This window comes from Parcubacteria group bacterium, assembly GCA_016181765.1.
In the GTDB taxonomy this organism is placed as follows: domain Bacteria; phylum Patescibacteriota; class Patescibacteriia; order UBA2169; family UBA2169; genus CG10-46-32.
This window is the reverse complement of sequence record JACOYR010000004.1, coordinates 1-114,587: the sequence shown is the minus strand read 5'-3', so window position 1 is coordinate 114,587 and position 114,587 is coordinate 1. Positions and strand designations below refer to the sequence as shown.

General features: G+C 54.7%; 114 protein-coding genes and 1 pseudogene (2 of these 115 only partly in view). 83 read left to right on the top strand and 32 right to left on the bottom strand.

Features of this window, described 5'->3' with window-relative positions; genetic code table 11:
- A protein-coding gene (locus HYT31_03045) for a DUF433 domain-containing protein (GenBank protein ID MBI2050759.1) crosses the window boundary here: on the top strand, position 1 shows a 1-nt sliver of it. Its footprint begins 230 nt before the window's first position; just 1 of its 231 coding nucleotides falls inside the window; the start codon falls outside the window, past its left edge; only part of the stop codon is in view: it crosses the left edge, with 1 base visible at position 1.
- Positions 1–335, top strand: the 3' portion of a protein-coding gene (locus HYT31_03040) for a DUF5615 family PIN-like protein (protein ID MBI2050758.1). 22 nt of this gene lie to the left of the window's left edge; the window shows 335 of its 357 coding nt (coding positions 23–357); the start codon falls outside the window, past its left edge; it ends in the stop codon at positions 333–335. Before HYT31_03045 ends, HYT31_03040 begins: the two co-directional genes overlap by 23 nt.
- Before the next feature lie 250 nt (positions 336–585).
- The gene (locus HYT31_03035; protein MBI2050757.1) at positions 586–1,125 is read left to right on the top strand and encodes a hypothetical protein; all 540 of its coding nucleotides are present in this window, start codon (positions 586–588) and stop codon (positions 1,123–1,125) included.
- Between the two features lie 215 nt (positions 1,126–1,340).
- Positions 1,341–2,489, top strand: coding sequence for a hypothetical protein (locus tag HYT31_03030; GenBank protein ID MBI2050756.1), 1,149 nt, complete (start codon positions 1,341–1,343; stop codon positions 2,487–2,489).
- Positions 2,490–2,625: 136 nt separating this feature from the next.
- Complete coding sequence (locus tag HYT31_03025; GenBank protein ID MBI2050755.1) at positions 2,626–4,395, top strand: type IV secretion system DNA-binding domain-containing protein; 1,770 nt, start codon at positions 2,626–2,628, stop codon at positions 4,393–4,395.
- 6 nt (positions 4,396–4,401) lie between these two features.
- Positions 4,402–5,133, top strand: a complete 732-nt coding sequence (locus HYT31_03020) for a TIGR00730 family Rossman fold protein (GenBank protein MBI2050754.1) — start codon at positions 4,402–4,404, stop codon at positions 5,131–5,133.
- 47 nt (positions 5,134–5,180) lie between these two features.
- Positions 5,181–6,179: an HD domain-containing protein gene (locus HYT31_03015; GenBank protein MBI2050753.1), complete on the top strand. Its 999-nt coding sequence runs from the start codon at positions 5,181–5,183 to the stop codon at positions 6,177–6,179.
- Between the two features lie 241 nt (positions 6,180–6,420).
- Positions 6,421–7,212 carry an ATP-binding protein gene (locus tag HYT31_03010; protein ID MBI2050752.1) on the top strand — a complete coding sequence of 264 codons (792 nt, stop codon included), beginning with the start codon at positions 6,421–6,423 and terminating at the stop codon, positions 7,210–7,212.
- The gene (gene mnmA, locus HYT31_03005; GenBank protein MBI2050751.1) at positions 7,193–8,326 is read left to right on the top strand and encodes a tRNA 2-thiouridine(34) synthase MnmA; all 1,134 of its coding nucleotides are present in this window, start codon (positions 7,193–7,195) and stop codon (positions 8,324–8,326) included. The genes HYT31_03010 and mnmA overlap by 20 nt, the downstream gene beginning before the upstream one ends.
- A gap of 450 nt (positions 8,327–8,776) precedes the next feature.
- The gene (locus HYT31_03000; protein ID MBI2050750.1) at positions 8,777–10,597 is read left to right on the top strand and encodes an alanine--tRNA ligase; all 1,821 of its coding nucleotides are present in this window, start codon (positions 8,777–8,779) and stop codon (positions 10,595–10,597) included.
- Positions 10,598–10,727: 130 nt separating this feature from the next.
- On the opposite strand, the gene HYT31_02995 is transcribed toward HYT31_03000, so the two are convergent.
- The 4 genes from HYT31_02995 to HYT31_02980 form a co-directional block, all read right to left on the bottom strand.
- Positions 10,728–11,249: a hypothetical protein gene (locus HYT31_02995; protein MBI2050749.1), complete on the bottom strand. Its 522-nt coding sequence runs from the start codon at positions 11,247–11,249 to the stop codon at positions 10,728–10,730.
- A gap of 161 nt (positions 11,250–11,410) precedes the next feature.
- Positions 11,411–11,761, bottom strand: coding sequence for a hypothetical protein (locus tag HYT31_02990; protein MBI2050748.1), 351 nt, complete (start codon positions 11,759–11,761; stop codon positions 11,411–11,413).
- 90 nt (positions 11,762–11,851) lie between these two features.
- Complete coding sequence (locus tag HYT31_02985; protein ID MBI2050747.1) at positions 11,852–12,013, bottom strand: hypothetical protein; 162 nt, start codon at positions 12,011–12,013, stop codon at positions 11,852–11,854.
- 106 nt (positions 12,014–12,119) lie between these two features.
- Complete coding sequence (locus HYT31_02980; GenBank protein MBI2050746.1) at positions 12,120–12,383, bottom strand: hypothetical protein; 264 nt, start codon at positions 12,381–12,383, stop codon at positions 12,120–12,122.
- 225 nt (positions 12,384–12,608) lie between these two features.
- Between HYT31_02980 and raiA the strand changes: the two genes are divergently transcribed.
- The 10 genes from raiA to secF are packed head-to-tail and all read left to right on the top strand — an operon-like array spanning position 12,609 to position 20,341.
- Positions 12,609–12,932: a ribosome-associated translation inhibitor RaiA gene (raiA, locus tag HYT31_02975; protein ID MBI2050745.1), complete on the top strand. Its 324-nt coding sequence runs from the start codon at positions 12,609–12,611 to the stop codon at positions 12,930–12,932.
- 45 nt (positions 12,933–12,977) lie between these two features.
- Positions 12,978–14,750 carry a preprotein translocase subunit SecA gene (gene secA / locus HYT31_02970; protein ID MBI2050744.1) on the top strand — a complete coding sequence of 591 codons (1,773 nt, stop codon included), beginning with the start codon at positions 12,978–12,980 and terminating at the stop codon, positions 14,748–14,750.
- On the top strand, positions 14,747–15,748 hold the full coding sequence (locus tag HYT31_02965) for an SEC-C domain-containing protein (protein ID MBI2050743.1): 1,002 nt from the start codon (positions 14,747–14,749) through the stop codon (positions 15,746–15,748). The genes secA and HYT31_02965 overlap by 4 nt, the downstream gene beginning before the upstream one ends.
- A gap of 53 nt (positions 15,749–15,801) precedes the next feature.
- The gene (locus HYT31_02960) at positions 15,802–16,047 is read left to right on the top strand and encodes a hypothetical protein (protein ID MBI2050742.1); all 246 of its coding nucleotides are present in this window, start codon (positions 15,802–15,804) and stop codon (positions 16,045–16,047) included.
- Positions 16,048–16,055: 8 nt separating this feature from the next.
- The gene (locus HYT31_02955) at positions 16,056–16,487 is read left to right on the top strand and encodes a putative toxin-antitoxin system toxin component, PIN family (protein ID MBI2050741.1); all 432 of its coding nucleotides are present in this window, start codon (positions 16,056–16,058) and stop codon (positions 16,485–16,487) included.
- Positions 16,477–17,085: a class I SAM-dependent methyltransferase gene (locus HYT31_02950; protein MBI2050740.1), complete on the top strand. Its 609-nt coding sequence runs from the start codon at positions 16,477–16,479 to the stop codon at positions 17,083–17,085. Before HYT31_02955 ends, HYT31_02950 begins: the two co-directional genes overlap by 11 nt.
- Before the next feature lies 1 nt (position 17,086).
- A complete protein-coding gene (locus tag HYT31_02945) occupies positions 17,087–17,314 on the top strand; it encodes a DUF1653 domain-containing protein (GenBank protein MBI2050739.1) in 228 nt (75 codons plus the stop codon).
- A 14-nt stretch (positions 17,315–17,328) separates the two neighbouring features.
- Complete coding sequence (locus HYT31_02940; GenBank protein MBI2050738.1) at positions 17,329–17,562, top strand: hypothetical protein; 234 nt, start codon at positions 17,329–17,331, stop codon at positions 17,560–17,562.
- On the top strand, positions 17,555–19,249 hold the full coding sequence (gene secD, locus HYT31_02935) for a protein translocase subunit SecD (protein MBI2050737.1): 1,695 nt from the start codon (positions 17,555–17,557) through the stop codon (positions 19,247–19,249). Before HYT31_02940 ends, secD begins: the two co-directional genes overlap by 8 nt.
- Before the next feature lie 6 nt (positions 19,250–19,255).
- Positions 19,256–20,341 carry a protein translocase subunit SecF gene (secF, locus tag HYT31_02930; protein MBI2050736.1) on the top strand — a complete coding sequence of 362 codons (1,086 nt, stop codon included), beginning with the start codon at positions 19,256–19,258 and terminating at the stop codon, positions 20,339–20,341.
- A 192-nt stretch (positions 20,342–20,533) separates the two neighbouring features.
- Here the strand turns inward: secF and HYT31_02925 are convergent, their stop codons facing one another.
- Genes HYT31_02925 through HYT31_02905 form a run of 5 tightly spaced genes read right to left on the bottom strand, consistent with a single transcriptional unit; the run spans position 20,534 to position 25,101 of the window.
- Entirely contained in the window at positions 20,534–22,948 is a 2,415-nt protein-coding gene (locus HYT31_02925) for a M23 family metallopeptidase (GenBank protein ID MBI2050735.1), read from the bottom strand.
- Positions 22,949–22,980: 32 nt separating this feature from the next.
- The gene (locus tag HYT31_02920; protein MBI2050734.1) at positions 22,981–23,679 is read right to left on the bottom strand and encodes a hypothetical protein; all 699 of its coding nucleotides are present in this window, start codon (positions 23,677–23,679) and stop codon (positions 22,981–22,983) included.
- Between the two features lie 2 nt (positions 23,680–23,681).
- Positions 23,682–24,317 carry a hypothetical protein gene (locus HYT31_02915; GenBank protein MBI2050733.1) on the bottom strand — a complete coding sequence of 212 codons (636 nt, stop codon included), beginning with the start codon at positions 24,315–24,317 and terminating at the stop codon, positions 23,682–23,684.
- Between the two features lie 14 nt (positions 24,318–24,331).
- Positions 24,332–24,865: a hypothetical protein gene (locus tag HYT31_02910; protein MBI2050732.1), complete on the bottom strand. Its 534-nt coding sequence runs from the start codon at positions 24,863–24,865 to the stop codon at positions 24,332–24,334.
- Positions 24,862–25,101: a hypothetical protein gene (locus HYT31_02905; GenBank protein MBI2050731.1), complete on the bottom strand. Its 240-nt coding sequence runs from the start codon at positions 25,099–25,101 to the stop codon at positions 24,862–24,864. The genes HYT31_02910 and HYT31_02905 overlap by 4 nt, the downstream gene beginning before the upstream one ends.
- A gap of 286 nt (positions 25,102–25,387) precedes the next feature.
- Here HYT31_02905 and HYT31_02900 point away from each other — a divergent pair, with 286 nt between their 5' ends.
- From HYT31_02900 to HYT31_02890, 3 genes are all read left to right on the top strand, one after another.
- On the top strand, positions 25,388–27,130 hold the full coding sequence (locus HYT31_02900) for a hypothetical protein (GenBank protein ID MBI2050730.1): 1,743 nt from the start codon (positions 25,388–25,390) through the stop codon (positions 27,128–27,130).
- A 220-nt stretch (positions 27,131–27,350) separates the two neighbouring features.
- Complete coding sequence (locus HYT31_02895) at positions 27,351–29,135, top strand: hypothetical protein (GenBank protein ID MBI2050729.1); 1,785 nt, start codon at positions 27,351–27,353, stop codon at positions 29,133–29,135.
- A complete protein-coding gene (locus HYT31_02890; GenBank protein MBI2050728.1) occupies positions 29,135–32,284 on the top strand; it encodes a hypothetical protein in 3,150 nt (1,049 codons plus the stop codon). Before HYT31_02895 ends, HYT31_02890 begins: the two co-directional genes overlap by 1 nt.
- Positions 32,285–32,419: 135 nt before the next feature.
- On the opposite strand, the gene HYT31_02885 is transcribed toward HYT31_02890, so the two are convergent.
- The 11 genes from HYT31_02885 to tadA form a co-directional block, all read right to left on the bottom strand.
- Positions 32,420–33,361: a magnesium transporter CorA family protein gene (locus HYT31_02885; protein ID MBI2050727.1), complete on the bottom strand. Its 942-nt coding sequence runs from the start codon at positions 33,359–33,361 to the stop codon at positions 32,420–32,422.
- Positions 33,358–33,723 (bottom strand): hypothetical protein, encoded by a 366-nt coding sequence (locus tag HYT31_02880; GenBank protein ID MBI2050726.1) that lies wholly within the window; start codon positions 33,721–33,723, stop codon positions 33,358–33,360. Before HYT31_02880 ends, HYT31_02885 begins: the two co-directional genes overlap by 4 nt.
- Positions 33,724–33,730: 7 nt before the next feature.
- The gene (pilO, locus tag HYT31_02875; GenBank protein ID MBI2050725.1) at positions 33,731–34,288 is read right to left on the bottom strand and encodes a type 4a pilus biogenesis protein PilO; all 558 of its coding nucleotides are present in this window, start codon (positions 34,286–34,288) and stop codon (positions 33,731–33,733) included.
- 3 nt (positions 34,289–34,291) lie between these two features.
- A complete protein-coding gene (locus HYT31_02870) occupies positions 34,292–34,849 on the bottom strand; it encodes a hypothetical protein (protein MBI2050724.1) in 558 nt (185 codons plus the stop codon).
- A gap of 1 nt (position 34,850) precedes the next feature.
- A complete protein-coding gene (gene pilM / locus HYT31_02865) occupies positions 34,851–35,894 on the bottom strand; it encodes a pilus assembly protein PilM (protein ID MBI2050723.1) in 1,044 nt (347 codons plus the stop codon).
- A 113-nt stretch (positions 35,895–36,007) separates the two neighbouring features.
- Entirely contained in the window at positions 36,008–37,225 is a 1,218-nt protein-coding gene (locus HYT31_02860; GenBank protein ID MBI2050722.1) for a hypothetical protein, read from the bottom strand.
- Positions 37,209–37,769, bottom strand: a complete 561-nt coding sequence (locus HYT31_02855) for a prepilin-type N-terminal cleavage/methylation domain-containing protein (GenBank protein ID MBI2050721.1) — start codon at positions 37,767–37,769, stop codon at positions 37,209–37,211. Before HYT31_02855 ends, HYT31_02860 begins: the two co-directional genes overlap by 17 nt.
- Before the next feature lies 1 nt (position 37,770).
- On the bottom strand, positions 37,771–38,193 hold the full coding sequence (locus HYT31_02850) for a prepilin-type N-terminal cleavage/methylation domain-containing protein (protein ID MBI2050720.1): 423 nt from the start codon (positions 38,191–38,193) through the stop codon (positions 37,771–37,773).
- Between the two features lies 1 nt (position 38,194).
- Entirely contained in the window at positions 38,195–38,647 is a 453-nt protein-coding gene (locus HYT31_02845; GenBank protein MBI2050719.1) for a GspH/FimT family pseudopilin, read from the bottom strand.
- Between the two features lie 30 nt (positions 38,648–38,677).
- Complete coding sequence (locus HYT31_02840) at positions 38,678–39,880, bottom strand: type II secretion system F family protein (GenBank protein MBI2050718.1); 1,203 nt, start codon at positions 39,878–39,880, stop codon at positions 38,678–38,680.
- Between the two features lie 4 nt (positions 39,881–39,884).
- Complete coding sequence (gene tadA / locus HYT31_02835; protein ID MBI2050717.1) at positions 39,885–41,651, bottom strand: Flp pilus assembly complex ATPase component TadA; 1,767 nt, start codon at positions 41,649–41,651, stop codon at positions 39,885–39,887.
- Between the two features lie 358 nt (positions 41,652–42,009).
- Here tadA and HYT31_02830 point away from each other — a divergent pair, with 358 nt between their 5' ends.
- The 31 genes and pseudogenes from HYT31_02830 to HYT31_02680 all read left to right on the top strand — a co-directional run bounded on the left by HYT31_02830 (position 42,010) and on the right by HYT31_02680 (position 67,038).
- Complete coding sequence (locus tag HYT31_02830; protein ID MBI2050716.1) at positions 42,010–42,693, top strand: hypothetical protein; 684 nt, start codon at positions 42,010–42,012, stop codon at positions 42,691–42,693.
- A gap of 111 nt (positions 42,694–42,804) precedes the next feature.
- Positions 42,805–44,037, top strand: coding sequence for a hypothetical protein (locus HYT31_02825; GenBank protein ID MBI2050715.1), 1,233 nt, complete (start codon positions 42,805–42,807; stop codon positions 44,035–44,037).
- 662 nt (positions 44,038–44,699) lie between these two features.
- Positions 44,700–45,071 carry an excalibur calcium-binding domain-containing protein gene (locus tag HYT31_02820; protein ID MBI2050714.1) on the top strand — a complete coding sequence of 124 codons (372 nt, stop codon included), beginning with the start codon at positions 44,700–44,702 and terminating at the stop codon, positions 45,069–45,071.
- Positions 45,031–45,324, top strand: coding sequence for an excalibur calcium-binding domain-containing protein (locus HYT31_02815; GenBank protein MBI2050713.1), 294 nt, complete (start codon positions 45,031–45,033; stop codon positions 45,322–45,324). The genes HYT31_02820 and HYT31_02815 overlap by 41 nt, the downstream gene beginning before the upstream one ends.
- A gap of 26 nt (positions 45,325–45,350) precedes the next feature.
- Positions 45,351–46,727: a zinc ribbon domain-containing protein gene (locus HYT31_02810; GenBank protein ID MBI2050712.1), complete on the top strand. Its 1,377-nt coding sequence runs from the start codon at positions 45,351–45,353 to the stop codon at positions 46,725–46,727.
- Positions 46,728–46,731: 4 nt separating this feature from the next.
- Complete coding sequence (locus HYT31_02805; GenBank protein MBI2050711.1) at positions 46,732–48,198, top strand: hypothetical protein; 1,467 nt, start codon at positions 46,732–46,734, stop codon at positions 48,196–48,198.
- 27 nt (positions 48,199–48,225) lie between these two features.
- Positions 48,226–48,393: pseudogene (locus HYT31_02800) on the top strand (YHYH domain-containing protein).
- Positions 48,394–48,744: 351 nt separating this feature from the next.
- A complete protein-coding gene (locus HYT31_02795) occupies positions 48,745–49,563 on the top strand; it encodes a hypothetical protein (GenBank protein MBI2050710.1) in 819 nt (272 codons plus the stop codon).
- 13 nt (positions 49,564–49,576) lie between these two features.
- On the top strand, positions 49,577–50,098 hold the full coding sequence (locus HYT31_02790; protein ID MBI2050709.1) for a hypothetical protein: 522 nt from the start codon (positions 49,577–49,579) through the stop codon (positions 50,096–50,098).
- Between the two features lie 312 nt (positions 50,099–50,410).
- Entirely contained in the window at positions 50,411–51,253 is an 843-nt protein-coding gene (locus HYT31_02785; GenBank protein MBI2050708.1) for a hypothetical protein, read from the top strand.
- Positions 51,254–51,403: 150 nt separating this feature from the next.
- The gene (locus HYT31_02780) at positions 51,404–51,853 is read left to right on the top strand and encodes an SET domain-containing protein (protein MBI2050707.1); all 450 of its coding nucleotides are present in this window, start codon (positions 51,404–51,406) and stop codon (positions 51,851–51,853) included.
- 27 nt (positions 51,854–51,880) lie between these two features.
- On the top strand, positions 51,881–52,189 hold the full coding sequence (locus HYT31_02775) for a hypothetical protein (GenBank protein ID MBI2050706.1): 309 nt from the start codon (positions 51,881–51,883) through the stop codon (positions 52,187–52,189).
- A 1-nt stretch (position 52,190) separates the two neighbouring features.
- Positions 52,191–53,249, top strand: coding sequence for a phospho-N-acetylmuramoyl-pentapeptide-transferase (mraY, locus tag HYT31_02770; GenBank protein MBI2050705.1), 1,059 nt, complete (start codon positions 52,191–52,193; stop codon positions 53,247–53,249).
- The gene (gene murD, locus HYT31_02765) at positions 53,246–54,562 is read left to right on the top strand and encodes a UDP-N-acetylmuramoyl-L-alanine--D-glutamate ligase (protein ID MBI2050704.1); all 1,317 of its coding nucleotides are present in this window, start codon (positions 53,246–53,248) and stop codon (positions 54,560–54,562) included. Before mraY ends, murD begins: the two co-directional genes overlap by 4 nt.
- Positions 54,559–55,686, top strand: a complete 1,128-nt coding sequence (ftsW, locus tag HYT31_02760) for a putative lipid II flippase FtsW (protein ID MBI2050703.1) — start codon at positions 54,559–54,561, stop codon at positions 55,684–55,686. The genes murD and ftsW overlap by 4 nt, the downstream gene beginning before the upstream one ends.
- 19 nt (positions 55,687–55,705) lie before the next feature.
- Entirely contained in the window at positions 55,706–56,779 is a 1,074-nt protein-coding gene (locus tag HYT31_02755; GenBank protein ID MBI2050702.1) for a UDP-N-acetylglucosamine--N-acetylmuramyl-(pentapeptide) pyrophosphoryl-undecaprenol N-acetylglucosamine transferase, read from the top strand.
- Entirely contained in the window at positions 56,776–58,182 is a 1,407-nt protein-coding gene (murC, locus tag HYT31_02750; GenBank protein ID MBI2050701.1) for a UDP-N-acetylmuramate--L-alanine ligase, read from the top strand. Before HYT31_02755 ends, murC begins: the two co-directional genes overlap by 4 nt.
- 26 nt (positions 58,183–58,208) lie before the next feature.
- Positions 58,209–58,862: a hypothetical protein gene (locus HYT31_02745; protein MBI2050700.1), complete on the top strand. Its 654-nt coding sequence runs from the start codon at positions 58,209–58,211 to the stop codon at positions 58,860–58,862.
- Between the two features lie 49 nt (positions 58,863–58,911).
- On the top strand, positions 58,912–59,799 hold the full coding sequence (locus HYT31_02740) for an EamA family transporter (protein MBI2050699.1): 888 nt from the start codon (positions 58,912–58,914) through the stop codon (positions 59,797–59,799).
- Positions 59,800–59,969: 170 nt separating this feature from the next.
- Positions 59,970–60,224 carry a translation initiation factor IF-1 gene (gene infA, locus HYT31_02735; protein MBI2050698.1) on the top strand — a complete coding sequence of 85 codons (255 nt, stop codon included), beginning with the start codon at positions 59,970–59,972 and terminating at the stop codon, positions 60,222–60,224.
- A gap of 6 nt (positions 60,225–60,230) precedes the next feature.
- Positions 60,231–60,344: a 50S ribosomal protein L36 gene (gene rpmJ / locus HYT31_02730; protein MBI2050697.1), complete on the top strand. Its 114-nt coding sequence runs from the start codon at positions 60,231–60,233 to the stop codon at positions 60,342–60,344.
- Positions 60,345–60,372: 28 nt separating this feature from the next.
- The gene (gene rpsM / locus HYT31_02725) at positions 60,373–60,768 is read left to right on the top strand and encodes a 30S ribosomal protein S13 (GenBank protein ID MBI2050696.1); all 396 of its coding nucleotides are present in this window, start codon (positions 60,373–60,375) and stop codon (positions 60,766–60,768) included.
- A gap of 7 nt (positions 60,769–60,775) precedes the next feature.
- On the top strand, positions 60,776–61,225 hold the full coding sequence (gene rpsK / locus HYT31_02720; GenBank protein ID MBI2050695.1) for a 30S ribosomal protein S11: 450 nt from the start codon (positions 60,776–60,778) through the stop codon (positions 61,223–61,225).
- A gap of 5 nt (positions 61,226–61,230) precedes the next feature.
- Positions 61,231–61,857 (top strand): 30S ribosomal protein S4, encoded by a 627-nt coding sequence (gene rpsD / locus HYT31_02715; GenBank protein ID MBI2050694.1) that lies wholly within the window; start codon positions 61,231–61,233, stop codon positions 61,855–61,857.
- 18 nt (positions 61,858–61,875) lie between these two features.
- The gene (gene rpoA, locus HYT31_02710; protein MBI2050693.1) at positions 61,876–62,676 is read left to right on the top strand and encodes a DNA-directed RNA polymerase subunit alpha; all 801 of its coding nucleotides are present in this window, start codon (positions 61,876–61,878) and stop codon (positions 62,674–62,676) included.
- A gap of 9 nt (positions 62,677–62,685) precedes the next feature.
- The gene (gene rplQ, locus HYT31_02705; GenBank protein ID MBI2050692.1) at positions 62,686–63,036 is read left to right on the top strand and encodes a 50S ribosomal protein L17; all 351 of its coding nucleotides are present in this window, start codon (positions 62,686–62,688) and stop codon (positions 63,034–63,036) included.
- 19 nt (positions 63,037–63,055) lie between these two features.
- Complete coding sequence (rplM, locus tag HYT31_02700; GenBank protein MBI2050691.1) at positions 63,056–63,415, top strand: 50S ribosomal protein L13; 360 nt, start codon at positions 63,056–63,058, stop codon at positions 63,413–63,415.
- A gap of 4 nt (positions 63,416–63,419) precedes the next feature.
- Positions 63,420–63,854, top strand: coding sequence for a 30S ribosomal protein S9 (rpsI, locus tag HYT31_02695; GenBank protein ID MBI2050690.1), 435 nt, complete (start codon positions 63,420–63,422; stop codon positions 63,852–63,854).
- Positions 63,855–63,882: 28 nt separating this feature from the next.
- Positions 63,883–65,325: a flippase gene (locus tag HYT31_02690; protein ID MBI2050689.1), complete on the top strand. Its 1,443-nt coding sequence runs from the start codon at positions 63,883–63,885 to the stop codon at positions 65,323–65,325.
- Between the two features lie 4 nt (positions 65,326–65,329).
- Positions 65,330–66,370: a glycosyltransferase family 4 protein gene (locus tag HYT31_02685; protein MBI2050688.1), complete on the top strand. Its 1,041-nt coding sequence runs from the start codon at positions 65,330–65,332 to the stop codon at positions 66,368–66,370.
- Positions 66,367–67,038 carry a glycosyltransferase family 2 protein gene (locus HYT31_02680; GenBank protein MBI2050687.1) on the top strand — a complete coding sequence of 224 codons (672 nt, stop codon included), beginning with the start codon at positions 66,367–66,369 and terminating at the stop codon, positions 67,036–67,038. Before HYT31_02685 ends, HYT31_02680 begins: the two co-directional genes overlap by 4 nt.
- Positions 67,039–67,096: 58 nt before the next feature.
- Here HYT31_02680 and HYT31_02675 read toward each other — a convergent pair whose 3' ends face one another.
- Entirely contained in the window at positions 67,097–67,339 is a 243-nt protein-coding gene (locus HYT31_02675; protein MBI2050686.1) for a hypothetical protein, read from the bottom strand.
- A 316-nt stretch (positions 67,340–67,655) separates the two neighbouring features.
- On the opposite strand from HYT31_02675, the gene HYT31_02670 reads away from it, so the two are divergent.
- The 24 genes from HYT31_02670 (at position 67,656) to HYT31_02555 (ending at position 90,697) form a co-directional block, all read left to right on the top strand.
- Positions 67,656–67,856, top strand: a complete 201-nt coding sequence (locus HYT31_02670) for a hypothetical protein (GenBank protein MBI2050685.1) — start codon at positions 67,656–67,658, stop codon at positions 67,854–67,856.
- 340 nt (positions 67,857–68,196) lie between these two features.
- The gene (locus HYT31_02665; GenBank protein ID MBI2050684.1) at positions 68,197–69,096 is read left to right on the top strand and encodes a glycosyltransferase family 2 protein; all 900 of its coding nucleotides are present in this window, start codon (positions 68,197–68,199) and stop codon (positions 69,094–69,096) included.
- 149 nt (positions 69,097–69,245) lie between these two features.
- Positions 69,246–69,938 (top strand): hypothetical protein, encoded by a 693-nt coding sequence (locus HYT31_02660; protein MBI2050683.1) that lies wholly within the window; start codon positions 69,246–69,248, stop codon positions 69,936–69,938.
- Complete coding sequence (locus HYT31_02655; GenBank protein MBI2050682.1) at positions 69,935–70,357, top strand: hypothetical protein; 423 nt, start codon at positions 69,935–69,937, stop codon at positions 70,355–70,357. The genes HYT31_02660 and HYT31_02655 overlap by 4 nt, the downstream gene beginning before the upstream one ends.
- 221 nt (positions 70,358–70,578) lie before the next feature.
- The gene (locus tag HYT31_02650; protein MBI2050681.1) at positions 70,579–72,102 is read left to right on the top strand and encodes an O-antigen ligase family protein; all 1,524 of its coding nucleotides are present in this window, start codon (positions 70,579–70,581) and stop codon (positions 72,100–72,102) included.
- Positions 72,103–72,116: 14 nt separating this feature from the next.
- Positions 72,117–72,386, top strand: coding sequence for a type II toxin-antitoxin system HicB family antitoxin (locus HYT31_02645; GenBank protein ID MBI2050680.1), 270 nt, complete (start codon positions 72,117–72,119; stop codon positions 72,384–72,386).
- Positions 72,387–72,398: 12 nt separating this feature from the next.
- Positions 72,399–72,617, top strand: coding sequence for a type II toxin-antitoxin system HicA family toxin (locus HYT31_02640; GenBank protein MBI2050679.1), 219 nt, complete (start codon positions 72,399–72,401; stop codon positions 72,615–72,617).
- Between the two features lie 2 nt (positions 72,618–72,619).
- Entirely contained in the window at positions 72,620–73,498 is an 879-nt protein-coding gene (locus HYT31_02635; protein MBI2050678.1) for a glycosyltransferase family 2 protein, read from the top strand.
- Between the two features lie 70 nt (positions 73,499–73,568).
- The gene (locus HYT31_02630) at positions 73,569–74,390 is read left to right on the top strand and encodes a glycosyltransferase family 2 protein (GenBank protein MBI2050677.1); all 822 of its coding nucleotides are present in this window, start codon (positions 73,569–73,571) and stop codon (positions 74,388–74,390) included.
- Entirely contained in the window at positions 74,383–76,290 is a 1,908-nt protein-coding gene (locus tag HYT31_02625) for a DUF4012 domain-containing protein (GenBank protein MBI2050676.1), read from the top strand. Before HYT31_02630 ends, HYT31_02625 begins: the two co-directional genes overlap by 8 nt.
- A 102-nt stretch (positions 76,291–76,392) precedes the next feature.
- A complete protein-coding gene (locus HYT31_02620; protein ID MBI2050675.1) occupies positions 76,393–77,406 on the top strand; it encodes a rod shape-determining protein in 1,014 nt (337 codons plus the stop codon).
- Positions 77,407–77,520: 114 nt separating this feature from the next.
- Positions 77,521–78,228, top strand: a complete 708-nt coding sequence (locus tag HYT31_02615; protein MBI2050674.1) for a hypothetical protein — start codon at positions 77,521–77,523, stop codon at positions 78,226–78,228.
- Between the two features lie 9 nt (positions 78,229–78,237).
- On the top strand, positions 78,238–79,284 hold the full coding sequence (locus tag HYT31_02610; GenBank protein MBI2050673.1) for a hypothetical protein: 1,047 nt from the start codon (positions 78,238–78,240) through the stop codon (positions 79,282–79,284).
- Between the two features lie 41 nt (positions 79,285–79,325).
- Positions 79,326–79,865: a ribosome recycling factor gene (frr, locus tag HYT31_02605; GenBank protein MBI2050672.1), complete on the top strand. Its 540-nt coding sequence runs from the start codon at positions 79,326–79,328 to the stop codon at positions 79,863–79,865.
- 2 nt (positions 79,866–79,867) lie between these two features.
- Positions 79,868–80,977 carry a site-2 protease family protein gene (locus HYT31_02600; protein MBI2050671.1) on the top strand — a complete coding sequence of 370 codons (1,110 nt, stop codon included), beginning with the start codon at positions 79,868–79,870 and terminating at the stop codon, positions 80,975–80,977.
- 27 nt (positions 80,978–81,004) lie between these two features.
- A complete protein-coding gene (locus tag HYT31_02595; GenBank protein ID MBI2050670.1) occupies positions 81,005–82,054 on the top strand; it encodes a rod shape-determining protein in 1,050 nt (349 codons plus the stop codon).
- 55 nt (positions 82,055–82,109) lie between these two features.
- Positions 82,110–82,874 (top strand): hypothetical protein, encoded by a 765-nt coding sequence (locus HYT31_02590; protein MBI2050669.1) that lies wholly within the window; start codon positions 82,110–82,112, stop codon positions 82,872–82,874.
- Positions 82,875–82,876: 2 nt separating this feature from the next.
- Positions 82,877–83,410 (top strand): hypothetical protein, encoded by a 534-nt coding sequence (locus HYT31_02585; protein MBI2050668.1) that lies wholly within the window; start codon positions 82,877–82,879, stop codon positions 83,408–83,410.
- A 6-nt stretch (positions 83,411–83,416) separates the two neighbouring features.
- Positions 83,417–85,360: a penicillin-binding protein 2 gene (gene mrdA / locus HYT31_02580; protein ID MBI2050667.1), complete on the top strand. Its 1,944-nt coding sequence runs from the start codon at positions 83,417–83,419 to the stop codon at positions 85,358–85,360.
- Positions 85,361–85,421: 61 nt separating this feature from the next.
- Positions 85,422–85,892, top strand: coding sequence for a transcription elongation factor GreA (greA, locus tag HYT31_02575; GenBank protein MBI2050666.1), 471 nt, complete (start codon positions 85,422–85,424; stop codon positions 85,890–85,892).
- Between the two features lie 90 nt (positions 85,893–85,982).
- Positions 85,983–87,473: a lysine--tRNA ligase gene (gene lysS, locus HYT31_02570; GenBank protein MBI2050665.1), complete on the top strand. Its 1,491-nt coding sequence runs from the start codon at positions 85,983–85,985 to the stop codon at positions 87,471–87,473.
- A 6-nt stretch (positions 87,474–87,479) separates the two neighbouring features.
- Positions 87,480–88,613, top strand: a complete 1,134-nt coding sequence (gene alr, locus HYT31_02565; protein MBI2050664.1) for an alanine racemase — start codon at positions 87,480–87,482, stop codon at positions 88,611–88,613.
- 3 nt (positions 88,614–88,616) lie between these two features.
- Positions 88,617–89,711 carry a D-alanine--D-alanine ligase gene (locus HYT31_02560; GenBank protein ID MBI2050663.1) on the top strand — a complete coding sequence of 365 codons (1,095 nt, stop codon included), beginning with the start codon at positions 88,617–88,619 and terminating at the stop codon, positions 89,709–89,711.
- Between the two features lie 2 nt (positions 89,712–89,713).
- Positions 89,714–90,697 carry an FtsQ-type POTRA domain-containing protein gene (locus HYT31_02555; GenBank protein ID MBI2050662.1) on the top strand — a complete coding sequence of 328 codons (984 nt, stop codon included), beginning with the start codon at positions 89,714–89,716 and terminating at the stop codon, positions 90,695–90,697.
- Between the two features lie 71 nt (positions 90,698–90,768).
- Here the strand turns inward: HYT31_02555 and HYT31_02550 are convergent, their stop codons facing one another.
- From HYT31_02550 to HYT31_02540, 3 genes are all read right to left on the bottom strand, one after another.
- Positions 90,769–92,013, bottom strand: coding sequence for a peptidoglycan DD-metalloendopeptidase family protein (locus HYT31_02550; protein ID MBI2050661.1), 1,245 nt, complete (start codon positions 92,011–92,013; stop codon positions 90,769–90,771).
- A 66-nt stretch (positions 92,014–92,079) separates the two neighbouring features.
- Positions 92,080–93,516, bottom strand: a complete 1,437-nt coding sequence (locus HYT31_02545; protein MBI2050660.1) for a glutamate--tRNA ligase — start codon at positions 93,514–93,516, stop codon at positions 92,080–92,082.
- A complete protein-coding gene (locus HYT31_02540; protein ID MBI2050659.1) occupies positions 93,500–94,711 on the bottom strand; it encodes a WecB/TagA/CpsF family glycosyltransferase in 1,212 nt (403 codons plus the stop codon). Before HYT31_02540 ends, HYT31_02545 begins: the two co-directional genes overlap by 17 nt.
- Before the next feature lie 122 nt (positions 94,712–94,833).
- On the opposite strand from HYT31_02540, the gene HYT31_02535 reads away from it, so the two are divergent.
- The 5 genes from HYT31_02535 to HYT31_02515 are packed head-to-tail and all read left to right on the top strand — an operon-like array spanning position 94,834 to position 100,163.
- Positions 94,834–96,264 (top strand): hypothetical protein, encoded by a 1,431-nt coding sequence (locus tag HYT31_02535; protein ID MBI2050658.1) that lies wholly within the window; start codon positions 94,834–94,836, stop codon positions 96,262–96,264.
- Positions 96,261–97,028 carry a hypothetical protein gene (locus HYT31_02530; GenBank protein ID MBI2050657.1) on the top strand — a complete coding sequence of 256 codons (768 nt, stop codon included), beginning with the start codon at positions 96,261–96,263 and terminating at the stop codon, positions 97,026–97,028. The genes HYT31_02535 and HYT31_02530 overlap by 4 nt, the downstream gene beginning before the upstream one ends.
- On the top strand, positions 97,025–98,725 hold the full coding sequence (locus HYT31_02525) for a hypothetical protein (protein ID MBI2050656.1): 1,701 nt from the start codon (positions 97,025–97,027) through the stop codon (positions 98,723–98,725). Before HYT31_02530 ends, HYT31_02525 begins: the two co-directional genes overlap by 4 nt.
- Positions 98,722–99,297: a peptide deformylase gene (gene def, locus HYT31_02520; protein MBI2050655.1), complete on the top strand. Its 576-nt coding sequence runs from the start codon at positions 98,722–98,724 to the stop codon at positions 99,295–99,297. Before HYT31_02525 ends, def begins: the two co-directional genes overlap by 4 nt.
- A complete protein-coding gene (locus HYT31_02515; GenBank protein MBI2050654.1) occupies positions 99,294–100,163 on the top strand; it encodes a methionyl-tRNA formyltransferase in 870 nt (289 codons plus the stop codon). The genes def and HYT31_02515 overlap by 4 nt, the downstream gene beginning before the upstream one ends.
- Here HYT31_02515 and HYT31_02510 read toward each other — a convergent pair.
- The 8 genes from HYT31_02510 to HYT31_02475 form a co-directional block, all read right to left on the bottom strand.
- Positions 100,120–100,332, bottom strand: coding sequence for a hypothetical protein (locus HYT31_02510; protein ID MBI2050653.1), 213 nt, complete (start codon positions 100,330–100,332; stop codon positions 100,120–100,122). The genes HYT31_02515 and HYT31_02510 overlap by 44 nt on opposite strands.
- A gap of 6 nt (positions 100,333–100,338) precedes the next feature.
- Positions 100,339–100,548, bottom strand: coding sequence for a hypothetical protein (locus HYT31_02505; GenBank protein MBI2050652.1), 210 nt, complete (start codon positions 100,546–100,548; stop codon positions 100,339–100,341).
- 2 nt (positions 100,549–100,550) lie between these two features.
- A complete protein-coding gene (locus tag HYT31_02500) occupies positions 100,551–100,790 on the bottom strand; it encodes a hypothetical protein (GenBank protein MBI2050651.1) in 240 nt (79 codons plus the stop codon).
- Between the two features lies 1 nt (position 100,791).
- Positions 100,792–101,337, bottom strand: a complete 546-nt coding sequence (locus HYT31_02495; GenBank protein MBI2050650.1) for a hypothetical protein — start codon at positions 101,335–101,337, stop codon at positions 100,792–100,794.
- Between the two features lie 38 nt (positions 101,338–101,375).
- Positions 101,376–104,741, bottom strand: a complete 3,366-nt coding sequence (locus HYT31_02490) for a LamG domain-containing protein (GenBank protein ID MBI2050649.1) — start codon at positions 104,739–104,741, stop codon at positions 101,376–101,378.
- A gap of 132 nt (positions 104,742–104,873) precedes the next feature.
- A complete protein-coding gene (locus HYT31_02485; protein MBI2050648.1) occupies positions 104,874–105,254 on the bottom strand; it encodes a four helix bundle protein in 381 nt (126 codons plus the stop codon).
- A 58-nt stretch (positions 105,255–105,312) separates the two neighbouring features.
- The gene (locus HYT31_02480; protein MBI2050647.1) at positions 105,313–106,527 is read right to left on the bottom strand and encodes a hypothetical protein; all 1,215 of its coding nucleotides are present in this window, start codon (positions 106,525–106,527) and stop codon (positions 105,313–105,315) included.
- On the bottom strand, positions 106,409–114,587 hold an 8,179-nt coding region (locus tag HYT31_02475), incomplete at its 5' end, for a hypothetical protein (protein MBI2050646.1). The genes HYT31_02475 and HYT31_02480, both read right to left, overlap by 119 nt.

Genomic DNA, 114,587 nt, shown 5'->3' with positions numbered 1-114,587 from the left:
ATATTCCGTATTCGGCATCAGAGGTGTTTGCGTCGCGGCATGAAGTTACACATGTGCGCGATATTGGGCTTGGTAGAGCGCCAGACGAAGACATTGCCTTACAAGCAAAAGAGCGTGGCGCTGTTATTGTCACCAGGGATTTGGATTTTGCTAACACAATTATATTTCCTCCGGAGCGGCACTGCGGGATTATTGTTATTCGGGTCCCGTTTTTTTATTCGGCCAAGGACATCAAGCGTGTACTAGGCGCGTTCATCATATCAGTTGGCGAACAACAACTAGAGCAGTCGCTCGTTATTGTGGAAGAAGGCCGATCGCGTTTTAGGAAAATGTAACGGGTTGCAAAATAAGACAGCCGCGCTCCGATGGGGGAGGGCGGCTGTGTTGTTCGTCCGCTCTGGCGAGTTGTGCTACGACTGCAGGGCGCTGTGTGGCAGGTACCCATTTTTTTAGACACCCCCTGACCCCCTCCTTGGTAAAGGAGGGGGAACCAACTAACCCCCTCTTGAATACAGGAGTGGAAATTTGTGGTATAATTGAAAGCGTCGCGGCCGCTTAAAGCGACCACGCCGCTGACTATCAACTATGCTTGCCGCAAGCACAACCTACCCGGATATCCAAGGAATCATCACTGGCGTTGTTGCCAATGTTTCCATGTTCAACTTCCAGAGCCCGACCTGGGACATGTTCATCATCATGTTCTTTTTGGTTGCCTCGTTCGTGTACGGCTTAACGCTTGGTAGGGACCGCATCATCATGATTTTGATTGCCATCTACATCACGCTCGCCGTGGTTGGGGCGGCCCCATTTATGGACCAGCTGATCCCGCCGGATGCAAACCCGAACAACGTGTTCATGTATAGGATTGTCCTGTTCTTGGGCGTGTTTGTGGCCCTGCGGGCCCTGGCGCGGTCCGATGCCCCGGGGGAGTGGTGGCAGATTGTGGTGTTCAGCATTTTGCACGTGGGGCTCTTAATCAGCATCACGCTCTCGTTTATTCCGGAGGAGTACTACGGCCAACTGTCCCAGATGACCAGGGATTGGTTCGTGGGTGAAGGCGCGGTATTCTTCTGGGTCATTGCGCCCATAGCTGCCATGACTCTGGTGGGGGGAGGGGATGATTAGTTAGTACGCGTCGCGGCCGCCAAGGAGCGTCCGCGCCGCTTCCCTTTTTTCCGAAAATAAGGTACAACAGCATGCCAAGACAGGTGTGCTGATTTTTTGCACAGGTTCCTTGACGTTTTATCCCCTTTGTGCTATTATTGTGACATGTAGAGGGTGAATTTAGTGATTTTTAGCTGATATTAGCTAAAATACGCTAGTTCCCAATATATTTAATTATGGACAATTTTTCGCAAACCAATTCAATTCTGGATAAGGTAATGGCCGTAAAGCAAGAGGAAGAGCTGGCAAGCTTTAATCCGGTTGAAATCATCTCAAAGCTCTTCAGCGAGCTTGGGAGCCGCGAGCAGGATATCCTGCGCCGCAGGTTTGGTTTGCACGGCAAGGGCAATGAAACCCTGGAGCAGATCGGCAAAAACTACAACGTGACGCGCGAGCGCGTGCGCCAGATTGAGAACGCGGCCATCCGCAACATCCGCGGATTCAGCTACTTTGAAGAGACCGTCAAGCCCGTTGAGGTGGTGGTGCTCGCTGCCCTGGAAAAGCACGGGGGCATTATGGCCGAAGACCACATGCTTGAGTACGTATTGCAGGGCGAGCAGAATGATGAAGCCTACTGCAAGCATTTGCTGTTTTTGCTTGAGAAGCTCACCAAGAACCGCATTGTGCGCGAGCAGCGGCCCGGGTTTTACCCGAGCTGGCGCATTGATTTTGTGGACTGGGCCCATGCGGATGAAACCATTGCCGCGCTTGAGCGGATTCTTGAATCCCATGGCGAGCCGCTTACGCACGATGATTTGCTTGCCAAGCTGCGTGAGACCGAAATTTTCAGCAAGCACCAGTCGCACTTTGGGTTTGATCCCGATGAAGCGCACCCCATCCACGCGCACCTGCGCACCACGACCCGCATCCGGCCGAACCCGTTCGGCGAGTGGGGCCTTGCGCACTGGAACACCGTGACCCCCAAGCGCATGGGCGACAAGATTTACTTGGTTATGAGAAAGCACGGCAAGCCCTTGCATTTCCGCGACATCGCGGAGCACATAAACCGCGCCGGGTTTGACGAGAAGCAGGCATACCCGCCTACCGTGCACAACGAGCTCATCTTGGACGAGCGCTACGTGCTCGTGGGCCGCGGCATCTACGCCCTCAAAGAGTGGGGGTTTGTGCCGGGAGTCGTTTCTGACGTGATTTTCTCCATCCTCAAAGAGGCGCCTTCGGGCCTCACCCGAGATGAAATCGTGGAAGAGGTGCTCAAGCAGCGCATGGTAAAGCGCGGTACCGTGTACCTTGCGCTCGGCAATGACCAGCGCTTCAGGAAAGACGACCGCGGCCGCTTCTGTGCGATTGACGCAGTGAGCGTGTAACTCCATAGCGTCGCGGCCGCCAAGGAGCGACCACGCCGCACTCTCATGTAATGACCACCCCCTTTCCCCCTCCTGCATTCAGGAGGGGGAATTTGGTTTTGGTTTGTGCCGCATGTTATGGTATACTATATGCACTATGTCGCTCTCAATCGGCCCGAATAACAGAGAACCGATCACCGCGTTAGCAGCTACCAACTTCCGCAACCAGAAGCGCGTGTTTGGCATCAAAAAAGACGACCGCCGCAGGCACGTGTACCTCATCGGCAAGACGGGCATGGGCAAGTCCACGGTCCTGGAGAACATGATCATCCAGGACATCCAGAACGGGGAGGGTGTCGCCGTGGTGGATCCGCACGGGGACCTGGTGGAGAAAGTGGTTGAGTACATCCCCAATGAGCGCGTGAACGACGTCATCTACTTCAATCCGGCTGACTTGGACTTTCCCATCTCGTTCAATGTGTTTGAAAAGGTGGACAGGGCGCACCAGCACCTGATAGCCTCGGGCCTCATCGGCATCTTCAAAAAACTGTGGGCAGATTCCTGGGGGCCGCGGCTTGAGTACGTATTGCGCAACGCCATTCTGGCGCTTTTGGAGTATCCGGATTCAACCCTGCTCGGGGTCATGAGGCTCTTGGTTGATAAAGGCTACCGCAAAAAAGTCATCCAGCAGGTCACGGACCCGGTGGTGCGGTCGTTCTGGATTGATGAGTACTCCAAGTACCCGGACAAGTTCCAGAGCGAGGCAATCGCCCCGATCCAGAACAAGGTCGGCCAATTCCTCTCAAGCCCGGTCATCCGCAACATCGTGGGCCAGGTCAAGTCATCGTTCTCCATGCGCGAGGCCATGGACCAGGGGAAAATCATCCTCTTAAACCTTGCCAAGGGCCGCGTGGGGGAGGATAACTCCGCGCTCCTCGGGGCCATGCTCATCACCAAAATCCAGATGGCTGCCATGAGCCGCGTGGACATTCCGGAAGAGGAGCGCCGCGATTTCTATCTGTATGTGGACGAGTTCCAGAACTTTGCCACGGAGTCGTTCGCGAACATCCTTTCCGAGGCGCGCAAGTACCGCCTCAACCTCATCATCGCGCACCAGTACATAGAGCAGCTGGATGAGCTGGTGCAGGCCGCGGTGTTCGGCAACGTGGGCACCATGATGCTCTTCCGCATCGGCGGCACGGACGCCGAGGCGCTGGTGACTGAGTTTGAGCCGTACTTTATGGAAGAGGATTTGGTAAACTTAGGCAAGTACGAGGTGTATATGAAGCTCATGATAGACGGGATCGCCTCCCAGCCGTTTTCCGCGACCACCATGCCGCCCATTGAAGGGAAGACCGACAACAAGGATAAAGTCGTCAAGGTTTCGCGCGAGCGGTACGCGACTGCGCGCGAGGTGGTGGAAGAAAAAATCATACGCTGGAGCGAGGCGGGCAGGGAGCCGGACGCCGAGGCACCACAAACTGCCCGCGCTCCGCGCCCCAATCGGTTCCCGGACCGCAGACGGCCGCCCGCCGAGTCGGCGAGGCCGAGCATTCCCAGGCCCGCAGAGCGCCCGATCCCGAGCCCCGCGCCCCAGAACGAGGCGTACCGCGAGCACAGCGAGCGCGACCACCCCAAGAAAAAAGACCTTGCGTTTACTGCTGCGTGCGACATCTGCGGCGAAGAAACCCAGCTCTCCTTTAAGCCGGACGGGGATAGGCCCATTTACTGCAAGTCCTGCTTAAAGAAGGTCAGGGGCGGCGAGATTCCGCGGCTTGAGCGCGGAGGGGAACCAAAGAGAGAGAACCAGGGCAACGGCGCATCCCGCGAGAAGCCCAAGATTCCGAGTTCAGGCATCATCCCCACAGGCCCCGCGCTTTCACTTTCAGACGCGTTTTCCCAGGGCGTCCAAAAATTCCAAAGCTAAACCAGCATGCTAAAACAAACAAAAAAAACAATTGACCCCATTGCCTGCAAGATTCCCCGGTCTCCGGAAGAGAAGACGGTGATGCAGGAGGCGAGCCTGCAATCCTCGGAGTCCATCACCTGGCGCATCTTCCGCATCATGGCGGAGTTCGTGTCCGGGTTCCAGTTCATCGCGCAGTACGAAAAAACAATTTCATTCTTCGGGTCCGCGCGGCTTGACCAGGAGGATAGGTACTACCAGGACGCCCAAAGCCTGGCGCGCAAGCTCGGGAATGCGGGGTTCAACATCATCACTGGAGGAGGTCCGGGCATCATGGAGGCCGCAAACCGTGGGGCGCGCGAGGCCAACGCCAACTCCATCGGCTTAAACATCCAACTGCCGTTTGAGCAGCGCATGAACCGGTTCGTGACGCGCGGCATGGGGTTCCACTATTTTTTTACGCGCAAAGTGATGCTCTCCGCGGCCGGGCAGGCGTACGTGTTTTTCCCGGGCGGCTTCGGCACCTTGGACGAGTTTTCAGAAATCATCACCCTGATCCAGACTAAGAAGATGGAGCGCATCCCCATCGTGCTCTACGGCCGCGATTTCTGGGAGCCGTTCATCTCGTTCGTGGACGAAACCATGCTCAAAAAGTACCGGACCATTGAGCCGCAGGATCTTAAGCTCTTCGCCCTGGCGGACACGGTTACGGAGGCGTTCAAAGTGCTCGCCGCGTCAAAGCCGCGCAAAGATTTTTAGCGGGTGTGGCTTGTGAGAGGCCCCTCGCGCGTGCTACCATAGTACCTATGGCAGATTCTTTTAGCGTGGACGACCGCGTGTACGGCCGGTGGGAGGTTTCAGACCCGCTGGCTCTTTCGTTGATTGCGTTGCCCGCGTTCCAGCGGCTGTACCAGGTGGGGCAGTACGGGAGCTACTGGTTCGGGTTGCCGCACGCCAACACTAACCGCGCGGAGCACTCGCTCGGGGTGTACTATGTGCTCAAGCATTTCAACGCTTCCTACGAAGAGCAGATCGCGGGATTGCTGCACGACATCTCGCATACCGTGTTTTCGCACGTCATTGACTACGTGTACAACGACGTGCAGGCGCAGGGCGTGCAGGACCGCGCGCATGCCTCTATCATCAAACAGGGCGCCATTCAAGAGCTGCTTTCGCGCGCCGGATTCGCGCACGAGCGGATCGCTGACCTTGAGCTGTTTCCCATGCTGGATCGGGAGCTGCCGGATTTGTGCGCCGACCGGCTGGACTACTTTTTGCGGGATTCGGTGTGCTACGGAGAGATGACCCCCCAAGAGGCGCTTGGCATCCTCTTGCACATTTCGTACGCGGGGGGCATGTTCGTGTTTGATGATCCGGACATTGCGCGGTTCGTGTGCCTGCACTCCCTGCGCATGAACGAGCAGCGCTGGGGCCCGCCGTTCGGCTGTTTCATGTTTGAGCGAACGTCAGAGGCCATCAAGCGCGCGTGTTCGCTCGGCGTCATCAGCGAAGCAGATTTCTATGGGACCGACCGTGAGGTGTTGGAGCGGATGAGGGCATCAGGGGACGATGAAATTCTTTCGGCACTTTCGGACGTGGAGCATATTCAGGAGCTCAAGCTGTGCCTTGACCCCGAGAACTACGATTACCACCTCACGTCAAAATTCCGGGGAGTTGACCCGTTGGTGATGGTGAATAACGCCGTGCGCCGGGTTACGGATATCTACCCCGAGGTGCGAGAGCGGTTTGAGGAGTCAAAAAAGCGGTTCCAGGACGGCTACTGCATCCGCGTGGTGCGGGAGTAGCGGTTATGCCCGTTTGTACTATTCGCGAAACGCCGAAATTAGTGAATATGGCCAATTTTCTACCTTCTGTTCACCAATTCTTACCTTATTCATAATTCATAGAATCCTTGCATTTGTTTGTTTTGTGCACTATACTAGGTGTAGTGCACAAGATTAGCTATTTTTGTGCATTAGGAATAAAATAATACGCTTAAAATATGCTAAAGGTAAAAAGTTCGAAATAGACCTGGAGTATAAATCCTTGCCTGAAAAACATGGCCAGCTTCTGAATTTGCTCGATCAATATTTATCAAAGGGCGGTTTTCCGGAAGTCGTGGTAAGCAATCTTGATCCGGCAGATTACTTGGAAGTCCTTTTTGATTCTTTGCTCTTTAAGGATGTTGTAAAAAGGCACCGGGTTAAATTTTCAACGCAGATAAGCACGCTTGGGTCACACCTAGTCAATAATTTTGCTTCGCTCTACACACTCAACAAACTGATGAAGACGCTTAATCTGAAAAGCGTGCACACGGTAGCTAAGTACACATCCTATTTGGAGGAGGCATATTTGATATTCTCACTCTCGCGATATTCTCCAAAATCAAGACAACGGATAAATTCGCCGAAAAAAGTATATGTTGTTGACAATGGCTTTGTAACTGCGAAAGCCATTCAGTACTCGCCAGACAAAGGCAAGCTTATGGAAAATCTGGTTTTCACCGAACTGGTAAAACGAGGGCTTAAGCCAAACTTGGAATTGTTCTATTACAAGACTCGCAATGATCGCGAGGTGGATTTTGTCGTAAAAAAAGGACATCTGGTTATAGAACTGATACAGGTTTGCTATGAGTCCATAAATTCAGATGTCGAGCAAAGAGAAACAAAAGCTCTATCTGAAGCAAGCGGCGAATTGAACGTTAGAAAATTAACCGTGCTCACATGGGACGAAAAGCGAGAGGTTGAAAAAGACGGAATGACCATACAATTCAGGCCGCTCTGGGAATGGTTACTTGACACGGGGGAACGAAACGAATATGGCCAGAATTTGGAATAAACACAAACAATCAAATACCCCTCTTAAAAGAAAGGTCTTCGTCGCCCTGTCCGGCGGGGTTGATTCGTCCGTGTCTGCCGCACTGCTCAAAGCCCAAGGCTACGAGGTAGCCGGATTTTTCATGAAGAATTTCGGGGATACGTTCGGTTTGAAAGTTTCCGAGTGCCCGTGGCTGCACGACCGGGAAGATGCCATGCGGGTAGCCAGCACGCTTGATATCCCGTTCCACACGCTTGATTTTGAGGAGGAGTACAAGAACCAAGTGCTTGATTATTTTTTTGAGGAATACGAAGCCGGCAGAACCCCGAATCCGGACGTGATGTGCAACTCGCAGATCAAGTTCGGTGTGTTCCTGGATAAGGCGCTTGCGCTGGGGGCTGACGCGATTGCGACCGGACACTATGCGCGCCTTGAATCTAAAGATCCTTCGGCTACACCTCGGGATGACAAGGGAGAGTATCAATTACTTAAAGGCGTTGATCAGAACAAGGACCAGTCGTACTTTCTGTACCGCTTGAATCAACAGCAACTGTCAAAAACAATGTTTCCGGTTGGGGGATATCTCAAATCGGAAGTCCGCCAATTAGCGAAAAAGTTCGGATTGCCGAACCATGATAAGCGGGACAGCCAGGGCGTGTGTTTTATCGGGCACGTGGATTTGCGGAAGTTCTTGTCCCAGAAAATCAAAGACAAGCCAGGATCCATTGTCACTGCACACGGCAAAAAAATCGGGGAGCATCAAGGCTTGTTCTGGTACACCATTGGCCAGCGCAAAGGCATTAACATCGGCGGAAAGGGGCCGTACTATGTGGTTGAAAAAGATTTCAGGAGCAATCAACTTTTAGTCACCAATGACGCAAAAGATGAGCGGCTCTATGCGTCAAAAGTCGCCATTAACGACTCAAGCTGGGTGTCCGGCAAGGAGCCTGATTTGTCAAAAACGTACGAATGCCGGGTGCGGTATCGCGAGAAATTGACCCAGTGCACAGCCAAAGCGCTGGGTGAGGGCACGTATGAAGTCGCGTTCCAAGAGCCGCAGTGGGCAGTAGCTTCGGGCCAATCAGTTGTTTTGTACGATGGAGAAGTCTGCTTGGGAGGCGGAATCGTGGCATAAGAAAAGAGACCAGCACCGCACAGGCGAAAAGGGGGCGTGTGGGGCTGGCCTCAACTAAGGGAGCGCAGGCAGTTCAGAGAATGTCCGAAATGCCGCTGGTGCGCCTATCTTTGAGTCCCGTTTCCCTAATTAACACGGCGCCATAGATACAAAAGCAAGGGGGAACCGTGTGAAAAGGACCGGACGCAAGAAGAGAGGGGCGAGATTCAAGGAGCAAAAACCCGGGAACTAAAAAAGCCGACTTCAACAATAGCGGCCAGCTCTTTTTAATCTTTCATGGATTGTGCGGGTTGGGTGCCTGCCCGAGGAGCAGGCCAGTCGTCTGTTTTCATTTTTTCTTTTGGGGCCGCGCCTGGGGCGGGCTGCCTGATTGTATTGTACCATACCTATTGCGGCGTCAAGGGCCCTTAAAACGTTGCAATTGTGGATAAATTCAGGTATCATCAGGCTATGATTACCGCATCAGAGCTCCGGGAAAAATACTTTGCGTTCTTCAAGGAAAAAGGGCACTCAATCATCCCGTCGGCGCCTTTGGTTCCGGAAAACGACCCCACGGTTTTGTTCACCACAGCCGGCATGCACCCTTTGGTGCCCTATTTGCTCGGCGAGAAGCACCCGGCTGGCAAGCGTTTGACAAATGTCCAGAAGTGCGTACGCACCGGGGACATTGACGAGGTCGGCGATGCCACGCATCTGACGTTTTTTGAGATGCTCGGCAACTGGTCTTTGGGGGACTATTTCAAGAAAGAGTCCATTTCCTGGAGCTGGGAGTTTTTGACTGATGTAAAATGGCTTGGGATTGACCCGGGAAAGCTCTTTATCACCGTGTATGAGGGTGATTTAGAGGTTCCAAAAGATGATGAATCAATCAAGATTTGGCAGGGAGAGTTTCAGTCAGTTGGGATAGATGCGAGCGTTGGGGAGCGGATTTTTCTTTTGGGGCGGTATGATAACTGGTGGGGCCCCGCGGGCAAAATCGGGCCCTGCGGCCCGGATACGGAGATATTTTTTGATACTGGCAAAGAGGCTTGTGGTCAAAATTGCCAACCCGGGTGCAACTGCGGCAAGTATGTGGAAATTTGGAATAACGTGTTCATGGAATATAATAAGCGCTCGGACGGGTCATATGTGCCTTTAGCCCAGAAGAACGTGGACACAGGTATGGGCGTGGAACGGACCGTTGCCGTGTTGAACGGTCAAGATTCGGTGTTTGAGATGGATACGTTTGCGCCGATTATTGAAAAGATTCGATCACTCAAGCCATCTGAATCACCCCCTGACCCCCTCCTTAGTAAAGGAGGGGGAAGCACGGTCTCGGAACGCATTATAGCTGACCATGTGCGTGCTGCTGCGGTGATGATTTCAGACGGCGTTACCCCGTCAAATATTGAGCACGGGTATGTGCTGCGCAGATTGATCCGCCGTGCTATTCGTCATAGCCGGCTTTTGGGCATCAAAGGCGCGTTCCTTGGGGATCTCGCACAAGAGGTATTCCGCGTGTACGACGGCGTGTATGAGTCAATCCGCACCAATCATGACCGTATTGTTTCAGCGCTCGGAACTGAAGAGGATAAGTTTGCAAAGACACTTTCAAAAGGCCTTGCAAAGTTCAGTGATTTAGTTGCGTCAGAGAAGGCTCAAGACCGCACTATAAACGCCAAAGACGCGTTTGACTTGTTCCAGAGCTATGGGTTTCCTTTGGAGATAACACAAGAGCTTGCCCGCGAGCACAACTTAGGTGTTGACGAAAAAGGGTTCTATGAGGAATTTAACAAACACCAGGAGCTCTCCCGCACCGCTTCAAGCGGTAAATTCAAAGGCGGGTTGGCTGACCATGGGGAAACGGCAGTCAAGTACCACACCGCCACGCACCTTTTGCACGCAGGGCTCCATCACATCCTTGGCGAGCACGCGGTCCAGAAGGGGAGCAATATAACCGCAGAACGCTTGCGGTTTGACTTCGTGCACCCGCAAAAGATGACGGCTGAAGAGATTAAAAAGGTTGAGGGCTGGGTCAATGACGCCATCAAGAAAGATTATCCGGTCAGTTGCGAGGAAATGTCCGTCAAAGAAGCCAAGGCCCAGGGAGCCATGGGATTGTTTGAAGGCAAGTATGCGGGCAAAGTCAAAGTTTACTCAATCGGGGATGTGAGTAAGGAAATCTGCGGAGGGCCGCACGTGGAACATACCGGCGTGCTCGGGACGTTCAGGATCACCAAAGAAGAATCCGCATCCAGCGGTGTGCGAAGAATCAGGGCGGTGCTTGAGTAGCGGACATAAGGCAAAAAACCCTTCGTTGGTACGGGGGTTCTTTGTGGGCAGTTGCCGCGGCGGTGCCTGTGATACACTCGGGGGTACTGCATGTGTATTCAGTGCGGTGTCGCAGCTCATGCCCAAAGAGCTACGGATCAATCAGGCTGTACAAGCGCAGGACGTTCCTGAAGTAGACTGACGCCCGAATCTTCTGGAGCCTGCCGAGCGCAACCGCGTGGCGCTTGCTCATGGCGAATGCGCCTCCGTTCTCGCGGTACTCGTTCGCGAGCCTGACAATCCTGTTGCTGCTGAACTTCTGCCGCTGTGCCAAGAACCAGGTTCTGCGCTCCTTTTTTCGGAGCGCGAATCCGTTCTCAACAAGCGCCACCAGCGCGTCCCCTTTGAATTTTCCGGATTCGTACTTATGAACCACGGTTCGCAGGGGGCCGGAGGAGCGTATGCCAATCAGCCGCGCCAGCGCTATGGCGTGGTCTTCGCCTATGCCGCGCTTTTCCGCTTTTCTCCTGATGCGCCTCCCGGTGATGTGCTTTTTGCCCAGCTTTGTAAAGAACCATTTCCGCACCTCTGGCTGTGAGAGGGGAAACCCATTCTCTACGAGCCGGAGGAAGGCGCGCTCATCCGGCGACAGCGAGTGCCATGGGTTACCCATGCATACCTTACTCTCCTTGTGTGGGGTGAAAAGGTGATGGGGCACTGCCTAGCATACCACGTTATTGCATATGTATAAAGGGCGCGTGGATGAAAAAAGCCCCGGGGTTCTCTCGCTGGAGAACCTCGGGTCTTTGTGATGCGGCCGCGCCGCCTGGAGCCTTACTTCGGAACCAGGATGGCGAGGCATGCGAGCGTGAACAAAAGAGCGATCCACGCGCCTACCATCAAGTGCAGGCGCTGCTTCAGCTTGCGCTGGCCCGCCCGCGCTTCGGCAAGCGGTATGCTGATCTGGCCCCGCTGAAGCCGCAGGTTATCGTTGTACTTGAGAGCCTGCTTGTCCGGGTGCTCGGCGTCAAAGGCTTTCAGCCTTTTTTCCAAGTCCCGGATGGTTCGCCCAAGTTTGCGGTGCCCTCTCCGATACACGGTCCGGTACCAGATGAGGTAGAGCCACATCCCGCCTATGATCAGGACAAAGGCGAACGCAAACCAGAGAACTGCGGTAGTGACCATCTTATTCCTTTCCCCGCATCGGGTAAAAAAAAGAGAGGCCAGCAACGCGGGGGGATGCGCGTCGCTGGCCTCGGTCGGGGAGACTCCGGTTCAGTTCGGCAACCGATGGCGTTGCGCCATCTGTGCCGCGAGTACCGCGACGGTCTCCTCCCAGATGGACGGAGTGTCGTCCTTGTCTGGGTCGTCGTCGCGCTCGTCGCTGACCCAAACTTCCGCGTCGGGGTCTGGCTGTTTTCTGCGGAGCTGGTTCATGCCACTATCTCCATGCTTTCGCCGTGGATTTCGGGAGACCCCAGTTCCCACGGCATTTGGATGGATGAGGGCGCGGCGTGCGCTCTCGGGAATGAGAAGTGGGGAGTCACTCCTCGGTGAGTCGGCGAAAGGCCTCGGTCTTGCGGTATTGGTACAGGATCTTGAATCCCGTGCAGTACCGCGGACCGAATCCTTTTGAGCTGGCCGCGTTGTACACTTCGTTCGGATCCAGTCCATCGCGGAGACTGGCGAACCATGCTCGCGCACCTAAGATTTCCGGATGCGCAAACAGGAACAAGTTGGCCTTCACAACCCTTTCTGCTTCTTGGCTCTCCCTGCCTTCTTCCTCTTGTGCGCAGCAGGCGAGCATTGCGGATTTTACCTCCTTCCTTTCGGTTGTTAGGGAACGACTGGATTTGAGTTATTATATCATATAATTATAGCATATGTAATGATTTTTGTCAATGTAATTGATTTTTAACCAATATTAGCCATATTTTTATCTTTCTTTTACAAAAAAATTGTGGTAGAATTTGCATATCTAACCACCCCCTTACCCCCTCCTGATTACAGGAGGGGGAGGAAAAATAAACATATGCAGATCCAGTTCTACACAAAAAATGTTGAGCTCAAAGGGAACCTTGAGCAGGAGTTCCACGAGAAGCTCGCGAGCCTTGCCAAGTACAAGGGCAACGTGGACGTGCTGCAGGTGCGGGTTGATGTTTCGCGCGACAGCCACCACAAGAGCGGAGACGTGTACCGCGTTGAGGTGAATATTGACGTTGCGGGCGGGGTCCTGCGCTCCGTGGAAGAGGGGCCGGACATTCTCTCGGCCTTGGATGTGGTGGCCGAAAAACTGGAGCGCCAGGCCCGGGACATCAAAGACCGGATCATAAGCAAGCGGAGGCGAGGGCAGTAGACCCCCCTCTAGCTCCCCCCTTAGCAAGGGGGGAGAACACTATATATGTCATTTTTGGACAAATTACTCGGCGACCCCGGGGACCGGCACATCAAAAAAAAGCTCAAGCCGCTCGCGGAGAAGATTAATTCGCTTGAGCGCGAGTTTGGGAAGAAGTCGGACCAAGAGCTCAAAGGGTGCACCGAACAATTCAAGGCAAAGCTTTCCCAGGGCAAAACATTGGACGACATTTTGCCTGAAGCGTTTGCGGCGGTCCGCGAAGCGAGCAAGCGCACCTTGGGGATGCGGCACTTTGACGTGCAGCTCATCGGCGGCGCGGTCCTGCACCAAGGGGCAATCGCGGAGATGCGCACCGGAGAAGGGAAAACTTTGGTTGCAACCTTGCCGGTATACTTGAACGCGCTCTCCGGCCGCGGCGTGCACGTGGTTACGGTCAACGACTACCTGGCGCGCAGGGACGCGGTGTGGATGGGCAAGGTGTACGATTTTTTGGGGCTCTCGGTCGGCGCCATCCAGCACGAGAAGTCTTTTGTGTATGATGCGGGCGTAACAGCGGATGATGCGTCCGAAGTTGCCGAAGCCCTGTCTTCACCCCTCGTCAAAATTGACTACGACCACTTGCGCCCGGTGTCGCGCACCGAGGCGTACCAGGCGGACATCACCTATGGCACGAACAATGAGTTCGGGTTTGACTATCTGCGCGACAACATGGCGGGCCGGGCGGAACACATGGTCCAGCGCGAATTCAACTTCGCGATCGTGGACGAGGTTGACTCTATCCTCATTGACGAGGCGCGCACGCCGCTCATCATTTCCGCGCCCGATAACCGGCCCATAGAGGCGTACTACCGCTACGCCGAGCTCATCAAAACCCTTACGGAAAACGAGGATTACAATGTGGATGAAAAGCTGCGCGCATCAACCCTTACCGAGGCAGGCATCAAGAAAATGGAAAAGGCGCTCGCCATGGAGAATATCTACACCGAAGGCGGCCTGGACACCGTGCACCACCTGGAGCAGGCGCTCAAAGCGCGCGCGCTGTTTGAGAAAGACAAGGACTACGTAGTTGCCGAGGGCGAGGTCATTATCGTGGATGAGTTTACCGGGCGCTTGATGCACGGCCGCAGGTACAGCGAGGGATTGCACCAGGCCATTGAGGCAAAGGAGGGGGTGGAAATCAAGCGCGAGTCCCGGACCCTTGCCACCATCACGTTCCAGAACTACTTCCGCTTGTACCCCAAGCTCTCGGGCATGACCGGAACCGCCAAGACCGAGGAGGAGGAATTCCGCAAAATTTACAATCTGGACGTGTTTGTGGTGCCCACCAACCGGGCCCTCGCGCGGCTTGACCTTGCTGACCGCATCTATAAATCCAGGCAGGGCAAGTACGAAGCCCTGATCAAGGAAATCAAAGAGCGCAACAGAGCCGGCCAGCCCATGCTCATTGGCACCATTTCCATTGAGCAGAACGAGGAGTTTGCCGGCTTGCTCTCAAAAGCCGGGGTCAAGCACGAGATTTTGAACGCCAAGAACCACGAGCGCGAAGCTGAAATCATTTCCTTGGCCGGCCAAAAAGGCGCCGTGACCCTGGCCACGAACATGGCAGGACGGGGAGTTGACATTGTGCTCGGCGGCACGCCGTATGACGCGCAAAAAGCGGATGAAGTTAAAAAGCTCGGAGGCTTGCACGTGCTGGGCACGGAGCGGCACGAGGCGCGCAGAATTGATAACCAGCTGCGCGGAAGAGGCGGCCGCCAGGGAGACCCGGGCTCATCCCAATTCTTTATTTCTTCGGGAGCGGCCGCATCAAGAACATGATGAACCGCCTGGGGATCCCGGAGGACATGCCCATTGAGAACAAGATGGTGTCCAAGTCCATTGAGTCCGCGCAGAAGAAGGTGGAAGGCCACAACTTTGACATCCGCAAGCACGTGGTTGAGTATGATGACGTGATGAACCGGCACCGCGAGGCAATCTACAAGCGCCGCAAAACCATCCTGACCACGGATTCCGAAGAAGAGCTCCAGGACCAGATTTTTGAAATGATTGATGCGGAAATCAGCCAGGTCGTGAATCTGCACACGTCCGCATCCGAGAAAGATGAGTGGAACACTAAGGAGATTGGGCAAACCATGGCAACTATTTTCCCGCCGGACACCACGCTTGATCTCAATGAGTCCGCTGCATCAGAGGGCCGCGAACAACTGATTGAGCATCTTAAGGCCAAAGCGCAGGCAGTGTTTGATGAGATGTCTTCGTCAATCAATGATCCCGAGCAGGTCAAGCAGATTGAGCGCGGCGTGCTCTTGAACTCCATTGACACGCTGTGGATGGACCACTTGGATGCGTTGGATAATTTGCGCACCGCAGTGGGCTTGCGGGGCTATGGCCAGCGCGACCCCTTGGTGGAATACAAGCGCGATGCCTATGGATTGTTCCAGCAGCTACTCTCCGCAATCCAGAACCAGGTGGTGTACAGCATCTACAAAGTTTTGGCGGCGCGGTCCTTGCAGGCGCGCATGCACGCTGACCCGAAACAGGCGCAGAAGCTTATGAACGCCCTTGCGAGCGGCCTTTCCGCGTTGCGCGGCGTGCGCTTCAGCGCTCCGGCAAAGGAGATGAGCCAAAAGACGGAATCGCCTTTTATGCAATCTTCGCAATCAGGCACCGGTTTGATGCAGCAGGCTGTTGCGGTTTCGTCATCCGCTGCCCTGGCGGACCCGGACCGCAACCGGTTTGGCGGCGAAAAGGTGGGCCGCAACGACCCCTGCCCCTGCGGCAGCGGGAAGAAATTCAAGAAGTGCCATGGGAAATAGTATGCTTGCGCACGCTGGACACCACCCCTAACAATTGGTATCATACAGATACTATGACCACGCAGACGGTAAAACTTGATAAGGACAAAGTGGATTTTTTGCCCAAGGATCTGCAAAAGTCCTGGGAAGGCGCTGACGTGCTTATGATTTCATCGGAAGACATGATTACGCTCAAGCGGGTGCCGGAGCCGGAGCCGGAATTTTGGAAGACCTGGAAAAAGCTTAAGTCCGCGGGGAGGGGCATTACGGCAAAAGATATTGATGACACGGTTCGTGAGGTTCGTTCCGGGCGGCCATAGCAGTTGGTATGCGCGTAGTGCTGGACACGAACGTTTTGGTATCAGCGTTGCTGTGGCGCGGGAGCACGAGCGACATTTTTGAGTTTGCGCGGTCAGGAGTCATTACCCTGTGCGTGTCGCGGGATACAATGGATGAGCTGCTGGACGTGCTCAACCGGCCAAAGTTCACGCGCGTATTTGCGTCAATCGGAAAAACGCCGCAGGCTTTGGTAGAGGAGTTTTGGGAGGTAGCAGAGTACGTTCCGGGAGAGCGGTTTCCGATTGATGTGGTTGCCGAGGATCCAAAAGACGACAAGTTCTTATCCTGCGCGCTTGCGGCCCGGGCTTCCTTTATCGTTTCCGGAGACCGCCACCTCCTGGAGTTGGGGTCATTTGATGGCATTCCCATTGTTGCGCCGACTGAATTTTTAACAAAGATAGGCGGCTCGCATGAATCTTAAAGACACCTACAATCGAATCGCGGAAGATTGGTATAAAGATCATAAGAGTGATTCATGGTGGGTTGAGGGAACAGATGCGTTTGTTTCGTTTTTGCCGAAAGGCGGTTCTGTGCTGGACGTGGGTTGCGGCGCGGGTGTTAAATCAAAATATCTTTCGGAAAAAGGACTGTGTGTTTTAGGCATTGATTTTTCCGATAAGCTGATTGAAATCGCCAAGCGGGACGTTCCGGGTGTTGAGTTTTTAGTGATAGACATGAAAGATGCCGGAACGCTTGAGCGGGAGTTTGATGGAATTTTTAGCCAAGCTTCACTTCTGCACATTCCAAAAAAAGAAGTCATTGCCGTACTGAAAGGCCTGGCCAGCCGATTGAAAAAAGGCGGACATCTCTACATTGCAGTCAAAGAGAAGTGGGAGGGGCAGGACGAGGAACAGGTTGTGGTTGAGGAGGGTTATGGATACCAATACGAACGGTTTTTCAGTTATTTTACCAAGGAAGAATTGCGCGGCTATCTAAAAGAACTTGGTATGGAAGCAGTATTTGAATCTGCCACGCCAATGCATAAAACCACTTGGCTGCAGATTATCGGAAGGAAATAACATGCTTGCATTAGGAATATACAGGCACTACAAGGGCGGCGAGTATCGGGTTATCGGGCCGGCAAAGCACAGCGAAACCCTGGAAGACCTTGTGGTGTATGAAGCGCTTTATAACAATACAGCGTCCCGTTTATGGGTGCGGCCTTTGGCGATGTTTATGGGAGAAGTGGAAGTGGACGGCCGCAACGTAAAAAGATTTGAGTACATTGCCGGTAAGTGCATATTATGATACTATAAGCTCATATGGTTGTTACTTTATCAGAAACATTGGAAAAAGAGGTTTCTTCCGCTGCAAAAGCGCATGGCTATGCGAGCGAGAAGTCGTTTGTTGAGGATGCCCTTAAGCACCGAATTTTGTTGTTGAAAAAGGATACATTCCTCGCGGGCGCGCGAACCGTACGCGAGGCGCTCAAAGGGAAAGGGCTCTCTGAAGGGGATGTTTTGGAAGATTTTGAGATGAAACAGCATCATGGCTAGCACCCGGCAACAAGTTTGGATACTATTCGCGCTCATCATAGTCCTTGGATTTATTTCCGGGTCTATTTTTCTTGACACGCTCCCCGCGAAATGGCCGGCAAAGTACTGGTTTGAGCGGTTCAGGACCCACCTGGGGCTTGATTTGCAGGGAGGCGCGCATCTCGTCTATGAGGCTGACACGTCCCAGGTTGGGCTGGATGACGCCGAGACCGCGATTTCCGGAGTGCGCGACGTCATAGAGGCGAGAGTCAATGCCCTGGGCGTTTCCGAGCCCGTGGTGCAGACCGCGAAAGTTGGTGAGCACCTGCGCATCATTGTGGAGCTTGCCGGCGTGTTTGATGTCAACGAAGCCATTCGCCAGATCGGCGCAACCCCGCTCTTGGAATTTAAGACCGAAGCCATTGCTCCGGAACCAGTGCCCGTAAGCGCGGAAGAACGGGCAAAGCGCGAGCAGTTCAACGCTTCCCAGTTCAAGAAAGCCGAAGAAACCATCCAGAAAATCATAGATGCGCAAGGCCAGAACTTTGCGGAGCTTGCGACTGAACTCTCCGAGGACCCGGGCAGCGCGCAAGCGGGCGGGGATTTGGGTTTCATGCGGCGTGAACTTTTAGTGAAGCCCTTCGGGGACGTGCTCTATGGCGAGCTTGTCGGGGAAGGCGAAACCACGCTTGAGCCCGTTGAAACCGAGTTCGGGTACCACATCATCCAGCGCCTGGAATCGCGCGTGGTTACGGATGATACGGGTTTTGAAGCGGAAGAGGTGCGCGCACGGCACATCCTGTTCCGCACCCAGAGCCTGGAAGGGGACGTGCCGGACTACCAGCCCTGGGCCCAAACCGAGCTCGGCGGCAAGCAGCTCAATCGCAGTGAAGTGCAGTTTGACAGCTACTCCGGGGCCAGCCAGGTCGGCTTGCAGTTTGATGATGAGGGAGCCAGGCTGTTTGAAGAGCTCACGGACAAAAACGTGGGAAAGCGCATTGGCATTTTTCTTGACGGAGGTTTGATTTCCGCGCCCGTGGTGCAGAACCGGATCCCGGGCGGCCAGGCGGTCATCACCGGAAATTTCACTATTCCCGAGGCGCGCGAGCTCGTGGAACGCTTGAACGCCGGGGCATTGCCCGTGCCCATTAACCTCATTTCCCAGCAGACCGTGGGCCCCACGCTTGGCACTGCCTCGGTTGCAAAGAGCATTACCGCGGGCTTAATCGGATTCGCGCTCGTAGGGCTCCTCATGCTCGGCATCTATCGGGCCGCGGGCTTGCTCGCCGTTCTCGCGCTCGTGTGGTACGCGGCAATCGTGTTTTCGTTTTTCAAGCTCATTCCCGTCACCCTGACCTTGGCCGGCATTGCCGGGTTCTTGCTCTCCATCGGCATGGCCGTGGACGCGAATGTTTTGATTTTTGAGCGGCTCCGGGAAGAGCTGCGCCTGGGCAATGCGTTCGGGCACGCGGTTGGGGTTGCCTTTGACCGCGCGTGGAATTCCATCCGCGACTCAAACGCATCAACGCTCATCACGTGCCTGATCCTCGCGTGGTTCGGTTCCAGCGTGGTAAAGGGCTTTGCCATTACGCTCGGCATCGGGGTCCTGGTTTCCATGTTCAGCGCCATCATCATCACGCGCGTGTTTATTGAATTCGCGGGCCGCAGCAGATGGCTCTCCAAGCAGAGGTGGCTCTGGGGCGCCTAATATCCTATGCAAATCATCAAGCACAGCAACATCTATTTCGCCATTTCAGGGGTGCTCGTCGGAGCAAGCGTTCTTGCGGTTGCGGTATTCGGCTTGCGCTTGGGCATTGATTTTACGGGCGGATCGCTCTTGGAAATTACGGTTGACGAGCGGATTGAGGCTGATGCCGCATCCATCGCCGAAATACTCACCCGCCCTGATGAGAATGGAACAAAACTTATTGATTCAGTGCAGGTCCAGAAAACCGGGGAGCATGGGTTTTTACTGCGGTTTCGGGATATAAGCGAGGAAGAGCACCAGGCCATTGCGGGGCGCTTGAATACGGAGTTCGCTGGCCAACTGCCCGAGAGTGAACGCTCCAAAGAGGCTGCCAAGCCAGAGAGCGCTCCTGCCGGAGTACCCAAGATTCAGGCAACTGACAGCCAGGGCAACCCCGTTGACATTCAGGTTGAGGGCGACGGGGGAGCGGTTATCTCATCGCCGGTCACTACCATTGGCGGGCTTGTGCTTGTAAGTGAAGATAGGTTTGAGTCAATCGGCCCGACCATTGGGCAGGAGCTCAAGCAGAAGTCCGCGTACGCCATCATTGCGGTGATTATTTCCATTATACTCTACATTGCCTGGGCGTTCCGGAAAGTGTCCAAGCCCGTCTCCAGCTGGAAGTACGGCATCACCGCAATTATTGCTCTCATCCATGACGTGGCAATCCCCACGGGCATATTCGCGGTGTTGGGAAAGCTTGCGGGCGTTGAGGTGGACATCCTGTTTGTGACGGCGCTTTTAACCATCCTCGGGTACTCAGTGAATGACACCATTGTGGTGTTTGACAGGACGCGGGAGAATTTGTCCCGCGACCACTGGAAGCACGAGTTTGAATGGATCGTGAACACGAGCGTCAACGAAACTGTCCGCAGGTCCGTGTTTACAGCCCTTACCACGTTCGTTGTTCTGCTCGCGGTGTACCTCTTCGGCGGGGAGTCCATCAAGAACTTTGTGCTGGCTCTGATGATCGGCGTGGTTGCCGGAACCTACTCGTCCATCTTCCTCGCGTCCCCCCTGCTCGTTGCGTGGGAGAAGCGGAGCAGGAAATAGGAAATTGAGAGGGAAACCCTTGAGGAAATTTGCGTAAAAAAAGATCCCCCGCTTGAGAGATCAGACTTGACCTATCAATAGGCGGGGGACCGACTGCATTGGCGCAGTGGAACGAACGAACATATGCGAGCGTTACGCCGCATATGTTTTGTGTTTTTGTTTTTGTGTTTCCCCTCCTAGTTGATATGTGATTCAGATTGCGGAACCGCCGCGCCTGATGGCGACCTTGACGCGGACCACATCACGGGTTGAGTCCCTGACGTAGTTGTCGGCGGACGCATCCACCAAGCGCTCGTTATTCGCGCGGATGCCCACCGCCTCGTTGATGCCGATGCAGACGGCGCCGTCTTCCTCCGCCGTGAACCTCGTTGCGCCGTAGTGCAGGCCATACGCAGTCTCAAAGCCGTTGATGCCGGCAATGAGCTGGCCGTACTTTGCCTGTTCGTGGTCCGTGTAGAAGGAGTAGGTCTGCCACACGAACGCGTCCGTACCCTTGACCTTGGGGTACGGTTTGCCCAACAGCGCGATGGGCTCCCGGAAGTAGGCGCGGTGTTCCTCCCGGCCGTTGATGACATAGCCCGCTTCTGGAGAGAGAACCCGGATGTCCACTAGATTCCCCAACCGTACGCGGTCCGCGAGAATACTTACGGGCCGGTTGACCGGAACCTCATACTCGTCTTCGGTTCCGGGGATGGGGTACAGGGGGTAGGCGGTGAATTCCTGGGGCGCTATCACCACTTTCTGGGCGGCCACTCCATTGATCCACCGCATAGTGTCCACCGGAAACCAGGTGTTGGGACCCTCTACGACGGCCCACACCTCAAACCCGATGTGGGGTTCTTGCGCGTCGCTCATTGTACCGCTGGCTCCGGGCCTGCCGTCGGATCGCGCGATAGTATCTCCCTGGCTGACTGTGTTTCCCACGGCAACCAGGATCGTGCCCACCTCCAGGTAGCGCGTGTAGAACGTGCCTCGTTCACTGTTGTCGTGGCGAAGCACGATAGCGCTTACCTCGTGGCGTTTGGCCGGATGCACGGCGATCACGGTTCCTGCCGCGCCAGCGCGCACTGGCGTGCCAACGGAAGCCGGGAACACATCGCTCCAGTTCCGCATGCCGTCCCGTTGCCGGATGGTGCCATAGTAGACAATGGGCGTGATGCGGTAGTCGCCGAGCGGGTGCATGAGCGGAGTGGTGTTGGGCCGCACTTCGGCGGGCGCGTCCAACCCCGGGTTGAAGCTTGCCACTTTGACCGGCGGTTCTGCGGTCTGGTCCCAGATGGCGTAGGGATTGTAGGGCAAGGCGCCCTGCGCGCCTCCGGTTGCGCCGACTGCCACCTCCGCAGGATCCCAGCCGGTTTGCTTGACGTAGCCCAAGGGTACCCAGAAGTTCTTGGCGCCTGGGTCAACCATACCCGTGGCAACATCAACCACTCCAACCATTTCCAGCCAGAGGTTGTCTTTTGAATCGCTTGTCGGAGACTCAAACGAAGAGCTGCGCGCGAGCCGCAATACATCTCCCTCTTTGAGGGGCTTGATGGTCGGATCACGGACGTAGGTCCTGCCGCGGCCAGGCTGGTACGCCTGGCAGGGATTGCGCACTTCCGCGTACTCGGGCGCGCTCTGGTTCAAGCCGCCGAACGAGTTCCGGGTTGCGAGCCAGTGCTGGGGCGAGACAATGCCCCATACACCCACAACCAGTACCAGCATGCTGCCTCCAAACCGCAATCCCCAACACGCGAGGGCAAAGAGGAGTGCGGCCATGATCGGCACCACGAGCAGCGGGAGCACGAACAGCGATTCATCGTAGTACATGTAGGCTGCGTACACGAGAGACACACCGAGCACCCAGAGCATGGCATTCTCAAACCGCGTGCGCGGGTGTTGTTCTTTGCGGCTTGGAATCGCGAGCAGCGTGAGAATCGCGCCGACTGCTGCCGCGAATATCGGAGCCCACACGATGGCGGGCGGGCTCGCCGCGAGCAGCGCCCATCCGGCGACACTGAACCACTGGAACACCAGGAAGCCGGAGAGCACCGGGCCGGCAACCTTTTTGATTTGCTGCCAGGTTTTTCCGGGCAGCTCCTGGATGGATTTGTCCACGGCCCTGATAACCGCGATCATGGGATCCGCGGCCAGGTTCACGATGGCGTTCGGCAGCTCCAATGGCCTTACAACTTGGAGGAGGAGCGTCATGATGGAATCGCCGATTTCCCCTTCGGGCTGGGCGATGATCTGGCCGATCTTCCCCCGGAACTCGGCTACCGCAGTTGCGATTTTGGCGAGCGGCACTTGGGCCGCACCCAGAATCTGGACCAGGACCAGCGAGAGCTGATGCTCAAGCGCGAAATTCGCGGCCATGGGAATCGTGATTGCCGCGAGAAACGCGTACTGGTACACGGAGATGGCCAGAGTGGCACCGGCGCAGGCCAGATACCAGTACGGATTGAACTGCGCCAGGGCGGCGAAGGCCACGATGGCGATGAGCTCAATGCCGATGGAGACAAACAGGCGCCTGGCGGCGCCGGATGCGACTGCCCACGTGACCCGGAAGTCAAACCGCAGGAATCCCAGGAGGATTTCCAGCAGTTCTTTCAGAAGTCCGCTCATTGTCCTTACTCCTTGTTTTTGGTGTGTTGGGTTCAGAAGGGGAGCCACCACTTAGTGGAGAGCCTGCCGCCGTTCTGCTCAATGCGGCGCGCTGTGCGATCCAGGCTTGCGTTCCACGCCACGCGCTTTGCGCGGACCGGGGGTACCGCGGTGCGGGCGACATAGCTGTCGCCGCGCCGCGCGTGCCGCACAGTGAAATCTCGGCCGGAGCGCGCGTGTTTCTTTACGGCGCCCCAATTCAGGACGTTTCGGCGCAGCCACTCGCCGGCTTTGGTTGACAACTGCTTCTCCGGAACGAGCATGCAGACTCTGTTGTAGAAATCGTCGTACCCGCTGCTGTTCGCGAGGAATACGAGTATCTGGCGCTGCGCGGCCTCGTGTGGATGCTTGGTGATGATGACGCGCAGGAGTGTTGCCCTCCAGGGCTCGGTTTGGCGCAGGCGCACCAACTTCCCGATGAACTCGGCAATGACCGGATTTGCGGATGTGCCGTAGAGTCTGGCGGCCCATTCATTGAACAGGGCTATGTCCCCGCCGAACGCGCTTTCATCAGCAAGCCCGAGGCTCGGCAGAATGCCCGCGCGGAACGTATGCAGCCCCGAGATCCGTGGAACCGATACCTGCACCGGTTCCCCGCTCCCTCCGAGGATGGTCCGGTTCACAAAGCCCGCGCCAACCTGGCCAACCGTCTCTTCAAACAATTTGTTGAATATCTCATTGAGTTTTTTCATCTTCAACTCCTCTGGTACTGCTCGGGCAAGAGCCCGAGCGCACATGCGATGCGGAACCGTTCGGTGTCGCTCTCGGTTTTCCCGAGTAGCGCAAGTATTTTTTGGATTTTATCGGACGTGTTTTCGGCGCCCTCTTGAGCCATCTGCCCGAGCGAGGCGCGGAAGTGCTCCAATGCAGCCGGAGTGAGTTTGTCCAGGAACTGGACCGTGATCCGCCTGCGATGGAGCTCTGCGAGCGCCGTGATGCCGTTGATGCTCGCAAGGTACTCGGACAAGGCTTGCGCAACCAAGAAGTTCGCTTTCTGCCGCGAAGCCTTGGACGCGGATTCCGCCTCTTTGCGATCTTTTTCGGCAGCCCTCGCGTCCGTAGCCCGCTTTGCTTCGGTTTCTACTTTGACACGATCGGTTTCAGCGGCCATCTTGGCGATGTCGGCCCTGTGCCTCTCTTCAGCTCTTCGGCCGTCTGCCTGCAGATGGTCAAGGATTTCATCTCCGAGTTCGCCGACCTCTATCTGGTCCAGCGCGTTCCTGATTACCTGCTGCGGAACACCTGGGATGTTCAGGGCGTTGCCGCCCTGCCCGCCACCTCCGCGGTTTCTGTTGCGGCGGCCTTGGCCTCCGCGCTGTTGCTGATTCATGGTAGCCTCTGCTTCTAGGAGTGGGTGAGTATCATGGTGAAGAGCCAGATCCAGGCCGTGATAGCGAAGAGTTTGGCCATCCAGTTTCCCTGGAGCGCCCCTATCCACGCGATGCCATGTCCTGGAATGCGGTTCGCGGCGAGGATCGCCGCGAATGAGATCGGAACTGCCGCCATCATGAAGGGATGGCGCACAATGAACGGGATGATATCTAGACGGGTGACCGGAGCCTTGGTAAGCATCACCAGGACCGGGCCCGCGAAGAGTAGTATGAGCGAGCACAGGCAAAACCATCGGCGCGCGCGCTTGATGCTTCTGCGCCGGGTATCTGCGAGCGCCTTTAGGTGATCCCGGATTTCTTGTGTGTCGTCCGGGTTTTCCGCGTGGTACTGCGGACCGTCCAGCAGCCCGCCTGTGCGCTCTTTTCTCCAGCGCTTTGGCTTAGTTCCCAGGAATGGCGTGACGAGGCCCACGGTCCGCGCGCGGGCGAGATCAAACTCGCCGCACCGGATGAGCACGCGCTTGATGTGCGCGCGCTTGTTCGTCATTGCGGCTGGGGTCGGCTCGGCTCCAGGGACTGGCCATGCTCCGTAAGCCTGGCCAAATCATCAGGCGTAAGTTCGCCGACCTGGTTTGCGCCGGGCAGGGTGTCCAGGATAGCCCGGACAGCGGCCGCGGTCTTTGCCACAGCCATCTGTTCCGTGATCTGCGCCGCTTTCTGGCGCGCGCGTTCCCTGGCCTGTTCCACTGTCTGGCTTTGGCCAGGCGCTGTTGCTGCGTTCATGCGATCATCTCCTTCGCAATAGTTGCGCTGTGGAAGTTGCGGGAAGTCAGGTGATTTTGTTTGTGTTGTATCCTAAATAATAGGTTGTCAACGACCGAGTTAGATTTCTTTAGTCTTAATATCACATTTCTATTTATTTGTCAATGTGCAAAAACTTGACAAAAATAAGCAATTATGTATAACTAACTGTAGTTTTGTTGTTATTTGAAAATCAGTGTTGTGTACAAATTCGCTGAATCAACCCTAACCTTTGCGCAAGTACGCCCACCTGAAGGAGGGGCAAGTGATGGCACAGAAGATTGCAGTAACCGGGACCAGCGTCACAACGCTGGACCGAGTCAATGTGTCCGAGGACCTGGAGTTTCTGGGGAGGGGTGACCAGTCTGGTGCGGTGCCCCTCATCATCACGGCGCCGAGAGCATCGCTCGCCGCGAAATTGGCACCGGTCCGCAGGCGCTTGCTCTCGCGCGCCGGCGCCACATTCCTCGTGATGACGCCGACAGGGCTTCGGGTCGTCGCCCGGGGCGAGAGCCCGGCGATAGACAGCATGATGCCATTTGTGGTACACACGAACACGTTCAGCTTCCAGTGGATCTACCCGGGCATTCCGACCAAGCCTGGCGCGGGCGAGGCAATTCCACTGGACGTGGTAGTCTGCGGCACGGCCCAGGTCGCCAGCATGCCTGCGTTGCTCGCGCGCACCCAGCAGGGCCTGCCGTACGTCCTGTCCGGGGATTGGCAGGCTGCTCGGGACATGCTCACAAGCCCGTTTGCCGAGATTCTCGGCAGCCGGACATACTCCGAGCACAGGGTTCTCGGGTTGCCGGGACATGCAGGCGTGTCCCGGGAGTCACAGCTTGCAAGCGAGATTCGAGATGCTATGAAGGGCGCGCTTGCGGGGCTTGCGAACGAGGGCAACGTGTTTTCGTTCAAGGACGTGACGGTTGATGTCCGGCCGCCGGAGCACATCCGCAAGCGCGAGGAGGCGCAGGAAGCTCTGGTTCGCGAGATCAGCGCGTCCATCGCTTCCGAGGGTCGGGACAAGTTCTGGCCGATTCGCGGCCGTGTGTCCGAGAGCGCCCAGACGGGAGCCTTGGACGCGGAGAACGCGGCACGGCTCATAGCCGCGTGGGAGAAGCGCGCCGAGGTACACCTCACAGCCGCGGTCAAGGGCACGGACGACGTTGCGGCGACGCGGGAAATCGTGGCGGCTGCCGCGATTTCCCGGGAGCGCAAGGATGAGCTCTACCACGCGCTTGATGAACGCGAGGCAGAGCTCAAGGAAAAGCAGCGCGCAAACGCGCTTACTGGCCTTGGCCGCGCGATTGAAAGGGCGGACCTCGGGTCCGTTCCAAGCATCGGACAGCAGGTCAGGAATGATGCGCGAATCACGCCTGATGACCGCACGGAACTCATCGCGAAGCTGGAAGAGAAGCGCGCGAGCCTCGAGGCAGAAGAAGCGCGGCTGAAGAAGCGCACAGAAGATCAGCGTCCTAAAGTCCAGGAGTTTCTGGACCGCATTCCAGGCGCTGACCGCGAAGCGCTCACTCTGATCGTGCTCCAGGTTGCGCGCGAAGAGTTCGTGCGGCCGCTCCTCAAGAGTCTGGAGGAGGGGATCGCACAGCGCGACCAGGAGCTCAAGGACGCGGTTGAGGCCCACGCGCAAGCCGAGGTGGCGCGGCGCGTCTCGGAAGTGGACATACAGGCACGCGTCGTTATTGTCGCGAATACGATTCCGGCTGTCCGGGCGCGGCTCAATGAAGCCGCCGGGCTTATCAACAGCGAGAGCACTCGCGTGCAGGCAGCCATTGCCTTGCGCGCGGCAGGCATGTCGGACCGCGGGATTCAGGATGGATTCCGCCTGGACGCAGCCGCACTGCTCGGCGGAGAAGCCCGGCCTGCGCTGGAGCGCGGCAAGCCGGCACCCGAGTCGGCACGGCTTGCGGATACATCGGGTCCAGGGCAAGACAATGGCCGTGAAGCGCATCCGGTGCGCGGACGCGCAACGCGCCCGAAGGCAAGGGAGTGAGCCGCACCCAGTAGCTGTTCACTCTGTACACTCGCTATTGTTTGTTGGCCATACGTCCAAAACCCTCTGTCTTTCTCGGTTTTGAGAGGCAGAGGGTTCTTTTTTTGAAAATTATTGACAATTCTAATATAATATAGTATAAATATCATCTAGCAAACAAAAACAGAACATTGACAATCAGTAAGCAATCACTCGCACTATTCACGGGAGGGATGCCGAAATGCGCGAGAGAAAGTTGTTTTTGGCGTTGTGCGCTGCCGCGTTAGGGACTGTTTCCGTGTTCGGGTGCGGTTTTGACCCCAATATGGGTGTTCCGGATGATGACCCATCGCACACCGGGGAGACCATGGTCCCTCCGGTTCGTACGGTGTGGGATCGTGATACGGCCGGTGTAAGCGCGCCTTTGGTTGAGCGCGCCGCGCCAGCGGCGGAATCAGCCTTGCCTGTGCACGGCGGCGTTGAGGTTCCTGGGTGGAACACGCCCAACGGCACGTACCATGAGGTGGTGTATTTGGACATCTCGGCTTCGCTTTCAGAGGAGGAACGTGACGAGGCCGCGGCAATTGTCCGCGACCGGATTCTTGCCGTGTCCGGCGCGAACAAAGTAACCGTGCGCCTGGTGGGTACGAGCTATGTGCCCTGGCCAACGGCAGCCTCGGACTCGGGGCGCGCAGTACTTGCCGCAATGGTAAAGGACTACCTGACCAGGCACGCTTTCGGGAAAGCCGAAACCGCGTACACCAACTACGCGCTCCCGCTCCTGACTGACATGGAGAACGGGTTCATTGAGTTGAAAGAGTCCGGAATCCGGTTCCACGCGACCATTGTGGGAGACGGCTGGAATGATGAGCCTGCCGGCCAGGATTCGTGGTTTTTCCAGGAAGCGCTCCAGGAGTGCATGTCCCGCGTTCCGCAGGAACGCAAAGGCATGTTCTCGGTGGAGCTTGTGTCTGTGAACACACGCGATATGGAGTACCCAGGGGAGGTGCACCTGCGCAGCTTGTTCGGGAATGCGGATTTCCCGGTGTACCCGGCCGGATCCTGGGCTGATGTGCGCAAGCGGTTTGAGGCCATTGACCGGGAGCTGAACGGCTCCTACTCATGGGCAAATCTTAACGAGCCGGCCCGGATTTTGGTTTCCGGCCTTGGAGAGATGTACTTGGCCGGAGTGTATGAGCTTTTGCTGGATGCGCCAACGCGGGCATCCGGCGAGCTTTTTACTGCGGTTCTAGTTGCAGATTCCGAGAACTCAAGCGATGCCGCACATGTGCTCGGGTTCTGGAAGATCCGCGGTTCCGAAAGCGAGCCAATCCCGTTTTCCGAGGGACTCGTGATTCCGGACAAGGCAGAAGTTGAGGTCTTTGTCGCATTCAACGAAGAGTCGCCGCCTCCCGGGGACGTGCTCTGGCCGCTCTCACGGCCAGTCCCGTGCAAGGTGAAGCTCGTGCCGCATGGGAGCGTGAGCCTTACGGAGCGTGGGAACCGGCCTGCCATTCTCGCGGAGCGGCGGGCATGGCTGTACCGGGATTGGATTCCGGACAAGCTCCTCGGCATTGCCGCGATCCTTGTGTTCGCTGTTGCGATGCTTTTCGTGGCTGCTCGGCGCATGCGGGCCTGGAGCGAGCATACTGTTACCAGCCGAGCGCTGCCGCAGGATACCAGCGGTGTTGTGGGGCACATTGCCTGCAATGGCCAAGTGAGGCCGATCAGGAGCACGTGGTTTGAGGTGAGGAACATCGCCGTCGTTCCGACTCCGAACGGCATCTACATCGGCCCGCGCGTTCCATGCAGCATGTTCCCGCTTTCCGGGAGTGCGGCGGGCATAGACAGGGTTCCGATGCAGCCCGGGAAGATGTACCCCCTGGTTGCCCAGTCAGTCCAGATCCTGGATGCAGTGAATCAGGCATACCAGGTGGATGGGGCAGTAGTGCCCAGTGTTGCGGCAGATAGCGCCGTCATCCAACCAACAGTTCAAGAACTATCAACCGAGGAGGTTTACATCTGATGGCAGACACAATCGTTGCGGCCGCAGTGGACGAAAGTCCGGGTGCGGGCGCGCCAGAGCGCCATGAGCCGGTTGTTGCCGCGGAGCCCGCCAACGAGGCGGCCGACACCCGGTACAGAAGGCACGTGATGCAGTTCTGCGGCGGCGCGGGCAGCTTGGTCGGTGTGCAGGTGGACCAAATGCTGCGGTTAAACCCGCGCCGCAGCCGGCAGGTACGGATCGGAGCAGTAGACGCCTGCCTCAACAATAACAAGCTGTTATCCCGGACTCGGCGCTCGCCCTGGCTTAGGGAGTACGTCCTGGGCAGGTCGGTCACCAACTTTACTGCCGTGTTTGGGCAGCATGAGAGGGAGTGGGAGCGTGATCTGCCGCTTCAGTTCCTCCAGTCCCGGCACGGGCTTCCGGGGTGCAACCTAGGGCGTTCGGGCGTGGACAAGCAGCCCGTGATTGCGGCTGCGCTGAACGCCATGGAGCGCCAGCACGTGACCCAGTGGCTCGCATTTGTGGATGCCTCGTTTGACTCCGCGGACCGGTCGCTCGCGTCAGCTGATCGCGAGGTCAGCTACGTGGCCGGAACCGGGGGGACGGGCCTCGCATCCGCGATCATGCACGCGGCGTGGAGGTGGCAGATGAACCCCGGGCTGATCCAGCGCCTCATTGTCTTGGGGCCGGAGCTGTACCCGATCACCGGGGATCCCCAGCGCGACCGCAGGCACAAGATCATCATGGCTGCGGCAGCGCGCATCTGGGACCGGTTGGTGCTCCTGGGCACGGATCCAGACCATCCCCACTTCGGCGGTTTGCTTCCGGGGTTTTCCGAGGATGTGGAGCCCGGCTGCCTGGGCCAGATCATTCTGGTGGAAGGCAAGAACGACAAGGACCAGGCGCTCTCGTTTGAGGACGCCCAGCGGATGGTTGCTGACTACCTGTACTATTTGTCCCAGGTTCCGGAACTGGCATCGTTCCTCGCGGTTGAGCTGCACGAGGACATGGCCAAGGCGGTTCCGGCTGCCATGCGCATGCCGTTCGTGTGGAGCTCTATCGCGCTGCACGTGTGCGAGCTCTGGCGCGAGTTGCCGCGGATCGCGGCGCTCGGCAAGCGCGCGGCAGTGCTTGGCCGCATGCGCGAGGGGAATCCGGGTTCGGAGCCGGCCGCGCTCGCGGCTCCGATTACGCAAGCCGGCGCCCGGCGGACCATAGAGCAGTGGGAACAGCGGGTGATGCGCTCGGCTAACGAGGGCGCGTCCCTGGCGCCGGTCTTTGACCAGATCAAGCTTCGGGAGGATCTGATCCACGATCCCGCGGCAACCGGTTTGGCAACGGTCGCTGCAATCCGGTCCATCCCCGAGTTCGTGGATGCCCAATTGCCGGAAGCAGAAGTGTTTCGGATTGCGGGCGACCGCATCACAGATCTGCGAACGCGGGTCCGCAATGCGCTTCCGAATATGGGAGTGCTCCGCGTTCTGGATGCGCTTGTTGCGGCTCGGGTGTCCCTTGACTCGCGAGAGGGAACCGAGCAGAGGCCCGTGGACCACTTCCTGTCCGCGGACAGATCTGCCGCGATCAGCGCCGGCTCGGCTGTTGTGGACGCGAAGTCTTCCCATGCTGTGGCCGAGGCCTTGCAACCGGGATGGTTTCGGGCGCTCTTCAATATACCATCCCCGGCTATCGCTTCCGCGCGCGCGAAAGCCGACAAGGACCTGAATGATGCAGTATCATCCATGGTCCAAGGGATCAGCACCATTGCGGGAGCCGTGCTCCGGCATATGCTCACCGCCAAAATGGCTGCGCTCCGCGGCCTGGTGTGTGCGGAGCTGGACGCGCAGATTGCGCTCTTTACGGCGGCGCGCGATGATCTCGCCGCGGAAGTTGGCCGCGCGCGCGATGAGGTGGAGAAAGCGCTCGTGCAGGGCCGCGCCGAGAAGTCGGCGGTTCGGCTTTCGCTGTTCCCGGACGACCAGGCGCTTGCGGCTTCGCTGGTTGTGGATGAGGGCGCGGTTGCATCTGCCTTTGCGTCCATGTTCTCCTGGGATTCGCCGGACGCGCTTGCGCGCACGGATTGCCCGTTTGAGGATATCATCGGCGTGCCGGACGGTATTTCCGTATCGTTTGAGGATCTCTTCACCAGGCACCCGGACGCGCGGCAGTTCATCGCAGACCACCTGCGGGAGTCCGAGCCGTTCATCCGCATCGACGAGCAGGGTCTGCAGGAACTTGAGGGCCCGACCCGGCGCACGGTGCTGGTGTGCCCCCGATCGCTCGCCGGATTCGTTGAAACGCTCCGGTTCAGCAGGGGCGAGGTGCGCGTATTCTACGCGGATGTTCCCGCTGTGTTCGTGTTCAAGCAGGTGGACACCCTGCCGAGCTCGGCAATCGCAAGTTTGTGCGAGGACGATGCCGTGCTTGAGGAAGCCATCAACGCTGAAGCCCGGGAGCGGAGGGACGACACCAACCGGAGCGGATTCACCGAGACTCTGACCGTGTTCCCCCTGGGCCGGTACCGGCACGCCCCGCGGATCGCGGATGAGGAGACCGCGCGCTGGCACCGGCGCGCGGCTGCAGCGCTCCTTTTGAATCCGGGTATCGCGGAATACAATCCCGCGCATCCGGATGCGGCATGGGCGCGGCTCTCGTTCGTAACCGAGAAGGGAGTCCGGGTTGCGATCCTTGGCCCGGATGAGCCCATGCACCCCGAGTGCCCGCTGTTCCAGGATGCCCGGGGGGTGTGGCACGTTAGGTTCATCAATCACCTGGGAGGTTTTGAGGAACGGAGCCTTCGGGCAAAGAAGTTGGCATACGCCCTGGACCTAGTGTCCCGGCACAAGCGGTACCAGGCTGCGCACGAATCCTGGATAGAGAGGTGCGCGAAGGCAGGCGGCCTGGAGTGCGGGGAGGCCTCAAACCTCGCGGTGCAGGCGTTCGCCAACTGGTGCGCGTACGCCCATGATGTAGTTATGAACACTGCCGAAGGCGGCGCGGAAGCGGTCAGGATCCGGAGCATGTTCAAGGAAACCATTCCGACCGCGGACATGGTCTGCATCCTGGCGGCGCAGTTCTTCCAGCCGGATGAGTGGTTCCTGGACTTCGGAGTCACCTACCCGAACCAGGTCATGCACCCGGCCCGCGGCGCAGCTGTCGGCGGCCCGTAACTCACCGACACCTCAACATACACCAACATCAACAACGCCCCCGCAGAAAGGAGGCATCGCTCTTCAGTACGTAGTCCTTTGTACGGACCCTCTCAAGATTTCGGCCAGCGCGCTGGAGTCTTGGGAGGGTTCTTTTTATATCCACCGATGCCGCTTGAACCAGTAGAGCATAAAGAGCATGCCCGAGAGCATGATTGCGATGACCCGCCAGAACCCGCCCATGCTTTCCACAAACGGCATGCCGCCGGTGGTGTTCATGCCGAAGATTGCGGCGAGGAGCGTTAAGGGAAACACAACCAACGAGAGCATGGTGAGCGTCTTCATGATGTCGTTTAAGCGGAACGAAATCAAGGATTCGTTGGTCTGCTGGAGCGCGCCAATGGTTGCCATATGGTTCTCCATCTGCACCCACAGGTCTTTTGAGAGGTTTCTGATGTTCCTGAACTGCGCTTCCGTGGCGCGGTCCAGGGCTTTGGCGCCCACGTACTCTTTGGCGTGCTCCTGCATTTCTTCAATTACGTCTTTCTGGCCGCCCAGGGATTTGCGCACGGCCACGATGTTGCGCTTGATGGCGAGGATTGAGCCCACGAGCTCGCGTTCGCGGCCCGTGAAGAGAATTTTGTCTATGGCGTCTATGTCCCAGGAGAAGTGGTCAAGCATGGGGTAGAGCGAAAGATCAAGGGTTTCTATCATGTCCAGCGTGAACTTGAGCGGGTTCGCGCGGCTGTACTTTTCCCGAAACCGCGGCTCCGCCTCCATGCGCTGGCTTATGTCCCGCAGGGCCTGGATTTCATTTTTATGCACCGTGACTACCGCGTTCTTCATCAGAAACAGGTCCAACTCGCTCGTGGTGACCACACTGGTCTTGCGCTCGTGCACCGGATAGGGGAGCACGATAAAGAGGTACGCGGGGTTCAGGTCAAGCTTGGGCCGCAGCGGGGGGCTTGCCACCACCTGCAAGTCAGCGGATTCAAAGCCAAACTTATCCCGCAGATACCGGATCTCCTGTTCCCCGTTGTCAGTCACGTTGTGCCAGGTGAATGCGCTGAATTCAGTTTTGTGCACGTTGTTCATCATAGCGCATCGGACGCGCCCGCCCCAGGTTCGGCCTGGCTCGGGGGCTCGGGGGCGGGAATGGTGACCGTCTTAAACGGGTCAGCAATGGGTCCGGCCGCTTGAGGCGCTATTTTGTACTTATGGATTGCGGACACGCTGTTCCAGAGCTTCAGGTCAATGTTCTCCAGGGCCACCTCCTGCTTGAGCACGATTACTTGTTTTGCCTGGACAATGGTCTGGTAAAAGTCGCGGTACAAAAACACCAACACGCTCGCGAGCAAGAGCGCGATTACAGTAATCACCCCAAGCCGCACCGCGTGGAGCTTGTCCAAATCGCCGGGGGCCGCGGTTGTGTTTCGTTTGTGCAAAAAAGGGAGATTCATGCGGGTATCATTGAATGGACGGAATCCTCCAGTACGTGGCGGCTCCAATGGTCATGGCCGCGTGCCTGCTCGCGCCGGGCTCGTTCTCGCGCGCGCTTGTGGTCATTTCGGAAATGTTCGTGTAGTAGGGCAGTGACTCCAAGCGCCCGACAAAGCGCACCAGCTGTTCCCAATCGCCCCGCGCCGTAAGCGTGAATCCGAGTTCCGAGAAGCGCTGGTCCGGCACGCGCTTTGCATCCCCGATTGCGAGGTCAAGCTCAACCCCCGCCTCTTCGGCAACGCGTTCCACGGCCGTGATGTAGGCGAGCTCTTCGCGTTCAGCGAGCATGACCTCATCCAGGAACCCGATCTCCTGTTTGATTGATTCATAGTTCTGCTGCACCGCCTTCTGCAATTGCCCCTGGGTGTAGAGTTTTTCCAGCCTCATGCGCTCCTCCAGGACTTGCTGGTTGATGACCTTGATTTCGCGGTACGAGGGGAATATGATGAGCGCTGCGAGCGCCACCAGGAGCAGGGCGAACGCAATGGTTGATATCATGAATCGGTTTTTCAGAAGTCCTCGCATAGGCTATTCGGCCGGGGGATTATGGTAAATGTTGTCCAAAAGCACCGCATTGAACCGGAAGCTGATGTTTTCGCGCTCAAGGAAATTCTCAAGCGGTGAATCCAGTGAAACCACGCCGGGCAGGGATTTGAGGGCGTCCTGCGCGCGAACCAGCGCCTCGCGGTTTTGGGCAGTTCCGGTCACGCGCAAGGTGTTTGCATCCGTGTTTACGTGCAAAAAGTCAATGGTGACGCCGTTTCCCAGGAGTACCGCCACATCCGAGAGCAGATCGCTGTATTTCACGAAATTGGCCTGGACCTGGGCAGTGTCCGAAAGCGCGCGGTTGATGCGCTGGACTTCCTTGTGCAAGCTGGAGTGCCGCACCGAAACCAGCGACGTGTCGTCTTTCAGCTGGTTTGCGTAGTCTACCAGGATAAAGCGGGCGAGGATGAGGAGGATGCTGTTTGCGGCAAGCGCCACCACGAGTATCCCGACAATGGTGTGCACAAAGTAGAACATGCGCTCGCGCGCCAGCACGAGCTTGTGCGCTTCCGGAATTAAGTTGAGGTAGGGTTGGCGCATGTCAGATGAGCTGTGTCAAAGCCAAGCCGATTGCCGTGGTGTGCGAGAGCCCGAGCCCCGCTTCTTCCCCGCCTGCCACGTGCAGAACGGGGTTGCCGTGGGCAATGGCAATGCCGGGCATGGTATCCGAGAGCGTGCCCAAAAATCCGGGCATGGCCGCCCCGCCCCCGCACAAGAGAATGCCCGCAACCGGTTGAGTCCCCGGAAAGTGCTCCCCGTAGAACATGCAGTTTTTTTGTATAGCGCTTGTGAGGGAGAGCGCCATAGGGGCAAGGATTTTAGCCACGGTTCCCTCTCCTAATCCTGGATCCAGGCCCATGGTGCGCTTGGCGTTCTCGGCTTCTTCGTAGGAAATAGATAATTTGGACGCGATTGCTTCGGTCGCATCTTCGCCGGATGAGGGGATGCTCACCGTGAACTGGATTGAGCCCCGGTCGTACAGTATAAAGCTTGAGCGCGTGGCGCCGATGTCCACAATGGCGAGCGGCCCCTGCAGGGGCGCGTTCCGGTCAACCAGCGCCCGCACGATTGCCTGGGCCTCCACCTGCAAGGAGAGGGGAATGAGCCCGCATGCCCGTAGCGCGTTGGTGTAGGAGTCTGACGTTTGCTTGGGAATGGCCCCGGCGAGCACGCGGAGGCCGCCTTGATCCGTGGTTCCCACCACGGTCCAGTCAATGTACGCGTCATCAATATCCAGCGGAACGTGGCTCGGCAGTTCCTCCCGCACCCGCGCGCCGAGCTCCGGCCCCGAAACATCCGAAAACTCAAGGAGCTTGATGAAGGTGTGGGTTTCCGGCAAACAGGCGTGCACGTAGCGGGTTTTGATTTTTTTCGGGGCGCATGATGCAAGCAGGGCGCGCAGGGACGCGCACAGCTTGTCCGGCGCAACCAATGTTCCCTTCTCAAACACGCCCTTGGGCACCTCGCAAGAGCCGTGCGTGCGCACCCGGATGTTTTTGCCGCGGCCCGCAAGGTGCACGGCTTTGAGGGACCGGTCGCCTATGTCCAGCCCGAATGCGTCAAATGTATCTGTGAGAATGTCCATAGTATCAGGTGTTCGGCGATGTAAATTTTTTTACTCCGAAGGGTCGCTTCGCTCCATCATTCTCGCAAAAAAATTTACATCGCCTGCACACCTTCATTCGTATGATACCATACTTAGTACTCTTCCTCCCAATGGTCCGTGATAATGACCTGCGAGAACAAGGGCTCTCCGAGCGCGTCGCTCACCGCGGCCTGGTCAAAGGTCACGGTCAGGGGCTGCCAGGCAACCAGGACCTCAACGTTCTGCGCCACAATGCCGCCGGCAACGTCCAGCGTGACGTTCTGGGTCATGCCGTCCAGCACGCGCAGCCGCGAGCCCGCGTAGATGAGGCCCGCGACGTCTATGTCCGAGCTGTATCCCCCGATGTCTATGTCATTCTTGGCAATGAGGCCCGAGGGCTCGCCCGGTGTTTTATTCACGATCACGCGGGCCGGGTCCTGCTGGGACGAGTAGCCGTTTCCGATCTTGATGGATCCGTCCGCCACGAGTATTCCGTTGATGGTGAGGGCGGTGCCTTTTTTGATTTCCGCGTTGCCGGTCACATACGTGATGCCCTCAAGAGTCAAAACCGGAAAATCGCGCAAGAGCTGGTTCCACTCTCCGGTATTGTAGGTCTGGTTTGCCCGTGATTTGAACGAGCTTGGGTCGCTTGAGTCAAAATCAATCTGCGGCATGTCTATGTATCCGGGAATGGGCGGATTGCCCTGGTCATACACGCCGGTTGCAGAAAGGTCCGAGGTAATGCTTACGTCAATCGTGCCGGCTGACAAGGCGTCCCCATCCGTTGTCCAGGAGCTGAACAAATTCAAGTCAATCTCGCTTCCCGCATAAAAATCACCTCCGATTGCGGAAACGTTTGAGCCGGCTCCGTAGAGTTCGCCTTTCGCGTACACGGCAATGCCCGCGGTCGGGGTGTCGTTTAAGGCCTTAAACGCGTTCGCGCGCACCACGCGCTGGGTTTGCGTGTCGCGCACGGACACGGTTGAGGTTGCGGTAATCACGGCATTCGCGAGCCCGCTGTTCTCTATGCTCACGGCGTACGAGGCTCCGGGAATGAGCGCGTCAGTGCGCGTAAAAGACGTGCTCCACGAAGGGTTTGTCTCAAAGTTCGTTTTGTACGCCGCGTCATTGGAAAGCTTCCAGCGCGCGTCCACAATCCCTGCTTCGGCCAGGTAGTATGCCTGGGGCGCGGTATCAACGATTGAGGCGACTTTCACCTCCTGTGTTACCGAGGACACGTAAAAGCCGACTATCACCATCATGGTTGAGAGCACGAACAGGGAAGCTATCAAGAGGAAGCCTTTTTGTTTGGTGTTAGAGGTTTCTTCCATAGAGCGTGGTGCGCGTGGCGTGCGTGACTGCGTTTTTTTCAAGCTCAAGCTCAACGTATATCGGGTTCTGGCCGTAGAATAGCATGCTGTTCACATACTGGCCCACCACATTGTCTTCAATAATATTCACCACCGGCGGATTGCCGAGCTCGTCTTCCGCGTTGTACGGCACCAAAATCTCCGGCTCTTCCATAAAGTAGTACTGCACGGTTTGGCGGCCCACATTTGCGCCGTCCAGGTAATAGCGGATATATTGCAGAGTCCCTGCGTGCCCGTCTTCCATCTGCAGTTCGGATACAGGAGGATTCCCCGGGTCATCGGCGTCCGGCGGAAGGGGAGATGCGAGGCTCTGCGTTTCGCGGACGTCGCGGGTGATGCGCTCTATCACGCTGCGGGAAGTCTGGGTCAACTCTGCCCGGGCCTGGCCGAGAGAGAGGGACTTGGTTGAGAGGCTGTAGATGGAAAACAGCAAGCCCAAGAGCGTCACGCCAATGGTCATGGCGATGAGGGTTTCAAACAGCGTAAATCCGCCCTGTGATTTCATGTTATTTGCTCCGTAACGTTACGAGCGAAGTGGTGCTGGTGCCGGCTCCCGAAGGCCGGGGCCAGGAAATGGTGATGCTGATGCGCTTGAGATCCAGGTCGGTTTGGCTGGTTGCGAGGTTTTGGTCCACATAGGCCACGGTGGTGGTGCGGGTAAAGATGTAGAATGGGCTCGTGATGTCCGCGTCCGCAGCCACGCCGCTCTCAAGCGTACCAATCGCAATGTCCTCATACGCAAGCGCCTGGAACGATTCCATCTTTTCCTGCGCCAAGTGGTTTGCTATGGCCTCCATTTCCAAAGAGCGCTCGGTTCTGGTTGCGAGCGGAAACGCCTGGAGCAAGCCCAGGATGCCGATTGAGAGCACGGCCATGCTGATGAGCACTTCAACTAATGTTATGCCTCTGTTGTCGCGCGCGCGTTTCATGTTATTTGGTTTCTATGTACCCCGAAGGGTTGATGGATACGGTGCGCTGGTCGCTGTTTGAATTTTGGAGCGCCACGTCCCCGGATTCGCGCGCAGCCCCTGCTTTGTTGAATTGGGCCGTATCATTTTCAAACGCCGCAATGCTTGCGAACCATACTTCATTGGGCAGGGTGTAGGCGCCAATCACCGTGCCGGCTCCCTCCAGGCTTACGAGCTCGTACCGGCCCTGTTCCCGGAAAAATCTGACCCCGTACGCCTGCTGTTCCGCGATGGTGCGCGAACGCGCTTCCTCCAGGGCCTCGTGCAGCTGCCGTGTTTCCGTGTACAGCTTAATGTTGGGCTGGTACGCGCGGATAAAGCCCGCGCTTATTGAAGCGAGCACACCCATGATTGCAATCACCGCCAAAAGTTCAATCAGCGTGAGCGCCTTAAACTTATTTTTGAATTTTTGCATTAAATGGCGCCCCCTGCAAACCCTTTGGCTCTACACAGCATTTGCTAAAGAGAACATGGGCATGATGACCGCGATTGCCATGCCTCCCACGGCCCCCCCGAGGATTAATATCATAATCGGTTCAATGATGGTGGGCAGGGATTCCATGGTCTGCTTGACGTCTTCCTCGTAGAACTCCGCGAGCTGTATCAGGATATTCCCGATTTCCCCGGTTTCCTCGCCCACCTGTATCATCTGCTGGGCAACCGGGGGGTAGAGCTTGCTGAAATTGCCAAGCTCCGAGGAGATTGTTTTGCCCTTTTCCACCTCGCCGGCAACCGCCGCCAAGGACAGGCGGTAGTGAATGTTTGATACCACGCCGCCGGTTAATTTCAACGAATCAACAACCGGCATGTCCGTTGCCATCAAAGACCCCAGGGTGCGCGCGATTTTGGCGAGATTGATTTTGACCGCGATTTTTGAAATCACGGGCATGCGCAAAATCATTGAGTGCCATATGCGCTGGCCCGGCCCTTTCCGGGTCGCGTATATCAACGCCCCAACCGAGAGGACAAACGCGGGCCCGTAAATGAGGATGTGCTCATTCAGCGCAGTGCTTACGGTAATCAGGATTTGGGTGGGCAAGGGCAGTTCCGCATTCACCTCCTTAAAGATGCCGAGCAGTTTTGGAATCACGAACACCAGCATGCCCGCGCCGATCAGGATCATTGCCACCATCACCACCACCGGGTACATCATGGCGCCTTTTACTTTGGCGCGCAATTCGTGCGAGCGCTTGAGCTGGTTGGTGAGCTCTTTCAATACGCGCTCCAGCTGGCCGGATTTCTCCCCGGCGCGTATCATGTTTACGAATATCGGGGGAAATATGCTGGTGTACGCTTCCATGGCAGTCGCGATGGGCTGGCCTTTTTCCACGGAGCGCGTAATCACAGCCAGAGCGCGTTGGAACTTGGGGTTGGATGACTGCAGGGTCAAGGTCCGCAGGGCGCGCGAAGCGGAGAGGCCGCTCTTTAACATCACTCCCAAATTCTGGGTAAAGAATATTTTTTCTTCTTCCTTGACCGCGCGCGCGAAATCAGTCCACTTGTCAAACTTGGCGTTGATTCCCTGGGGATTTAAAATCTTTTGCTCAAGCGCTTCAAAAGCTCCGGTGGACGTTCCGGAATTCTGCTCAATCTTCTTGTGCGCGCCGGTTTTCAAGGGCGCATTTTCAGTGGTTGTTTGTTCTTCCATCAGCTTACTCTTTAGTGACCCTCAACACTTCCTCAATGCTCGTAATGCCCTGCTTGGCTTTCAAGAACCCGTCTTCCAGGATGGTGATCATGCCTGCTTTGCGCGCTTCGTCATGGATCTCTTGGGAAGTGGCCCCGCTTGACACCAGGTGCTTCATGGAATCGGTCATGGGCAGGACTTCGTAAATCCCGATTCTGCCCTTGTAGCCTTGTCCCCCGCATTTGTTGCAGCCCTTGCCCTTAAAGAACAGGATGGCCCCGACGTCTTCGGCGCCCGTTTGGTCTCCCTCTGCCTTGGACACGAGCGCCATGAGTGTTGCCAGGTTAATGCCGTGGTCCTTTTCCAGCCTCTTCACCTCATCAGCAGTCATGGTGTAGCTGGTGAGGCAGTGCTTGCAGAGCTTGCGCACCAACCGCTGGGCCATGATCACGTTTACGGTGGTTGAAACCAGGAACGGCTCAATACCCATGTCAACCAAGCGGGGGAGCGTGGTGGGCGCGTCATTGGTGTGCAAGGTGGAGAGCACCAAATGCCCGGTCATGGCCGCGTTCACGGCAATGTTCGCGGTCTCCGAGTCGCGAATCTCGCCGACCATGATGATGTTTGGGTCCTGCCGCAACAGTGCGCGAAGCCCGCGCGCGAACGTGAATTCAATCTTGGGGTTTACCTGGGACTGGTTGATGCGGGGCATGCGGTACTCAATGGGGTCCTCAATGGTTGAGATGTTCACCTTCGGGGTATTCAAAATGTGCATCATGGTGTACAAGGTGGTCGTCTTGCCGGAGCCGGTTGGCCCGGTCACGAGAATCATGCCGTGCGGCTTTGCAATGTTCTGCTTTACGAGTTCCAGGGCCTGGTCATTCAACCCGAGCGCGGGCAAATCAAGCATTTTCTTTCCCTCATCCAGCAAGCGCATCACCACCTTTTCCCCGTCAAACACCGGGATGATGGACACGCGGAACGATATTTTGTAGTCTTTGGTTTCAATCTTAAACCTGCCGTCCTGGGGGAGCCGGTGCTCGTCAAGCTTTAAGTTGGAGAGGATTTTGATGCGCGCCACAATCCCGTCCGCGAGCGCGCGCGGCAGATTCATGACCTCGCGCAGGATTCCGTCAATCCTGAACCGGATGAGCAGGTTGATTTCGCCGGGCTCTATGTGGATGTCCGAGGCCCCTTCAAAAATTGCGTACTCAAGCAAAGTGTCCACCACGCGGATCACGGGCACGTCCCGGGCCAGGTTTTCCAAGTCCTTGGGTTTGCCGTTTTCATCCTTCTCCGGCAGTTCCGCGCCCACTCCGATTCCGCCGGTTTTTTTGTTGATGCCCGCAAGCTCGGTTTCCAGGCTCTGGTGGTAGGCTTTGGCAGCCTCGGCAATGGCGCTCGGGGTCGCGATGTGCACTTTTACGGGCAGGCTCGTTTTGCGCTGGATGAACTCAATGGTCTGCACGTCATCCGGGTCAATCATGGCAACCGAAATGTCCTTATCCGTCTTCGCGAACGCGATGATGTGGTAGGTGGTGGCAATGGGCTCGGGTATCAAAAACAGGACATCCTTATCAATGGCCTGGTCCTTGAGGTTCACAAACGGCGCCTGGTGCGTGGTTGCGACCGCGCTGTAGAGGATGTCTTCGGTCACGACCCCTGCCTGGAGCAGGTAGTCATCCAGCTGAAGATTCTTCTTTTCCGCCTCTTCCTGGTACTTGGCAACTTCGCTTGCCTCAAGGAGATTGTTTTGTTCCAGTATTTCTTTTGTTTTTTTATCGGAGAGCATTTTATTTTACTTTCGCGTTCCCCCTCCTTTTATTTTAAGGAGGGGGCAAGGGGGTGGTGATATTTTTGCCTGTGTGTATTATACCAGAAAGTGATGATTTGATACAAGGGGATGATAGGGAGTGGCGCGGACGCTTCAAGCGGCCGCGATTAATTCCCCCTCCTTTACCAAGGAGGGGGCGAGGGGGTGGTTGGGGGATGGTAAATCGGCTCATATCCGGGCCGCGATCGGCTCAAATGGTGTAAATGAGCCGATCGGCTGTTTTGGGATGAGCCGTCTGCCCACCGAGGAGGCGGGAGTTTTGGGTTGATTTTTAGGCTGGAAAATGATAGATTGACAGCAACAATACGAGATGAATATGTTGTATAAACATAAATTTTTTAGTTTAGATACTAATAGCAGGCAAGTTTTTGATGAACATAATAAGGAGTTACGCTTAACCGGCAACGCTTACCGCGTGCTTGTTTTTTTATGCGCAAATAAGCAAGGTACAGTAACGGATATTGGCGATTTTTTGGATAGGGAAAAGGATTACTCCGAAGACCATATTAGGCAATATCGTTATAAGATAAATACGATTATTGGCCATGATGTCGTGGTTTATAAAAATGGCATATATTTGTTAGGCGGTGATGTTTCTAGTGTAGAAAAGACAGAAGAAAATGGCCGTAATACGGATTTATTACACTCAAATAAGATAAAATCAGAGCAAAATCATATGGCGCATGTTCATTCCAAACTTGAATTCTACCGATGGCCCGCCATAGTAAGCTCAATAGTGCTGTTTCTGTCAGTATTTCCGATGCCGTATGGTTTTTATACTATTACCAAGATTATTGTGACTGCCTCGTCTATTTACTACGCCTACTACTTATACCGGGCATTGCGGAAAAAAGGATTTTGGTTTTGGTGCTTTGTAGCTGTTGCTATTCTGTTTAATCCAATCATGCCTATTTATTTGTATAACAAGACGTTGTGGGGTGCGATTGATTTTGTGGTTATAGGTTTGTTTGTGATATTTATTTTTAAGCAAAAGAAATAGTACACATTGTGCGTGTTTGGGGTAGCAAGTAGTTAGGCGAAATAATGAAAAGTTTTAGTATTTCTTTCCACTAATGGTTTTAGAAATAATCATAAAAGGTATCTTTAGATTATGGACGAGCTTATCAAACAATATAAAAACAACCATGACTTGGTTTACCATACTTGGTTTGTAAATAGCGAAGAGAGACTGAAAGCTTTTCGTTCTGTAAGAAGAGGTGTAATTCAGGTAATTGACGACATAAAAAATGGGCATTTCCCAAACGACTTTAAGGGCAGTTCACTGGAGTTTGTTCTTAATTGCATTACTGAACAAAAAGAAGTATTTGAAGGGGCGGCTCATCCATTTTATTGGAAACCGAAATTAAGAATACCGGATATCTATGAAAATCAGGAAAATAAAAAATATTTCGGTCAATTTTTAGAAAATTGTTTAAATACCTCAAACAAAGAAACAATCATATCGGAAATCATAAAACTGAATGAAAAAAATATTAAAGGGCTTGGACCTGCAGTTGGTAGTATTTTATATTTTCTGCATCCAACAATTATTCCGCCATGCAATACGGCAATCGTAAAAGGTTTTAATACTTTATTTCGTGAAAAAATCAAATTGGGTTCTTGGAAAGAATACTTAAAAATGAGAGAGATAATAATTCAAAAAAATAATGAATTTCTAAGGCATTTTTCAAATGATTTAGGTGCATTTGCGGGATTTTTATTCGAAATAGGGGCAAACAATATTTTAGTGGATAAAGGAGCGTCACTTTCAGAAAAAGATCGGGAAAAAATATTGGCACAACTTCATAAACGCCATTCAAAAGTTGAGAATGAAAAACACGAAGATGAATTGCATACAGAGATGCAATATCAATTACTTAAGATCGGCCACGCACTCGGATATGACGTAATTGCCGCCGCAAATGATCGTTCAAAGACCTATCGGGATAATAAATTTTCTTTCATCAGCTTAAATAAGTTTCCCGAGTTAGATGTAAACCAAGATATATTCAAGACTATTTGTTTGATTGATGTTGTTTGGTTTGTAAAAGGCACGAATATAATTGTGTGCGCTTTTGAAGTAGAAAAAAGCACATCAATTTATTCAGGTATTTTGCGGCTTGCTGATTTATCACTGTCATTGCCATTACATAGTTCAAAACTTTACATTGCGATACCGGATGAAAGAGAAAAAGATATTAAAATCCAACTCAGCAGACCATCGGTCAAAGAAAAGGGATTGGACATACGATACATCTTATCGTCAGATCTTAGTGGAAACTGCGATGCGATGTGCAGATTCGGAAATGACCATAAAATTATGGAAAAAATAGCAAGAAAATAATTGCACTAGAAATTAAAACTTTTTTCATTACATCGTACAACGGCGTGTATGCGGTTCCGCTTCACTCCACCCGTATTGCTCATACAGCATCATATGCCGAAACGTTAGGCCATATATCCTTATAACAACCATAAAATTTTATGAAGAAGATCGTTGTTTTAAGTATTTTATCTATTATATTAAGCGGATGTACATCTTCTTCAGATAATGTTCGTAATGCAAAAAGTCAATCCGCGAGCGCGCCGACACAGAATATTTCAGACCAAAATCAACAAGCTGAAGGCGCAAGTGTTTCAAATGAATCAGCCGTAGATGACGATGCTATTGAACCAGTTGAAGGACATAATGACACGGATAAAAATGCAACCAGCACAGATGAAGTATTATATGATGTTGTGAGAGTAGTTGACGGGGATACGATTGCTGTTGACATGGACGGCTCAAGCGAAACTATACGCCTCATTGGCATAGACACGCCAGAAACAGTTGATCCCCGAAAGCCAGTACAGTGTTTTGGCATAGAGGCATCCAACAAAGCCAAGGAGGTATTAAGCGGTAATCGTGTCCGACTGGAAGCAGATCCAACCCAGGGCGAGCGCGACAAGTACAGCCGTTTGCTTCGTTACGTTTTTTTTGAAGATGGCGCCAACTTTAGCGACTTGATGATACGCGAGGGGTATGGACACGAATACACCTACAACCTGCCATATAAGTATCAAGAACAATTTAAACAAGCCGAGGACGAGGCGCGCGTAGCAAAGCGCGGTCTGTGGGCGGATGGCGTGTGCGCGGACGCAGATGAAGTAGAGCAAGGGGAGCCAGCACCAAGCGCTCCACCCCCCTCGACTATAGAACCAGATACAGAGCCACAAGCGCAAGGCCAGTACGATTGTTCAAACAATGTTTACAACTGCAGTAACTTTACAACGCACGCAGAAGCCCAGGCCGCGTTTGAGCAGTGTGGCGGCGTGGCAAACGACATCCATCGTCTTGATGCGGATGGCGATGGCGAGGCGTGCGAGAGTTTACCTTAAATTTGGCATTAAACTAAATTATATGCGACAACTACACTACATCTTGCTACTGCTCCTTGCCAGTTTGGCGTTGACAGGTTGCAGCGCTGGCTCATCCAACAACACAATTTGTGACAGCAATGCCTATAACTGTTCAGATTTTAAGACACGCGCAGAAGCACAGCGTGTGTTTGAGTCCTGTGGCGGGGTAAGTAATGATATTCATCGGCTAGATGGGAATAAAGATGGTGAGGCATGTGAGAGCTTGCCATAATAAGCTTATTTAGCTATGGTTCGGATATGTATTGCAGTAAGTGCGGAGAACAACTTAAAGAGAAAGACAATTTTTGTCCTAACTGTGGAAAAGAAATTGAGAAACAACGGCTAGAGGAGATAACGTTACTTCCTATGATGGATACACACCCACAGGTCCCGCCAGGGAGTGATAGATTAAAAGAGCGCAAGGATACACAGGAAACGATTATTGTTGCTACTGTAATTATTTTGATTGTGGCTGGGATTGTGTTTGGGATGTTTAAGATTGTGGACCCTCCTCCTCTCGATTCTATTTGTAATCAAAAAGAAGGCAATACGGCTTTTACTTTCAGGGGTGCAGATGTGGATGATTATTGTCTTATTATTCTTCCTTATGAAGCAAGAGATCAAGAATCTCCTGGCGTATGGAGCGCAATACTCAATAAACAGAAAAATCTGGATTTCAAAAAGTCATTTGAGATTGATCCTATCGCAAACAAAGTTAAGTTTATTGCGGATGGATATTCTGAAGTGATTACTCCACAGGTTTGGGTTGAACTGCGTCAAAAAATTGAAGGGGAAGATACCGAATTACAACCCCCATTTACTACCACACTTACAAATTCAAACACAACAACAAAGTTGGTTCTTGCGCCCACTACTTCAAATGACATTAAAGAAATAACTCGAATTGTGAATGGATACATATCAGAACTTCCTTCCAGCGACACTTTGCAGTTTGAAACAAAAGCCGAAAACGGCAGCACACTAACTTTGGAGTTAAAACGATCATACCCAATTTTTAGAATGGCAAAAGAAAGAGACGATTCTCGAAAAACTGAAGTGCTTTATATAACTACTGTTAAAGAGCATACTTGCGACATTAAAAATAATGATAAATTTAGTTGTACTTGGCACGAGACTGATGTGTTACAAAATACTTTTAAAGATTGGTTCACACAACAAAAGCTTTACCTTGATCCTTCTGTTGAGAATTTAAGTTCTATGAAAGAGTCGGATGATAAAGTTGTTATTGTTACTGCTGGCACGATGACTGGTCTTCCTAAAACATATGGTTGGAAAAATACATACCAAATAGAATCAGATTCATACGCGAAATTTTTGCAAGATTGTGGGGCATATTTTCAACAGCAGAATAATAATAATAGCGCTCAACAGAGAAAATACATTACAGAGCACCAGGAGATTGATTCAGAAATAGCACAAGAAGAAGCCAGGGTGAAATACCCTCTCTACAATATTTCGCTCGTTTGCCCTCAACGGTATATTAGTGATATTGGCGCGACTTTTAATGCTGTTATCTCTTCTAACGCTTGTATTAAACTTTTTAAGAATGAGGACGAAGATGAGAGCTTCGCACAAATTAAACGCAGTATTTATTTAAATCATCTTTGTAGATAACTATATGAATTACTGGCAAATCATCGCAATCGCAGTGCCGGGTATTGGAGGGGCTGCATTACTGGCCACTATTGTGTACTATACAAGCCGTTTCGGTCGCGGCGTTAATGTTGGCAGAATCGCTACTAAGAATTTGAATCGTCGTATTCTTAATGAAATTGATACTTCGTTTAAAAATGAGCCACTAGACAAACAGCATGGCATAGCTAAGTCCAGAATTTGGGATAGTGTTCCGAAGCCGAAATTTATGACGAATATGCAGGAGCGTATTGAAATATTGAGATTAAAAAAAACTAAATTAGAAGAAGAACGCAAAGAGTTTGTCGCGCGTCTTGAGCAAAATTTAAAAAATGAACACGAGTACGCAGAAAAACATTTAAACAATTTTAAGCAATCTTTGGAGAATGAAATTCAAAAACTTGATATAGAACTGCAGAGCTTGGTTGAGAAATTGACAAAATTTGAATCAGAAAAAGAAAGATTAACTATTGCGCTTCTTGATGCGGAAAAGGAGTACAGAGAAGAGAAGCAAAAGGCAAGAAAAAATCCAATCACAGTAGCATCAAAAAAATGGCTATTGGACACGCACGATAAATTAACTACATCGCTTGATGGATTTAGTGCTGTTGCGCATTGGTGGCCAATTGTGATTTTTATTGTGTTGCTCATTGTAGATTATTACATTAGCTCACGACTCAATATAGACGCAATCCCCGTGTGGAACCGTGGTGACGGGATAAGTCTGATCCAATTTACAATTGCTTTTATGGTTATTATGGTTTTCGCTTTTGAGGGTGTAAAATTTTTTCACAACCACAAGTCGTGTCCTAGTTTATTGAAAAAGTTGTTTGAGGCAATAGCGCTATTGATAGGTATTGTTACACTTATAAGTATTCCAGTTTCTTTGTACTTTTATCGCCGTGAAAATATAAACGAAAATTTTAGTGACCTTGTATATATAGCCCTATTTTTTGGGGTTGGTTTTCTTGCCGCATTATTTTTGAGCCATACCGAGTGGAGCCTTGTTTGGAGGACGATCAAATCATTCCTCGGCAGTATTACATATGGAATTAAATGGTTGGTGTGTTTAGTGTTATTCATCATTGAGTTGATATCGCGTACAGCAATAAAGCCATTTGAAGGCCTTTTTGTCTCATCTCCCACGGTAAAGCGGCTACATTCTCATTTAAAAAAAATTTTTAACCAAGTGAGAACTACAAAGACAGACATAACAAATATTCATACAAGGAAGGATGCTCTAATTACACAGAACGAGAAAGTCCTTAAAGAAAGTATTGGCGATATAGATAGGCGTTATCATGAGATGAAAGAAAAAGAAAAAAATCGCGTTAAATCAGAAATTGATGCGCTAGATCGGGAAATTCATGAAATTGAGAATGATAAGCGCACTAATCGTTTCCGCGTAGGCGTTGAATATGCGGTGAATCGTTACTTTAAATGGGAACTTTAGATAGGTTTTCCGACTCACTATTAGATTATGCGCCTTAGATTTTTTTTCATACTACTGGGGGCAACCTTTGTCATATTTGGATTATCGGATTCTACTTTCGCTCATCCCGGGGGCACTGATGGCTCGGGTTGCCATACTTGTAGAACGAACTGCAGTTCTTGGGGGTTGTCTTATGGCGAGTACCACTGTCATAACAATAAAGGATTACCACAACCATCTGATCCTATACATAGCCATTGGGGCGATGGTGGTACTGGCTATACCACCCCAGCGCCTGATTACACATATCCTTCATTGAATTACGATTTCCTAACCCCCTCAATTCCTTCTAGGCCTTCGTGTCCTTTAAACTCTTCATATGATTCGTTGTCTGGTGGATGTGAGTGTAATTATAGCTATGTAGTGGATACGAATATTTTTGGTGATAAGGAATGTGTTTCTGGCAATACCTATTGTAGGAATTTGTATGGCTATAATTCAAGTTATAACTCCCTGACTAGTTCGTGTAAATGTAGTTATGGCTATATTTTGAATGGCGGGAAGTGTGTGTCGCGAGATGATTATTGTCAAGAGTTGCTGGGATGGAATGCTGAACACGATATTTTAACCGATAGTTGTAAGTGTGGCAGAGGGTATGTTCTGGATACGAATTTATTTGGGGGGCAAACCTGTGTAGATGGTGATTCATACTGCCATGATAATTATGGTTATTATTCAAGTTACGATTCTTCTTCGAAAACATGCGAGTGTGACTATGGGTATATTTTTGAAAATGAGAGGTGCATAGAGGAAGTAGACAATTCTTACGAGCAATTGTTGAATAATCTTAATTCAAGGGTTAATCTATTCAATAGTGATAAACAAAATCAACGCGAACCAATTTTTGCTTCTCCTGCCACTGTAGAACAAGATACTCCTACTACTCCTGTGGTAGCTACGCCATCTATTGATAAATCTACAAATACTCAACCCGGTATAGAGGCTACAACTACAGAGAATGAAACAGGAGCTAGGGTGCTTTCTAGCGAAGTGGTTAGGGAAGAAAAAGAAGCAAGTATCCATTGTAATGAAGGATATGCTCTTTCGTTAAATAAAAAATATTGCATACAAATTCCAGAACATGCGCATGCTGTAGAAAGCCTAACAGATGTGTGGCTGTGTGATGACGGGTATAGAGAAGTTGGTAATTCGTGCGTCCAGATTGAGCCAGAACAGACTGCAGAAGAAATAAATACAACTAATCAATTTGTCGTAGAAGATATTATTACTGATTTTGAAACCAGCAATGAGAAAACGACGGAGTCAAAACTTAATTTTATTTTCTTTTCGAGAATTCAAAGTTGGTTCAAAAGTTTGTTTAGATGAGCCTTATATCAACATGAATCCACCCACCATCACCGCCACCAAGGTCATCGTTCCCTCAATAAAAACAATTCCTGAAACCTTTTTTCTCCCCTCTATGGATGTCAAAGAAGCTGAAAAAATAATCAATGATTATGGGAAGATAATGGAAAAATCAGCTTATATGGTTTTTGGAGCGCCAATTTCTATATTGCCTTATTCAAAAGACGAAATTAAAGAAGCGATTAAAATAGCGATTATATTCTCAAAACATGGAGATGACTTTAGCGACCTAATAGTGGGTTATACAGGGCTATCTCAATACATAGATGATAAAAAAGCATGTATCTCTATACTCGCAATAAACATGATGAAGGAAGAGGTTGAAGGAAAGGGGATAGCTAAAGATTGCAAGGAAAACAAAAATTATGAACTTATACGTGATTGGTGTATGGCTGAATCAATAAAAATTCAAGAAGAAATTCTCCAAGAACATAAAAAATTATTAAAAGAATTAGATCCTACTCTAGATTTTGTTTTCGGCAAGGGTAAGAAATAAATTTTGCGAAGGGCTTGGTTGGGTGAGTTATGCAAGCGAGTTCATCGCGTATTCCTATAAGAGCTACTACAACCGATTGAGTCATTTCCGGCTGGTCACGCAGAAACGGGAAATATGGGTCATCAAAAATGGGTCATGTCCCCATTTCACCATCCCATTTCACCAGCTTGCCGAGAAGGTTCGGCGGCTAAAGGAATACCAAAAATCAACCCGTGATGATTTGGCGGCTTTGGAGCAATCTATATTGCACAGGGCTTTTGGTAGTCAATTTGTCAAATAAGAGATAGAATGGAAAATGGCAACGGATTATATATGAACAACGAAAAGAAACAATCAAAAAATAAATCCATCGCGCTTTTTGAGGGCAATCAAATTCGCCGCCACTGGGATGATGAAAAAGAACTCTGGTATTTTTCTGTGATTGATGTGGTGAGAGTGTTAACTAACAGTATTGATGCCGGGGCATATTGGAGAAAGTTAAAACAAAGACTAAAAGAAGAAGGTAGTCAGTCCGTGACAAAATGTCACGAACTGAAATTTATGGCTAAAGATGGCAAATATTATGCCACAGATGCCACCGATACAGAGGTTATGCTCCGGCTCATCCAGTCAATACCTTCGCCAAATGCCGAACCATTTAAGCTTTGGCTGGCGCAAGTGGGCTATGAGCGCTTGGAAGAAACAGCAGATCCCGAATTGGCCATTAATCGTGCCTTAAAAACATACCTGCAAAAAGGATACAGCCCGGAGTGGGTCAATCAGCGCCTCAAAAGCATTGAAATCCGCAAAGCGCTTACTGATGAATGGGAAAAACGGGGCATGAAACAAGGTCTGGAGTTTGCAATTCTAACCGATGAGATAAGCCGGGCATGGGCCGGATTGACCACCAAGGAGTATAAAAATCTCAAAGGGCTGAAAAAAGAAAATCTGCGGGACAATATGACTAATTTGGAATTGGTTTTGAATATGCTTGCCGAAACCGCGACCACTGAAATATCGGAAAAAAGAGAACCGAAAAATTTGGATGAAAATAAAACCGTGGCGCGCGAAGGCGGGAGCGTGGCTGGCGCGGCCCGAAAGTCCATAGAGAAAAAAACCGGAAACAGCGCAATTACCGGCAAGAACGCGCGACAGATCAGAAATAAAAATATCTGAAATTCAGGCTCGTGCAAATCAAAACCCCCCTCCATGGGGTGTTCCATTAAGTGGAAGGAATAACGTTGTTTCGGAATTACCAGCCATTCCCCAAAGTAATTGTATTAGGTTGCTTGCATCAACCGCTATGATGCGCTATCATAGCAGTTTATGGCTTCATCAACCCCCAAAAAAATCGGCCCGCCGATACGGCGGGCAGGCAGGCCAAAGCAGAAGCCCGCGCCAGTATCCGTGCGCCGCGCCACGGCGGGCTTGGGCTTGTTTGCCCGAGAGGCAATCAGGCGCGGGCAGTTTGTGATTGAGTACCGGGGCCAAGTGCTTCCGGACGCCAAAGCCCAGGAGCGCAATACCAAGTACCTGTTCCAGATAAACCGCAACTGGGCCGTGGACGGCTCTTCGCGCCGCAACGCGGCGCGGTACATCAACCACTCCTGCCGCCCCAACTGCGAGACCGACATCTACGGAAAGCGCATCAAGGTCTATGCCCGGCGGAACATCAAGCCCGGGGAAGAGCTCACGTACGACTACGGCAAGGAGTACTTTGATGACCGCATCAAGCCCAAGGGGTGCAGGTGCGCCAAGTGCATGGGTGTGGACTAACCGGCAAAAATGTTGTATGATGAGGGCATGCAATTGTCTAAAATCAAGGAGCTCGGAATCCTGTGGTTCATTGCCGGGTGGCGGTTCTCGGTATCCGAGGATTTTGTGCCTCTGCACTACACCATTTACTTCGGCTTGGACCGGTTCGGCCCCAAATACGATTTATTTTTGTTTCCCACGCTCGGCACGGTCATCCTCGCAGTGAACATGCTGGTGGCGCGGTCCGCGTTTTTCGGAAACAAACTGTGGCAGGCCGTGCTCGGGGGCCTGACGTTTTTGATGGAGATGATTCTACTCGTCTCATTGGTATTAGCCGTACTCAAAGGGCTTTCGTAACATGGACGTTCCATCCTTGTTTCCGGTGATTAAAATTTTTATCCTCACCACGCTTGGGTTCGTGATCGCGTTTGCCTTAACGCCCTTGCTGACGCACTTTTTGTACAAGTATAAGCTGGGCAAGGCAATACGCGCGAGCTCCCAGGCGCCGGTGTTTGCCCGGCTGCACCAAAAGAAAGCCGGGACCCCGACCATGGGAGGGGTGCTGGTGTGGGTTACAGTGCTCCTGCTCGCGCTGGTGTTTTTTTACGTTGAAAAATTTTTTCCTGAATCAAGCGCGGCACGGTTCAATTTTTTGGACCGCGGGGAAACGCTCCTGCCGCTCGGCGCCCTGGTTGCTTCATCCTTGGTTGGTTTGGCTGATGACTGGTTCAACATCCGCGCGCGAGGCGCCTTCAAAGGCGGTTTGAACGTGTGGCACCGCCTCATCATCTACACGCTCATCGCGCTCGCGGGCTCGTGGTGGTTTTTCTACAAGCTTGAGTGGGATTTGCTGCACGTCCCGTTCTTCGGCACGTTTGCAATCGGGTGGTGGTACGTGCCCATTTTTGTATTCATCATCGTGGCAACCGCGTTCTCGGTGAACGAATCAGACGGCCTGGACGGCCTGGCCGGAGGCTTGCTCTTGGCCGCGTTCGGGGCGTTCGGCGCCATGGCTTTCATTTCCGGCCGCTTTGAGCTTGCCACGTTCTGCGGGGTGATTGTGGGCAGCCTCCTTGCGTTTTTATGGTTCAACATCAACCCGGCCCGGTTCTTTATGGGGGATACCGGAGCCATGGGGCTTGGGGTCACGCTCGGCATTGTTGCCATGCTCACAAATACGGCCCTGTTTTTGCCGGTGGTGGGCTTATTGTTTGTCATAGAATCAGGCAGCGTCATCATCCAGACAATTTCAAAGAAAGGGTTTGGCAGGAAGATTTTCATATCAACCCCGATCCACCACCACTTTGAGGCAATCGGCTGGAGCGAGCCCAAAATCGTGATGCGGTTCTGGGTGATTGCCTCGGTCACGGCCGTGCTCGGGGTGATTCTGTTTTTGATTGATGCGGCGCTGGTATGATTCCGATTGCCGGAAAAAAGATCCTGCTCCTGGGCCTGGGTTTGCACGGCGGGGGCGCGGCAACGGCACGGTGGCTACATAAGCATGGCGCCAAGCTTGTTATTTCCGATCTGCGCGACCGGAAGCTGCTTGAGCCGTCCATAAAAGCGCTGGCAAAGCAGACGGGTATTGTGTATGTGCTGGGCAGGCACCGCGAGCGAGACGTGAAATGGGCTGATTATGTGGTGTACAACCCGGGCGTGCCCAAAGAGTCTCGGTACCTGCAGCTCGGCCGAAGGCTCAATAAGCCCGTGTATAACGAGGCGAGCTTGTTTTTTGACCGGTGCGAGGCCCCGATTATTGCGGTTACCGGCACGCGCGGCAAATCCACCACCGCGAGCCTGATTGCCGCAATGTGCAAAAAGAAAAATCCCCGCACCGTGCTCGCGGGCAACATCAAAACCTCGTTCATGCTGGATGTGCTGGACCGCATGACACCTCATCACCTCGCGGTTTTGGAGCTCTCCAGCTGGCAGCTTGAGGGCCTCAACATCGTGCGCGGCGCGCCGGACATTGCGGTGGTCACCAATTTATACCCGGACCATTTGAACCGCTACCAGAGCCTGGCGCACTACTACGCGTCCAAAAAAGAAATTTTCCGGCACCAGGCCGCCGAGCATATATTGATCCTCAACAAAGATGATAGCCTGCTCGCGCAGTGGCATAAGGAAGCGGCGCCAAACGCGGTATTCTTTTCAAAGGGCGAGCACCGTGCGTTGATGAAGGGCATGGCGCTTGCCGGGCGCCACAACCTGGAAAACGCGGTGGCCGCGATTGCCGCGGCAAAACAGTACGGCGTTTCTGCCCGGGACATCAGGAGTGTTTTAAAAAATCCGCCCGTGCTTTCGGGCAGGCAGGAGATTATTGCCGTCAAGAAGGGCGTTGTGTACGTCAACGACACGACCGCGACCACGCCCGAGGCGGGCATTGCGGCATTGGAACGCTTCGGCGGGAGGCGCAAGAATATCATCCTCATCGCCGGCGGGGCCGACAAAAAGCTCGTGTTCACCGAGTGGGCGCGCTCCGTTATCAAATACTGCAGCCAGGCGCACCTGCTGGTTGGGGATGCGAGCGCCAAACAGAAGAAAGCTTTGGCCGGATTCAAAAAGCTTACTGCGGGCCACAACGACCTTGGGGTGCTCGTACGCATTGCCGCCTCTGCCGCTTCAAAGGGCGACATTATCCTGTTCTCTCCTGCGGCAGCGAGCTTTAACCTGTGGCCGCACGAGTTCGCGCGCGGGGATGATTTCAGCAAGGCAGTGTCCGGCCTATGACCGCGCGGTACACGCACAAACAAGCGCCGAGAAGCGCGCTCCACATTCCGCTCTTTGCGGCGAGCGGGGCCATTCTGGTGTTCGGGCTCTTGATGCTTTTTTCCGCGTCCGTTGCCGTCGGCATTGAGCGGTTCGGGGATCCCAACTTCTTCATCAAGCGCCAGCTCATAGCCCTTCTGCTCGGGCTCGGTGCGGCGTACCTTGCCTACCGCATTGACTACCGGGTCTGGCAGCGCTGGTCGTTTGTCATTCTCCTTGCGAGCGTGGCGCTCCTGGTGCTCGTGTTGGTGCCCGGAATCGGCATCGCGGGCCAGGGCGCGCAGCGCTGGCTCAACCTCGGGCCGTTCGGGTTCCAGCCGAGCGAACTGGCCAAACTCACCCTGATTTTGTACCTTGCGGCCTGGCTCTCGGAGCGCGGGCGGGCGGGCATACGGGATTTTTACACCGGGCTCTTGCCGCTCACCATCGTGCTCGGCGCCATTGCGTTCCTCATCCTCAAACAGCCTGATTTGGGGACCCTGATTATCATCTGCGCCATTGCCATAAGCATGTACTTTGTGGGCGGCGCTGATCTCAAGCACTTGGCCGGGCTCTTGGGCGCGGGAGCTGTTGCCTTGGGAGCCGCGATCGCGCTCGCCCCGTACCGCCTTGCGCGGTTTACGGCGTTTCTGGACCCTTCGGCCGACCCGCAGGGAGCGGGGTACCACATCACCCAGGCGCTCCTGGCCGTGGGCTCGGGCGGGATATTCGGGCGCGGGCTCACCCGGTCCTTGCAAAAATACCTCTACCTGCCCGAGGTGACCGGGGACTCCATTTTCGCGGTCATTGCCGAAGAGCTCGGATTTGCGGGCAGCATGCTCGTGCTGGCGCTGTTTTTATTCTTTTTTTGGCAGTGCATCCGCATTTCCCGGAGCGCGGGGGACGGATTCGGCAAGCTGGCCGCTTTTGGAGTGGGCACGTGGATTGCGCTGCAGGCGTTCATCAACATAGGCGCCATGCTCGGGGTACTGCCCTTGACTGGTTTGACGCTCCCCTTGGTATCCTACGGCGGAAGCTCGCTGGTCGTGACCTTGGTTGCGATCGGCATCCTTTTGAATATTTCCAAAATGAACAGGGCATCATAGGGCATCATAGGGCATCATTATGAAAATCCTGCTCGCGGGCGGCGGGACCCTCGGGTCCGTAAACCCGCTCATCGCAATGTACGAGGAGGCGAAGAAGCAGCATAAAAGCTGGGACTGGTTTTGGGTGGGCACCAGGAGCGGCATTGAGCGGTCCCTGATCGGGCCCCTTTCCATTGGGTACGAGTGGGTGCCTGCCATCAAGCTGCGCAGGTACTTTTCCCTGCGCGTGCTGGTTGACCCTTTCTTTTTGGCGCTCGCGTTCCTGCGGAGCCTCTTGATTGTGATGGTTGAAAAGCCGGATGTGATCATTGGCGCGGGCTCGTTCGTTTCCGTGCCTGTTATCTGGGCCGGGTGGCTGTTCCGGAAAAAGATCATCATCCACCAGCAGGACATCCGCCCCACGCTCTCCAACAAGCTGTGCGCGCCTTTCGCGTCCAAGATTACGGTGAGCTTCAAAAAGTCTTTAGAAGATTTCCCCAAGGCCAAGGCAGAGTGGATCGGCAATCCGGCCCGGGACGCGCTTAAAGAAGCAAACCCCCTGGCTGCGGCCTCTGAATTTCATTTTGATGCAACGCTCCCGGTGGTGCTCATTACCGGCGGCTCAAGCGGGGCAGAAGCCCTGAACGCGTGGGTGTGGAAGCACCTCTTAAGCCTCACCCGCGCGGCTAATGTGGTCCACCTTGCGGGCCGCGGCAAAATGGATCCCTCTCAAACGCACGAGCGCTACCGCCAGGTTGAGTTTTTAGGTCCGCTCATGCCGCACGCCTTGGCAGCCGCTGACCTGGCCATCACCCGCGGGGGCATAGGAACTATTACCGAACTGGGGCACCTCAGAAAGGCGGCCATCATCATCCCTATGCCTGGCACGCACCAGGAAGACAATGCCTTTTACTGCCTCCGCGAGCGCGCGGCAGTGGTGTACCGGCAGGACCAACTAGACGAAACCGTGGTGCGGCGCGTGCGCGAACTTTTGGAATCGCCCGAAAAGCGCGAGGCGCTCGGCCGCGCCCTAGCCGGGCTCTTAAAAGAGGGCGCCCGGGAGCGCATGGTAAACATCATTGCGTCGCTCGGGGGCTCACCGGCAGTCATATGAACCTCAAGCAGTTCAAGCATGCATACCTGGCGGGCATTGGCGGCATTAGCGTGTCTGCCATTGCCAAATTGCTGCTGCACCACCGTGTGCACGTATCCGGGTTTGACACGGCCCGGAGCGATATCACGGACGAGCTTGTCCGCATGGGCGCTCGCGTTGCTGCCCGCGGCGCGAATGTGGAACTCCCGGATGGCGTTGATGTGCTCATCTATTCAGAGGCGGTTCCAAAAACCGATGCCCTGCGCATGCAGGCGGCCGGACGCGGCATCAAACAAATGCCGGCAGCCGGATTCTGGGGAGCATTCTCGCGCGGCAAAAAGGTCATTGCAATTTCGGGCACCAACGGCAAATCAACTACCACGGCCATGGTCGGCTTGATGCTTGAAGAAGCGGGCTATGACCCCACGGCGGTGGTGGGCACGCGGGTCGCGCAGTGGGATTCCAATATTCGCATCGGAAAGTCCGATTGGCTCGTGATTGAGGCGGATGAGTACGCGGCCAAGATGCTCAACTACAAGCCTCTGATTGCAGTCATCACCAACATCAGCGCTGACCACCTTGATTTTTACAAGGACACGAATGACATAATCAAACATTTTCAGGCGTGGGTTGATTCAGTTTCCAAGAGCGGCATAGTGATTATAAACAGGGATGACGAAGCGAGCAGAGCGCTTGAAATCCCGAGGGGCATGAAGCGCACGTTCGGGGTCAAGGGGAATTCCGGGGTGCGCGCCGCAGGCATTGCCCAGACGTCCGGGGAGCGCGGCTGGGTGGGGAATTTGAGCTTCAACATCTGCGACAACAGCGAGGATTGGGGGTACGCCAAAATGCACGTGCCCGGGGAGCACAACCTGGCCAATGCGGTTGCGGCCGCGGTTGCGGCGGATTCGGCCGGAGTTCCGCGCAAAAAAATTTTGAAAGCGCTCTCCAAGTTCAAAGGGACCTGGCGCAGGTTTGAGCTGGCGGGCGAGTACCGCAAGGCTTTAGTCATCTCTGATTACGGCCATCATCCGGACGGAATCCGCGCTACGCTCAGAGCAGCCCGGGACTGGTACCCCTTCCACCGCATCCTGGCCCTGTTCCAGCCGCACCACCGCAACCGCACCAAGAAACTGTTTAATGAATTTGCGGATTCATTCGGCAGGGCTGACGAGGTCATCATCAGCGAAATTTACGACGTGTCCGGCCGCGAGGATTCGCGCGACCAGGACGTGTCGTCGAAGGATTTGGTTGAAGCCATAAAAAAGTCGCGAGACGTTAAAGTCACGTACGCGCCTGACCTCAAAGATGCTGAAAAGCAGCTCAAAGAAAAAATCAAACCCAATGACGTGGTCATTATCATGGGCGCGGGTGACGTGGACCGAGTTGCGCGGAACTTAACCAAACATTCCCCCCTCCTCTAATGAGGAGGGGGCAAGGGGGTGGTACTATGGAACTGTTTGACGGAAACAAGAAAATCAACACCTCCATCTTGAGCGCGTGGGAGCACAAGCTGGTAGGCGCAATGGCGCCGCGAGCGCCGCGGTTTTTGAACGGCGTGAATTTGACCCTTGCTTCGCTTGCATGGAGCGCTGGCATTATCTGGTTTTCTTACTGGGCCGCGGCAGACATCCGGTGGCTCTGGGCCGCGTCCGGCATCATGGTACTGCACTGGCTCACTGACTCTCTGGATGGCGCTGTTGGTCGCTACCGGAATTCCGGTTTTGCGCGCTGGGGATTTTACACGGACCACCTATTGGACTTTGTGTTCGCGGCTAGCGTATTCATCGGGTATGCGCTCTTGGTTGATGCATCCGCGCTGCTTGCGCTTTTCATCTTCTTCATCGCGTGCACCATCATCCCGGTAAGCACCTTTCTCTCGTTTTCAGCGTACAACGCGTTCAAAATCGGGTCCCTGGGGTTCGGGCCCACAGAGTACCGGCTTGCCATCATCCTTTTGAATGCGGGCATCATATACCTTGGCGTTCCGTGGTTTGAAAAAGCCTTGCCCTACCTTGCCGCGCTCCTCTTTGCATATTCATTCGTCCTGGTATACCGCACCCAAAAGGACATGTATCTTATGGATATGCGTAACAAGAAATAGCATGCAAGACGTAAAATTTGGAAAATACATTCACTTCAAATTAAATTAAATGGCTTGGCAGTTTTTTGCAATTCTATCCGCCGCGCTGTGGGCCGGGGTGAATGTGCTGGACAAGCACGTCGTCAGCAGGTACGTAAAAAATCCGCTGGTGATGTTTTCGCTCTCCTTGGTTTTTGCCGGAACCACGGCTCTTGTCCTGTTGCTTTCGGGGACCGTTGAAGAGGTTCCCCGGAACCTCGGGCTTTTGGGCATGGCCGGCGGCGCCCTGTATATGATTGCAGGAATTTTTTATTTTAATGCCATTACAGCAGAGGAAATATCCCGCATTGCGCCCTTGCTCCACGTGGTGCCGCTCTTTACGGCACTGCTTGCCGGTATTTTTCTCAATGAACTTTTTACCGGAAAAACATACCTCGGAATCGCGGCCATTGTGCTCGGCGCACTGCTGCTTTCCCCAAAAGCCGCGGGCAGGCGCATGACCCCGAATAAGGCTTTCTGGCTTATGGCGCTCTGCGCGGTGTTGGTTGCCATTGGCAATATTGCCACTAAATACTTGTTGGATGCGGCAGGGTACTGGACGGCTCTTTTTTATATGTACGCGGGGCAAACTATTGTCCTTATCCCCCTGCTCATCAGAGCTTACCCGGATATCCGCGCTACCGCAAAAGAACACGGGAAAAAAGTATTCATCATCCTCGGGTGCATAGAGTCCATGGATTTTGCCGCGAGCTTTATTTTTATGTTTGCGGCCTTGGGCGGGTACATCACCCTGGTGAATGCGCTCGCATCAACCCAGCCGTTTTTTGTCCTGCTCTATGCCGTGATTCTAAGCGCCTGGTTCCCGCGCATCCTGCATGAGGAGGCAGGCCGCAGGGTGCTCGTACAGAAATTCGCGGCCATTGCCCTGATGTTCGCGGGCGTGCTCCTGGTGGCCTAGCCAAAACCGGGCATTTTGGCTTCCCACAAGGGAGCCCTTGACACTATTCAAAGACTCTATTAGTATAACCATACCTATAAACGCCTATATACCAAGCAAAAAGTGAGCTTACTGATAGGCTTATCTTAAGAGCGAAAGCTCTTGAATGGTTTCTTTTTACTTGATTTTTCATGGATCAAAAAAATACGGCCGAGCCCCAGGGATTTAATGTAAACCGCAAGGGATTTATTGAGGTAGACGGCCAGGTTCTGGAATTGCTTCCCAACGCGACCTTTAAGGTGGAGCTGGAGAACGGGCACGAAATCCTTGCCCATCTCTCGGGCAAGATGCGGATGTTTAAAATTCGCCTGCTCCCGTTTGACAAGGTCAAGGTGGAGATGAGCCCCTATGACACGGGCAAAGGCAGGATTACCTATCGGTATTAAAACAGTATGAAAGTTCGCGCTTCGGTAAAAAAGATCTGCAGAGACTGCAAGGTGGTGCGCCGCAAGGGGCGCCTGGTCGTGATTTGCAAGAACCCGAAGCATAAGCAGCGGCAGGGTTAAGAATAATTATGTAAGTTTTAGACGAAGAATGGCAGTACGCATTGCGGGAGTAACGCTCCCGGACAACAAACGGATTGTGGTCGCCCTCTCCTACCTCAAGGGCATTGGCCGCAGAACGAGCGGGAAAGTGCTTGCGAGCGCCAACATTGGCGAATCCAAGCGGTGCAAGGATTTGACCGAGGAAGAGGTGAACCGCATCCGCACCGTGATTGACGGCAACAAGATTGTGCTAGAGGGAGATTTGGTGCGGCTGGTGCATGGGAACATCAAGCGTTTGAAAGAGATCGGAACCTGGCGCGGTTTGCGCCACAGCCGGCACTTGCCCGTGCGCGGCCAGCGCACCAAGACCAACTCCCGGACCGTGCGCGGAAACGTGCGCAAGACTGCAACCAGCGGCAAGAAGCCGACAGCCCAGAAGACCTAAACCCCCTATGACCGAAGAAGCACAAAATCCAGTTACTCCTGCGCCGACGCCGAAGAAGTCCGGTTCCAAAGCAAAGGCCGCTCCCAAGCGCAAGAAGAAGTCCAAGGTTTCCCTCAAAAAAGGGGTTGCCTACGTGAATGCTACCTACAACAACACTATGGTTTCCATTGCGGACGGAACCGGCAACGTGGTTGCCTGGGCTTCCTCGGGCAAAGCGGGATTCAAGGGGCCAAAGAAATCTACCCCGTACGCAGCCGGAGTGGTGGTGCGCGGGCTCGCTGATTTCGTGAAACAATCCGGATTATCCCAGGTTGACGTGGTGGTGAAGGGCGTGGGCATGGGGCGGGACGCAGCAATCCGCGCGCTTTCGGGCTTGGGATTAGCCATCCAATCAATTAAAGACAAGACGCCGGTGCCGCACAACGGCCCGCGCGCCAAAAAGCCGCGCAGAGTCTAACCAGTATGGCACGAGACCTATCGCCAAAATACAAGCGTTCGCGCAGAGAGGGGGTTGATTTGCACCCGGATTTGGATAAGGCCGGAACCGCCAAATCGCCGCTTTCGCGCAAGAGCTATTTTCCGGGCATGCACGGCCCGCGCGGTTTGCGCGCCAAAGTCTCCAACTACGGCATACAGCTCCGGGAAAAACAGAAAGCCAAGCGCATGTACGGCATTCTGGAGCGCCAGTTCCGCAATTACTACCAAAAAGCCATCCGCGCCCAAGGGGACACGGGCGACGTGATGCTCGGCATGCTTGAAAGCAGGCTGGATAACGTGGTGTACCGCCTGGGATTTGCAAAAACGCGGCCCGCGGCGCGGCAGATGGTGAACCACGGCCACATTCGGGTAAACGGCAAAAAGGCGAGCACCCCTTCCATGCTCGTGCCTGTGGGCGCCGCCATCACGGTTATAGACCGGGTTGCGAAGAATCCGCGTTTTTCGGAAGCAGTGAAAGCAATCAACCGCACTCCCGCTTCCTGGCTTAGCCGCACGGCCGAAGCCGAAGCCGCGGTAGTGGCTCTTCCCGACGTCACCGAGCCGCGCCGCGAGATCAACGTCCGCAGAATCGTTGAATTTTACTCCAGATAATTTTTTTAAACTACAGCTATGGAATCTATTCCACTCCCCAAAAAAATAAAGGTTGCGCCGAGAGACGGCAGCGAGTTTGCGGGCGAACTCACCATTGAGCCGCTGTATCCGGGATACGGCCCGACCCTTGCCAACGCCTTGCGGCGCGTGCTCCTCGGATCCCTGCCTGGAGCCGCGATTTACGCATTCAAGATCAAGGGCGCGACCCATGAGTTTACGAGCATTGAGTACGTAAAAGAAGACGTGGTGGACATCTCGCTGAATTTGAAGCGCGTGAACCTCAAAAGTTTTTCAAACGAGTCCGTTTTGCTCAAGCTGAACGTCTCCGGAGAGCAGGCCGTGACCGCCGGCGACATTGAGAAGTCGAGCGACATTGAGATCGCGAACCCGGACCAAGTCATCATGACGCTCACCGATAAAGCTGCGTCCGTGGATATGGCGTTGTGGGTGCGGCCCGGCCGCGGGTATGACACCGTGGAATCGCGCGGCAAAGAGGAGCACTTGGAGGTGAACGCCATTGCCATTGATTCTATCTTCACGCCCGTGCACCAGGTGGGCTACCAGGTGGACAACGTGCGCGTGGGGGACCGGACCGATTACGATAAAATCATCATGCAGATTGAAACGAACGGCACGATTACGGTTTCGGACGCGGTTAAGCAGGCCGCGGGCATCCTTTCCGGCCACTTTAAGCTGGTGAGCGAATTTGATGCGCTTATGGAATCCGGTGATGATGATTCGGAAGCCGCGGATGAAGCCGAACCAGAGGAGCCGGGATCCGGAGAAGCAGGCGCGAAAGAGGAGGAGGCCAAAGAATAAGCATCAGATATGCGGCACCAGAAAAAAGCCAATAAATTGAGGAGTACCGCTTCGCAGCGGCGCGCGCTCTTGCGCCAGCTTGCGGCGAGCTTGGTGCTGTACGATTCAATTGAAACCACGGAAGCAAAGGCAAAGGCTTTGCGCCCGTACGCGGAAAAACTGGTGACGAGCGCCGCGGACGATTCGGTGGCGCGCCGCCGCAGGGCCGTCATTTCCCTGGCCAACAAGCGGGCCGTCAAAAAGCTGTTTGAGGTTATCGGCCCCAAGTATAAGGGCCGCCCGGGCGGGTACCTGCGGATCCGCAAAACCACCCCTCGGCCGGGCGACTCCGGCCTGCAGGCTATCATTTCATTCGTATAGGCGACATAGAGCGAGCGATATGCAGCGCACCACCCACACCATAGACGCATCCGGAATTCCCTTGGGCAGGATCGCCTCCCAGGCGGCCCGGCTGCTCATGGGAAAAAACAAGGCTTCGTACGTGCCGTATCAAGACTGCGGCGATGCCGTGGTGGTTGAAAATTACGCCAAGATGAGAATCACCGGCGACAAGATGGACCAAAAGCTCTACTTTCGCCCTACCAGGCGCCCGGGGAGCTTGAGGAGCGAGAGCCTCCGCCAGCTTTTGAACCGCCGTCCCGAAGAAGTGCTCAAGCGCGCCGTGTACGGCATGCTGCCCAAGAACTCCCTGCGCAAGAGCATGATCAAGCGATTAGCCATTAGAGGGGCGAAAGAATAATAAGATGGTTACCGAAGAAAAGACAAGCGAGAAGAACCAGTTTAAGGGCCGCAAGTACATCCGCGGCATCGGCCGCCGGAAGAGCGCCAGCGCCTCCGTACAGCTCTACGTGCGCGGCAGCGGAAAATTCGTGGTGAACAAGCGCGAGCTTTCGGATTACTTTCCGCGGCCTGACCTTGCAGACATCGCCCGGGCTTCGCTTTCCGCACTGGGCACGGACAAGGCCTACGACGTAAACGCGTCCGTGTTCGGGGGCGGAGCCCACGGCCAAGCCGAAGCGGTGCGCCTGGGCATTGCGCGCGCGCTCGTTTCGCATAACGCGGAATTAAAGCCCGCGCTGCGCGCCGCGGGATTTATGACGGTTGACCGCAGGGTCAAGGAGCGCAAGAAGCCGGGCAAGAAGCGCGCGCGCCGCAGCCCGCAGTGGTCAAAGCGGTAATCTCTCAAAAAGGTGCTAGTATAGCAGTATGCCGCAGATGCACCACCCCAAACAAGTCGCCCGTTCGGGCGCCGTGTACACCGCGGCTCTGGTGTTCCAAAAAATCCTTTCCTTTGGGTACTTCAGCGTGCTCGCGCGCGCCCTGGGGCCCGAATTGCTCGGCGCCTACATTTTCGCGCTCTCGTTTGCCGCATTTTTTTCCCTGGTGGCTGACTTCGGGATTGTGCCGCTCGCCATACGCACGTTCAGCCAGGACCCCGCAAAGCAGAAAGAGCGCTTTACCGCGCTCTTCGGCATCCGGATGTTTTTGGCGTTTGCCGCCATTTTGGCGCTCCACGGAGTAACGTTGGCCCTGGGGTACGGGCGCGAACTGCGGATCCTGCTCGCCATCACCTCGGTCATCATGGTGATGGACGCGTTCACCGCCTACTTTTACGCCGTATTCCGCGCCCGGCAGAACCTGTTCTACGAAGCGCTTGGAACGGTTATATTCCAGATCATCATTTTTGGGGCAGGGCTTTTTGTGGTTTCCAAAACATCCGACTTGCGCGCATTGCTTCTGGTGATCGGGGCAGGCAGCTTGTTCCACGTCATATTTTCCGCAGTGCTCATCAAGCGCAAAACAACATTGGATTTCCGGCTGCGCATTAACGTGCCCCTTGCGCGGGAGTGGATGGAGCGCGCGGCCCCGTTTTTTTTGGCTGCCGGGTTCATTAAGGCGTACAACACCATTGATTCAATTTTGATTAAGAACTTAGTGGGTGATGAGGCAGTCGGCCTGTACGCCATTCCCGCGAAAATCGTGTTCACGTTCCCGTTTGTGGCGCTCGCCATCACCGCGGCCGTGTACCCGGCCATGTCGCGCTATGCGGTTGAATCAGAGGAGCGCCTGCAGTCAATCTTTTCCCGGACTTTGCAGCTCCTCTTCTCGGTGAGCCTGCCCATTGCGGTGGGCATCTACCTGCTCGCGGATCCCATCATCACCGTGATTTGGCCCGAGTTTAGCGCTTCCATTCCTGCGCTCAAGATACTCATCTGGGCCGTGGTGTTCTTGTACGTTGAGTTCCCGTTCGGGTCGCTCTTGAACGCGACCGGCAACGAGCGCGCCAACACCGTAAACCGGTGCATCCAGTTAACCGCGTTCGTGGGCTTAAACCTGATCCTGATTCCGCTGTACGGATTTTTAGGGGCTGTGTACGCCTCGCTCTTCTGCAGCATCTTGATTGTGTTCTTGGGCTGGGTGCGCTCGCGCCATATCGTCCCCACATTCACGGCGCGGTTCGCAGTAAGCCTCGTTAAAATTGTTGCTGCGTCCGCTCTCATGGGGCAAGTAGTGCTCTATCTGCGGGGCGAGTACTCGTTCCTCATCATCATCCCGGTTGCGATCATCTTGTACGGCATGCTGCTCCTCCTCCTGCGCGCGTACACGTCAGAGGACTGGCAGTGGCTCAAATCCGTGGTCAGCCGCTAGCGCTATGCCGAACAGAAAACATCCCTTGCTGCTCACGCTTGAGTACCCGCCGAGTTTACCCCAGACGATTCCGCAGGAATCGCTGGGGGCCCCGAAATATGGCGGGGTTGCGACCTATCTCGCCGGCGAAGTTGGCGCGTCACGCGAGTTGGTTCGGGTCATGAGGGCCGAGGAGCATTTCTGGGACAAGTGGCCGCACTGGCTGCCATTGTTGTGGCGCGCGATTCCCCCTCCTGTATCCAGGAGGGGGTTAGGGGGTGGTCGGCCTGATTATCTCTGGATTTCCCATATCCTGCCTATTGGCTATGCCGCCTTGTGGTGGAAGTGGAGATTCAAAATTCCGTATCGCGTGTACGTGCACGGCCTTGATTTGGTGATGGCGCGGCGTTCAGCCTGGAAGCGATGGTGGGCATCAAGGATTCTGCGCGAAGCTTCCGAGATTATTGCGAACAGCCGTGCAACGAGCCAATTGCTTCTAAAATACGGCATTGACCCTTCACGCGCGCGCGTTTCTTACCCGCGCGTTCCGAAGGTTGACCCCGCCCGCTACCGGGCGCATGCAGCCGAACTCCGCCAAAAGTACGCGCTCGGCGCACGGCCGATCCTGCTTTCGGTCGGCCGCCTGGTAAAGCGAAAGGGGATTGATGTTGTGTTGCGCTCATTGCGCGAGGTTTGGAAGATTGTTCCGGAGCTCGTGTACGTGGTGGTCGGCGATGGAACAGAGAGGCGGGAGCTGGAACTGTCCAGCCGGGGCGGACACGTTATGTTCACCGGCGAAGTGAGCGATGAGGAGAAGTATGCCTGGCTCTCGGCCTGCGATTGCTTTATACTCACCCCCACAGACGATCCCAATGATTTTGAGGGCTATGGCATTGTGTACAAAGAAGCGCAGATGTTTAATAAACCCGTCATAGGGTCACGCGTGGGCGGCGTGCCCGAGGCCGTGGGGGATAATGGCGTTTTGGTTGAGCCGGGTAATATCGGGCAGATTGCGGAGGCAATTATTACGCAGATAGAAAACGGTTATCAGAAAACAGAAATATGAACTCACCCATAATTTCCATTATCATCCCCGTCTATAACCACGCCAAAGAGCTTGCGCAATGTTTGCAATCCATAAAAAATCAAACATTTCAAAATTTTGAAATTATTATCGTTGATGATGGGTCGCGGGAGCCAGTCAGCGATGTCGCGAGCATTCGCGTCATCCGGCAGGAGAACAGAGGAGCTCCATCAGCGCGCAATCGCGGGTTCAAAGAATCAACCGGCCAATACATCCTCTTCTGCGACGCGGACGTGGTCATGCGGCCGGGCATGCTGTCCAAAATGTCAAAAGTTCTTGATGAGAACCCGGGTGTGTCGTACGCATACTCATCATTCAAGTTCGGATGGAAAAAGTTCAGGCTCTGGGAGTTCAGCGCGGACAAGCTCCGCGAGATGCCCTATATCCACACCACATCACTTATGCGGCGGGAGCACTTTCCGGGATTTGACGAGTCGCTCAAGCGCTTGCAAGATTGGGATTTGTGGCTTACTATGCTGGAGCAGGGGCACGTCGGGAAGTGGATTGATGAGGCGCTGTTTACCGTCAAGCCCGGCGGCACCATGTCCGCCTGGATGCCGTCGTTTTTGACTAAACTCGGCGTTGGAAGAAAAGTAAAACAATACCAGGCAGCTATTTCTCGGATCAAACAAAAACATAGCCTGACGTGAAGAGGCGGCCGCATCTCTTTGAGAGCAGCCGCCCTTTTTGGCTTCCGCATTCGTGCGGTCAGCCGATGACGTTGATGCATGTGTCTCCCTCCCAGAACCCCACCTCCCGAACAAAGCCTCCTGGCACGTCTATGCCGTACAAGGAGTACAACTCTTGAAACGGGCACCCGCGGTTGGAGTTCGCGCGGAGCACGTCCAGCACTACTGGTTCAGTGAAGTCCCGGGACGTGACGCTTACGCGCCTTCCTGCGTACAGCCGCTTCGCGGTTTCGCAATGCCGTTCTCGTTCGTGTTTATCCACCTGTTTCCTCTTTCGTAATGGGGATATGAACGATTGATACAAGCATACCTCTTTTGTCTTGGCAAAGTCAAAAATTAGAGGTAGTGTAACTATATACCGAGGAGGCGGTTTTGCTCCTTGAAATGAAAAAGCGACTTTCACTCGAGGAGGCAAGCGTTGGCTAACACCATAATGCTGTGCGCGGGCGGTATTCTGCTGGGCATGGGCGGCACGGGCGCGATAGGAAACTGGATTTCTAGTCAGAAAGGGAGGGTTGAGCCATGTATGCCTGGCTTGTAATATCCATTTCGGCGGCGCTTGTCGCCGTCGTGCTGGTATGCAGGTTCCATATTCGCCAGCAAAGGGGGCAGGGATGAGCGCGCGGACCGTGAAGCTGGCCATCACGGCCGGAATGTGGGCCGTGTTTTTCGTCCTTTCATTGCCGGTCTTCAAGACAATCACCGGCGGGGTTCCGTACTGGTTTTTGGCGTTCATCTACTCGGGCTTTTTCGCCGGCGCGGTGTATGTCCGAAGCTAGGGTTTCCTTATTAGCCCACAAGGCGGAGGTGAGCCGTGGAATGCAGAAAATGCGACAGAATATGGAACTGGCTGGACAGCTGGTTCTGCCATTACGGCGGCACTGGTGTTCTCTTTGTGGCCGTGCTCTTGCTCATCGTCGCGCTTGCGGCGATCTCGCGGTGACGCGATGAAGCCTGGAAAGGTGAGGCAGGGCCGCTCGGTCGGATTTTCCGGGCGGCCTCTTTTTTTATTAGCGACGTAGAGCGAGTGAAATGAAAAGTACTCTTTTCATTTCCGAGCCGAGGAGCTAACATAGGGTTAATGCCCTTTATTCCCGAAATATGCTACTGTGCTGGTGTATGGATATCTCGGTCATCATCATATCCTGGAACGTAAAAGGCCTTTTGGAGAAGTGCCTGGAGTCTTTATATGCATATACTGCAGGCGTTGGTTTTGAGGTGATTGTGGTTGATAATGCGTCATCCGATGGAACAGTGGAGATGCTGGAGAGTAATTTTGATGTCATTCCGACCGAAGCGAGCCGAAGGCGAGCGGAGTGGAGGAATCCCTTACAGCCTGCAAATGGAACGTACAAGGGATCCCTCGGGGGCGAATACCCCCTCGGGATGACAATCAAGCTGATTCGTAATTCAAAAAATTTAGGTTTTGCCGCGGCAAACAATATCGCCATCAAAGAATCATCCGGGAAATATGTTTTATTACTGAACCCGGACACCGAATTCACCGAGAACTCGCTCAAGAAGGTGTTTGATAAGATGGAGAGCGATACCTCCATTGGCGTTCTGGGATGCAAGCTCTTGAATCCGGACGGCACACTCCAGCCCTCGGTGCGGCGGTTTCCGCGTGTGCGCGACATCGCAATTATATTTTTCAAACTGTACAAACTGTTTCCATCTTTGTTGAATTATTATCTGGCAAAAGATTTTGACTATGCCCGTGAGTCAGAGGCGGACCAGGTCATGGGCGCGTTTATGTGCATCCGGCGCAGTGCGATAGAAAAGCTTTCCCCCCCTGCCCGAGGGGGGGACAAAGGGGGGGTGGGAGCGCTGGATGACAAGTACTTTATCTGGTTTGAGGAGGTTGATTTCTGCCGCCGCGCCAAGCGTGCGGGCTTCAAAGTAGTGTACTGGCCCGGCACGTCCATCATCCACCATGGAGGACAGTCATTCGGCCAGGCGGGAACCGTCCAAAAGCAGTGGTGGTTTTTCCGTAGCGCCTGGCGCTACTTGACGAAGTAGTGGGGAAGTGGTATTATAGATTATTGCCTCAATTAATGAGGCAGAAGCGCCGTGGCTATTCACGGGTGGTAGATCTTTTCATACCGGCGAGTATTTGTCGGCACATGGGGTGCTGGCGAGTATAAGCCATTACAAGAGGGAGGATTGTCGTGGGATACATTCTCACCGGCGATCAGCAGAGAACCGCAAGCAGGCGGCTCGGAGAAATCCTGCGCCAGCTCGGGCAGGATGAGTATCCGTACGATCCGGAGCGGGCGCTCGCTGCCCTGCAGGCATTCCACGAAGGCCGGTTCGGGTCATTGGGGGTCGAGCCCATTCTCCGCCTCATCTCCGGCGGCAAGACGCTCGTCATAGACGAGACGGACGGGCAGGAGACCATCCCCGGCGCCACGGACCTTTTTACCGGCGGCATTGACCCGGACTTCGTCAACTGGGGTGCGAACGAGGCGAGCGGCCCGACAGCAGCCGCGCCGGTTGCTGTCTATAGACTGGCTCGCGACGCGACGTTCGGCCAGATGTTCGGCTCGGTCTCCGCTGATACCGGCCGCCTCTGCCTGACCCAGAGCCAGATTGTGGGCTTTATCAGGAAGTACCGCGGCTGGCTCCGCACCGACGGGCATGCGACGTTCTTTCTCTTCAAGTCGGGAGGAAACTTCTTCATCGCCTTCTTCTACTTCGGCGACCGCGAGAGGCTTTACGTGGACGTCGACCGGTTCGAGTTCGGCTTCGTGTGGTTCGCCAGGTTCAGGCTTCGCCTCGTTCTCCCGTGCGTCAAACAGGCTGTGCAGGCGGAGGCGGTTTCCACCATGCGTCTGTGCGAGCATGGGGAGGCGGCGAGATGAGAATCAGGCAACCAGTGTCCACGCCAAAGCTGTGTGAACACTGCAAAGGCAGTGGCAAGTGCTTGTGCAAAAAGGTGTGCGCCAAGTTGCGGCCGCAAGTACAGGCAGTTCTGGATGAAGCTGAAGTTGACTTGCAGCTTGCGCCGCCCCAATGCACGGTCTGTCTGGGCCGCGGCAACGTCCAGGTGTGGAAGCTCGTGCTTGGCCCGCCGAATGACACGGCCAGGGTGCGCCGGCCCAGTGACCGTTCAAAGCGGGCACAGCCAACATCCCCGTCGCCCAAATCGCAGGGTAGTGGCGCATCCCATAGTCACTCCCAGCAGGACGAGGCCCATCCCAAACCCGGAACCATCACGGGTGGGATTGCAGGATTGATCGCGTCCAAGGGAGGCGGAAAGAAGAGGAGTAAGGGCAAGTAGCCCTGCGGCGTATCAAGGGGGACTCTCGGATAGTCTTGAGAGATCCCCCTGTTTTTTTTGCCCAAAAAAGGTATGATACCATTGTCATTGCGAGACCCTGTACTCAAGGGCGAAGCAAACTTAACGTCGCGTTTAGGTATGTCTTTACTATGACCCTCCTCATCGCGCTGATAAGATTGCTTCGTTGGCGAGTACGCCTCCTCGCAATGACAATCGCTCATATGACTCTATTTAAATATTCAATCATTTTTGCAGTTCTGGCTGAAGCGCTGTCGTTCCTGTCATTCGCATCCCCGCAAACAGGCGCGTGGCTGTTTGGCATTGTTGCAGTCAGCGCAATTGTTTTGACCATACGCCGGCTTGAGCATGGGGTGATGCTGGTTTTTGGTGAGCTGGTGATTGGCTCATTCGGCAGGATGCTGGAAATTTCCATTGGCGGGTTTGAGGTGTCAATCCGCATGGCGCTGTGGCTTGCAGTCATGCTGGCGTGGGGAGCGCGCGCCGCGCAGAAGCGCAGGATTGAGTTTTTACATTCAAAACTATTCAAACCCTATTTGGCGCTTGCGGTCATCCTCGGCTGGGGGATTGCATGGGGCGCACTTCGCGGCAATGAACTGGGATTGGTTTTTTCGGATGCCAACAATTATTTATATTTTGCCTTGATATTTCCGATGTATGATGTGCTCTCTTCGTCTGACGCTCTGCGGCGCGTAGGCATTGTCATAACCGCGGCCATGGGATACCTCGCGGCCAAGACCGTCATCTTGTTTTACATCTTCAGCCATGAACTGTTCGGATTGCAGGATGTGTTGTATGCATGGTCGCGAGCCAGCCATCTTGCGGAAATTACAAACGTGGATCCCACTGCCATTCTCTCGCGCATCTTTATGCAGTCCCAGATTTGGCTGGTGTTCGGAGTGTTTATGTTGCTCGGTGTTCTCTTTATGTCATTGCGAGCGAAGCGAAGCAATCCTAACAACGAGACGGAGCCTAATGTAAGCAATAAGCCTTATGGCGACAATAAGATTGCTTCGGCCTATGGCCTCGCAATGACTATTGGATTGTTGGTATTGTCTTTGGCTGCCATCATTGCAAGTTTTTCGCGCAGTTTTTGGCTGGCAATGGTTATTGCGTTTGTCGCTTTAATTATCGCGCTGTTCGTCATAATGCCCAAGCGCATCAAAACCATCGGGCGTTTTGTCGCCATCACCGCGGGCACGGGCGTATTGGCTTTAGGGCTTGTCGTGGTTGCCATGCAGTTCCCGATTCCGCCAAGCAACGCGGACGCTGACCTCATAAAAAACCGCGCCGGGAAATTCACGGGCGAAGCAGCGGTTTCGTCCCGCTATGCGCAAATCCGACCATTGCTTGAATCAATCAAGAACCATCCGGTGCTCGGCGCAGGATTCGGGACCAGCGTGACCTACCAATCCCAAGACCCGCGCGTGCTAAAAAATAATCCGGACGGAAATTACACCACTACGGCCTTTGAACTGGGCTGGTTGGAGATGTGGCTGAAGATAGGCTTGCTCGGCGTTGGCGCGTACCTCTATCTGCTCTGGCGCATCCTCAAGTCCGGCTGGCGCATCGCGAGCCGCGAGAAGAACTATTTCATCTTGGGCGCATTAGCCGGGCTTGTTGCAGTTGTGCTCACGCATGGCGTAAGCCCGTACTTGAACCATCCCTTAGGAATCAGCATCGTGATGTTGGTGACGGGGTTGGTTGATAAAAAGCAGGATACTTGATATACTGTGGGCGTATGCAGTCATCATTTGTGCAACTGGACACCCAAATCTGGAAAGAAGGAGATATGTATGTGGCACACATTCCTTTGTTGCAGCTTTCGTCGTGCGGGTATACAGTCGAGGAAGCCTGGAAAAATATACAGGAAGTCACGGAGATTTTTTTCGAGGAGACAGAACGTAAAGGTACGACTAAGGATGTACTAGAAGAACTGGGTTTTACGTACGATCAAGAGTGGAAACCTCCGGAGATTGTCAAGCACGAAAAGATGAGCGTGGCGATTTAGCGTATGCCCAGGATGGCGCCGGTACATTGGAGGGAGCTGGTGCACGTGTTCGTACGGGACGGTTTCACGCATATCAGAACCAGGGGCGACCATTTGGTATATGACAAGACAGGCACTAAGCGTTCGCTCATCATCCCTATGTATCGGCAGGTTCCGGTGTATATCATAGAGGGCCTGCTCAAAACCGCTGGCATGAGCAGGGAGCGGTATTTTGAATTGCTTAACTCTTGATTATGCCGAAAGTTCAAATCCAGATTGTTACACACAATTCGCAAGAACACCTTGAGCGCCTGTTTAGGGGAATCGCAAAACAGCAGGGTGTTGATTTTGATATTCTTGTGATTGACAACGCATCAACAGATGGGACACTTGATTGGGTTCGAAAATATCATCCCGAAGTTCGCGTCATCACCAATAACGACAACAAGGGATTTGCAAGGGCGCACAATCAAGGATTTGCGGAGTGCGCAGCGCCGTATGTTTTAGTGTTGAATCCGGATGTGGAACTGCAAGAAGGGTGCCTCAAGGAGATGGTTGCTAAAATGGAGGCAGACCCCCCCTTTAATCCCCCCCTGATTACAGGGGGGGGAAGTCGGATAGCCGCGGTAGCCCCCAAAACCTATAAAATATTGCCTTTTGGCCAAAAATCTGGCATAATTGACTCACTGGGCATTAAAATACTGCCTTGGGGCCAGGTGGCCAATACTGGCGAAAACAAGCTTGAAAACGCAAAATTTGAGCCCACAGAGAGGGTCTGGGGCGTGTCCGGGGCATGCGCGCTTTATAGGCTTTCGGCCTTGGAATCAGCCAAAGATAAGTACGGCATCTTTGACGAGAGGTTTTGGATGTACAAAGAGGACGCTGACCTTGCCTGGCGGCTAAATCGCACGGGCTATGAATCAAGACTAGCTATAAAAGCAATGGCTCTCCATCAACGAGCGGTCTCAAAAGGTAACAGGAAGTCACGGCACGATTGGGCCAAAGAAGAGAGTTACAAGAACCATTTGCTGATGCTCAAAAAAAATCTCTCATGGAGAGACTGGTGGCGCATGCCGTTTGTAGCCGTGTACGAACTGCTTAAATTTATATACGTACCCCTATTGCGACGATAATCCCCACGCTTCGCTCGGGACAAGGATTGCTTCAGCGCCTCATTGGCGCTTCGCAATGACATCCGAAAATATGGACCTGTCAGCCATCATACTTAATTACAACACCAAGGATTTCCTCCTGCCCTGCATCAAGGGCATGGTTCAACATACCGCGGATCTTGATTATGAAATTGTCATCGTGGACAACGCGTCCACGGACGGGTCGGTTGCGTATATCAAAGAAAAGATTTTGCCGCGGTTTCCGCAGGTCAAGCTTTTGGAGTCTAAAGAGAACAAGGGGTTTTCCGCGGGCAATAATCTGGGCATCAGCCGTTCGGCTGGGCGGTATGCGCTCATCATGAATCCGGATATCGTGATCTGGGACAACTCCCTCAAGGCAATGGCGGATTATATGGACGCAAACCCGAACGTCGGGATCGCGGGTCCGCGATTGCTTTCGCCGGACGGGAGCTTGCAGTATTTTGTGTACCGCTTCCCCTCGCCCCAGGTTTTAATGTACCGCCGCACGCCGCTTGCGCGGCTCGGGTTCGCGCAGCGCGCAATCAAAAAGTACCTGATGATGGATTGGGACCACACGGACAACCGGCAGGTGGACTGGGTGCAGGGCTCGTGCATGATCGCGCGGCGCGAGGCAATCAAACAGGTGGGCTTGATGGATGAGCGATTCTTTTTGTTCCTGGAAGACACGGACTGGTGCCGCAGGTTCTGGGAAGCAGGCTTTGAGGTGCGGTACCTTTCGGATGTGGAAATCATCCACTACCACGGCCGCGCGTCCGTATCAAGCCATTTCTATTTATCGTTCTTCAACAAGATGTCCTGGATACATCTAGGGAGCGCCCTGAAATATTTTAGGAAGTGGGGATTCAATCTGCCGGAAAAACGCCATGCTTAAACTTACCGACCTCAAGCCATATTTCAGCAGGGAGAGCATGCGGAAATTGGTTCCCCAAAAAAACCAGCGAATTGCGGCTGCGGGCCTGGTTGCGCTGTTTTTGGTTGTGTACTACGGGTATTTCGCGATAGACGCATACCGTAATGCGCGGCAGATGGCCGGGCTGGTGGAACCCCTGAAAACGTCCGCAGCTGCCCGCGACTGGCAGGGAACCATAGCGCTTTTAGATGCGGCGGAAGTCAATCTCTCCGAATTTGAGCGCGACCTGGACAAGCTGTATCCATTTACGCTCCTGCCGCTCGTTTCAAACGAAGCTGCGTCCGTCCGGTCGCTCATCGCCGCGGGCAAGCTCTCGCTGGCGTCTGCCCGGCCGGTTATCCTGTGGGCAGAGGGAGTGCCCCTGTTGTCAGAGACGAGCGTTAATTCTTTTAGCGAGCTTACAGAGCAGGATAAAGCCGCTTTTTTGAAAGCGATAAGCGATTCAACCGTGCTTTGGGAGCGCGTTGCCAACCAGACCGGTTTGGCGCTGGTGTTTTTGGAAGACGCGCGCCGCACTACGCGGTTTTCATCAATAAATTCAAAAATAAACCAGCTCTCGGAAAAGCTCTTGGCGGGCCAGACCGTGTTTAACCGCATGTCCCCGTGGATTGGGGCTGCCCCGCGCGTGCTTGGGTACCCCGGCGAAAAGACGTACCTCCTGCTCCTGCAGAATAATACAGAGCTGCGGCCGACCGGCGGGTTCATTGGCACGTACGGCGTGTTGCGGGTCCGCAACGCGGGCGTGGTTTCGTTTACCACAGACAACGTGTATAACCTGGATGAGCCGGCCAAAGCATACAACGAAAAGATCCCTCCCGCGCCCTTGCAGCGGTACATCAAGCAGTCGCAGTGGTTTTTGAGGGATTCAAACTGGGATCCGGATTTCCCCACATCAGCGGCCCGCGCAATCCAGTTTTACAAAGATGAGCGCGGCCCGGTATCTCGGTTTGACGGGGTGATTGCTCTGACCCCTACGGTTGTGGAGGAATTGATGGGCGTGCTCGGGCCGATTGCGGTCAACGGCAAGGAATTCACTTCGCAAAACCTGATTGATGAGCTCGCGTACCACGTTGAGCTTGGGTTTAAGGGCGAGGGCATTACCATCTACAACCGCAAGGAGATCATTGATGACGTGGCCCGCGAGCTCAAGGAAAAGGTATTCAGTATGTCTCTGGACCAGCTTCGTTTGCTCGTGCCCATTGTGCTTGATGCTTTGGGCGAACGGCAGCTCTTGGTGTACTTTGAGGACGAAGTAGCGCAGCGCCTGGCAGAGAGCATGCAGTGGGCGGGCCAGGTGGCGCCCGCGGACGGGGATTACTTTTTCGTGGTTGATGCCAATCTGGGCAGCCTCAAGAGCGATCCCGCCATCAACCGAACCATTAGCTACGCATTAGCGCCGGGCGCGGACGGGAAGATGAGCGCAACGGTTTCCGTCACCTACGAGCACACCGGAGATTTTGACTGGAAGACCACGCGCTACCGGACCTACACCCGGCTGTACGTGCCCCGCGGCTCAACCTTTGTGGCGGCCCGGGGCAACGAGGAGCCGGTTGCGGTTTCGGATGAGCACGGAAAGACTGTGTTCGGCACGTTCATTTCCATTGAGCCTCTCACCTCGGAGACTCTGTCGTTTACCTATACCTTGCCGAAAGAACTCGCGAGCCGCATTGCCGAGGGCCGATACTCGCTGTATATTCAAAAGCAGGGAGGAACAACTCCTCATCAATTAGAACTTGACCTCGCCGTACCTTTCAACATCAACCGGAGAGAACCCCAAAAAGTTCTGGATAAAGAATCAGGCAACCGCGTGCAGGGCGCGTGGGACCTGGCTCGCGACCGCACCATCACGCTCACAAAGTAAGAGTGGCAGGCCCGGCGCGGGAGCAGAGGTTCTGAACGGGGCGTTTTTGGCTTGACGCGCGCTGCTCAAAAGCATAAGATGAACTGACGTTAAGACTTCACTATGAGCCTGTTTGTATCAAAAATCGGCATTGACCTGGGCACGGCCAACACCCTGGTGCACGTGCCCGGAAAAGGCATTATCCTGAACGAGCCTTCGGTAGTTGCGGTGTCGGTGCGCGACCGCGAGGTCTTGGCAGTGGGGGATGAGGCAAAGGAAATGCTCGGGCGCACGCCGGACACCATTGTGGCGTCCCGGCCTTTGCGCGAGGGCGTGATTGCGGACTACAAGACCACCGAGGCCATGCTCAAGTACTTCATCAACAAGGCAGTGGGATCCATCCGGCTGTTTCGGCCCGAGGTGATGGTTGCGGTTCCTGCGGGCATCACCTCAACCGAGCGGAGAGCCGTGATTGACGCGACCATTGCCGCAGGCGCAAAAGCGGCATACATCATCAAAGAGCCCATTGCCGCGGCAATAGGCGCGAATATTCCAATTGGCTCCGCAAGCGGGCACATGATCATAGACCTGGGCGGCGGCACGAGCGAAATGGCCGTCATCTCGCTGGGCGGAATCGTGGCAAACAACTCGGTGCGCATCGGCGGGAACCGGTTTGACGCGGCCATCATGGAGCACATCCGCAAGAAGTACAACCTGGCCATCGGCGAGCGCAGCGCCGAGGAAATCAAGATCAGCATCGGCTCTGCTTTGTATCTGCAGAAGAAGATGTCAAGCGAGGTGCGCGGCAGGGACATGGTGTCGGGCTTGCCGCGCACGGTCACGGTGTCGTCCGATGACGTGACCGAGGCAATCCAGGCTGAACTGGAAGGCATCATCTCGTCCGTCAAAACCGTGCTCCAGAGCACGCCGCCGGAACTTTCCGCGGACGTGATAGATAAGGGAATTGTGTTGTCCGGCGGTTCATCGCTCCTGCGGAACATGGACCGCTTGATTGCCCAGGCAACCGGCGTGCCTGCCTACACCGCGGACGAAGCTCTGCTGTGCGTGGCAAAGGGCACGGGCGTGGCTTTGGAAAACCTTGAGTCCTACAAGCGCTCTATTCTCGCGACCAGCTAAACGTTCACCTTGAGGTGCATGTTAAAAAAATGAGAGCCCTGTACCACGGTGAAAAAAAGGTACCTGACACCTTTTTCCTTGACGCACCTGCATAATTATTTGTATAATGGATGCATGCACCAGGATATTCTTTCTTACCTGCACCATGCATCAGAGAACAAAACGCTGGCGCACGGCTACGCGCTCATCGGGCCCGAGAATTCGGGCAAGATGGAACTGCTTGGGCTGTTCTTGAAAGATTTTTTTCCGGCTGATTCAATGGCGCATCCGGATATCAAAATCATTGGGCCGGAGGAAGACGTGATAACCATCGGCACGGTGCGCGAGGCGCGGTCCTGGCTTTCCCTGACCCCCCTTGCCGCGGATAAAAAGGCGCTCATCATCAACCAGGCGCACACCTTAAACACTGAAGCCCAGAATGCGTTTTTGAAAATTTTGGAGGAGCCAAGCGATAGTACGTACATTTTTTTGCTCTTAAATCATGCAAAGCGCATCCTTCCCACTGTGTATTCGCGCGTGGTGGCCCTGCATGTTGCCCCGGAGCGGGAGGATAGGCCCGCGACCGGCCCGGAGCACCTGATCCACTCCCTGCTTGCGGCAGATTCGGCGCCTGCGCGCATGCGCTTGTGGCTTTCCGCGGGCATCGTCCAAGGCGACATCCGCTCCTGGCTCCAGGAAGCGCTTCCCAAGCTGCGCTCCCGGCTTTCCGGAACACGTTCAAAATCATTGGCCCGCGCCATGCGCGACCTCATCCGGGCCTTGGCATACCCCAAGGCGCGCAACTGGCAGCTCGTTGCGGAGCGCCTCATCATTTCACTATAAAAACAAAATATGCGCGCCTTATCACTTGCCATCATACTGGCATTTCCATTGTTCCTCGGAGCGGCATGCACGCCGGGACGATCTAATCTTGCGGCGTCTGACGGCGGGGTGTGGGTTTCCGCAAGCGATGGAGAGGCGTGGGAACAGCGCTCAACCATATACAAGGACCGCGTTTCAGAGAAGACCATCAGCGAGGTGAATATCGCGCGGTTCGTGTTCTCGCCGGCTGATCCGCGCAAACTGTTCGCAATCAGCGAGAAGAGCGGGCTGTGGTTTTCGTGGAACCAGGGGCATTTTTGGGATTTGGTCCTGCCGAACACCGGAGTGGCTGACATAGCCATACACCCCGAGAACCCGAGCCGCATCTATGCGGCGGTTGGCGCAACAGTAGCGCTGTCAACGGATGAGGGCGTGACGTGGAAGAGCGTCTACACCAGCGACAATCCGGGCATACTCATCACGAGCGTTGCCCTGCGCCCCGGCCGCACCGCGACCGTGTACGCGGCCACGAGCATCGGCGATCTGCTGGTTTCGGACGACTCCGGCATATCCTGGCGCGTGCACGCATCGCTCGGCACAGGTACTACGCTCACCCGCATGCAGTTCCACCCGCAGCGCGACCAGACTATGTATGCGCTTGTTTCCGGCAGGGGCCTCGCGCGTTCCGAAGATGCGGGGGAGCACTGGTCCTACTTTGAAGAGGAGTTCAAGCCTTTTGCGGGCGCCAATGACCCGCGCGGCTACGCGCTCGTTCCATCCGGCATTGTGTACGCTTCGCGCTACGGGCTCCTGCGGAGCCTGAACCATGGGGAGGACTGGACCAGTTTGCCCTTGATTTCGGGTCCGCGGGACGCTAACATATATTCAGTTGCGGTAAACCAGGAGAATCCGCTTGAGATTTTCTACGGGACCACGTCCACCCTGTACCACTCCCTGGACGGCGGGTTCAACTGGATTCCGCGGCCCCTTCCCACGACCCGGACAGCTACGGAGCTTGCCCTGTACCCCGGGAACTCCGACATGCTGTTTATGGGCGCAGGCTTAAGCAGGAGATAGTTTAAAATTTCGCTACGAAAAATTATTCTGCAAGAGGTCTTATGGAATTCACCCAGCAGCTTAAGCAAAACCAGGAGCATTTTATTCTCGCCCTCAAAAAGCTCCGCACCGGCCGTGCCCACCCGGACATGGTGGCTGATATCAGCGTGGAAGCGTACGGAGCCCAGACGCCGCTTTCCGGCTTGGCTTCCACATCCATCCAAGATGCCCGGACACTGCTTGTTGAGCCGTGGGATAAAAACATCACTAAAGACATTGAAAAGGCGATCATCGGGGCAAACCGCGGGCTTTCGGCGAGCGTTTCGGGATCCGTGGTGCGCGCAAGCATTCCGCAGATGACCCAGGAAAACCGCATGCAAGCGGTTAAGTCCCTCAAAGAAACTCTGGAGAAAGCGCGCGTGTCCATGAGAGTCGCGCGGGAAGAAGAAAAAAAGCGCATAGAACGCGCGGCAAAGGCCGGTGAGCTTACGGAAGACGACCGGCTGGACGAAATCAAGCGCCTGGATGAGGACACTAAGCAGGCGGTCGCGGCGCTTGAGAGCATTTCAACTGAAAAAGAAAAAGAGCTCATGCAGTTGTAACTATGCTGATTACGATTATCGGATTCATCATCATCCTCGGATTTTTAGTTCTGGTCCACGAGGCCGGGCATTTTTTTGCCGCTCGCCTTTTCCGGATTGCCGTTCTCGAATTCGGCATTGGGTTTCCGCCCAAGGTTGCGAGCAGGAAAAAGGGGAATACCGTGTACTCCATCAATGCCATTCCCCTGGGAGGGTTCGTAAAAATCAAAGGCGAGGACGGGGAGCGGGGCCAGGAGCCGGACAGCTTCGGCTCAAAGCCGGCCTGGCAGCGCGGCCTCGTGATTATTGCCGGCGTATCCATGAACGTGGTTGCGGGCTGGCTTTTGCTCATCATCCTGTTTATGGCGGGCGCGCCGGTTGAAAGCGGAGATCCCATTGAGCCCCAATACATGCACAACCAGAGCCTGGTGGTGGTTGAGGTGCTTAAGGATTCTCCGGCCGAGGAAGCGGGCATTGCAGTGGGTGACGCCATTGTGTCTGCTAATGGCGTTTTGTTCAGGGATATTGCGTCATTCCAGCAATTTACCAGCGCGCAAGAAATCGGCGCTCCGTTTGAGGTTCGGTACAAGCGCGCCGGGGTGGAGCAGGCAGTTGTGCTTGAGAGCGTTATGCTTCCGGAAGCAGATATTGATCGCGGCGTCATCGGCGTCGGGCTTTCGGAAGTCGGCATCGCCAGATTGCCCGCGCATAAGGCCATTGTTGCAGGCACCATTGCAACCGGAAACTATTTAGACCGCATTGCCCGCGCGTTCGGCAGGATTTTTCAGGGGCTCTGGCAAGGCCAGGGAGTTGGGGATAATTTGGGCGGGCCGCTCGCCATTGCGGTTGCCGCGGACGACGCCATAGAGCTCGGGCTTTCGCACGTCATCATATTCACAGCCATCCTCTCGTTCAACCTCGCCATCATCAACATCCTTCCGTTCCCGGCTCTTGACGGGGGCAGGCTTATATTCCTTGCGGCTGAAGCAATCCGCAGGAAGCCCTCCCGGGTAGAGGTGGAGGCCTGGTTCCACAGGGTGGGTTTTGCGCTTTTGATTCTGCTTGCCGTGGTTATTACGTACCGCGACATTGGGCGCTTTGGTGGACGGATCTGGCAGGCTGTGGTAGGGTAAAGCTCCTACTAACGATTCCGCGCCCCTATGGCACTACGGCTCTTCGGAAGGCTTTCAAAAGACATTGGCATTGACCTCGGAACCTCAAATTCCATTTTTTACGTTAAGGACAAAGGCATTGCCATCAACGAACCCACGATCGCGGCCTTGAACACCCGCACCGAGGCCTTGGTGGCAATCGGGATTGACGCCAAAAAAATGCTCGGCAAGACTCCGCCGCACATCGCAGTGGTTGAGCCCATGGTTGCGGGCGTGATATCCGATTTTGAGGTTGCGGAAAAGTTCATCAAGCATTGCATTGAAAAAATCCACCGCGGCTCGTTCGCGTTCTCTCCCCGCCCGCGCGCCATTGTGAGCGTCCCTCTGGAAATTACGGAAGTTGAGCGCAAGGCCGTGATTGATGCCGTAACCAGCGCGGGCGCGCGCGAGGTGCGCCTCGTGCTCTCCCCGCTCGCCGCGGCAATCGGCGCCCGCCAGCAGGTGCGGGAATCGTACGGCAGAATGGTGGTTGAAATCGGGGGAGGAATTACGTCCATTGCCGTCATCTCTTTGGCCGGGGTGGTGGCATCCACCATGCTCAAAACAGCGGGGAACACGCTTGATGCGACGATCCAGTCTTTTATCAGGGAAAATTTCAACGTAGGCCTCGGCAGGAAAGCGGCCGAGGAAATCAAGATTAAAATCGGTTCCGTGATCCCAAGCGTTGAGCAGGCGGGCGAACTCTCGGTAAAGGGGCGCAACATGCTCACCGGCCTGCCCAAGGAGTTCTCGGTCACAGATGCGCAAATACGGGAATCAATCAAGCGCCCGGTGCGGACCATTATGGACGCAATCCGCACCACCATAGAGAACGCCCCCTCGGAGCTTATCGGCGACCTCTACGAGAGCGGGATCCTGCTCTCGGGCGGGGGCGCCCTCCTGCGCGGATTTGACGCTCTCATTGCAAAAGAGCTTACCATGCCCGTGCGCGTGGTTGACGACCCCCTGACCGCGGTGGTCCGCGGCACCGGATTGCTCCTTGACGACGAAGCGCTCCTCTCGGAAGTTGAAGCCGCGAGCACCTCGGTGTTCGGGTAGCGCCATAAAGGCGCCGCGCGGCAGCGCGCCGAAAAATCAAAAAATTTTCACGCGTATGGCAAACAAAAAAAACATGGCCCTGCTTGGGGCGTTCGGGGCACTGGTCATCCTGTACCACGCAACTCCGTTTTCGCGCGCCGTGGATGCGGCAGTGCTGCCGCTCGTTTCGTTTTTTTCACCGGCGGCTCGGCTCGGCGCGGGCATTTCGGCGGTTGCCTCCGGCGCGCGCAGAGGAGGTGATTTGAAGCGGCGCATTGCGGAACAGGAACAGGTTATTGCCCTGCTTTCACGCGAATCGGATGCCCCAGCCGCAAAGCCTTCCGCTGTTGCTTTTCCTTCGGTGTCCGGCCGCGTGGTTGCAGTAGAACGCGTGGGAGATACGCGCGTGCTCCTGGTTGACCGAGGCAGCGCTTCCGGAGTTCTGGAAAACACGGCAGTGGCAACCCGGGAAGGGATATTTGTGGGAAAGGTTGTTTCCGTGTTTGAGCATTTCAGCCTGGTCCTGCCCGCAGGCGACCAAAAGAGCGCTGTTGCGGCGCAAAGCGCCGCCCATCCAACTGTTGAGGCCGTGGTCAGGGGCACGCCCGGGGCCGGGCTTGCCATGGAGCTGGTCGTACCGGATGCGGAACTCGGGGTTGGGGATCTGGTGGTTACGTCGCTCTTGGAAGAGAACACGCCCGCAGGCCTTCTGCTCGGCACGGTCGGCACGGTCTCGTACACCGAGGGCGAGCTTTTTAAGGAAGCCCTGCTCATTCCGGCGGGTTCCCTGGATTCTTTTTTCGAGGTTTTGATATTCATCCCGTTTTCCGCGGACCCGTAGCTATGCGCATACTTCTGCTTTTGCTTGCGGCGTTCGCGATTGACGCGGTGTTTGCGCCCGCCCTTACGGATGGATTCCGGATGTACACGGGTTTTGTGGCAGTGCTCTACGCGGCGCGCTGCTCAACCGATTCATCCGCGCTTTTTGGCGCGCTTTTTTACGGCCTTATGTTGGATATCTTGAACCCTTTGGTGCCGTTTGGGACCTTTGAGGCAGTACTTGCGCTGTCGTGGGCCGCGGTTGAAGCCAGCCGCGGCCTGGTTGCCAGAATTGATTCCAAACGGACGCTTTTGGCGGTGCTTGCGCTTGTGTTCGGATACGCGCTCGGATTTGAGGTTGTAGTACACCTTTCGGTTTCGCTGTTTTCGGCCTTGCCCGCAACTCTCCCGAGATCCCTCGCCGCGCAGGCGCTGTACAGCGCGCTTGCGACGGTAACTTTTAGCGCGTTCGTAGCGCTCGTGGCGCGCGCGGGAAGCGCGGCCGCGCACAAATGGCTCCTGATATCCAAAAGCGCGGGTAGTGCGCGAAAGGCGTAGCCGCATATGGCGCCTGATCCCTTTATCATACAAGAGCATGGCGGCGGAATCCGCGACCGCAGTCTGCCCGCATTTCGGTATGAGGTTGATGGCGACATTGTTGCCGCTGATTCGTACCGGAAACCCGGCATAAGCCCCCGCACGCACCGATACCGGGGGTCCGCATTCGCAGTATTCGCATTCCTCATTTTTGGGGCGCTCGTGGGAAAGTTGTACTACCTGCAGGTGGTGCGCGGGGAGGAGTACTATGGCGCCGCCGAGGGCAACCGCATACGCAGCGTTCCGCTCATCCCGGCCCGGGGGGTCATTTTTGACGCGGACCAGAAGCGCCTCGCATACAACGTCCCTGATTTTGCCATTGTGGTGGTACCCGCGGATTTGCCGGAGACACAGGAAGAGGAGGATGCTATTTTTGAAACCATCGCCCGCGCTCTAGGGGTTCCGGCTTTTGATTTGGTTGAGCGTTTCGCGGACGTTCCGCGCGACCGTTCTGAACCCGTTGAAATCATGCGCGGCCTCTCCCAGGAGCAGGCGGTTATGCTTTTGTCCGACGCCGCAAACTGGAGCGGTGTTGAGGTAGTTCCCACGCACTCCCGCGCCTATGCTTTTCCGGATGAGCTTTCCCACGCGCTCGGGTACACGGGCAGCATATCGCCCGACGAGTATGCGTCCTATGTTGGGGAAAAGGGATACCTGCTCCTTGAGCGCGTGGGAAAGGCGGGTTTGGAAAAAACGTATCAGGAGCGCTTGCGCGGCTCGCCGGGGCGGCAGCTCCTTGAAGTTGATTCCCGGGGCCTGCCCTCGCGCGCGCTTGAAACCGATGAAGCCGCGGTTGGGGACAACCTGTACCTGCACCTGGACGCAACGCTTCAAAAAATCGCGTGGGATGCGCTCAAGGAGTCAGTTCTTGCGCACAAATCCCCCGGCGGAACCGTGGTGGCGCTTGACCCGCGGAGCGGGGCGGTCCGCGCGCTGGTGAGCTGGCCTTCCTTCTCTTCGGAGGAATTTGCGCGAGGCATCAGCGTTTCCGCATACCAATCTCTGCTTTCGGATCCGGGCATCCCGCTCTTAAACCGCGCAACCAGCGGGGAATACCCCTCGGGCTCAACTATTAAGCTCGTGGTGGGCGCTGCCGCGCTTGAGGAGAGGCTGGTGAATCGGTACACGAGCGTTCTTTCTACGGGCGGCATCCGGGTGGGCGCGTACTGGTATCCGGACTGGCGTTCCGGCGGGCACGGCGAGACCAACATCATACATGGCCTTGCGGATTCAGTGAACACGTTCTTCTACGCGGTTGGCGGAGGGTGGGGCGCCATTGAGGGCTTGGGCATTGACCGCATCGCGCTCTACGGAAGGCGGTTTGGGCTCGCCGCGGCCACGGGCATTGATGTGCCCTCGGAACGGGCCGGGTTTCTTCCCAGCCGCGAGTGGAAAGAGGAGGTAAAAGGCGAACAGTGGTACCTGGGAGACACCTACCACGCGGCTATCGGCCAGGGCGATGTTTTGGTGACGCCGCTGCAGGTTGCCAATTTTACGGCGGCAATCGCGAACGGCGGCACCTTGTACAGTCCCCGGCTTGCGGACCGCGTGGGCCGCGAATATGAGCTTTCCGAAATCATTGCGCCGGTTATCCTGAACCCGGAAGTCGCGTCTCCCGAGAACGTGCGCATTATTCAGGAAGGCTTGCGCGCAGCGGTTACCTACGGCACGGTTCGTTCGCTGGGGAGCCTTCCGGTTGCGGCAGCCGGAAAAACCGGCACCGCAGAGTGGAGCGAGAGCAAACTGCCACACGGATGGTTTACGGGGTACGCTCCCTACGAGGATCCGGAGCTCGTGGTGACCGTGCTCGTGGAACAGGGCGGGGGAGGGGATCTGGCCGCAACGCCGGTCGCTAAAAAAATTTTTGAGTGGTATTTTGGGCGCGATCGGGTTACCTCAAGCCCGCGATAGGGCAGAGTATCTGAAAAGGGCTTGACACGCGCGCTGCGAGCGCATAGTATATATAATTAGTATGCCAGAAAACCAGACCTATTTAACTGATGCCGGCCACAAGAAACTGAAAGAGGAGTTGGAGCGCCTCAAGAAAGTGAAGCGCCCGGAAATTGCGGAGCGCATCAAGCAGGCAAAAGACTACGGCGATCTTTCCGAAAACGCCGAATATGCGGATGCGCGGGAAGAGCAGTCTTTTGTGGAAGGCAGGATTTTGGAGCTGGAGGCAGCGCTTAAGAACTCAACCGTGGTCAGCAACGTGGATTCTGACCCTGATACCGTAAACATCGGGGACACGGTCACGATTTCGCGCGATGGGGTAGTGAGCGCCTATACCATTGTTGGCTCCAAGGAAGCAGATCCTGGAGGAGGCAAAATATCCAATGAATCTCCCATTGGCCGCGCCCTCTTGAACCGCACCAAAGGGGATGAGGTTGAGGTCAAAACGCCTAAAGGGGTTGCACTGTGGAAGATTGTAAGCATTGAGGCGTAGGCCGTTGTACCGCATTGCGGGCTTACAGGAACAAAGGCATCGGCGGCTTTTTTGTTGCGCAAATTGGTTATTTGGCATATACTATTCAGTATGCAAAAGAAATCCCAGCATCAAGACGAGCAAGCAACCCGCATTGAGCGCTTATCAAAGCTCCGCGCCGCAGGCATTGACCCCTATCCCGCGCAAACGTCTCGCGACCGCACGATTTGCAAACTGCGTGAAAAACCGCCCACGGGCACAAAAGAAGCGACCATCGCGGGCCGGGTCCGCTCCCTGCGCGGGCACGGGGGATCAACGTTTGCGCACCTTGAGGACGGCACCGGTTCCTTCCAGGTGTACCTAAAAGAAGACAAGCTTAAAAAGCAGTACGAGCTGTTCGCTGATACGGTTGATATCGGGGATTTCATAGAGGCAACCGGCGCGGTGTTTACCACCAAGCGCGGAGAGGAGACTCTGCTCGTGTCTTCGTGGGGCATGCTCGCCAAAGCGCTCCGGCCGCTCCCGGAAAAGTGGCACGGCTTGCAGGACATAGAAGCACGGTTCAGGAAGCGGTACCTGGATCTCATCGCCAATCCGGAAGTGCGCGGCCGCATGAAGCAGCGTTCAGCGATACTAGACAGCATCCGGGAGACCATGCAAAAGTACGAATTCCTGGAAGTTGAGACCCCCACCCTGCAGCCCATTTACGGCGGCGGGTTTGCGCGGCCCTTTATCACGCACCACTTTGCCTTGGACGCGGATTTTTACTTGCGCATTTCGGATGAGCTGTACCTCAAGAGGTTGCTTGTCGGCGGCTTTGAGCGGGTGTATGAAATCACCAAGGTGTTCCGGAATGAGGGCATTGACCACAACCACAACCCGGAGTTTACCATGTTTGAGGCCCAAGCCGCGTACAAAGACTATGCCTGGGGCATGGATGTGTTTGAAGAGATTTTTGAAAATGCGGCACAGAGCGTTCTGGGCACGACCGCAATCAAGCGCGGGGATGCGGCCGCGGACGTCCGGCGCCCCTGGAAGCGCATGACAGTCTCGGAAGCCGTCTCAAGTGTGGCTGGCCTGGACGCCTCGGGGTGGAAGAGCGTTTCTGCCGCAAAAAAAGCGGTTAAAGCGGAAATGAAAGGCGCCCCCGGCGCTTCTGACCTTGATTCCATGAATTCAATCGGCGAAGTGCTCGCGTTCGCGTTTGAAGCGCTCGTGGAAGAAAAACTCATTGAGCCCACAATCATCCACGACTATCCGGTTGAGGTTTCGCCTCTCGCTAAAAGGTGCGCCAACAATCCGAATTTTACGGAACGGTTTGAGGGATTTATGTTCGGGCTTGAGATTGGCAACAACTACTCGGAATTGAACGACCCGGAAGATCTTTATGCCCGGTTTGTGGCTGAAAAGAAAAAACAAGAAGCCGGATTTGAGGAAGCGCACCAGACAGACCTTGATTACCTGGAAGCGATTGAGCACGGCATGCCGCCGGCGTGCGGATTCGGCATTGGCGTTGACCGCATGGCCATGCTCTTGCTCGGCGCCGCGAGCATCAAAGAGGTGATCCTGTTCCCCACCTTGCGGCCCAAAGAGAAAGAGTGACGCGGTATGCACACGTGGGTTGAAATTTCAAAAAGCGCGCTCAAACACAACGTGGCGCAATTCAAATCACTCATCCGCGCTGCCGCGCTCATTGCCGTGGTGAAGGCGAACGCGTACGGCCACGGTTTGGCCGAGGTTTCCGAAGTGATCCAGGACGACGTTGATTTTCTTGCCGTGATTAACCTGGATGAGGCGCGCCTCATCCGCGCGCGAGGCGTGCACACGCCCATCATCATCCTTGGGTACATTGAGGAAACTATTGAGGCCCTGCAGTGGGCCGTGCAGGAGCGCGTGGAGATTGTGGTGAACAGCCTTAGCCACGGCCAGCGCCTTTCAGAATTGCTGGCGCAAAGCCGGGAGTCCGGCGTACTGCGCGTGCACGCAAAAATTGACACGGGTTTGGGCAGAATGGGTATTTCGCCCGAGAACGCGGTTTCGTACATCGCGCAGATCAACGAACTTCCGCAACTGTACCTGAAAGGCGTTGAGAGCCACTTTGCGGACGTTGCCGGGCATCGGGAGTACGCGGAGGAGCAGTTAAAGCGTTTTTTGGACATCAGGTACCAGCTGTTCCGCGAAAAAGTTGAACCCCAGCTTTGGCACATGGCGAAAACCGAAGCCATTCTCGGGTTTCCGGAATCGCACCTTGATGCGGTCCGCCCGGGCATCGGATTGTACGGTTTGTGGCCGGACCCGAAATGTGCCGGCCGTAGAGCCGGCACACACCCTGAATTTGAGCTTAAGCCCGTCCTATCTTGGAAAGCCAGGATCCTCCAAGTTAAAGACTGCCCCGAAGGCGCATATATCGGGTACGGATGCACGCATCAAACCAAGCGCAAAACAAAAATTGCCGTTATCCCGGCCGGGTACTACGAAGGGTATGGCAGGGGATTATCCAACAGAGGGGAGATGCTGGTGGCTGGCAAGCGCTGTCCGGTGCTCGGGAACGTATGCATGAACATGGCCATGATTGACGTAACTGGCGTCGCGGGCGCAACAAGGGGCGATGAAGCAGTGCTTATCGGAAAACAGAAAGACGAAGAAATCACGGCTCGCGAAATCGCGGATCTGCTCGGGACCGTGCAGTACGAGGTGGTGGCCGGCATTAATCCATTCATAAAAAGGATCGTTGTTGATTAATACATGTCAAAAACACGCATAGCAGTGTTATTCGGGGGCAGGTCAGGCGAGCATGAAGTTTCGCTGGTTTCGGCGAGCTCGGTGCTGGAGCATCTGGATCCTGCAAAGTACGACGTGGTGCCCATAGGCATCACCAAGGAAGGCAAGTGGATTGCGGGCCCCGAATCTTTGCGGTTCTTAAAATCAGGGACAGCGCCGAGCGAGAGCAATGCGTTGCTAAGGCCCGAACCTTTGGGCGCGGCGCCAGGCGGGGGAGAGCTCGGCAGGATTGACGTGGTGTTCCCGGTGCTGCACGGGCCCTATGGAGAGGATGGCACGATCCAGGGTTTTTTGGAGCTTACGGGCGTGCCCTATGTCGGGTGCGGGGTCCTGGGGTCTGCCCTGTGCATGGATAAGGTCATGCAGAAAAAAGTGCTTGCAGGGCTCGGATTCAAACAGGTGAAGTATGAGTGGTTCTGGGCGAGCGAGTGGGAAGGGCGCAAGAGCCAAATTCTGAACGAATTCAGCCTGGCGTACCCCTTATTTGTAAAGCCCGCCAACATGGGATCAAGCGTGGGAATCACGAAAGCGCACGACGCGGCAGAATTCGTGAAAGCAGTAGAGGAGGCCCTCGCGTACGACCGTAAAATTATCGTTGAGCAGGGAATTGAGCATGCGCGGGAAATAGAAGTTGCCGTGCTCGGCAACCAGCAGCCGGCCGCGAGCTCGCCCGGCGAAATCATCCCGTCAAATGAATTCTACGACTACGACGCGAAGTATATAGACGGAAAATCAAAAAGCGAGATACCGGCAAAGCTCTCAAAAGAAAAAACAGCGGAAATCCAAGGGCTTGCGGCGCGCGCGTACAAAGCGCTGGACTGCGAGGGCTTGGCGCGCGTTGACTTTTTGCTCGCAGGAGACGGGACAGCGTACATAAACGAGGTAAACACCATTCCGGGGTTCACTTCAATCAGCATGTATCCCAAGCTCTGGGAAGCATCCGGCATGCCCTATGGCGAGCTTTTGGACGAGCTGATTAAGCTCGCGCTTGCGCGCGCCGAGGAAAAGAAGAAGCTTCTGGTTTCGTACCAACCGAAAACCGAATGGCATGCTGACTGACCATGTTGAGGAGACACCGCTACTACAAACCAAAGCGCGGCCGCATCCAGAAGATAAAACACCCCATCCGCGAACAGATGGCCGGCCGGGCTACAGCGGGCCGGGCCAAAAAAATTGTTGGCGCACTATTTGCCCTGGCGACAACGGGCTGGTTTGCGTACTTTTTCCTGGCATCGGATAATTTCGCGGTCAAAAGCATAGCCATCTCCGGAAACCGGAACATTCCGACCCAGGAGCTTTCGGCCATCATCGGCCGCGAGCTCGGGGGCGCGCATTTTTTGTTTGTGCCGAGGAGCAATATCCTGCTCGTTTCCAAAGAGGGGATTCAGGAGGCCATACGCAAACAGTACCTTGTTGACGAAATCACGATTAAGCGCGCTCTGCCGTATACGCTGCAGGTGGCGGTGCAGGAAAAACTCTCCCGCGTGGTGCTGCGGGTTATCACCCCCATTGAGATTATTCCGCTGCCCGCGGAGAAAGAGGAGAGTGGGGAAGAAGCAGTTCCACCAGATGTGTCGCACAATAATGTTACTGAAACCAAAGAGGCGGAAGTGAGGGAAGTGCAGTACGCCGAATCCTACCACCTTTTGGACGTAAACGGCATCGTGGTTAAGAGCGGCCCTGCCTCGGAACGCGACCTCGCGGAATTGCCCATCATAGAGATCATCCGCAACGATCAATCCGAAATCAATCCAGGGGCAGCCATATTGAATCGGGAAATCGTGGAATTGATTTTTGAGCTCTACGAGCGCGTTAAGATGTCGCCGCAGGCCATAGCGCTTTCGCACGTATCCTTTGACCCCGAGAACTCGCGTGAGCTCATATTTAAGACCAAGGAAGGCTGGCAGGCGTTGATAAGCACGCAGATACCCCTTGAAACGCAGCTGCAGAAGCTTGAGCTTGCGCTTGCCGAGAGGATAAAGGAGAACCGCAAAAGCCTCCAGTATATTGACTTGCGCGTAAAGGACCGGGTTTACTTCAAATAGGCCTGCATACGGAAAACAGCCTTTTTTGGCAAGGCTGTTTTCTTGTGTCGCATAAGTTAGCTTGTGCGAACCTACGGCAAGTAGCCTACGGGGTTAACCGGAATGCCGTTGAGGCGGATTTCCAGGTGCAAGTGCGGCCCGGTCGTCAACCTCCCTGCCCCGGGGGTGCCCGGGGTCGCTCCTGAACAGCCGATGACCTGGCCCTGCACCACGTATTCGTCTTCCGCAACCAGGATGCACGAGACGTGGCCGTACACGCTGGACAAGCCGTCCGCATGGATCACGGAAATGTAGCTGTACCCGAGTCCCCCGTCAAACGCGCGCGAAACATAGCCCGAGCCGATGGCTGCGACAGGGGTCCCCTGTTTGGCGCGTATGTCAATGGCCGGGTGCTCAAAGTACCTGCGGAACGGGTAATCCGGGTCATGGAACTGCGCGGTAATGGTGCGGCTCGCAATGGGCCAGATAAATCCCTGGCCCGAAAGCTCGGACAGTGTTTTGTCGCCGCTCGCCTCAAGCCGCGCCCGCAGGGCGCGCTCCAGGCTTATGATGTCATTGTTGATTTGGGCCTGCTCTGCCCTGACCTGCGAAAGCAGGGCCTGGAATTTCTCCTCGTCAGCCTGCGTTGCTTCAAGGACCACGTTCTTGGCCGTGACCTGCCCTTCCAGGGAAACCTGGCTGCCCTCAAGCTGGGATTGCAATTCCTGGAGCTCTACGCGTTTTGCTTCCAAGTCACGCTTTTCGCTCTCAAGCTTTTCGCGAACTGCTTTGAGTTTTTTGAGGATGACGGACAGGTCTCCCTCAACGGTTTCCAGGTACTGGGTTTCGTCAAAAAATTCAGAAAAAGCGTCATTGGCGAGCAGGATTTCCACAGGCGTCTTTTGGCCGTGCTGGTAGAGGATGCGTATGAATTCGGATAAGCGCTCGTGCTGCCCGGAAATTTCAGCTTCCTTATCCTGGATCCGTTTTTCGTTTTCCGCAATGGACAGGCTGGTTTCGGCGATTTCCTGGCGTTTGAGCTCAAGCTTGAGCTTGGTCTGGTCAATCTGGTCCCCGAGCCCGTCCAGCTGGTTGCGGATAGTCAAAGATTCATTGCGTTTTGCCTGGATGCGGCCCTCGTACTCGTCAACCTTTTTTTGTATTTCTTCAATTGCTTTGCGCTGATCTTTGATCTGCTGGGCGATGTCCTGGATTTCAGGGTCTTTTCCGGTCGGCGCACCCTGGTCCTGGGCGTTCGTGACGCCCGGGTTCAGCAAAAAAACGCACACCGCGAGGAGTGCGGCCAGGGCTTTGTTTTTGTTTGGCGTTTTTTGCATATTCTCCGGACAGGCATTATACCATAAAATCAACCCAAAAACAACCGCGCTGTTGGCGTCTAGGGCTTACGAAAGCGCGCTTTCCGCTGCCGCGACCCGAGCAAGGGTTTTTTCTTTCCCTAAAACACCCATCACCCCGAACACGTCCGGCGACTGCGCCAGTCCGGTGACGGCCGCGCGCAAGGGCCAGAGCAAATCCCCTTTTTTGATTTGCTTCTCTTCGCAGTACGCAAAAAAAGTTTTACGCAAAGGTTCATCATTCCAATCCCCGCCATCAATGCCGTTCAGGATGCCAGATGCGGTTTTGAGCATTGTTTGGGTTTTGCTTTTGTCCGAGCCTTTGGGGATGAGGATTGATGCGTCATACGCAAGTTCGTCCTTCCATAGGAATTCGGTCATGGGCCCGAAGTCAGAGAGTTTTTGCATCCGATCTTGGACGAGTTTGACGGCCTTTGGGGGTGATGCCAGGACATCAGCCAGTTTTTCAATAGGCATGTTTTTGATGTACTGGCCGTTGAGCCACTCAAGTTTTTTTATGTCAAAAATAGGATTGTTTTTGTTGATTTTAGGCAGGTCAAATTGTTCAACCAGCTGTTCGCGGGAGAGCATTTCCTGCTCGGTCTTCGGGTTCCAGCCCAAGAGCGCCAAGTAGTTAATGAGCGCCTCCGGCAGAAAATCTTTTTTATACTCCAGCACAGAAACGTCCCCGTGCCGCTTGGAAAGCTTGCTCCGGTCAGCGCCGAGGATGATGGGCAAGTGCACCCACACCGGGGCCTCCCAGCCGAAGTACTGGTACAAGAGCACATGCTTGGGGGTTGATGGCAGCCACTCGTCAGCCCGGAACACGTGCGTAATTTCCATGAGATGGTCATCAACCACGCTTGCGAGGTGGTACGTGGGAAAGCCGTCTGATTTCAAGAGCACTTGGCAGTCAATGGATTCGTTCTTGAAGGTGACCTCGCCTTTGACCGCGTCATGAAAGCTCGTTTCCCCTCCTGCGGGAACTTTCATGCGGATGACGTGCGGGTTTTTGCCTGCGAGCAGCTTTTCAACTTCGTCAGGCTCCAGCCGGCTGCACCGCCCGTCATAGCGCGGGGGCTCTTTTTTCTGGATCGCAAGTTCGCGGATGACGGCCAGGCGCTCCGGGGAGCAGAAGCAGTGAAACGCTTTTCCCCGGTCAACAAGCTGCAGCGCATAGTGGACGTACGTTTCCAGGCGCTTTGACTGGGTGTAGGGCCCCTTGTCCCCCTTTTCCTCGCCTGATGCGGTAGTTACGCCCTCGTCAATTTCAAGCCCAAGCCATGCAAGCGCTTCCAAAATAGCGGCCAGGCTTCCTTCTTGTTCGCGTGATTGGTCCGTGTCTTCCAGGCGCAGGACAAATACCCCCTTGCAGTGCCAGGCATAGAGCCACGAAAAAAGCGCGGTGCGGATATTGCCTACGTGCGGCTCCCCGGTCGGCGAGGGCGCGAAACGGGTCCTGATTTGTTTATTTGTTTTCGGCATAGTGGTGCAAGCTTTCAATCGCTATTTCCGCCATGCGCTTTCGGCGGTGGAACACGGTTTTAACCACGCGTTCCGGTGCAACCCACGCATAGTCAGACGCTTCATGCGCTTCCAGGGTGATGGCGCGGTCCGGACCCGTATACTTGAGGTAAAAAATAGTTTGCTTCTGGCCTTTGTACCCATGGCAGTGCTGGTGCCACTTGCTCGGGTAGCGGTAGCTGTGCTTGTGCGGGTGCGCGCCGAGTATGGTGATGTGGTTTGCAATGCCTGTTTCTTCTTTCACTTCCCGGAGTACCGCGCTTTCCGGAGTTTCTCCGGCGTCAACCCCGCCCTGCGGAAACTGCCAGTGTTCTTCCGCAGTATCCGAACGCTTGATGAGCAGCAGTTTGTTGTCCTGGTTCAGGATTGCGGCAACAACATTGGGCCGGTATGCGAACCGCATGCGCAAGCTCCACGCAATTGATTTCCATATAAATGCCGCGGTCGCGTTCCATATGCGCTTAAAGCGCGATGGCTCTATGATGAGGCGCCAGAGCCACTCCAGCCCCAGGCGGCGCACCAGGTACAGCGCGCGCTTGCGCTCGCCGGCCAAGAAGTCCAGTGTCCCGCCAACAGTCATGGCAAGCGAGACAGCAGGCAGTTTGTCCAGATTTTGGAAAATCCACTTTTCCTGCTTGGGGCACCCGAACCCCACCAATAGGATTTTGGCGCGGGATTGGTTGATGCGCGCCAAGAGCTTTGCGTCTGACGTCTGCCATCTTCCCTGCTTGAATTCTACCACACCGCCCGATGCGTAGCCAACAATTTTGAGCTGTTTGTAGCGGTACCGCAAATGCCATGCCGCTTGCTCTGAAACTTTTTCATGCAAGCCTCCGAGCAGGAACACGGGCCACTGTTCAACTTCCGCAAGCCCCAGCATTGAAAGCATAAAATCGGCGCCCGGCACGCGGTGTGAAAGCTTCTGGCCCAGGATTCGCGCCGCGATTTTGAGCCCGAATCCGTCCGGAAGCGAGAGGTCCGCGTGGTTCAAAATGCGGCGCAGTTTGTGGTCCTGGCTTGCCTTGAGCACGATTTCCGGATTCGGGGTTACCAGGTAGTGCTGGTTTGAATCCTCAAGGAAGTTTTTTACCTGCGCCAGGGCCTCGGCATGGCTTACATCCGACACCTCAACGCCCATGATGTTCACTGATTTCATGGAATTAGGATACCACGTCCTTGTGCATAAAACCAGCGCCTGGAGGGCTCGCTTTTTTGTCCGCAGACCACCCCCGACCCCCTCCTCATGCGAGGAGGGGGAATATGTGCTACAATACTATCATGAAACGCGCGTTGACGATCATCATACTTACGGCTTTCCTCCTCTCTCCGTTTGACGGAGTTCTTGCCGCGTCATTTAACCCGAATTTCATTATTTCAGACACAGAACTGGAGGACGTGGACTCCCTTTCCCAGGATGCCATCCAGCGATTTCTGGAGAGCAAGGGCAGTTTTCTTGCCCGATTTACTGAAGTGACAAACAACATCCGCAAGCCAGCAAGCCAAATCATCTACGAAGAAGCGCGGCTCTATCAAATCAGCCCAAAGGTAATTTTGGCCATGCTCCAAAAAGAGCAGAGCCTCATCACATCCGCCTCCCCGAGCCAGAATCAGCTGGATTGGGCAACCGGATTCGGCATCTGCGACTCGTGCTCAAAAAACGATCCCAGCGTGCAGTCGTTCAGGGGCTTCTACAACCAAGTCTCTCTGTTCGCGGAAAAGGTGCGGGTCAATTATCTGCGCGACCTCAAGTCTTTGGGCAGAACTCTCACCGGCTGGGGCCCCGCGAGAACCAAAACCACGCTGGATGGGTACGAGGTGACCCCGGCAAACAACGCAACCGCGGCGCTGTACACCTACAACCCCTACCGCGGGAGCGATGCGGGCATTGGCGCGAATTTCAACTTCTGGCGCATCTGGCAGCGCTACTTTGTGCGCAACTACCCGGACGGCACGCTCCTGCAGGCAGAGGGCGAGCCGGGCGTGTGGCTCCTTCAGAACGGCAAGCGGCGGCCGTTCAAGACCCGCACCGCCCTGTACTCGCGCTACAACCCGGACCGCATCATACCTGTTTCAAAAAACGAGCTTGAAAAGTATGAAATCGGGCCAGCCATCCAGTTCGCGAACTACTCGCTCCTGCGCGCGCCCCGAGGGACCGTGTACCTCCTGGTTGACGACGCCATCCGCGGAATCGCTTCCCAGGAAGTGTTCAGGACCATTGGGTTTAATCCCGAAGAAATCATTGATGTTGCGGAAGCTGACCTTGCCCTGTACACCATCGGGCCGCACATAACCCTCTCGTCCGCCTATCCTACGGGCGCGCTCTTGCAGGACAAGAAAACCGGAGCAGTGTTCTGGGTGCAGGACGGCCAGAAGCAGGGCATCATTGACCGCTCAATCCTCGCGAATAATTTTCCGCGCCTCAAGCCCTCGCCCGCGCACCCGGATGAGCTCGGCAAATACCCGTACGCCGGGCGCTTAAAGCTCCAAGACGGCACTACCATCACCTCGCCTGAATCTCCTGCGGTGTACGTGATATCAGGCGGGTTGCGAAGGCCGGTCATCTCCGGTGAGGCGTTTGAAAAGCTCGGGTTCAACTGGGAGGATGTGGTGGAGGTGCCGCAATCCGTGGTTGATTTGCACCCCCTGGGAGATCCGCTTGATTTGATTGTGACCTATGGAGAGGGAGAAATTTTAGGAGAAAATCTGTGATTTCATACGCCGCGCACATTCCACACTCCCCGCTCTTGCTTCCCCAGATAAGCCGGGGAAAATTCCGGCAGTTCAAAAAAATGCACCAGGCAGTCGCCCAGATCAAGCATGATATCTACTCGCGGGGCTGTGACACACTAATTCTGTTGTCCCCGTACGCAAGCCCGAACCGGGCGCACCTCCTGAATATAAGCCCCCAGTTTTCGGCTTCTTTTGAAGCGTACGGAAGCTTCGGCGCCTCGTTCAGTTTTCCGGGCGACGCAACGATCGCGTACCAGATACGCTCGCGCCTGGGAACGGAGCACTTGATCACCGCCATCACCTCGCCCCGGCTTGACTCTGCGAGCGCGTCCGCGGCAGTCCTGCTCTCGCCTCCGGACGCGGCGTACCGCTTGCTTCCTGTGTACGCGGCCAGCATGCACCCGCTGGAACAGCTTTACGAATTCGGCAAAAAACTGCGGGACGTCCTTGAGTGCGCGGGCGGAAAAATAGGAGTCGTGTCGCTCGGGGACCTGTCGCGCACCGCAAGCCAGAGCCGTGAAGAAGGCAGAAAGCTTGACCTTGCCATCGTCAAGAGCCTGCACGAGCATGACACTGAATCGCTTTTGGGCCATGCTCCCGCGGAACTGTCCCGGTTCTCTCTTGGGGCGCTCTCTCCTCTTGCGTTAATGAAAGGGATCCTGGACGGGATCAAGTGCGAGGCGGACGTTTTGAACTACGAGCAGAAGTACGGCGTTGGCATGATGGCAGTGAGATTCATATGATTGCAAAAGTAACTCCTCTGATCCGCCTGCCGTCCACGACGGACGTGTTTGATTATTTTGTCCCGGATGATTTGGCCGCCGCGGTCAAACCCGGGTCGCTGGTGTCCATTCCGTTCCGCGCTTCCAAGGCCGCGGGAGTTGTTTTGGGTTTGTCCGCCGCGCAAGAAGAGCCAAAAAAATTCAGGGCGCGGCCCGTTGATTCGCTCATTGAGGATGAGCCTGTGCTCTCGGAGAGCCAGTTGAGGTTGATTGAGGAGTTCAGCCAGTACTACTTTGTGAGCACGGGCAGTGTTGCGCGGCTTGTGGTGCCGGACCGGCCCTCCCGGCCGGCCCATGTTAAGCCGAGCGCATTCAACTGCACCCGGTTTACTGTTTCGCCAATCCAGCTTCCTCTGCTCAAAAAAGCGGCAGAGCGCATTTCGTCCGCGCAATTTTTAACCATCCAAGACGTGTCCTCGTTCGTGTGGCTGGTCCTGCACCTCATCAAACACTCGCCGCAATCCCAAATTTTAATTTTGATTCCGACTATTGAAATGATAGAGGCAATTACTCCGGCCGTACACAAAATGTGTTCAGGAAAACTTGCAGTGGCACACAGCAAATTATCCAAAGGCCAGCGCTGGAATGAGTACCAAAACATCCTTTCCGGAAACGCGCGCGCCATCCTTGCCACGCGCCAGGGAGTGTTTTTGCCGATCCGGGAAAATTCGCACATTATATTTTTTGACGGGACGAGCGAGGATTTCAAGCAGTACGATCAGCACCCCCGGTATGATGCGCGGATTGTGGGGGCGTGGCTCGCGAAAATAACAAAATCAAAATTGCTGTTTGCGTCATCCTCGGAAGTTATTGGAAATGGGGACATGACCCATTTCCCTTCAAGCCGCGGCCGCGGGCTGGGAGTATTGCTTGTTGATATGAAGAACGAGATGAACCAAAAAGGCTTCTCAATCATCGCGGGCCGGACCATAGAAGCAATCCGAGGCGCGTTGAAACAAAATAAGAAAGCCGTGGTCATTGCTTTGCGCGAGGAATCCGAAAAAGGCGTATCCGTTAAGAGCGTGATAAAACTATTGACCGAAGAGTTAAAAAATTGTAAAGTGGGTGGGGAGATGGGGGGGTTTGACATACTGGTATGTACACCGCATGCCCTGGAAGGCTTAAAATTAAGTTCTGAAAAGAGAAACCTTGGATTGCTGGTATTTGCCTCTATTGAACCCCTACTTGCCATCCCGGACTACCGCAGTGCGGAGCGCGCCTATTACCGGCTTTCACACTGGCGCATGCTTGCCCAAGAACTGGGGTTTGAACGCATCATCCTGCAATCCTATTCTCCGGATTCTCCGGCAGTCAGGGCATTCGCGTACGGCGAGTTTGAGGCCTTCAGGAACGAAGAGCTCAAACACCGAAAAGAGCTTAACTATCCCCCGTTTTCAAAACTGATCAAACTTTCCTACAACCCCCGTCATACTGGAGGCGTACTCGCCGATAGTATCTCCGCGGATGACCGGCAAGATTCTATCGCGTCGGAGCTGCGCTCCTCGCTCCAGAATGACGGAACAGTGGCTGGCCCATTCACAGACGCCCGTAAAAGGCAATCACTGCTTATAAAATTATCCCCCGGCGCCAAACTTCCAATGCTCGCCGAGCTTGGTCCGGACTGGATTATTGATAGAGATCCCGAAAACGTACTATGAAGCTTCCTTTGGTATACTATCCCGATCCCCGGCTCAACGAACCGTCAAAAAAAGTCCGCGAGTTTTCCGGCGTGCAAAAATTGTGTTCAGATTTGATTGATACCATGGAAGCGTCCAAGGGGATTGGTATTTCCGCGGTGCAGATTGGCGAACTGCTTCGGGTTGCTATTATCCATAAAGACGCAGACAAGGAGCTCAACGAACATCTAGTAATTATCAACCCGAAAATTTTTTCCGCCTCTCCTGATATGGAAGAGGGCGAGGAAGGGTGCCTTTCCATTCCGGGCGTGTTCGGCCAAGTTCCCCGGCACAAGAAAATAAAAGTCCGGTTTGCGGACGTGCAAGGCACGGAACAAAAAATAAAAGCAACCGGCTTGTTCAGCCGGGTGCTCCAGCATGAGATTGATCACATGGATGGCATCCTCTTCATTGAGCGCGCATCCAAAATCACCAAAGGTGAAGATGTCATTCTGGAGCCGCGTACTCGCGGCGATAGAATCTCGGAAAATAACACGCAAGATTCTATCGGCCGGAGTACCGGCCTCCAGAATCACAAAACGGTGAGGCTATGAAAACAAGCATCGTATTTTTTGGCACACCGGAGTTTGCGGTCCCGGCCCTTTCGGCGCTCATAGACGCGCCGTTTTGTGATGTGCAACTGGCGGTAACGCAACCGGATAAACCCATCGGCCGCCATCACTCAAAACCAGTCCCCTCTCCTGTCAAGCAATTAGCGCTTGAAGCAGGGATTGATGTTATTGATTCCCCCTCCTTGACAAGGAGGGGGTTAGGGGGTGGTTGCAGTGAACTCGGCGTCCTCGTCGCGTACGGAGAAATCATTCCAAAAGATTTGATTGACGCGTTTCCGCTCGGCATCCTGAATATCCATCCCTCGCTCCTGCCCAAGTACCGTGGATCGTCCCCCATCCAGGCCGCCATCCTGAACCAAGACAAGGAAACCGGAGTTACCATTATGAGGCTGGATGATGCAATGGACCACGGCCCTGTTGTAATTCAAGAGCGTGTCAAATTACATAAAACCGAAACAGCCGGAGATCTCCACGATACACTTGCCAAAATCGGCGCAAAGCTCCTTATCAAAACTCTGCCTGACTACATTGCGGGCCGCATTGCGCTTCAAACTCAAAATGACGAGCAAGCGTCATATACCCGGAAGCTGACCAAGCAGGACGGCCGCATTGACTGGTCAAAGCCCGCTTCCGCGATCAGCGCGCAGGTGCGCGCTATGAATCCCTGGCCGGGCGCGTGGACAGAATGGGAAAATAAAAAACTGATTATCTGGTCAATGCGCAAAGACGGGACACCGGCCGAAGTCCAGCTTGAAGCTAAAAAACGCATGGCGTTTTCCGAATTCATGCGCGGGCATCCGGATTTTAAGATTCCGGCTGCTGCTGGCCGGCCTGAATCTGCTTATTGATGGCGCCCACGATTGCCTCAATGTCCCCCTGGAGCTGGTTCATGGTCTCGGCCTGGCTGTCCAGGGAGGATTGCACATCAGCCACCTGGCCGAAGAGCTGGATTTTGACGACAAACACCACTAATCCGATGAGCACGGCGGCGTAAATTGCGTTGAAGTATTTTTGCATAGGCGCTTATCTGCTGATCTCCACGCGCACATTGGTGCGCTCGTTCAAAAACGCGGTAATAGTGCCGATATCCGAGCGCAGAGACTCAACCGCGGCGGATTGGTTGGCCAGGGCCTGCTCCACGACTTTCATCTGGCCCATAAGCTGGATGCGGATGGCGAAAATGGCGAGCCCGGCCAGGATGACGATATAAATGAAGTTGAGGTGCGGTTTCATAGTTATTGCTGTGCGGCCGGAGCCGGTGCCTGCCCTTTGGTCTGCTTGGCGGAGAGCTCGGCCTGCTGGTTAAGAAAATCCGCAATGGTCTTGATGTTGGTGGAGAGGCTCTGGATGCGGCCTTGCTGGTTGTTGATCTCCAGCTGGACCGACTGCATGCCGTTGAACACCTGCAGGCGCACGATGTAGAATCCGAGCGCCACCAGGGCTACGATGAATCCGATGTTGATGTATTTCTGCATATTAGAGCGCATTATGCTGCCGCATCTGCGGAAACGGCTCCATGGCGAAAATCGCGTTCGCGTCTTGCGGGCTGATTACTTTCCGCGTTTCCAAGATATTCACCAGGTGCGCGAGCTTGTGATCCTCTTTGCGTATGAGCACCGTCAAATCGCCATTAAGATCCGAGAGCTTCTCATCAAGGTAATCCTTGGTTACCATAGCGCTCTCTATATGGTCCAGGCGCTTTTCAACGCCCAAAAATCGCGCTTCGGTTTTATCCGAGAAATGGCCGATGGCCTCAAGTATGGCATCGGTTTTTTCAGCCAGGGCATCGGTTTTCTCGGTGAGCCGCGCAATGGACGCATCGGTTTTTTCAGCCAGGGCATCGGTTTTCTCGGCAAGCCGCGCAATGGACGCATCGGTTTTTTCAGCCAGGGCATCGGTTTTCTCGGCAAGCCGCGCAATGGACGCATCGGTTTTTTCAGCAAGCCGTCCAATGGATTCATCGGTTTTTTTGGACAACTCGCTAATGGCCACGAGTATTTCTTTTTTATCGGTATCTGTCATATCCATAGTATAGCGCACTATTGCGCACCCGTCAAAATCTAATACGACTGGTACAGCATTTCCACCTCGGCCGCGGACAAGGCGCGGTTGTAAACGCGCAAATCCGAAATTTGGCCATCAAGCCGACTCTGATAAGTATTGCCATCAAACCATGCTCCGATTAATGTTTTAGGGCCGCTTGATTCGGTTATATCCGCAAACCATTTCCCGGCCGAACCATAACCCATCGTATAACTTTCGGATTGGCCATTAACATATAAATACCAAGTTGTGCCATTGCTCACCCATGCCAAGTGGTACCAAACGCCGTTCGTAAGCGTCGTTTGCGCGTTGGTGTATTCGTAATCAAGGCCATTCGGGCGGGTTCCTAAAAATATTTCATTACCGCTGATGCCGGCGCGAAACAACGGCCAGTTCCCTCCGCTTGTTCCGCCATAGCCAAAAACCGCTCCGCCGGTGCCGCTATCCATTTTTACCCAAGCGGTGATTGTGCCTTGCTCATCTTCAGAAAGTTTTCCGCTCTTAAGATCAATATAATCGTCCGTGCCGTCAAAATCCATGGCGCGGTTGGACAGGCCGTTGCGGTCCGTGGCATAGGTTGCGCCGTAGACTGTGCCGTCGGTGGCATTGGGGGTAGCATCGGCGGCATGGACTTCTTTGAGAGAAAAATTATCTATGTATATCTGGGAACTATTTGATTGTACCCATACATTTAACGCGACAGCTGTCGCATTTGCAGTAAAGTATTCCGCTACTGAATTATATCCACCAGCGCCAAATCCGCTCAAGTCTATCCTGTTATCATTCCATCCATAACCAACTGTATCGCTTATATGAAACATGGCGGCGCCGGCAATTACCTTTGAGCGATATAACAGCTTATATCGCTTTCCCGAAGTAAAAGACAAGCCATTTGTAAGATAAGTAGCCGCATCTCCTGTAATATTAAAATGGTATGTTCCAACGCTTGGGTCGGAAGATGACGAAGCTACTGTTGCTGTTCCGGCCCATCCTGTAGTTGCATTTGCCTCATTGCCGCTCAAATCCGAAGCCGCGTTCGCGTCGTTGAGCATTTCGCTCCCCAGCACCTCATCCTCATCCCCCAAACTCCAGCGCCCGACCAGGCCTTTTTGCAAAGCGCCGACCTGGACGACCGGCTTATTGACGCCGTAGAGCTCTGACACCTCGGCCGCGGAGAGGGCGCGGTCGTAGATGCGGACGTCGGACATAGAGCCGTTTGCGAATGTTGCGGCAAATCCAGTGCCAATGTCCGCGGCACTGTTATTTAATATAGACGTTGATAAAGTATTTTCTGTATATGAAGAAGAAAGCGGGCGGTCATTAATATAAATTGAAACGCCCGATACCGCAGAACTGCCGTCATATGTCATTACATAATGATTCCAGTTTGTTATTGTTGCTCCATGCGCGCCGCGCCAATATATCCGGTTGCTATTATTTGTTCCTTGTATCCAGGCGTCGACATTTCCAGCGGACGGACGGATCGCAAATCCATATGTTTGCGAATTGCCGACAAAATCTCCTTTCTCATACAAACTAAAGTTATCATCCGTTGTGTTTGTTGTTTTTGCCCAAACCGCGATACTGAACGGATTTGTCCGCTCAAAGTCAAGCTGGCTATTGTCCGAGATTTCTACATAATCATTAGTCCCGTCAAAACTCATGGCATTGTTGGACTGGCCCTGCCGGTCCGTGGTATAGGCCGCGCCATAGGCGGTGCCGTTGTTGCCGTAGGGCGTGGAATCCGCCTCATAAATCCGTTTGAAAGAAACGTCGGTCATGCTCCAGTTGGAAGCAACCGTATTTTGTATGGACACCATGGTGCTGGCATAAGCCGTATCCGCTTCGACAATAAAGGCGTTGCGGCCGGCGGCAATCGTGTAGTCGCCGCTCTTGGGATTGTTGAACGGCGTGTCCGTCAGCCTGACGGTGGGATTTTCTCCGCTATTCAGAGTCAGGGTTCCGGTAAATAAAAATTTGTCGCCCACCGCGACATTAATCGTGCCGGCGCCCCACGTATGAGACATGACGGCGCCATAGCTGGAAGTGTTGATGGCCGAAGTGATGTTCCGGCCGCTGGTGGATAATGTTTCGTAAGGATAAGCCGTCGGGTGGTTGACAAAACTGGCAAACAGTTCACTGCCCACAACCTGGCTCTCATCGCTCAAACTCCACTGCCCCACCAAACCCTTTCCGGTTGAGGACTGCTGGATGACGGGCTTGCTGGCGCCGTAGAGCTCTAACACTTCCGCGGCCGAGAGGGCGCGGTTATAGATGCGGACGTCGGCGATGGAGCCGTTATAAAATTCTTGAGTTCCATCACTACTGCCCAAAAATAAGTTCGTAGGAGATTGTCCCATAGCGCTGCTATAATCTCCCGTTGCTTTCACAGCCCCATCAACATACAATTTTACCTCTTCTGTTCCGCCCAGGTCTTTGTCGTACGTTCCAACAACATGATGCCATCCATTAGTAATGTTTTGAGTTGTTATTTGGCCATATGTGTTATCTCCCGCAGTCACAACCCACCTAAAAGAATTTGTTACGCTTTGGCTTGCTCTGTCGTCCCAAAATAATGCATACCCGCCAGTAGGAGTTACAATCCTTGTTGTAGTAACTAAATGCGCAACAAGGTTGTCATTTGATGCGGTATCAACATACACCCAGGCTGAAACAGTAATTTTATCAGTCGGTTTCAAGGTGGCACTTCCACCAACATTTATATAATCATCAGTCCCGTCAAAATCCATGGCATTGTTGGACTGGCCGTTGCGGTCCGTGGTGTAGGCCGCGCCATAGACGGTGCCGTTATTGGCGTAGGGCGTTAAGTCCGCGGCATTAACCGCTTTTACGGAAATATCATCAATATACCATTCAGCAGCCGAATTATAACTCTGAACCAGAACTCTAAGAGGATTGGCTCCTCGAGCGGCATATAAAGTAAATTTTGTATATGTACTAACAGCTGTGGTGTGCTGAGTCTGTGAAATTACATTGGCGCCGCCGTTCCACAATTCTACACTAGCCGTGCCGGAAACCACTTTGATCCGATACGTTAGTTTATATAACTGGCCTTGCGTTGAAGATAAATCATTGCTCATCGTACCCCTATAACCATCAGCTGAAACAAAATGAAAGTGATAAGAACCAACCGCCGGAGTCCCGGCGCTTGTTGACTCAAACGTGCTCGGACTATTTTGAGAATTCCAAAGCGATGTGGAATTACTCTCTGTTTGGCCATCACTGACAGCAGTGCTATTTGCTGAAATCTCGCTCCCCATCACCTCATCTTCATCCCCCAAACCCCAATGCCCCACCAAGCCTTGGGCGCGGGTGGGCTGGGAAAAAATGGCCGAGTACGCGGTATACGAGAGCGCGGCCATAATCACGGTAATGATGATGGCGGTCGTGGCGGCGCGGTTGAGGTTGAGTTTGAGACGGGTTGGCATGGGAAATCAGTTGTTGGTTGTTGGTTGTTGGTAATGGAAATTAGAAACTATTATATTGTTGAATTGTCATATTGTTAATTTTTCATTAGTGAACTTTATCAGCGAATTAAGTTCAATCGGTAATTTGCCGTTGAGTTCGTGCAGTATATGTTCATATTGTTCCCGGGTAATTAGCTTTCTTGTCTTGGCTTTCTCATTCCAATCAAGCGATTCTTTCATTGAACCAAAACTATATCTGTAGAATTTTATCTTGTCTTTTTTACCATATCTGCCAAACCCTTCCGCGATATTGGCTGAATTGGAATCAACGGCCCTGACAAATTGTTTTCCGACTGTATCTTTTGCGAAATAATTCCATTTGACAACAATATCCCAAACATAATTAGACAAATGAAGGGCTGTCTTATAGGCGCCAATGTCGTTTAACTTCAAATATTTTTTTTCCATCTTTAACAAGATATAACAATTTAGCAATAAAACATAACAACCAATAACTAATTTCTCCTTACGGTGTCGCCGCCCCGGCCGCGGCAAAAGCGCTAAAGCCATCCGCGCCGCACACGTATAAGAGCTTGTTCACGGCGTCAAACGCCATGCGGCCGTATTCTTCCTCGGTATCGCAGTCTTGGGCGGGCGGCTCTCCGGCGCTGGTCTTAATCTGCAGATACCCGTCCAAAATCCGCAGTTCCGAGGCGGTTGTGCTGCCCAGGGACGCGGTTTGCGTGGCTGATATGGTTTCCGAGGTAATTGATGAGGCGCGCACATCTCCGGCCACGTCCAGCATAAACTCCGGCGTGGTCGTGCCGATGCCGACCTTGCCCGAGGTTGAGATATTCCCGAATACTGACACGTCTCCATTTTCTCTTACCACCAGGGCCGGGGTGGAACTGGCCGTATAGAAAGAAATGGTTGATGAGGCGGTGAACGAAAGGCCCCTTACGCTCGCAATCCGCGGGGTCTGGACCCGGTCAATCACCGTGAACACGGTTTTGGGCGCGTTAAGTTCATCCCGCAGGCTGAAGCCGGAGCTTTCCAGCCACGCAAACGAGCCTCCGTCGCTGTCTTGGGCCGCAATGGCAACGCTGTCCCCGGCCGCGTGGGCTCCGAGCGTTGCTCCGGCGTTGTACGCGGTTCCGGCGTCGTCAACGCGGTTTTCCGCGGATGTCCAGATATCCAGGACGCCTCCGGCGCTGTTGGCTTTCACGACCGCGCTGGCGCCGTTATAGACGCTGGCTACCAGGAGTTCGCCGGCATCCGTTACCTGGATAGAGGCGGCGGAAACGCCCAATTGTTCCAAGAGAACGCTCTCATTGGCGGCCAGGTTAAAGCGGGTAATGCCCAGGCTGTGGGCGATGTAGAGCGCCCCGTCCGCAAGCGCGATGTCCGTGATGGAGGCCCCGGGCAGGGCGAATACTTCCTGGCCAGCCGTGTACACCGCATTGCCGGCGGCGTAGTAGAGATTGCCGTTCCGGCCGAACGCGACGCTGATAACCGGGCTGGCGGCCGCATATTCGCTGATGGTGCCGGTATTGGCGTTGACGAGCGCCACGCCGGTGTCCGTGGCCAGGGCCGCGTACAGCGTGCCGCGGATATTGGCAAGGTCAAGGTCGTTGATGGACCACCCCCCGGCCCCCTCCTTGGTAAAGGAGGGGGAGGAGGTACCGGTGGCCAGACGCGACAGCAGAGAGCGCCTCAACCAATGAGTTGTCTTTGGCGTCAAAGACAGATACTCCGTCTGTGCCGGCGATGAGAATGGCCTTTTGGGGGAAAAGTCCAGATCCTATCGCTCCGCCTTCGGCTCCGCTCCAGGATGACGATGATGCGCGCCAAGTGCCGGCGTCCGCATCTTGGGCGGTGTCATAGACAAACGCGTCTCTGGCCCCGGCAACCGCTCGAAGATTTGAGTGCCCGGCCAGGGTAATATCTTCGCGGATAAAAGCGTTGCCCGTGGCCTCGTCTATGGCGAATAGGGGCCGGCTCTGGCCGTCCGTAACCGCAATCCGGCCTGAGAACAAGGCTTCGTCCGTAATGCGCAACCCGCCGATTCGGCGGGCGGGCAGGCCGGCGCGGTCGCCAGAGGCCTGCCAGGCGCGCAAGGAGTAATCGGCTGATTGGGCCAGCAGGCCCTGGGGTGTGGCAATCACCAAGGTGTCGGAAAGCAGTTCTCCCTCATGCGTTGACCCGAACCGCGTGATACTGGCCACGGATAACGCGTTGGCGGCTGACCAGGCCCTGCTGTTTGAGTCTTCTCCGGATTCATAGGTGGCCAGCACACTGCCGTCGCCCAAAGCCAGGGCTTTGACGCCGCTTGCGGTGGCGGCATAGATGACTTGGGCTTGTTCATCCACTGAAAAACTGATAATCGCGTCGCTGACTTCAAACTCCCGGGCCTCTGCCGACTGACCCTGGATTCCCGCTTCCGCGGGAATGACAATCAGGCGCGAACCCTGGGCAGTGTAGGCCGTGGCGCCGTCCGCGGACACGCGCAAGCCAACCAAGGGCTCGGTTGATGTTGCGGTATATGATGATGTCGGCGCAAGTTCGTCTTGCAGGTGGACGCGGGCGAACACCGAGAGCGTGCTGGTGGCAATGGCGTACAAATCGCCGCTGGGGGCCAACACCGCGTTGGTGGCGGCGCCCGCGTAGTGGGAGGCTGTTTCATCAGCCAGGTTCACCAGGTCAATACCCGCGTCTCCGGCCACCGCCAGATAGGTTTTTCCGTTGATAGCCTCGGTTGAAAGCGAGGTGATTGATGATGAAGTGATGAGGCCTAAAGCGCCGCCGCCGCTCTCGTCATTCTGGAGCCCTGTAATCAGGGCGATAGAATCTCTCTTAAAGTCCAAAACAGACACTGTTCCCTGCTGGGCAATGTACACGCTCCCGTCCGCGGCGGTGATGGCGGTGATGTCCCCGTCATTCTGGAGGCTCGTATTCGAGCTCGTCATCCTGGAGCGAAGCGATGGGATAGAATCTGGCCCGGAGATGCTATCGGTCGCGGGTACGCTCCCTCCAGCATGACGGGTGATTTTCTTCCACAGGCTTCCATCCTGCGCGTTAAAAATGTAGAGCGTGTCGCTAGTGGCCGCGATGATGGCCTGGGACGGGAACGAACGCGAGCCGCACCGGTCGTTAAGGTTAAGGTCGCAGGCCTCGGCAGTGGCGTCCAAGGCCTCGTTGTACCAGGAGGCGCTTCGGTTGCCGGTGATCCATTCGCCTCCATCCGCGTCCGCGGCCGTATCATAGGCAAACACCGAAACCAGGCCCGGCATGTCCCGCCACATTTCATAGCCGTTCAATACCAAATCTTCGCGCACGCTTATGGTTCCGTCCGCGGCTATTCTGAACACGGGCCGCTGGACAGATGCGCCGGCCACCTGCGCGCCGGAGGGGGCGGATGCCCCCCATACTTCAAATGAGTTGCCAACATACAGATCCTGGGTGACGGTGAGGTTGGTTTTGGTGATGCTGTCCGCGGTCAACAGGGCCAGGGTGTCTTTGACTGATGTGGCGGTTACGCCGTCGGAAATGATAAAGTCGCGGTAGGCCGTGACCGTGCCGTCCGTGGCCACGCGGAAGGCCGGCGGGGTGGCGGTGGCGCTGCCGGAGAGGGGAACGCTAAAGCCGCCTTTGGCTTCCAGAGAGCCGGTAACGGTCAAAGCGGTGTCAATGGCCACCTGGCCGGCTGATTCTCTGATGAAGGATAGTTTATTGGCATTGATCAAATTCGTCAGTTCGCCGGCTTTTTGCGAAAGCGCCAGGCCGAATGAGGCCTCCACCGCATCCACTTCAGCCGTGATTTTGGCGGCCACAATCGGGTCAAAGTTGTAGGCTTTAACCGCGTCCGAAACCAAGAGAGCAACCTCATCCTCTATTTCCATGGCCGCGATGCGCTCCACCACCGCGGATTCCACTTCGGCCACGGTCAAGGATTTGTTGCGGCGCGAAATGAGCGCCTTAATCGTGCCCGTGCCTTGGGCCAGCCCTTCCAAAGCCACGCCCACAGTGGAGTCGCCGGCCGAGGCCGCCATGGCATAGCCCGGCAAGGCCGCCGAGGTCAAGGAATCGCCGGGCCTAATGGGGCCGTTTTCGGCCGAAACTTTGGCCGGCACCTGGCCGAGCATGCCGACAATAACAGACCGGCTCTTGTCTTGATTTTTGCCGGCATTGCCCACAATCGCGGGCTTAGTGGAGACAATGCCCATCACATTGCCGTCCGCGGCCCGGGCACAGCGCTTAACCGCGTTGTCTTTTGTCACATCAACGCACACCACTTCTCCGGCCTGCAAATCAACGTCAGCCGTCAAAAAATATTCGGCATAGTCGGCCCCGGCCCCGCTGTAAGCCGCGTCCGCGTAGGTGGCGCCGTAAGAATCAACCTTAAAAATAAGGCCGGAAGTGGAGGTGGAAATGGCAAACACGTCTTTGAGGCTGGTGGTATTTTCAACCAAAGATAGTTTAGCGTACGGCGTTGTTGTCCCGATGCCGACGCCGAACGAGTCCGCGCCGCCGGTGCCGTCCGCTCTGCCAAAGATAGTGAACACATTGTTGTTGTCTATCTTGTACGTGATGCTCATGGGGGTATTATCCGAGGCGGAGGATGACACCGGCATGTTGAACCAGGTAATGGCGCCGGCGTCCTCCGCGGCCTGGAGCTGTTCCATGTTCAAAGTGGAGTTGAGCACAAACTGGTCGGACGAGTTTTTGGACACGAAATTAATGTGCCCGGTGCCCGCCTCATTGCGGAACCGGATGGATGCGTCCGAGTGCAAAGAAATGCGGTAATTGCTGTCCACGCGCAGAATCTCGCTGGTTGTTGAGCCGATGGCGAACGAATCTGTCCCGCCCGGCGCGTTGACGGCCAGTAACGCGCTCGGGGTCGTCGTCCCGATGCCGACGTTGCCACTGATTACTGCATTCCCCGTAACATCCAGCGCCTGACTCGGCGAAGTATTAAGGATACCGACTTGCCCTGAAGAATTTATGGTTATAGCATCATTCCCACCGCCCTGAAGATACAGAGTTGTCCGTAAAACCCCAGTTCCATCTCGTTTCCTGATCATTCCATAATTATTATCCTCAAGCGTGTAGCCCCACTGTTGGTTTGCGCCGCCACCGCTGGTAAGTCTCATATATCCAACCGCGCCATTTGTGGTATCGGCAATAACTTTAGCCTCGACTTTCACTCCCGGCGCCGTCGTCCCGATGCCGACGTTGCCGTCTCCATTTATTACTAATGCACTTGTTGTGACCGCAACGCCAGCCTCGTCATATACTTGCCAAGCCAAATAGTCGCTGGCTGGGGTCGTGGAAAGCCCTGTATGATTTAACTGGTAAGAATGTGCGGCACCATTACTGATGGAACCATCGTCCGGGTCTCTGTTAAAAGATAATGATAAACCGCCGTTACCTAAATATAAATCATATGTTCCATCAACAACAAGCGTACCGGCAACATCGAGCAACTTATCTGGCGTCGTCGTCCCGATGCCGACGTTGCCTGTATCATGTTGTATCTTAAAATACATGTTTGTTCCCTGATAGATATTGAAATCAGCTCCATTATCAGGTGTAGATACAGCATTTAGCAGTATTTCCCAATCTTCTGGGTATGTCGCATGCCCGCTTGTTAAAACTAAACCAGGTAAGTCTGAAGCCCCTGAAGCAATCTCTAAAATAGGTGCTCTAGCATTTAATGATGCTGGGCTCGTCGTCCCGATGCCGACGTTGCCGGTGCCTAAATCCATAACCAAGATGTTATTCGCTACCCAACCGGCTGCATTGTCTTGTAAAGAACCAAATTTACCTATCCCAGCGTCTACAATAAAATTCAGCCATTTGTCATTTGAGCCACCTCCTAAATCTACCAAGTCCAAATGAGCACCAGTTGTTCCTTGTATAACCATTCTTGCATCATTTGTCCCATCATACACATTTAAATTTGTATTTAAGGCATCGCCGCCCCACGAAGCAATTGAGCCCGGCGCCGTCGTCCCGATGCCGACGTTGCCCGAGCTTGAAATTCGCATCTGTTCCGTCATAGAACCACCATTTATTCGCGTACCAAAACGCAACGCCGTGGCATAGTTATCAACGCTTGCGTTTTCTTTTATTCCCTGAATAGAGGCGAAGTTTGCATTATTCGTACCATCTCCATGAATATCTCCCGCCAGAATAATTTCAGGACCAACATTTGTCGTTCCATTGGCAGTGGACCTAAGATATAACAATGGGTAATCAGCTAATGTGGCTGTACTAATACTACTTTTTATTTCTAATGGCGACGTCGGCCCCGTCGTCCCGATGCCGACGTTGCCCGCATTCGTCACAATGAAATCGGTCTTGGTGGACGATCCCACCACAAACTCCGGACCAGACACGCCGTTCGGATTCACGGCCAAGAGTCCCCACGGCGTCGTCGTCCCGATGCCGACGCTACCGCCTGATTGTTGCAAGGCAATTACTGAATTGGCAGCCGCCAATCCCCCAGATATTTGTAGAGGTGAGTAATTGACTCCAGCAATTGTTTGATAGGTAATATACAAACTTGCGTTGGTGTCAGCATTGTTTGCTGTTCTTGGCGTTATCGTCCAAGCAGAATTGCTGGTATTAACTCTTGTGGGAGCTGTAGCAGAACCATAAGCGTTAAAACCAAGAATAATATCATCAACATTAGAGTTTGGCGCTATGCCACTTAGAATAAATTGTTCAGAATAGTTGCCTGTGTTAGGAATAATGACGAGTTTTCCATTGGTTGGCGCCGTCGTCCCGATGCCGACGTTGCCGTTTCCGTTCACCCCCTGCACCACCAGTGACGGGGTGGAGCTTCCCTGGTTGCCGATGTACAACGAGTAGGTTTCCGTGCCCTGCTCAACCGCCAGCAGTCCCTGCGGGGTCGTCGTCCCGATGCCGACAAGGCCCGCTGAATCAATATGAACTCTGCTGACACCGCCAGTCACTAAAGCAAGAGCGTCACTGCCGAGCCAGTTGACCCCTGTGTTGTAGTCCGTGGTCTCGGCAACCGATGGCAGTAAAGCGGTGCCTGCGGTTACTAGCATCCTGCCATCAATGAATGTCCGTGACTCGCGGGTAAGCGTAACCTCATCAACAAAAGCGGTCTGGCTGCCTGCTGTCGGCGCACCCAGTTCAATGAAGACGTAGGCAGTGGCCGCTGTGGCGACAAACCTGAAAGTGTACGTGGTGAAGTCGCTGGTCCCGTAGTCCGAGTTACTGCTGTATTCAGCTCCGCCACTCGTGGTGCCAAGTTTGTAGGTCGTATATCCGGATGTTCCTCTCTTCAACTGCACAGAGAAATTGTATATCTCACCAACAACAACCGCAATTGACTGCGTTAGACTGTTTGATCCGGCTCCGCTGCTTCCTCCGGTAAGCCTCAATCCGCCAGAGACAATATCCCAGGTTGGGCCAACCGAACCTCCGCCCGTCCAACCCGTGGGAGGCGTAGTGCCGATAGCCCCGGTCCAATCCGATCCATTGGTTACCAGATTGGCATTAGAACTGCCGTTGCCAAGAGCAACATTGCCGTTTACAGCCAACTTATACGCCGGCGTCGTGCTCCCGATGCCGACGTTGCCGTTTTTATCAACAATAAACTGGGTCGTGGACGAGCCGACCACCAAGGCTGGTTGGCCCCCCAGGGCATTGACTGACAAATAGCCCCAGGGTGTTGATGAGGCAATGCCCACGCGGTTGGTGGCGGTGTTGGCAAAGAGCAGATAGTCCGTGGTTCCGCCCTGGACACCCACGCGGAATGCGCCGTCAATGTCCGCGAGGTAGGCTGGAGTTGAGGTGCCGATGCCGACGTTGCCAGCGTTTTGAATTGTAACCCTGTCCGTCCAGGCGGCTGAACCTTGGCGGCTCGCGATATTAAAATCATTCGTTGTATTATCCACTGACGTTAACTTCCAGCCCCCGCCGCTGTCCGTGGCGTAATGCTTGAATTCCAATCCACCCGTTGACTCGGAGGAGACAGGATTGCCCTGAATGATCAAATCGCCGTGATAAGTCGGCTCGCCCGTCCCGGACGAACGATCTCCCACTTGCAGCTTTCCCAAAGGCGTTATCACTCCAATACCCACCCGGCCCGAGTCCGGGTCAACCACAAAGTCGCTGGTATCTACCGCCAAACCGCCGGCAAAGGTGGAGGTGGCGGTGGTGGAGGTGGCCACAAAGTAGGAGGCGTCCACCAGAGAGGTGAATCGGGCATCGCCCGTAACATCCAGGGTAAAGGCGGGCGAGGCATTGTTGACGCCGATGCGATTGGAGGAAGTGTTGACCGTAAGCAGGTTGGCTGTGCCGGCGCTGTCCCGCACTTCCAAAGCAAAGGCCGAGGTGGTGGCGATGCGCAAGGGGTCAGCTACAATCAGAGAGGCGTATTGTCCGCCCATGACATCCAGGGTGGTGGTGCCGGATGAATTGGTCTGGAAAGCCAGATAATTGGCAGTGTCATAGCCGGTGGTGAACTGGGTGGCCGTGGTGGTGGCGATGTTCACGTCATCGCTGAACAGGAAGCCGGCGCCGCTTCCGCCATAGGCGATAAAGGCCACTTCGCCGGCGGATGAGATGTCCGTGGTGTAGTAGTTAGTGGCGTCATAGCCCAAGGTGATCTGGGGCGAGGAAGCGGATGACTGGAGGTGGAACACGGAAACCGGGGAAGCCGTGCCAATGCCCACCCGGCCCGAGTCCGGGTCAACCACAAAGTCCGAGGTGTCCACGGCCAGGCCCCCGGCAAAGGTGGAGGTGGCGGTGGTGGAGGTGGCCACAAAGTAGGAGGCGTCCACCAATGACGAGAAGCGGGCGTTGCCGGTTACGTCCAGCTGAAACGTAGGGTTTGCGGTGGCGATTCCGAGGTTGCCGGCAAGGCTCGTCAGGGTGGTGGTGGCAGAGCCGGTTCCCAGGCCGAATGTGCCGCTCGTAACGCCTAATACCCCGCGGATGGAAACCCCATGGGCAAAGGTTGATGTGGCAGTAGTTGAGTTGACGTTGATGTTGGCGGCGAATGTGGCTGTATCAGCAACAGCCAGGGTATTGTTGAGGGTTGTGGCGTCTCTGACCGAGAGCGTGCCCCCAAGGTACGAGGATCCTGCAACCGCGAGCAGGCTTTCAGGCGTGGTGGTGCCGATGCCCACCCTGCCCGAGTCCAGGACAATGAGCTGGGTGGTGGATGAGCCGATCACGAATGACGGGATGCCGCCCTGTGGATTGATGGAGAAGAAGCCGTAGGGCGTGGAGGTGCCTATACCCACGCGGTTGGCGGCGGTGTTGGCGTAGAAGAGGTAGTCTGATGTTGCGCCCTGGATGCCCACCCGCAGGGAGCCGTCTATGTCAGCGAGGTAGCTTGGGGTTGATGTGGAAAAGCCGATGTTTCCCCCGTCCCGGATGGTGAACACGTTGTTAACCCCGTCGTACGCATCCAGGATGTTGCCGGTTCCCTGCTGGTAGATTGCCAGGGTGGTGGATGATGAGCCGGATTCGCTTATGAGAGCCAGGGCAGTTGAGGTTGACGTGGTGATGCTTGAGGTTGACGAGGCAGTAACCGTGAGGGCGCCATTGAGCGCGAGCGTTGAGTTGAAAGTTGCGGCTCCGGTGAACGTGGAAGCTCCTGCCACGGTTAAGGTGCCGCCGATGCTCGTATTGCCGGTGAGCGTGGAGGCTCCGGTCACGGCCAATGTGGAGGCAAGGGTTGCGGCTCCGTTGACCGTGAGGATTGAGTTGAAGGTTGCGCTCGTTCCGAACGTTGCCTGGGAGTTGACCAGGAACACG

Coding starts and splice junctions, on each gene's coding strand:
- HYT31_03025 (MBI2050755.1), top strand. CDS start 2,626: ATGTCGCTCTCAATCGGCCCGAATAACAGAGAACCGATCACCGCGTTA.
- HYT31_02680 (MBI2050687.1), top strand. CDS start 66,367: ATGAACTCACCCATAATTTCCATTATCATCCCCGTCTATAACCACGCC.
- HYT31_02555 (MBI2050662.1), top strand. CDS start 89,714: ATGTTGAGGAGACACCGCTACTACAAACCAAAGCGCGGCCGCATCCAG.
- HYT31_02510 (MBI2050653.1), bottom strand. CDS start 100,332: ATGCAAAAATACTTCAACGCAATTTACGCCGCCGTGCTCATCGGATTA.
- HYT31_02515 (MBI2050654.1), top strand. CDS start 99,294: ATGAAAACAAGCATCGTATTTTTTGGCACACCGGAGTTTGCGGTCCCG.
- HYT31_02965 (MBI2050743.1), top strand. CDS start 14,747: ATGATGAACCGCCTGGGGATCCCGGAGGACATGCCCATTGAGAACAAG.
- HYT31_02500 (MBI2050651.1), bottom strand. CDS start 100,790: ATGCAGAAATACATCAACATCGGATTCATCGTAGCCCTGGTGGCGCTC.
- HYT31_02775 (MBI2050706.1), top strand. CDS start 51,881: ATGCAATTGTCTAAAATCAAGGAGCTCGGAATCCTGTGGTTCATTGCC.
- murD (MBI2050704.1), top strand. CDS start 53,246: ATGATTCCGATTGCCGGAAAAAAGATCCTGCTCCTGGGCCTGGGTTTG.
- HYT31_02650 (MBI2050681.1), top strand. CDS start 70,579: ATGACTCTATTTAAATATTCAATCATTTTTGCAGTTCTGGCTGAAGCG.
- HYT31_02870 (MBI2050724.1), bottom strand. CDS start 34,849: ATGCGCCAACCCTACCTCAACTTAATTCCGGAAGCGCACAAGCTCGTG.
- HYT31_02645 (MBI2050680.1), top strand. CDS start 72,117: ATGCAGTCATCATTTGTGCAACTGGACACCCAAATCTGGAAAGAAGGA.
- HYT31_02900 (MBI2050730.1), top strand. CDS start 25,388: ATGGCACAGAAGATTGCAGTAACCGGGACCAGCGTCACAACGCTGGAC.
- HYT31_02755 (MBI2050702.1), top strand. CDS start 55,706: ATGAAAATCCTGCTCGCGGGCGGCGGGACCCTCGGGTCCGTAAACCCG.
- HYT31_02585 (MBI2050668.1), top strand. CDS start 82,877: ATGCGCATACTTCTGCTTTTGCTTGCGGCGTTCGCGATTGACGCGGTG.
- HYT31_02550 (MBI2050661.1), bottom strand. CDS start 92,013: ATGCAAAAAACGCCAAACAAAAACAAAGCCCTGGCCGCACTCCTCGCG.
- HYT31_02485 (MBI2050648.1), bottom strand. CDS start 105,254: ATGGAAAAAAAATATTTGAAGTTAAACGACATTGGCGCCTATAAGACA.
- HYT31_03015 (MBI2050753.1), top strand. CDS start 5,181: ATGGCAGATTCTTTTAGCGTGGACGACCGCGTGTACGGCCGGTGGGAG.
- HYT31_02955 (MBI2050741.1), top strand. CDS start 16,056: ATGCGCGTAGTGCTGGACACGAACGTTTTGGTATCAGCGTTGCTGTGG.
- HYT31_02610 (MBI2050673.1), top strand. CDS start 78,238: ATGCGCGCCTTATCACTTGCCATCATACTGGCATTTCCATTGTTCCTC.
- HYT31_02495 (MBI2050650.1), bottom strand. CDS start 101,337: ATGACAGATACCGATAAAAAAGAAATACTCGTGGCCATTAGCGAGTTG.
- raiA (MBI2050745.1), top strand. CDS start 12,609: ATGCAGATCCAGTTCTACACAAAAAATGTTGAGCTCAAAGGGAACCTT.
- HYT31_02740 (MBI2050699.1), top strand. CDS start 58,912: ATGGCTTGGCAGTTTTTTGCAATTCTATCCGCCGCGCTGTGGGCCGGG.
- HYT31_02830 (MBI2050716.1), top strand. CDS start 42,010: ATGTTGTATAAACATAAATTTTTTAGTTTAGATACTAATAGCAGGCAA.
- HYT31_02840 (MBI2050718.1), bottom strand. CDS start 39,880: ATGGAAGAACAAACAACCACTGAAAATGCGCCCTTGAAAACCGGCGCG.
- HYT31_02745 (MBI2050700.1), top strand. CDS start 58,209: ATGGAACTGTTTGACGGAAACAAGAAAATCAACACCTCCATCTTGAGC.
- HYT31_02620 (MBI2050675.1), top strand. CDS start 76,393: ATGAGCCTGTTTGTATCAAAAATCGGCATTGACCTGGGCACGGCCAAC.
- HYT31_03000 (MBI2050750.1), top strand. CDS start 8,777: ATGATTACCGCATCAGAGCTCCGGGAAAAATACTTTGCGTTCTTCAAG.
- HYT31_02685 (MBI2050688.1), top strand. CDS start 65,330: ATGCCGAACAGAAAACATCCCTTGCTGCTCACGCTTGAGTACCCGCCG.
- HYT31_02690 (MBI2050689.1), top strand. CDS start 63,883: ATGCCGCAGATGCACCACCCCAAACAAGTCGCCCGTTCGGGCGCCGTG.
- murC (MBI2050701.1), top strand. CDS start 56,776: ATGAACCTCAAGCAGTTCAAGCATGCATACCTGGCGGGCATTGGCGGC.
- HYT31_02615 (MBI2050674.1), top strand. CDS start 77,521: ATGCACCAGGATATTCTTTCTTACCTGCACCATGCATCAGAGAACAAA.
- pilM (MBI2050723.1), bottom strand. CDS start 35,894: ATGGACATTCTCACAGATACATTTGACGCATTCGGGCTGGACATAGGC.
- HYT31_02850 (MBI2050720.1), bottom strand. CDS start 38,193: ATGAAACGCGCGCGCGACAACAGAGGCATAACATTAGTTGAAGTGCTC.
- alr (MBI2050664.1), top strand. CDS start 87,480: ATGCACACGTGGGTTGAAATTTCAAAAAGCGCGCTCAAACACAACGTG.
- rpsM (MBI2050696.1), top strand. CDS start 60,373: ATGGCAGTACGCATTGCGGGAGTAACGCTCCCGGACAACAAACGGATT.
- HYT31_03020 (MBI2050754.1), top strand. CDS start 4,402: ATGCTAAAACAAACAAAAAAAACAATTGACCCCATTGCCTGCAAGATT.
- tadA (MBI2050717.1), bottom strand. CDS start 41,651: ATGCTCTCCGATAAAAAAACAAAAGAAATACTGGAACAAAACAATCTC.
- HYT31_02950 (MBI2050740.1), top strand. CDS start 16,477: ATGAATCTTAAAGACACCTACAATCGAATCGCGGAAGATTGGTATAAA.
- HYT31_02915 (MBI2050733.1), bottom strand. CDS start 24,317: ATGAATCAGCAACAGCGCGGAGGCCAAGGCCGCCGCAACAGAAACCGC.
- HYT31_02895 (MBI2050729.1), top strand. CDS start 27,351: ATGCGCGAGAGAAAGTTGTTTTTGGCGTTGTGCGCTGCCGCGTTAGGG.
- greA (MBI2050666.1), top strand. CDS start 85,422: ATGCCAGAAAACCAGACCTATTTAACTGATGCCGGCCACAAGAAACTG.
- def (MBI2050655.1), top strand. CDS start 98,722: ATGAAGCTTCCTTTGGTATACTATCCCGATCCCCGGCTCAACGAACCG.
- HYT31_02640 (MBI2050679.1), top strand. CDS start 72,399: ATGGCGCCGGTACATTGGAGGGAGCTGGTGCACGTGTTCGTACGGGAC.
- HYT31_02545 (MBI2050660.1), bottom strand. CDS start 93,516: ATGCCGAAAACAAATAAACAAATCAGGACCCGTTTCGCGCCCTCGCCG.
- HYT31_02860 (MBI2050722.1), bottom strand. CDS start 37,225: ATGGAAGAAACCTCTAACACCAAACAAAAAGGCTTCCTCTTGATAGCT.
- mnmA (MBI2050751.1), top strand. CDS start 7,193: ATGGCCAGAATTTGGAATAAACACAAACAATCAAATACCCCTCTTAAA.
- HYT31_02595 (MBI2050670.1), top strand. CDS start 81,005: ATGGCACTACGGCTCTTCGGAAGGCTTTCAAAAGACATTGGCATTGAC.
- rpsK (MBI2050695.1), top strand. CDS start 60,776: ATGACCGAAGAAGCACAAAATCCAGTTACTCCTGCGCCGACGCCGAAG.
- HYT31_02525 (MBI2050656.1), top strand. CDS start 97,025: ATGATTGCAAAAGTAACTCCTCTGATCCGCCTGCCGTCCACGACGGAC.
- rplM (MBI2050691.1), top strand. CDS start 63,056: ATGCAGCGCACCACCCACACCATAGACGCATCCGGAATTCCCTTGGGC.
- HYT31_02990 (MBI2050748.1), bottom strand. CDS start 11,761: ATGGTCACTACCGCAGTTCTCTGGTTTGCGTTCGCCTTTGTCCTGATC.
- HYT31_02815 (MBI2050713.1), top strand. CDS start 45,031: ATGCGGATGGCGATGGCGAGGCGTGCGAGAGTTTACCTTAAATTTGGC.
- rpsI (MBI2050690.1), top strand. CDS start 63,420: ATGGTTACCGAAGAAAAGACAAGCGAGAAGAACCAGTTTAAGGGCCGC.
- HYT31_02945 (MBI2050739.1), top strand. CDS start 17,087: ATGCTTGCATTAGGAATATACAGGCACTACAAGGGCGGCGAGTATCGG.
- ftsW (MBI2050703.1), top strand. CDS start 54,559: ATGACCGCGCGGTACACGCACAAACAAGCGCCGAGAAGCGCGCTCCAC.
- rplQ (MBI2050692.1), top strand. CDS start 62,686: ATGCGGCACCAGAAAAAAGCCAATAAATTGAGGAGTACCGCTTCGCAG.
- infA (MBI2050698.1), top strand. CDS start 59,970: ATGGATCAAAAAAATACGGCCGAGCCCCAGGGATTTAATGTAAACCGC.
- HYT31_02940 (MBI2050738.1), top strand. CDS start 17,329: ATGGTTGTTACTTTATCAGAAACATTGGAAAAAGAGGTTTCTTCCGCT.
- HYT31_02505 (MBI2050652.1), bottom strand. CDS start 100,548: ATGAAACCGCACCTCAACTTCATTTATATCGTCATCCTGGCCGGGCTC.
- HYT31_02540 (MBI2050659.1), bottom strand. CDS start 94,711: ATGAAATCAGTGAACATCATGGGCGTTGAGGTGTCGGATGTAAGCCAT.
- frr (MBI2050672.1), top strand. CDS start 79,326: ATGGAATTCACCCAGCAGCTTAAGCAAAACCAGGAGCATTTTATTCTC.
- HYT31_02985 (MBI2050747.1), bottom strand. CDS start 12,013: ATGAACCAGCTCCGCAGAAAACAGCCAGACCCCGACGCGGAAGTTTGG.
- mraY (MBI2050705.1), top strand. CDS start 52,191: ATGGACGTTCCATCCTTGTTTCCGGTGATTAAAATTTTTATCCTCACC.
- HYT31_02790 (MBI2050709.1), top strand. CDS start 49,577: ATGAATCCACCCACCATCACCGCCACCAAGGTCATCGTTCCCTCAATA.
- HYT31_02810 (MBI2050712.1), top strand. CDS start 45,351: ATGTATTGCAGTAAGTGCGGAGAACAACTTAAAGAGAAAGACAATTTT.
- secD (MBI2050737.1), top strand. CDS start 17,555: ATGGCTAGCACCCGGCAACAAGTTTGGATACTATTCGCGCTCATCATA.
- HYT31_02905 (MBI2050731.1), bottom strand. CDS start 25,101: ATGAACGCAGCAACAGCGCCTGGCCAAAGCCAGACAGTGGAACAGGCC.
- rpoA (MBI2050693.1), top strand. CDS start 61,876: ATGGAATCTATTCCACTCCCCAAAAAAATAAAGGTTGCGCCGAGAGAC.
- HYT31_02655 (MBI2050682.1), top strand. CDS start 69,935: ATGAGAATCAGGCAACCAGTGTCCACGCCAAAGCTGTGTGAACACTGC.
- rpmJ (MBI2050697.1), top strand. CDS start 60,231: ATGAAAGTTCGCGCTTCGGTAAAAAAGATCTGCAGAGACTGCAAGGTG.
- HYT31_02980 (MBI2050746.1), bottom strand. CDS start 12,383: ATGCTCGCCTGCTGCGCACAAGAGGAAGAAGGCAGGGAGAGCCAAGAA.
- HYT31_03030 (MBI2050756.1), top strand. CDS start 1,341: ATGGACAATTTTTCGCAAACCAATTCAATTCTGGATAAGGTAATGGCC.
- HYT31_02600 (MBI2050671.1), top strand. CDS start 79,868: ATGCTGATTACGATTATCGGATTCATCATCATCCTCGGATTTTTAGTT.
- rpsD (MBI2050694.1), top strand. CDS start 61,231: ATGGCACGAGACCTATCGCCAAAATACAAGCGTTCGCGCAGAGAGGGG.
- HYT31_02785 (MBI2050708.1), top strand. CDS start 50,411: ATGAACAACGAAAAGAAACAATCAAAAAATAAATCCATCGCGCTTTTT.
- HYT31_02635 (MBI2050678.1), top strand. CDS start 72,620: ATGCCGAAAGTTCAAATCCAGATTGTTACACACAATTCGCAAGAACAC.
- HYT31_02925 (MBI2050735.1), bottom strand. CDS start 22,948: ATGAGCGGACTTCTGAAAGAACTGCTGGAAATCCTCCTGGGATTCCTG.
- HYT31_02855 (MBI2050721.1), bottom strand. CDS start 37,769: ATGAAATCACAGGGCGGATTTACGCTGTTTGAAACCCTCATCGCCATG.
- HYT31_02535 (MBI2050658.1), top strand. CDS start 94,834: ATGAAACGCGCGTTGACGATCATCATACTTACGGCTTTCCTCCTCTCT.
- HYT31_02490 (MBI2050649.1), bottom strand. CDS start 104,741: ATGGCCGCGCTCTCGTATACCGCGTACTCGGCCATTTTTTCCCAGCCC.
- HYT31_03035 (MBI2050757.1), top strand. CDS start 586: ATGCTTGCCGCAAGCACAACCTACCCGGATATCCAAGGAATCATCACT.
- HYT31_02995 (MBI2050749.1), bottom strand. CDS start 11,249: ATGGGTAACCCATGGCACTCGCTGTCGCCGGATGAGCGCGCCTTCCTC.
- HYT31_02890 (MBI2050728.1), top strand. CDS start 29,135: ATGGCAGACACAATCGTTGCGGCCGCAGTGGACGAAAGTCCGGGTGCG.
- HYT31_02920 (MBI2050734.1), bottom strand. CDS start 23,679: ATGAAAAAACTCAATGAGATATTCAACAAATTGTTTGAAGAGACGGTT.
- secF (MBI2050736.1), top strand. CDS start 19,256: ATGCAAATCATCAAGCACAGCAACATCTATTTCGCCATTTCAGGGGTG.
- HYT31_02780 (MBI2050707.1), top strand. CDS start 51,404: ATGGCTTCATCAACCCCCAAAAAAATCGGCCCGCCGATACGGCGGGCA.
- HYT31_02665 (MBI2050684.1), top strand. CDS start 68,197: ATGGATATCTCGGTCATCATCATATCCTGGAACGTAAAAGGCCTTTTG.
- HYT31_02625 (MBI2050676.1), top strand. CDS start 74,383: ATGCTTAAACTTACCGACCTCAAGCCATATTTCAGCAGGGAGAGCATG.
- HYT31_02845 (MBI2050719.1), bottom strand. CDS start 38,647: ATGCAAAAATTCAAAAATAAGTTTAAGGCGCTCACGCTGATTGAACTT.
- pilO (MBI2050725.1), bottom strand. CDS start 34,288: ATGCGAGGACTTCTGAAAAACCGATTCATGATATCAACCATTGCGTTC.
- HYT31_02910 (MBI2050732.1), bottom strand. CDS start 24,865: ATGACGAACAAGCGCGCGCACATCAAGCGCGTGCTCATCCGGTGCGGC.
- HYT31_02805 (MBI2050711.1), top strand. CDS start 46,732: ATGAATTACTGGCAAATCATCGCAATCGCAGTGCCGGGTATTGGAGGG.
- HYT31_02630 (MBI2050677.1), top strand. CDS start 73,569: ATGGACCTGTCAGCCATCATACTTAATTACAACACCAAGGATTTCCTC.
- lysS (MBI2050665.1), top strand. CDS start 85,983: ATGCAAAAGAAATCCCAGCATCAAGACGAGCAAGCAACCCGCATTGAG.
- HYT31_02590 (MBI2050669.1), top strand. CDS start 82,110: ATGGCAAACAAAAAAAACATGGCCCTGCTTGGGGCGTTCGGGGCACTG.
- HYT31_02820 (MBI2050714.1), top strand. CDS start 44,700: ATGATACGCGAGGGGTATGGACACGAATACACCTACAACCTGCCATAT.
- HYT31_02825 (MBI2050715.1), top strand. CDS start 42,805: ATGGACGAGCTTATCAAACAATATAAAAACAACCATGACTTGGTTTAC.
- secA (MBI2050744.1), top strand. CDS start 12,978: ATGTCATTTTTGGACAAATTACTCGGCGACCCCGGGGACCGGCACATC.
- HYT31_02885 (MBI2050727.1), bottom strand. CDS start 33,361: ATGATGAACAACGTGCACAAAACTGAATTCAGCGCATTCACCTGGCAC.
- HYT31_02560 (MBI2050663.1), top strand. CDS start 88,617: ATGTCAAAAACACGCATAGCAGTGTTATTCGGGGGCAGGTCAGGCGAG.
- HYT31_02670 (MBI2050685.1), top strand. CDS start 67,656: ATGCAGGTTCCATATTCGCCAGCAAAGGGGGCAGGGATGAGCGCGCGG.
- HYT31_02960 (MBI2050742.1), top strand. CDS start 15,802: ATGACCACGCAGACGGTAAAACTTGATAAGGACAAAGTGGATTTTTTG.
- mrdA (MBI2050667.1), top strand. CDS start 83,417: ATGGCGCCTGATCCCTTTATCATACAAGAGCATGGCGGCGGAATCCGC.
- HYT31_02880 (MBI2050726.1), bottom strand. CDS start 33,723: ATGAATCTCCCTTTTTTGCACAAACGAAACACAACCGCGGCCCCCGGC.